This window comes from Bacillus sp. 22-7 (assembly GCF_010628845.1).
Taxonomy (GTDB): domain Bacteria; phylum Bacillota; class Bacilli; order Bacillales; family Cytobacillaceae; genus Cytobacillus; species Cytobacillus firmus_B.
In genome coordinates this window covers 1-108,828 of record NZ_NJQY01000003.1, presented here as the reverse complement: position 1 = coordinate 108,828, position 108,828 = coordinate 1, and the positions used below count along the sequence as shown (strand labels likewise).

Below are 108,828 nucleotides of genomic sequence, written 5' to 3'. Positions count from 1 at the left end.
CAAAAGGAGAGGAGACCGAGGGAAATGGTAGTTAATCAGGAAGAATAACGACCAAAAGGAGAGGAGACCGAGGGAAATGGTAGTTAATCAGGAAGAATAACGACCAAAAGGAAAGGAGACCGAGGGAAATGGTAGTTAATCAGGAAGAATAACGACCAAAAGGAGAGGAGACCGAGGGAAATGGTCGGTTAATCCGGGTGAATAACGGCCAAGAAAGCAGAGCATTAATTTAATATTGATCAAATTTTCAAAAAATATTGACAACTAGCACAAAAACAGATAAATTATTAAATAATATAAAGTTATAACATTATATTCTTTCAAGGGAGATACAGAAATGCAGATAGATAAAAGTTTACATATACCCCTATATAGACAAGTAGAGCAGATTCTGGAAGAAAAAATCATTTCAGGCCAGTGGGAGGTAGGGAGCCAGCTGCCGACTGAGCAGGAACTATCCGACCGATTCGATGTCAGCACCATTACGGTTAAAAGAGCCGTGATTGAGCTTGTGAATAAAGGTTATCTATTCAGGCAGCGAGGCAAGGGAACCTTTGTATCTGGAGCTGCAAAAGAGCAGGACCTTAATTCCATCATTTCGCTTTCCACCGGTTCGGAACAGGAACATCCGCATGAAATGATCAGCTTTAAATATGAAACAGCAGGTTCTGAAATTGCCCAGAAGTTAAGGATTGATCCTGAGGATGAGGTGATCAGAATTGAGAGATTAAAAGTGGAAAACAATGATCCTCTCGCACTGGAATATACCTATCTTCCAGCGGATAAATGTCAGGGGCTTACACCTGAAATGATTAATAACGACCTAATCTTTAACATCTTAAAAAACAGTTTCCATATAGCACTAAACCGGGCTAAGGTATTTATCCGGCCATATATCCTTCCTGATCATCAGGCTAAACTGCTTCATGTGGAACCGGGGACTCCGGTGTTTGAGTGGGAGCGTACTACATACACAAAGCAAGAAGACATTATTGAGTTCTCTAAATTCTATATCCGCAGTGATAAAGAGGTTTATTATACAGAGGTTCAATTGTAAAAAAATTGCAGAAATCCCATAGGACAATTTATAAATATAAAAGATATAAAGTTATAATATTATATCTTTATATTTTATATATAAATCAATCTCTTTTAATAGATTGATCTAAATTATAAAGGGGGTATCGCTTTTATCAAGTCTTCATCTTAGAACAGCTCCTTAAGTTCACGAAAGCAAAAATAAACGAGGGGGAAAATGAGTTGAAAAAGAAAGCTTATTTAATTGTATTGCTTTGTTTATTGCTTGTCACGGCTGCAGGATGCAGCGGCCAAACAGGAAGTTCTGCAGATGAAGGATCAGGAAAAAGTGATGGAAAGACACTTGTCTTAGCGGCATATGGAGGAAGCTATGAGCAAAAGATGAAGGAGGACTTGATCCCAAAGTTTGAGAAAGAGCATGGCGTAAAGGTGAAATATATTACGGGAAGCTCTGTTGATACCTTATCCAAGCTTCAGGCTCAAAAGGATAATCCTCAAATTGATGTAGCTTTCCTTGATGATGGACCTCAAGCTCAGGCAAAGGCGTTTGGATTGCTGGCGCCAATGGATGAGAGTGTTGTTACGAATCTCGCAGATGTCTATGATATTGCAAAAGACAAGGATAATGTGGGTGTTGGATTTGGAATCATTTCAACCGGCTTGGCTTATAACAAGGATGTCTTCGAACAGAATGGCTGGGAACCGCCGACATCCTGGAATGATTTGGCCGATCCGAAGTATAAAGGAAAACTCGTACTGCCTTCCATTGCAAATACGTATGGAGTTCATTTTCTGCTCATGACTGCCATTGCCAATGGCGGAGATGAAGAGAACATTGAACCAGGCTTTGAAAAAATGAAGGAAATTGCCCAAAACGCCATTACTTTTGATAAAACAGCTGACGTATCCAACTACTTCCTGCAAGGGCAGACAGTAGCAAGTGCATGGGGAAGCAGCCGGGTGTTTACCCTCCAGGATAGCGGATTCCCGATTGAGTATGTCATTCCGGAAGAAGGGGCTCCAGCGCTGATGGCAACTGTCAGTGTGGTGAAGGATGCTCCAAATGGGGATCTTGCTCAGGAATTTGTCAATTTTGTTCTGGATGAAGAAGCACAGCTTCTATTTGCCAACTCCTTGTTTGACGGTCCGGTTAATAAGAATGTGAAGCTTGAAGGAGACATCGTCGACAAAGTGGCTTATGGGGAAGAGGAGATTGCCAAATTGATCAAAGTTGACTGGGAAACTGTTAATGCAAAACGGGCAGAGTGGACAGAACGGGCCAATAAAGAAATCGAAGTAGCCCATTAAAAGAGAGGGGAAACGAATGAGTTACTTAAGCCTGGAAAATGTGGTTAAGACCTTTAATAAAACAGAAGTGGTTAAAAAGCTCAGCCTTGACATCCAAAAAGGGGAACTGGTCTCCTTTTTGGGGCCTTCGGGCTGCGGCAAAACGACAACACTGAATATGATCGCCGGATTTCTTGAGGTGGATGGCGGGAAGATTGAGGTGGACGGCAAACCCGTTCACCTGCTTCCTCCCAATAAAAGAGAAATGGGCATGGTGTTCCAAAACTATGCTTTGTTTCCGCACATGACGGTTTTTGATAATGTCGCCTATGGGCTTAGGCTCCGTAAAGTGCCAAAAAGTGAAATCAGCAAAAGGGTGCTTGAAGCATTGGAAATGGTTCGTCTGGCTGGCTATGAAAAACGATATCCAAAGGAACTTTCCGGAGGACAGCAGCAGCGGGTTTCATTGGCGAGGGCACTGGTCATTAAGCCGAAGGTGCTTCTTCTGGATGAGCCATTGAGCAATCTTGATGCCAAGCTGCGCCAGGAAATGCGTGAAGAAATTGTTGATATCCAGAAGCAGGTGGGGATTACAACCATATTTGTCACACATGATCAGGAAGAAGCATTGGCCATATCAGACCGGATTGCGGTCATGTATGAGGGGCGGATTGAACAGGTAGATGATCCGGCATCCATATATAACCATCCAAAGACTGACTTCGTGTCCCAGTTTATAGGGGAAGTGAACCACATTCAGGGGAAGGTTCTGGAAACCTATGATAATAAGAAATGCAAAATGCATTTCTTTGGGAATGAACAGATCGTTTCCGTACCATCGGTGAAGAATTCCGAAGTTCACTTTTTCATCCGGCCGGAAAAAATCCAAATCGCATTAGCCGAATCAGATGAGTCTTTTCAAACCAAGGTGGAAAGGAAAATGTTTCTTGGAGCCAAGACCAGATATATCTTGAGGGTGCAAGATCGTCACCTTATTGCAGATATATCCAATACTGTTTTGAATCCCACCGAAATAAAAGAAGGAAACAGTGTCTACACTTATTGGAACCCGGAAGACCTGCTGCCTTCGAGAATGGCGAGGTGACTCACATGCAAGCCGGAATCGGAACGGAACATGACTTATTGCTTCAGCAAAAGAAAAAGAATGTGAATAAAAAACGGCTTGATACGTGGCTGCTTTTACTTCCAACGCTGGGGATCTTCATTTTCTTCTTTTTGCTGCCATTGTTTTTCTTATTCATAACTAGCTTTAAAAGTTTTGATGCCAGTACAGGAGTCGGAAATGAGTGGACGCTCCAGAACTACATCAAGTTCATGTCAGATCCTTTTTATCTTGGAGTGGTCTGGCGAACTGTCAAAATCGCTCTTTTAACAACATTGATTACTATCGTTATCTCTTACCCGGTAGCTTTTCAGATTTCCAGATCAAAGGGAAGAGCCAGAAATTATTTAACCCTTCTGGTGCTTTCTCCGCTTCTGATCAGCATGGTTATACGCTGCTACGGCTGGGTGATTCTGTTATCCAACAACGGTGTTGTCAACAATACACTATTAAAGCTGGGCTGGATTGATCAGCCTTTAACCCTCTTATACACCGAATTAAGTGTGGTCATCGGAATGGTGCATGTTCTTTTCCCGTACATGGTGCTGAGCGTCATGGGCTCACTCGAAAAAATAGACCCTTCTGTCATCAGAGCCTCGCAGAATCTTGGGGCCAGCTCCTTCAGAACATTCTTTTCCATTTTGCTTCCGTTAACCTTGCCTGGTGTTTTCGCCGGATCGGTAATGGTGTTCAGCTTAAGCGTCAGCTCTTTCGTTACACCGGCCATTCTTGGAGGTCCGCAAGTGAAAGTTATGTCCTATTTAACGTATGAACAGGTAGCTGTCATGCTGAACTGGCCGTATGGTGGCGCAATCGGCTTCCTGCTAATCCTGATTGCCACCATTACCATCATCGCATACAGCAAAATCCTTGCCAGGTCTGAGAAAGGAGTGGCCATACAATGAGCAGGAGGCTTCCCAAGTATTTCTTTAACTTTGTTTGTTTAATGGTTTATATTTTCCTGCTGGCACCAATCGTGGTTGTTTTGCTTTCCTCCTTAACAACTACCGAATACATTGTATTCCCGCCAGAAGGCCTGACTCTCAGATGGTACACAGAATTAATTGAACATCCGGAATTTATGCAGTCCTTTACACTGAGCATTATTGTGGCTTTCGGAACCGCCATTATTGCGACTGCCATTGGCACCCTTGCATCGCTTGCAGTAGTCAGGCGCCAATTTAAAGGAAAGACAGCGATTGTTCAATTAGTGGGATCGCCACTTTTAATACCATCGGTCGTGTTTGGTGTGGCTCTCTTGCAGTTTTACTCATGGATAGGTTTAGCTGCCAGTCCGATTGCTTTAATTTTAGGGCATATCATTTTAACGGTTCCATTTGTGATGCGTCTGGTTGTTGCAAGCTTAGTAGGTTTCGACCGCTCTATCGAACAAGCGGCCTTGAACCTTGGTGCAGGACCGATGAAAGTTTTCTTTCAAATCACTCTGCCGATCATTAAATCAGGCGTTATAGCCGGCGCCATTTTTGCCTTTATTACTTCATTCGATGATTTAACAGTTGCCTTATTCATTGTCAGCACCGATGTCGTGACACTGCCAGTGCGGATCTACACATACATGCAATATCAATATGATCCGATTATTACATCCGTATCAAGCATCATGATTCTATTCACTGTTGTATTAATGCTCATAATTGAAAGAGTGCTTGGTGTAGGGAAAGTGTTTTCCTCGAAAAATTAGATAGGAGAGGTCTTTATGCACATTGAGAAACATCCTGTTCTTGACAGGCAGCTTCACAAGCCTGTAACCATTTATTTCAATGACCAGCCATATCAGGCCTATGCGCAGCAATCAGTCGCTGCCGCCTTAATGGCAAATGGAATTAAGAAATTGGGTGTCAGCCGGAAGCTGGTCCAATCCAGAGGATTATTCTGCTCCCGCGGAAGATGCTGCAGCTGCTATATGACCATTGATGGTGAGGACCATGTACGGAGCTGCATGACAGAAGTGGAAGATGGCATGCGAATATACCCGAATATGGATGACCCCGAGGTAAGGAGGGACATTGATGAAGACTGACGTACTGATCATTGGAGGGGGTCCTGCAGGCCTGTCGGCAGCAATTGAGACGGCATCAAGGGGACTGGATGTAACCATTGTTGACGAAGCTTCCAAGCTTGGCGGGCAGCTTAACCAGCAGACTCAAGCGCTGCGCCCGCTTCCTTCCCTATATGAATCCATGCGCGGCTTTGAATTGGCAAATAAACTGATCCAGCAGATTAAGGATTATAATGTGAGGCAGCTCCTAAATCACCGTGTTGTCGGATTTTACGCTGATGGAAGTGCTGGAATTACAGATGAAGAAAATGTATTTCCTGTAAATGCAAAAAAGATTATAGTGGCTTCCGGAGCAGCTGAAAAGGCTGTTGCTTTTCCAAAATGGACAATGCCGGGGATTATGACAATCGGTGCTGCACAGACACTGATCAATCGTGATTTTGTGATGCCTGGGAGAGAAGCTGTGATTGTGGGCTCCAGTGATTTTGCCATGGAAACGGCTATACAGCTGATGGATGTGGGTATCCGGGTCAAAGCAATTATAGAAAAACAAAGTGGAGCTTTGGCAAAAGAGCAGGAAAAAGTGAGCGAACTGTCACGGAGCGGAATTCCATTTTATTTTAATAGTTTTATAAAAGAAGCAAGAGGAAATGGGCAGGTGGAACAGATTGATGTTGCGCTGCCGGATGAAGTCATTACCCTGAATGTGGACCTCGTTTGTATGGATGGAGGCAGGGCACCCATACTGGATGTTTTTTATCAGCTGGGCTGTTCCTTTGGATTTCAAGAGGAGCTGGGAGGATGGATTCCGCAATATAATAATAGATTCCAAACCGATAGGGAAGATGTATTCATAGCCGGGAATGCAGCTGGCATCAGCACTCATGGTCCGTTGCTTTTAACAGGAATGATTGCCGGCATCAGTGCAAGTGAAGAACTGCAGGCAATTAGTGCGCTTGAGGCACATGAGATTAGAGAGGCACTTTGGAATGAACTCGAATTATTGGAGGACAAAGAAATGCACAGCGGAAGAGTCAACCATCTCGAGAAATTCGCAAACCCAGTACTGAAAGATCAATTTATCTACTAGATAGGAAAAGAGAGAAGAAGGTGAATAAGTTGGATAAATCGACAATCATCTGCAGATGTGAAGAAATCAGCTGTGAAGAAGTGGAAGAAGTTATCAGCAATGGAGGAAGGACCTTTGATGATGTGAAGAGGATTACCCGCTGCGGGATGGGTCCCTGTCAGGCAAAAATCTGCACCAGCATGGTGGCAGAAATTATTCACCAGCAGACTGGGTTATCACCTTCAGAGATTCCGCTGCCAAGAATGAGAATGCCTCTATCCCCCATTAAGCTTGAAACGCTGGCAACGAACAGTACCTCCTTTAGTGCGGTCAAGTCTGTTCTGGATGAGGTGGAATTGGAAGAAGGGAAGGTGAGGTAATTGGAAACCAATTATGAAACAATTGTCATCGGAGGGGGCGTAGTGGGCAGCGGAATTGCTTACCACCTTTCTGAACGGTACAAAGAAGGCGTGCTTGTGCTTGATAAAAAATACCCCATGTCAGGCACCTCCGGATCCACCCAGGCCTGGGTATGGGTACATAATAAAACACCTTCATGGTATGCGGAATTTAGTATGTACAGTGCAGAACTCTACCCTTATCTGTCTAAAAAGATAGGGGATGTTGAATATAAGCGGACAGGGGGACTTTCGCCATTTTTCAATGAAAGCGATCGTGAAAAGGCACAGAAACTTGCAGAATCTTACCGCAAAATTGGCATCAAAATCAAAGTGTTATCCAGGGAAGAAGTTCTCGAAAAAGAGCCCTATATGAATCCGGAAGTAGCAGGGGCTACTTACAGCTCCATTGATGGCAATGTCAATCCATTCCGCTTGATTGATATGTACATGCGGGCAGCTAAAAGAAATGGCGTCCGGTATTCTACTTATAATAAGGTAACGGAGATTAAAAAGCAGGATGGAAAATATTCAGTTGTATCAGATAAGGGTGCGTTTGAATGCAAAAATCTGATTCTTGCTGGCGGTACGTGGTCAAGAGAAATCGGTGACATGCTTGGAGTGAAGATTCCTGTTAATCAACTGAGAGGGCAGATCCTGGTGTCTGAACCATTGAAGCCTTTCTTAAATTTTACAATCAGCGGATTAAGGCAGGCAAACAATGGGGAAGTTCTGATGGGTTATTCAATGGAAGAAGCCGGATTTAATCGGGCAACAACGCTTGATGTCATTCAGGAAACAGCCAATATGGCAGTCCAATATGTACCCGGATTAAGAAAAGCTAAAATTGTCCGCGCCTTTTCCGGAATCCGGGCTATGCCTGAGGACGGCTTTCCGATTCTTGGTAAAGTACCAGGCCATGAAAACCTTTATGTAGCAGCGACCCATAGCGGAGTTACACTTTCTCCTTTAATTGGCACTCTTATAACAGAGTTAATCATGGATGGGGAAACGTCCATTCCGATCGACAGGTATTCTTTAAGCAGGTTTGGTTAGAGTGAATTTTATTAAGTTATAATATTATAACTTTTAAATCAGGTGTCAGGAAAAATATTATGTAAACAAGAATGGAGGAATTTAGATGCCGCATTTGTTTATAAGAGGAATTTCAGTGGATCAGACGAAGGAAATCAGCACGCAGCTGGTGAAAGACCTGGCTCGGCTTTGTGACTGCGGAGAAGATAACTTTACACTGGAAGTTCTGAATTCAACTTTTGTGTTTGATAAAAATGAAGTTCCAGCATATCCATTTATAGAAGTAAAGTGGTTTGACAGGGGCAAAGCGGTCCAAAACCAATTTGCCGGAATTGTTTCGAATCATGTTCAGTCGCTTGGAGTGCCGGAGGTTGAGGTGGCATTTACTGCATTTTTAGAGGCTGATTATTATTTGAATGGGAAGAGTTTTGCGGATTAAAAGGAGGGAGTTCAGCCATGAAAATAGCAGTCATAGGCTCCGGAATTGTCGGTTCAAGTGCAGCCTATCACCTTTCCAGAGAAGGTGCAGAGGTAGTCATTATTGATAAAGCACATGAGGGACAGGCAACTGCTGCTGGCGCAGGAATCATTTGCCCTTGGATTTCCAGAGTGGATCATAAAGATTGGTACACCCTTGCAAAACGTGGAGCGCTTTACTATCCATCTTTAATAGCAAATCTTAAACAAGATGGTGAAGACAATTTTGGTTATGGAATGGTAGGAGCTCTGGCAGTCAGCAGCAGTTCTGATGAGATGGATGAGATCGAGGTGAATGTTCGTCAAAAAAAAGCTGAAACCCCTGAGGTAGGGAAGATTACGAGATTAACAGCAGCGGAAGCCAGGGAACTTTATCCGCCGCTCAGGGAGGATCTGCAGGCTGTCCATGTTACGGGTGCAGCTAGATTGGATGGCAGGCTGTTAAGAGACGCTATGCTAAATGGCGCAAAAAAACATGGTGCTGCCATAATTGAAGGTGAAGGTGACCTTGTATTTCATAATAATAAGGTTACAGGAGTAAAAGTGAACGGGAATGTCATTGCTGCCGATGCAGTTATCGTTACTGCAGGTGCATGGGCTAAGGACTTACTTGCACCGTTGGGCATTGATCTTAAAATCGAGCCCCAGCGCGGGCAAATTGCCCATCTGGAAATGAACAGTGTGGATACTTCCAGTTGGCCGGTTGTCCTTCCGCAAAGCACTCATTACTTAGTAGCTTTCGACCATTCAAAAGTGGTGGCTGGAGCTACCAGGGAAACGGGATCCGGGTTTGATTATAGACTGACGGCGGCAGGTGTGAAAGAAGTTCTGGATGAAGCATTAACAGTTGCACCAGGATTAGCTGAAAGCACGCTAAAAGAAGTAAGGATTGGCTTCCGTCCAGCTGGACCTGATATCTTGCCGCTGCTGGGTACGGTTCCTGCTGCAGAGGGGCTGGTTATCGCAACAGGATTAGGGGCATCAGGGCTTACAATGGGACCTTACGTGGGCACCCTTGCTGCAGATCTTGCATTGAAAAGGGAGTTGGAACTAGATCTGTCACCCTATGATCCATTAAGAAAAGGCTTGGAAGCAGGAATAAAGTGAGTCTAATAGTTAGATAAACAGGAGCTGCCATATAGTTTTTATGGCAGCATATTTGTTTTTCCTATTCCTTCAATCGTTCCGGCAATCCTTGAATGGAAGACACCACAACATCAAGCTTCGCTTCGATCCGGTTCAGCAGGAAAAACGTGACGGCGATCGGGAAGCCGAGCTCACTGATGAATATGACCATCTGTTCCACGGCAGCTGCTCCTTTCTGGTGAGTATTGTAAAAATGGCCGGGTTCCAAGGAATCCGGCCACTGATGATTATACTAATTCATATTCAGTTACATTCCGTTCAACTAATCTGGCACTTTCCGCTAAAACCAAATCTCCGCCATTGCCTTCAAATGCATTGGCAGCAATGATTTGCTCCATGGCTGCTTTTACCGCAGCAGGATCAATGGGTTCAATCGGGTTATCAACAGAAAGTTTTGTTGGCTTGCCCAGTTCAGAGATAAAAGTCATTTCTAATGATTTAGCCATTTAATATTCCCTCCTTATATTTTTGGTTTTTAATAGTTTGTTTAGCCTAAAATATCGAAGCTGTCATTCCTGTTGATTTCAGCTAATGGATAGCTGCTAAGTCCGGCGATCGCCTGTCCAACCGTGAAAAGCTGGTCTGCTGTGGCAGATTGCTTTACGCCGCTGTAGGTTTTTGATTTGTGAACCGGCTTGCCCTGCCCATTAAGGCCTGTTTCAAATACCAGGCGAAGTTTGGAATCAGTGATAATTGCTTGTGCCATCTCATTCACCTCCTTTCACCTTTTATATATATTTTTGAGGGGGAAAAGGACAGGGTGATTTTTAATTAAACGGCATTATTTTCTTCAGCTTCTCGCGGGCACCTTGCCGCCAGTTTTTGACTGCAGACAGGGAGACCCGTTCTTTTTCAGCAATTTCCCTGACAGACAGCCCATCACATAAAGTATAGTGGAGCCATTTCATTTGGTTTTCAGATAACATTCCGCATTTTTTGTAAAGTTCCTGTGTGAGCTCCGGGCTTGAGACTGGTGAGGTGTCTTCGATGAATTCCCAGAAGTCTGCTTCTGGATAGATATATCGATCAATCTGCTTTGTTTGTCTCGTTAATTCCATCATCATATGTCCTTTTACCATACTGTAAGCGTAGGAAAGGAAGGTCCCTTTTTCATCGTCATGATTTTTCCACGCCTGCCAAAGTGTGATTAAACCCAGCTGGTGGAATTCCTCAGTATTTTTATAGATGTTCAATTTATGCATGATATCATGAATCATAGGTTCATATTGTGCTGATATCTGTTCAAAACTCTCCATGAAAATGTCCCTTCAAGGAAAGCGCGCTCTCTGTGTATTCCCGGGTAGCTCAAACATATCCTGACAGCTAATTTTTTACGAATCCAGCAAAAGTCGTAAATCGGCCTTTTACTCCCCCTAAGTCCGGAGTTAAGGGGTCTAAGTCTGAAGTTAGGGGGTCTAACTCCCAGCAAAGGGGCAGTTAGCTACTTTTTGTAAAAAAAATTTAGCGAAAAGGCATTGTCTTCAGCCGGGAACCCCATTTCATGCAATTCTTCAAAGTATTTTTCTTCAAATTTCTTATTCAGGATTCCGTAGAAATAAGCAGCGGGCTTAGCAATGGCGCTGGTTTTCATTTTCCTGATCAGCTGCTTAAAGGAATGGATGGCTGTTTCTAAAATAGTGTTCAACTCACAATTATTTTTATAGGCTGCAAGTGATGCCATTCTCCAAAACTCCTCTATCTGCTTGGCTTCAGAAAAAAAGTACTTTACGATACTGATAAATGATTGTGGTACACGGTCACTCGTAAAAGTGTGATCAAGGACGGTTTCGTTACGTTTAGTAATCTTTTGATTTTTATTAGTTTTAGAAAGATTGATAGTTTTATTAGGGCGGTCCAATTTATCTTTCTTAGGTGGTTCACTCTTTGGAAAACGATTAAAAACATATAAGTTGCTGGACTGTGAGCCGTTTTTTCTCTCAGTTTCATGAACAGTAAAAATACCGATCTCTGCTGCCTTGGCAATCATTCTTTTAAAAGTTGAGCGGGAAATACCATTGCCGTGATATTCTTCGTGAATCGCTTTTAAAACAGTGCCAATCTTGGCATTAGATACCCCCGGGATTTTCGCAGCAAAACGAACCAGCCTCTTTAAACCAGCCAGCTCACCCTTAGAAAACTTGTCCTTATACACCGATAGCCACATTTCCAAATGGGCATTAAACTCCTGAAGATCTTTAAACTGAGAAAACTGTTCAAACTGGTCCACACTGCCTGATTTCAAATTCATAAAAATGCACCACCCTTTCACCTTCTATATATAAATCAAGGGGGGACTTGGGCAGGGTGGTTTTGGGATGGGTGTGACAGATTTGTGAACGGGTTACTGAAAGAGAATAAGTAAGATCATTAGGGGATATTCTTCCTATGCTTTTTTTATCTGCTTGATTTATTAGATTTACTGCAAAAAATTTCGAATATTTAAAAAATGTGCTAATATTAATTTAGTAATAACCCCTATGGGGGGTAAGGGGTGGGTATGTGGATAATCATCATAAACACAGAAAAAGTATTGTAAATCGTTTAGCTAAAATTGAAGGGCATGTCCGGGCAATAAAGAAAATGACCGAAGAGGGGAGAGATTGCAACGATTTGTTGATACAGCTATCTGCTGTCCGTTCAGCTGTAGATAGCTGTGGAAAGCTCATTTTAAAGGATCATATAGAGGGATGCCTTATCGAAGCTGTTAAAAGCGGAAAAGAAGAAGAAATGTTAAAGCAGCTTAATGACTCTATTGATAAATTCATTAAATAAGGGGTGCTGTTATGGAGGATGCTAAAGAACAAACCCGTTCAAGTATTATTAAAACCATTCTCTTATTAGCAATACCAGTAGTCATTGAGAACTTTTTTCAGATGATTCTCGGTTTTGTAGACACGCTGTTTGTCTCGAAGCTGGGCCTAATTGAAGTTAGTGCAGTTGGAGTAACGAATGCGATCCTCGCTATTTACTTTGCTATTTTTATGGCGATTGGAATTTCAGCTAATGTTTACGTTGCAAAGTACATAGGGGCAGGGAGACAAGAAAGAGTCAAAGAAGTTACAGCTCAATCGATTCTCTTAGCGAGTTTTTTCGGGGTGTTTTTTGGTTTATTAACCCTGTTTTTCTCAGAAGAATTACTGCGTTTAATGGGAGTGGAAAAGGGTGTACTTTCTGCAGCTAATTCTTATTTTAGAATAGTAGCGATTCCTTCCATTTTTATTTCACTCATGTTCGTATTAAGCAGTGTTTTAAGAGGAAATGGTGATACAAAATCACCAATGAAGATTAGTATATTCATTAATTTAATAAATATTTTGTTAGACTATATTCTGATTTTTGGGTTTTTATTTATTCCTGCTTTAGGTATTGAAGGGGCAGCTTATGCTACTCTTATCTCCCGTCTGATAGGTTCAATTGGATTATTTATTTATATTAGAAAAGCAAATATGATTGAGTGGAGAAGTGATTTTTGGTGGATAAATAAAACGATGCTGCTGGAAATAATTTCACTGAGCAGTCCTGCTGCTGCAGAAAGATTAGCAATGAGAGTCGGTCAAGTGCTCTATTTTGGCCTTATTGTCAGTATTGGAATTAACACTTTTGCTGCCCACCAGATTGCCGGAAACATTGAAGTGTTTGCCTTTATGATTGGTTATGGTTTTGCAACTGCAGCTACTACTCTTGTAAGTAAATGCATTGGATCTGGAGAGGTTGAGAAGGCCAAGGAATATGCAAGGTATTCGCTGTGGATAGGAACTGCAGTCATGAGCTTATTTGGGATTCTTTTATTCATTGGCGGTGAATGGATCGGAGGGTTCTTCACATCTGATGCTGCAGTAATAAATCAAATAAAAACAGCCTTGCAAATTGATGCTTTCATACAGCCTATTTTGGCCATTGTATTGATCTTAACTGGAATATACCAGGGTGCAGAAAATACTAAATATCCTTTTTACTTAACTTTAATTGGTATTTGGGTTATCAGAACTGGCGGGGTTTACTTTCTCGGAATAACTCTTGGGTTAGGCATAGCAGGAATTTGGATTGCTATTGGATTGGATAATCTCTATAGAGCGGCCTTTCTTTTAAAGAATTTCCGAAATGGAAAGTGGAAAAAAGAAGAGTCAGTTCCTTCCGCAAAGGCTGCGGGGAACTGACTTTTTTTTATTTTACAATTAACTTCCCCGTCATGCCGCTTTCCTTATGTCCAGGAAGAGTACAATAAAACTCATAGACGCCCGTTTTGGTAGGTGTAAAAGTAATAGCTGCGGAACTGTTGGCTGAAGCATGCAAATGAAAATCTGCTCCACCGGAAGTGTGCTCAGTATGCTGGCTAACTGAACCTCCTTGGAAACTTAAGTTCTTTATTTCTATATCATGATCAAGTTGATCTTGATTATTTAATGTAATAGAAGCAGCTTGATTCTTTTCCACAATAATTTCTGAAGGTGAATAACTAAAATCTGATGGGTGAACATTTAATATAATCTTTTGATCTTCTATTGCGGAATTATTTTGAATGCCATGTTGATGCTGACCTGATGAATTCGAGTCTGAAAAAGCAATGTTTTTGTCCAATTGATTTCCAAAGAGCAGAAAAGATAAGAGGAGAACAAATGTTAAAAATGGTTTTAAAAGCCAGCTCTTGTTGTTAACTTCATTTTCATACTCTTTTGAATCAGGTAAAATAAAAAATAAAAATAATGAACTTGTGGTTAGTGTAAGCATAATATTCAATAAGACAGCAGCTTGCTCATGCGTAATCATCTCCCCTAGCATTGCTCCCATCATTCCACCCATAAGACCAGACATAAAACCTTCAATAGAGGACAGGGTACCCAAACTTAATCCGCAGACTAAGCCTCCAACAGCACCGACTCCGATAGAGATTAAAGTGGAAGAATATAAATCTCCCTGATAGAGTGATCCGAACAGCACCCCGGCGGTTAACCCAATATTCATCCCCATCATCATCGCAATGATCATAGCATGCATATTTGTCAATCGCTCTCTTAATTTACGAGCGATTAAAGATACTAATATGGCAATCCCTGATAAAGTTGCAAGCACAAAATAGTGAAATAAACTCACAATTATCAACCCCCCTTGTATTGCTAAATGATATGTACCTGAAAGACATGCCATGCTAATAATTTTATTCTAGTGAGGATCAGGCAATATTCACCAATTTAAAAAATAGAAATATAAAAATTAAAAATTTTCTAACGATTCAGTATTTACAAATTATAAGTTTGGTATTATCATGTGATTTAATACCCGGATATACGATAGAGGGGTACTGTACATTATGAGGAGGTTTAAGGAGATGTCGAAAGGTCAAAGAGTTTTATTCCTAGGTGTCTATGGTATGGAAGTTGTTGAATGCGGAGGAGCTCTGGCAAAAAATGTTTTAAGCGGGGGCGAGTCATATGCAACTATCATGCTTTGTCGAGAATCAAGCCAGCCCCAAGTTAGAAATGCAGCACAGACATTAGGTGTTAATGTGTCATTTTTAAATTTTCAATATGGAACGGTTGATTTAAGTAAGGAGTCAAAAGTGAAATTAATCAAGGTAATAAGGGAAGTGAAGCCTGACATTATAATTACACAAGATCCCGAACACTCTTTCCATGATTTAGATCCGGATCGCCGTCCAGCCATGACATTATTACTTGAGTCAATTGCACTGGCTAGCAGAGACTTTGCACTGGATGAAACACCAGGATTAAACCCGCACCCTATTCCAACAATCTATTATATGACACCGCACCACCCTAATACTGTCATTGATATATCAGATGTATGGGATAAAAAAGAAGCGGCTATGGATATGCTTGAGAGCCAAATGGAGTTTAGCGGAATGCATTTTGATGACATGCTCGATTCCAAAGCAGCGGAAATCTTATCTCCTGGATTCTCTCAACTAAACAATTTCCATGAAAAAGGCAGGGCGATCCATAAGGTGCTGGATAAAGCAGTACATGTCTATCATGGCCTTGCTACTCACGGTCATTTTGCGCTTGCAGAAGCTTACAGAAGGGAAGGTAACTTTCATCTGGACGAGTTAATTAAATAAAGAAAATAACCAATTAGGGGGAGTGAAGATGAAAAAGTCTTTTCTGAGTCTCGGCTTAATGATTATGCTATTATTTTCGGGCTTTCAGCCGGTCCATGCTGAAGAGGCAGTCAAATCCTTAAAAGTGGGCATAACGAAAGATGAAAATGGTTTAAATCCATATACGTATATAACGGGTTATCCGGGACTGGATTTGGTGAATTTACTCTATGATACTCTTTTTAACTTGGATGAAAATAACAAGCCTCAGCCTTGGCTCGTAAAAGATTATACAGTAAGTGAAGACGGAAAAACGTATGAATTAAATTTGCATGAAAATGTTAAATGGCATGATGGTGAGCCGCTAACTGCAGAAGATGTGAAGTTTACCATGGATTATTTTATTGAATATCCAAAATCCCGATTTACTAATCCGTTAAAAGCAATCAGTTCAATTGAGGTTTTAAGTGAGACAAGTATAAAGCTGGTATTATCCCAAGCTGATCCAAACTTCATGATCCAGCCTCTGTCCGACTTGCCTATTTTACCTCAGCATATATGGTCTAATGTGAAAAACCCAGATGAAGAAACAAATGCGCTTGGTAGTGGTCCTTATATACTGGAAGAGCATAAATCAGGACAATACTACAAAATGAAATCTAACGAAGAATATTTTAAAGGTACTCCGCCGATTAATGAATTGATTTTTCCAATTATTGAAGATACGACTGCCATGTACAATGCCCTTCAGGCTGGAGAATTAGACGTAATTTCAACCAGTATCTCTCCCGAACTTGTTGAACAATTTGAATCAAATTCATCATTAAAGGTTGTAAGAGGTCCTGGATATAGTACAAGTCTATTTCAAATAAATGCAGAGAAATATCCAATGACTGAAACGCCGTTTCGCCAGGCGATTGATTACGCGATTGATAAAGAAAACATAGTGAATACAGTACTGCTTGGATATGCAGAAGTTGGAAGTCCAGGGTTTATTCATCCTTCTTCTTCCTATTATAATGAAGATCTTAAACCGGTTTATAATCAGGAAAAAGCCAAGCAAATTTTAGAAGCAGCAGGCTTTATAGATAAGGATGGAGATGGATTTAGAGAAGATCAGGAAGGGAATAAAATTGATTTAACTACGCTCGTATATGCAGGAAATCCAATTAGAATCAGGACGGCTGAATTAGTTTCAGAAGCATTGAACGAGGTGGGCATTAAAAATACAGTGAAAGCCATGGATTCAACGACAGTTGACTCATTGATGTGGCCGGATTTCGATGTAAGTAAAGGAAGAGATTATGATTTGGGTGTTTGGAGCTGGTCAAATACGATGCAGTTGTTTCCTGACAGAATGAATGATCTATTCCATTCAGATCCAGCAATCGGATCAGTTAATATCGGAGGATATAAGAATACAGAGTTTGATCAGCTGGGTGAAAAATTAAAAGTAACGTACGACGAAACAGAACGGCTGAATTTGATAAAAGAAATGCAGGCATTTGTTGCAGATAATGCTCCTTTTGTTACTCTTTACTATCAAGAAATTGTGAATGCCTTTAATCCAGTGAAGTATGACCAATATGTTTTTCAAGTAGGTAAGGGCATAATTAACAAATTGTCCTTTATTTCAGGAGAAAAAACAGATCTTACTACAAAGAATCAAAATGGAAATGATGCTAAATCTGCAGATAATAAAATAAGCAATAATGAAGACTCTGAAGGTGCAAACAACACAACTTTATATGTATTTGGGGCAATACTCTTAATTGGAATCATTGCGTTCTTCTTTTTAAGAAAAAAGAAGAAAAGCGATAAAAACAATGATGACTTTGATTTTTAATCAGATTATTTTCCCGTAAAAATAAATTTTACGGGAAATCCTTTTTCAATGAATGACATAATTGGAGGTGAATGAGTTGGGAAAATTTATTGCTAACAAGCTATTGCAATACTTAATCGTGATATTTTTAATGCTGACGCTTAACTTTTTATTGCCGCGGCTTATGCCGGGAAATCCATTAGTGTTTTTAGCAGGGGAAGATGTAGGCTTTATGTCGAGTGCTGAAAAAGAGGCCATATTAGATAAACACGGACTCAATGACTCTCTCCTGGAACAATATGGCACTTATATAAAAAATATTTTAACCGGTGATTTTGGATATTCGTATCAACAAAAAAGGCAAATCTCTGAACTGTTAATGGAGCGTCTTCCTTGGACAATGCTGCTTACTGGACTGGGACTTGTAATTTCTACAATTATCGGTGTAATGTTTGGGGCCATTTCTGCCTGGCGCAGGGGGACAAAAACGGATGCTAACCTTCTAACAGTTTTCATGTTTTTAAGTGCGATGCCTTCTTTCTGGGTTGGGATGATCTTAGTATCCGTTTTTGCATCTCAATTAGGCTGGCTTCCAGTTTTCGGAGCGGAAAGTGCTTGGTCTAATCTCTCTGGTATTGATAGATTGATTGACATTGGTGAGCATCTCATCCTGCCGCTAACAACTCTTATTTTAATATCTGTAACAAGTACGTTCATGATTATGCGCTATTCAATGTTAAATGTCCTTGGCGAAGATTATATTATGATGGCAAAAGCAAAAGGAGTTAAGGATAAGGTTATTAAATATAAACATGCGATGAGAAATGCACTTCTTCCCGTTGCAACAGTATTCATGTTGAGTTTAGGTTTTACATTGGGCGGTGCTACAGTAATTGAAACTGTATTTGCCTACCCTGGTGTAGGACGGTTAATGTTTGAATCGGTTTTAAGCAGAGATTATCCTCTGATCCAGGCAACATTCTTAATTATCACTTTCAGTGTAGTTATTGCTAATTTTCTAGCCGATTTAATTTATCCTTTATTGGATCCAAAGGTGGGAAGCGGCAATGGTTAATCAAAAATGGAAAAGTTATTGGCAAGTACTTACCTCTAATAGTCTTGGTGTTTTTGGTTTATGGCTTTTAATTATCTTTTTGCTGATTGCACTCCTTGCACCAATCATTGCACCGTTTGACCCGACTGAAAGAGTGGGAGCCCCTTTTACCGAACCGAACACAAAATTTTTATTGGGGACAAATGATGTAGGACAAGACATTTTAAGTGAACTTTTATATGGAACAAGGATTTCACTCTTAATAGGAGTTATTGCTGCTTTAATATCCATCCTTATTGGATGCCTTGTTGGAGTGATTTCAGGCTACTATGGCGGCAGGGTTGATGCATTTTGCATGAGATTGGTAGACTTAGTGCTTGTAATCCCATTTCTGCCACTGATGATTTTATTAGCAGCTTTTATAGGCCCAAGTTTCTGGAATATTATACTTGTTATTAGTCTGCTTTCCTGGGCTGGTCCAGCCAGGGTAGTAAGGTCACAGGTACTAACATTAAAAACAAAAGGATACGTGGAGGCTGCAAAATCAATTGGCACCAATATTAGAGTCATCCTTTCCCGTCACATTTTACCGGGTGTCATACCGATTGCTCTTTCCCAATTTGTTTTGGCAGCAAGCAACTCCATCTTAACAGAGGCTTCCCTGAGTTTTCTCGGCCTTGGCGATCCTTTTACAAAAAGCTGGGGAACCATTCTATATTATGCTCAGGCTAGAGGCGCTTTTTTAACAGATGCATGGATTTGGTGGGTATTACCGCCGGGAGTGCTGATTACCACATTGGTCATTGGGTTTGCATTTACAGGCTATTCGCTTGAAGAGGTCCTGAATCCAAGATTACGAAAGGAGCGATAAATCATGAGCACCGTGTTATCTGTAGAGAGCCTTTCTACGTACTTTAAAACGGATAAAGGAATAGCTAAGGCAGTAGAGAATGTGTCCTTTACTTTAGATGAAGGTGAAATGCTAGGATTAATTGGTGAATCCGGCTGCGGCAAAACAACAGTTGCTCAATCTATATTAAGATTAATAGAACACCCGGGAAAAGTGGTTTCTGGAAGTGTTTTTTTAAATGGAAAAGACCTTCTAAAGGCTTCTGAGAAGGAGCTTTATTCACTAAGATGGAAAGAGATTTCTGTGATTCCGCAAAGTGCCATGAATGCATTGAATCCTATTTTTACAGTGGGAGATCAGATAATGGAGTCGATCCTCCTTCACGAGGATGTTAATAGAACCGAAGCTCTGGAGAGGACAAAAACTCTCCTTGAATTGGTGGGGATTGATGGTGATCGATGGAAGAGCTATCCCCACGAATTCAGTGGAGGGATGAAGCAAAGAGTGGCCATTGCAATGGCATTGGCATGCAATCCGAAGCTGGTCATTTCAGATGAGTCTACAACCGGACTGGATGTTTTAACGCAAGCACAGGTAATTGCCCTTATTAAAAACCTTCAAAAGAAAATGAATCTTGCTGTTATTCTTATATCCCATGATTTACCTATGGTAACAGCTATATGCGAAAAAATTGCCATTATGTATGCTGGGAAAATTGTAGAATGGGCAGCGACTGATAATATTTTGAACAATGCCAGACATCCATACTCCCGGGCGCTGTTAAACGCTACGCCTGATCTAAGTGAACCGGAGAAGGAAGTAGTGTCTATACCTGGAAGTGTGCCAAATCTAGTGAATTTCCCTAATTCCTGCCGTTTTCATACAAGGTGTCCTTACGCTTTCGATAAATGTCGTCAAGAAAGTCCAGACTTGAAAGAGGTTAGTCCTGGCCACTACATAGCCTGCTTTTTAGAGGAGGAAGGACAAAATGGATAATTCAATTCTTTTAAAAGTCAATAATCTGAAAAAAACCTTTATAAAAAAATCTGGAACGTTCTTAAAAAGAAAGAAAGTAGATGTTTATGCAGTCAATAACGTAAATCTTGAAATAAAGCGGGGCGAAATTCTGGGCATTATTGGTGAAAGCGGGTGCGGCAAAACTACAACTGCAAGAATGGTCATGCGTTTGATGAAAGAAACAAGCGGAGAAATAAACTTTGATGGAGTTAACCTTTGCAAATTAAAAGAATCTGAAACATATCAATTCAGAAAAAAAATGCAAATGATTTTTCAGGACCCTTATGATACCCTAAATCCTGGAATGAGAATACTTGATATATTAATGGAACCAATAAATGCTCATGAAAAAGAATTGCCATACGAACAAAAAGTTAAAAAAGTCACTGAAGCAATCGAAGCAATCGAGTTAAAACCTGCTGAAGATTTTATTCATAGATATCCTCATCAGTTAAGCGGAGGACAAAGGCAGAGAATTGCCATTGCGAGAGCCATCATATTAAAACCATCCTTTATAGCTGCAGATGAACCAACATCTATGCTTGATGTCTCCGTGAGAGCCGGCATTTTAAACTTATTGCTGGATTTAAGAAAAAAGATGGGTCTGACAATGATGTTTATTACACATGATTTATCTACAGCCAGTTATATGTGTGACCGGATTGCTGTTATGTACCAAGGGAAAATCGTTGAAATAGGACCGACGAAAAAAATTATCCAGCATCCTTCACACCCTTATACAAAAGCACTTGTTGCAGTTGTAAAGGACCTGAATAACTTCATCCAGAATAGAGAAAAACTGATACTTGACGGAGAGGTTGATGCCACAAGGGATGAAAAGGGCTGTCCTTTTGTATCGAGATGTCCTCATAAAGAAAGTGTTTGTCATTCGCATATTCCTGAACTGGAAGCAGTGAATAGCGGCCATTTAGTATCCTGCCATTGTCATACTGATTTATTGGAAAAGACATCTTAAAAGAAAGGATATGAAAAGATGGACAACAAGAGGAAGAAAATAAAGATTGCAGTAAACGGCGGTATTGATTTTGGGGCGAAACTGTCTGCGAAACAATTGCTCCTAATCGCAAAGCATATGGATGATAATGACCAACTTGAATTAACCACATTTCAACAGATTTATATTGAAGTTTTTGAAGATGATAAAGATAGAATTATCGGAGAATTTGAAAAAGCAGGGCTGCATTGTTACCCTGTGGGGAGTTTTGTGAAAAGTTTGCGAACATGCAATTTTTGTAAAGGAGCAGAAGAAGAAGGTATGCCGATAGCTAAGGAATTAAATAGTCGTATTTCGGGCAAGCCAGTTCCTTTTACATTAAAAGCTGCTTATACAGGCTGTCCGGTAGGCTGCGGTGAACCACTTATAAATGATATTGGCATCATGAAAATGCAGGATCATTACGATCTGTATATTGGCGGTAAATCAAAAGGGAGGGATGCCGAAGCAGGAACACTCTTACTAAATAAACTCACTCCAGATGAATTGTATTCTGCCGTTGAAAAAGTGATTGATATATATCAAAAAAATGGCAGGAAAAGAGAAGGGTTTCATAAATTTGTGAATAGAATTGGACGGGAATTCATTCTGGAGAATATTAAAGTTTAGTTTTATTGGACATGTAAGGGACTTTTACGTTAACTCTTCCTATTTTAAATTTTTAAATGCTTCCTGCTTTACATACTATACGGGGGTATAATATAATAAAAGTGCAAGGAGGGAAACCAAATGGTATTCGAGACAAAAAGCAATCCTTTGTTACCTGAAGAAGAAAGCTGCTGTGTTATTGGAACTGACAGAAAAAGTCATCACTCCGATAAGGTAAAGAATAACCTGGTTACACGTTTAAATCGTATTGAAGGACAGATCCGGGGAATAAAAGGATTAATCGAAAAAGACACTTACTGTGATGACGTGATTACTCAAATTTCTGCTACTCAGTCTGCACTAAATAGCGTAGCAAAAATCCTCTTAGAAGGACATCTTAAGGGTTGCGTGGCAGACCGGCTTCAAGAAGGAGACACGGAAGTGTTAGACGAGGTTCTTGTAACGATTCAAAAATTAATGAAAAAATAAGGAGTTGTTAAAAATGGAAAAAGTGACACTAAATGTAGAAGGTATGTCATGCGGACACTGCGTGAAAGCAATTGAAGGCAGCGTTGGAGAATTAGCAGGTGTTTCACAAGTAAATGTTCACCTTGAAAATGGTACAGTTGATGTAGAGTTTAGTTCAGCGGAAGTATCTATAGAGAAAATTAAAGAAGCCATTGATGATCAAGGATATGACGTGAAGTAAACTTTTTATAATGCTTGTTAAAACAGAACGTGTATATAGAACACGTTCTGTTTTTATAAATCTGACTATAATATCAGCTTAGCTATTTACTCTTGTGATTCTACATAAAAGAAAATAAACAACTAAAATTTTCGTTATCTGAGTAAAACCGATTGACATATAGGGTAGAGGGGTATAGTATATGAGTATAAAGGAATTATTTCTATCTATCCCCGACCGGGTAAAGGAGTGAAATGATGAGTAGTGCAGCCTTGAAAGAAGTTCAATTACCTATTTCTGGGATGACATGTGCAGCCTGTGCCACCCGCATCGAAAAGGGCTTAAATAAAATGGAAGGCGTCGAGAGTGCAAATGTTAATTTAGCATTAGAGAAAGCATCAATCTTGTATAATCCGGAGGTCACGGAAGTTGCGAATTTTGAAAAGAAGGTTTATGACCTTGGATATGATGTTGTTAAAGAAAAAGCCGAATTTGATTTAATCGGAATGACATGTGCAGCCTGTGCCACCCGCATTGAAAAAGGGTTAAACAAACTGAATGGTGTTAAAAGCACGACGGTAAACCTGGCGCTCGAAACAGGAACTGTAGAATATAATCCTTCAGAAGTCAGCATTCAGGACATGATCAACAAGGTTGAAAAAATTGGCTATGAAGCAAAATTAAAGAAGGATAGTGAAGATACTGCTGATTACCGGGCATTGGAAGTGGAGAAACAAAAAGGGAAATTTATTTTTTCATTGATTCTATCCCTTCCATTATTGTTGTCGATGGTTGGGCATTTTGAATTTACGTCCTTTATTTATGTCCCAGATATGTTTATGAATCCCTGGGTACAGCTGGCTCTTGCCTCACCTGTACAATTTATTGTAGGTAAGCAATTTTATGTAGGTGCTTATAAGGCCCTTCGGAATAAAAGTGCCAATATGGATGTGCTGGTGGCGTTAGGAACATCCGCTGCCTTTTTCTACAGCTTATATCAATCGATTCAATCAATTGGGTCAAATGCACATATGGTGGAGCTGTATTACGAAACCAGTGCTGTCTTAATCACTTTAATTATTTTAGGTAAATTATTTGAAGCTCGGGCCAAGGGCCGCTCTTCAGAAGCAATTAAAAAGCTAATGGGTCTTCAGGCAAAAACAGCTATGGTGTTACGGAATGGCAGTGAAATGGAAATCCCACTCGAGGAAGTAGTTGTTGGGGATATCGTTTATGTTAAACCGGGTGAGAAAGTACCCGTTGACGGTGAAATTGTAGAAGGCCGCTCCGCAATGGATGAATCGATGTTAACGGGTGAAAGTGTCCCTGTCAGTAAATCAATCGGAGATTCGGTAATAGGCTCAACACTCAATAAAAACGGGTTCTTAAAAGTGAAAGCAACGAAGGTAGGAAGAGATACAGCCTTAGCCCAGATTATAAAAGTCGTTGAAGAAGCTCAAGGTTCTAAAGCGCCTATTCAACGGGTAGCGGACCAAATCTCGGGTATATTCGTCCCAATTGTTGTTGGAATTGCAGTTGTAACTTTCTTAATCTGGTATTTATGGGTGAGTCCCGGTGAATTTGGTGAAGCCCTTGAAAAACTTATTGCCGTCCTTGTTATTGCTTGTCCGTGTGCGCTTGGTCTAGCAACCCCAACATCTATCATGGCAGGGTCTGGACGTGCGGCAGAATATGGAGTGTTGTTTAAAGGCGGCGAACACCTTGAAGGAACACATAAAATTACTACTGTAATTTTAGATAAAACGGGTACAGTGACAAACGGTAAGCCCGTATTAACTGATATTTTAATTGAAGGAAATATGGATGAAGAAACATTTCTTACATTAGTAGGTTCAGCGGAAAGACAGTCTGAACATCCATTGGCAGAAGCAATTGTGCAGGGGATTAAAGAAAAGAATATCTCTTTGCAAGACGTACAAGAATTTGAAGCGATTCCGGGGCACGGAATCAAAGCGACTGTTAATGGACGAGAATTGCTAATTGGAACAAGAAGGCTAATGAATAAATTTAATATTTCTATTGATTCCATGATAGGAAAAATGGAAAATCTCGAGGATAACGGAAAGACTGCCATGCTTGTCGCAGTTGACGGAGGTTTTATTGGAATCATAGCTGTGGCTGATACTGTAAAGGAAACGTCAAAAGCAGCGATTAAACGTTTGAAGGATGCTGGACTTGAAGTGATTATGATTACAGGTGACAACAAACGTACCGCACAATCGATTGCAAATCAAGTAGGAATTGACATGGCAATTGCGGAAGTGCTTCCTGAAGGCAAAGCTGATGAAGTGAAAAAACTGCAGGCTCAAGGGAAACAGGTGGCGATGGTTGGTGATGGAATTAATGACGCACCGGCTTTGGCAGTAGCCGATATTGGCATGGCGATTGGAACCGGAACGGATGTTGCGATGGAGGCTGCGGATATTACGCTCATTAGAGGGGATCTCAATAGTATCGCTGATGCCATCTTAATGAGTAAAAAGACAATCCGCAATATTAAGCAAAATTTATTCTGGGCATTGGCATATAATTCACTTGGCATCCCGATTGCAGCAGTAGGATTCCTAGCTCCTTGGCTTGCAGGGGCAGCAATGGCATTCAGTTCAGTTTCTGTGGTGCTTAATGCACTTCGTCTGCAAAGAGTAAAATTAGAGAGGTGAATTTAATATGAAAAAATGGATGGTTTCAGCAATTGCTTATCTGCTTGTTGTTATGGGGGCATATTATGCGTACAGCTCCTATTCGGAAACAGGTGCAGAAGAAGTGAGTCATACCGATGAGGCACATAATAATGATGAAAAAACTAAAGATGCAGCCAGTGAAGAAGATAGCGGACACGATGACAGCCACAATGAACATGAATCAGAAACCAGTGTGGAAGGTGATGTTCAGCCACTAATCCAACTCGAAAATGAAGAAATCATTATCACCTTAAAAAATAATAATGGAGAAATTGTTTCCGATTTAGAAGTAAACCATGAAAAGCTCCTTCATTTAATCGTTGTCAGCTCAGACTTGAAGGAGTACAAACATTTACATCCTGAAACGGATGAGCCTGGTATATTTAAGGTGAAACACAACCTAAAACCAGGTGAATATAAGGCTTTTATTGATATAAAGCCAAAAGACTTGGCCTATAATGTTAAGCCTGTTCCTTTTGTAATAGGAGAAGATCACGGAGATCACGAGCACAATTCCCTTGAGCCTGATAGCAATCTATCCAAGCAAATTGGTGGCCATTCTGCATCATTAGCTCTTTCTTCATTCAAGGTAAATGAACAAATTAAGCTGAAATTTAATTTAAATGGGGAAGTTCCTGAACAATATCTTGGTGCATTGGGACATGTGGTCATTCTTGATGAAAAGGCGGAAAACTATATTCATGTTCACCCGCTTGAGGGTAACGAACCATTGTTTGAAACAGAGTTTATAAATCCAGGAATCTATAAAATCTGGGCAGAGTTTCAGTTTGATGGAGAGGTTTTTGTCTTCCCATATGTAATTGAGATAAAGTAGGCTGGAAAACGGTTCCTTTTAGATAGGGGAACCGTTTTTATATTGACATTTTAAAAATATTCTCATATGTGAAGTTAGGTTTTGATGGAGGTGATAGATTAGGAATACAAAGGTGCTGAGAAAATGGTCGACATAAGAGTTCCATTACGCGGAAAAGAGAAGGAGCTAGTAAAAACGGTTGTCATTGGAGTTCCAGGTCTGTAATTGGCCGCAGATACCGTATCTCATTCTCATTGACATTGATAATCATTTTCATATAAAATAGATTTTGCGAATAATAATCATTATCACTGGATTTTACATAAGATATCCACTATGAAGGAGGGAGTTAAGTCGATTGAACAATATGTTTGCGGCTGGTGCGGATATCTAGCGGATATGGAAGCTGATGAATGTAACGATGACAGCTGCCCTTGCTGCGGTTTGGATCTTATCGGAGCAGCTGAATTTGACATATGGGAGAGTTGAAAAATGAGTGAACTTTATATCGCAATAGAGGAATTTGAACATCAAGTCGATTGCTTTTGTCCTGATGCTGATCATGTGAATATACTGCACTTTCAAAAGGGAGATTTTATTGAGGTTACTCCTGACCGAAAATACACATTTTTGGGATGGTATGCGCTTGTGGTGATTAATGGACAGCAGGCTTTTTACATGGCAATTGAGGATATAGAGAGATATTTTAGAAATGAATACATATCATCTCAGTTAGATATAGATTTGAAAATCAATTATCTGCACTATAAAATAGATCAGGATTTAGAATCGGGGAACAGGGACTCTTTTGCTGAGAATAGCAGAAAGCTTAGCGAAACCTGCAGCCTGAAAGAGGAATTGGAATATTACATAGCAAAGGCCATTTAATCTGAATAAAAACATAAAGCTGGCGTGAGAGCGTTAGCTTTTTTTGGTTTTTTTTCGAATGTAAAGTCTCCAGTTACTCGTTTGCAGCCAAGTAATGGAATAATTGTTACTATTATATGATTGTTTGCCATATTTACACCATTTACCAGTTTTAAATTCGAGATACCTCCTATCCTGAATTTTGCGGCGCTCTTGCTCAGCTTCAGAGACTTATAGAAGAACAGGGAGGAACAGTTGTCGGGAATTTCCTGAGAATAAAATTCAATGTGGAACCGGAAGTGCAGCCCTTTGTTCTCCGTTGGGAAAACTGCTGCTCAATATTGCAAAAAAAATCCCCCCATGGGGAATGAAAGAGTAACTCATTATTTTGATTTTTTCTCATTTGACTTTTCCTTTTGAAGCTTTTCTTTTTCCAGGCGCTCCGCATCCTTCTTAAAGGCCTCCATCGCTTTATAAAAAAGGAGAGTCATTGCTGTTTCTCACCTCCTTATCTTCTTACTTCGTTAATTTCTTACATATTCCTTTGGAATTTCAATAATTGTTAACATTTGGAAGGTATTCATGCATTTGAAGAGAATTCATTTTCTAAGGTATGGTGCTTGAGTTTTTTTACAATAATTAAAGAATATTATTGCAATTTGTTTTCCACTATTGGTATGATAATTCTCCGCGCCAAATACATACATACGAAAAATGAATCAAAAGGAGCTGATTGTGTGAAGCAGGAATTCATCGAAATTTTCAATGCCAGAGTAAACAATCTGAAGAATATTAATCTGCAGATTCCAAAAGGAAAGATAACGATCTTTACAGGTGTCTCTGGTTCCGGTAAATCATCCATCGTCTTTGATACGATTGCCCAGGAGGCAGGCCGGCAGTTAAATGAGACCTACAGCAGTTTTCAGCGGCTTTTTCTTCCGAGGTATAGCCGCCCGGAAGCAGATGAAATCAACAATCTTTCTACTGCCGTTGTTGTTGATCAAAAACGGCTCGGGGGAAATGCCCGATCCACACTTGGAACCGCTACAGATATTAATCCTCTCCTTCGACTGTTATTCTCCCGGTTTGCAGAACCTCATATAGGGTACAGCAACGCCTATTCTTTCAATGATCCCAGCGGCATGTGCCCGAAATGTGAAGGGATTGGGAGAATTATTACACTCAATCTTGATGCTGCTCTTGATAAGGAAAAAAGCTTAAATGAAGGTGCTATTCTGCTTCCGGGGTTTGGACCTGGAACATGGCAATGGAAGGCATATGCGGAATCTGGATTTTTCGATATTGATAAGAAGATCAAAGATTATACAGAAGAAGAATTTAATAAGCTTGTCCATGCAGAGCCGCAAAAAGTAACAGTCAGTTATATGAATAATGATATGAATGCAACCTATGAGGGCCTTGCAGTCAAATTCATGCGTCAGCATGTCAAGAGGGACAAAGAGACTTCAAAGGCTGGCGAGAAGCTCCTGAAGAATTTCAGCACCATGACTGATTGCCCGTCATGCGGAGGAAAACGCTACAATGAAAAGGTGCTTTCATCCACAATCAAAGGTTATACCATCCATGACCTGACATCCATGCAATTGGATCAGCTAATCCAAACGCTTCCACAGATTACTTCACCTGAAGCAAAGCCAATTCATGACGGGATCATGGAGCGATTGCAAAACCTTTGTGAGATTGGGCTTGGCTATATGGATCTGACAAGGGAAACGCCGACACTATCGGGCGGTGAATCCCAAAGGGTGAAAATGGTAAAATATTTATCCAGTAACTTAACCGGCTTAATGTACATATTTGATGAACCCAGCACCGGCCTGCATCCGCGGGATGTCTACCGGTTAAATGAATTGCTGATTCGGCTGAGGGACAGAGGCAATACCGTTTTAGTTGTCGAGCATGATCCGGACGTCATCCAAATAGCCGACCATATCGTTGATGTGGGGCCGCATGCGGGAACACACGGGGGAGAGATCATGTATACCGGAAGTTATCAGGATTTCTTTTCTTCTGATACATTAACTGCCAATTACTTAAACCGCAGTGCAGAGATCAACACGAATCCGCGACCGGTTTCCGAGTTTATGGAAAGCAGGAAAAGCAGCCTGCATAATTTAAAGAATGTGAGTCTTTCTGTTCCCAAAGGGGTTTTTACGGTTATAACAGGGGTAGCAGGATCCGGGAAAAGCACTCTTGTGAATGAAGTGTTTGCAAAAAATTTTCCGGAGGCCATCCGGATTGACCAAAGCCCGGTCCATGCCAACATCCGGTCCAATCCGGCAACTTTCACCGGCATTATGAATTCGATTCGAAAATCTTTCTCTGATGCCAATGGAGTGGAAAGCGGATTATTCAGCTACAATTCGACCGGGGGATGTCCAACATGCGGGGGGACCGGTACGGTTGAAATCAATTTATCTTTTATGGATGCAATGGAAGTTGAATGCAGTGACTGTCATGGAAGCCGTTTTAGGCAGGATGTGCTCCAGTACCTATATAAGGGCAAAAATATTGTTGAGATCATGGAGATGTCTATAGCAGATGCTGTGGAGTTCTTTGAGGCAAAAGACATTCAGAGAAAACTTAAAGCCCTGGAAACAGTCGGTCTTGGCTACTTGTCACTGGGACAGCCTCTGAACACCCTGTCAGGTGGCGAATGCCAAAGGCTAAAGCTTGCAAAGGAACTGAATACAAAAGGGAGTATTTATATTCTCGATGAACCAACGACAGGATTGCATATGTCCGATGTCTCCAATATTCTGGAAATCATTAATAAATTGGTGGAAAAGGGCAATACCGTAATCGTCATCGAACATAATCTCGACGTTATCCGGAAAAGTGATTGGATCGTGGATCTAGGTCCTGATGGAGGTGCAGGGGGCGGTGAAATTCTGTACGAAGGTCCGCCGGCAGGAATTTTGGAATGTGAGCGTTCGGTTACGGCACAGCATCTGTAAGGAATAAGCATAATAGATCAAATGGCCATGGAATTTTTCAATGGCCATTTTCTTTATTGGTTATTTGAGATGAGTCAAATCCTTTTTAGGAGGTTTTTAGAATCGAACAATACACAGGCTTTTTCATTACACTGCTGCTTATCTTTATCATTGTCGTTTTCAACAAGTATATTGTATGGTGGATGAAAAGCGTCATTGTCGCTTACTATATTGTCGTTTCCTATTATTTTATTACCGTCAAAAACAGGATTGATAAGGAATTCGAAGGAATATCCCCAGTGCTTGATGCTTATTGGGACCAAAATTCAGGATGGGTTGAAACCATCGCGAATTACCTGTTTCTGCCCTTTGCAGCAATTTTGATTTTCATCTATTTTAAGTGGTTTACCAAAACGCATAGCAAGAAGGCTAAGATTTTTATTCTTATAAGTTTGATTCCATCTTCTTTTCTGTTTATGTTTTTCCTTATTTTATTTTCGTTTGCTTATGGCTACAGACCATAATGAGGGCCTTAGATAGTTATATACAAAGACAGAATGTCTGCATATCCGGGACATTCTTTTTCTTTTTTTACTTCTTATATTAATCGTTTTACACCTGAAATGAAAAAGGACGAACTAAAAAAATATTTTTATAGTGGCTTTTATCCGTTGAAAAAAATTTTTTGTAAAAAACGTACGGAACCTATTGGAAAATAGGTTGAATTTTTGTTCAAATCAACCATAGTGATTTACTATTTAATCCTTTAAATTAATAGTATGAAAGATCAATTTTCAGAATTTACGAAAATTTATTTGGTCAGGATGGTGAGCCTTTGAACTTTTCATCAGATAGAGTAGGGCAAATACCTCCCTATTTATTCGCAGAGATCAATAAAAAGAAAGAAGCTATGAAAAAAGCAGGTATCGATATCATTGATTTGGGGATAGGAGATCCAGATTTGCCAACTCCAAGCCATATTATTGAGAAATTTGTACAAGAGTCTCAGAATCCCGCCAATTTAAAGTATCCCAGTTTTTCTGGATGTATGGAGTTCAAGCAGGCGGTGGCAGATTTCTATTGGAGGCAGTATCAGGTAAGGCTGGATCCAGAAACAGAAGTTCTTGCCTTGATCGGATCCAAAGAAGGGATAGCTCATTTGGTTCCAACTCTAGTGGATCCCGGTGAATATGTGCTTATTCCGGATCCAAGTTATCCTGTTTACCGAATGGCTACGCTGCTGGCAAATGGACGGTATCATAACATGCCGATGTCCAGGGAGAATGATTTCAAGCCAGATCTGAATGCCATACCTGATGATATTCTGAATCAGGCAAGGCTTATGTTTTTGAATTATCCCGGGAACCCGACTTCAGCTACAGTGGATATTGAATTCTTTGAGGAAGCGATTGAATTTGCGCAAAATCACCAAATTCCGATTGCGCATGATTCTGCCTATAATATGGTTACTTTTGATTCCTACAAAGCACCTAGCATTCTTCAAGCGGATGGAGCAAAAGACATTGCTGTAGAGTTTGGCTCCTTATCTAAAACTTATAACATGACAGGATTTAGAATAGGCTATGCGGTGGGAAACAAAAAGATTATTAAAGCGCTTTCTGTGTATAAAAGCAATACGGATACGGGTCAGCTGACTTCCGTCCAAAAGGCAGCAGCCTTTGCTTTAAACAGTGATCAAACGTGTATTGCAAAGCATAACGCTATCTATAAAGAGCGGATGAATGCGATGCTCGACGGTCTGAGCCGTATTGGGATTAAAGTTGTTCCGCCAAAAGGAAGTTTTTTCATATGGGCCCCAGTGCCTAATGGCTACACTTCTGCCGAATTTGTTTCGAGCGTCATGGAGCAGACTGGTGTTATTCTTACTCCTGGCAATGCTTTCGGGCCTTCTGGAGAAGGGTATTTCCGAGTATCCCTGTCCGTGCCCAATGAGCGATTATATGAAGCAGTTAATCGGATAAAAGAGAAATTAAAAATTGTAATAGGATAATCAATAACTATTGGAGGTTTTTTAAATGAAGAAAGTATTAAATTTTATTAATGGTGAATGGTGTGAGTCGTCAACTGGCAAAACTGCATCTGTATTAAATCCTGCAACAGGTGAAGTTCTTGCTGAAGTAACACAGTCAGCAAAAGACGATGTTGACAGAGCTGTAGAAGCTGCGAAAACCGCTCAAAAATCCTGGCGATTAGTGCCAGCCCCAGAGCGTGCTGAAATTCTTTATCAGGTTGCTTTTTTACTGAAAGAAAGAAAAGAAGACTTGGCTCAAATCCTTACAAGTGAAATGGGAAAAGTGATTGACGAAGGCCGGGGAGAAGTACAGGAAGCAATTGATATGGCGTACTACATGGCAGGCGAAGGACGCAGAATGTTTGGAGATACAGTTCCGTCCGAGCTTCGCAATAAATTTGCCATGAGTGTCAGGGTACCTGTTGGAGTGGCAGGATTGATCACTCCATGGAATTTCCCAATCGCGATTGCTTCATGGAAGTCGCTTCCTGCTCTTGTAACGGGTAATGCTATTGTATGGAAGCCGGCGACTGAAACTCCAATTCTTGCAGCTGAATTTGTGAAAATTTATGAAGAGGCAGGTCTGCCAAAAGGCTTAATTAACCTTGTTCATGGATCGGGAAGTGTAGTTGGAGATGCAATGGTTGAACATCCGGACATCGATTTAATTTCTTTTACAGGATCGAATGAAGTTGGCAGAGATATCAATGGCAAAGCAGGAGTTCTATTAAAGCGTACTTCTCTTGAAATGGGCGGGAAGAATGCCATTACGGTGCTTGAGGATGCGGACCTTGATCTTGCTGTAGAAGGAATCCTTTGGGGGGCTTTTGGAACCAGCGGCCAAAGATGTACCGCTACAAGCCGTGTCCTGGTGCACAAAGATGTAAAAGAAGAACTTGAAGGAAAGCTGCTGGATCGCATTGGAGAACTGAAGCTTGGCAATGGGCTGGATGAAACAGTTAAAGTTGGACCTGTCATTAATCGTTCTTCCCTTGAAAGAATCGATGAGTATGTGAAAATAGGCCAGGAAGAGGGAGCGAAGCTGCTTGCTGGCGGTAAAATTGCCAATGGTGATGGTTTGGACAAAGGAAACTTCTACTTACCGACCATTTTCACAGATGTAAAACCGAATATGAGAATCGCCATGGAAGAAATCTTTGGGCCAGTCGTTTCCATTATTCCCATTCAAAGTATGGAAGAAGCCATTGAAATTAATAATATGGTAGAATTCGGTCTTTCCAGCGCCATTTATACTCAAAATGTCAATCAGGCTTTCGAAGCTATGAGAGATTTGGATACTGGTATTGTTTATGTTAATGCGGGAACAACCGGAGCAGAAATTCACCTTCCATTCGGCGGAACGAAAGGAACGGGCAATGGCCATCGAGATTCTGGGGTAGCATCTCTGGATGTTTATACGGAATGGAAATCCATTTACGTGGATTACAGCGGTAAGCTGCAGAGAGCGCAGATAGATAACTATTAATATTGTTATCAGATAGCAATGATAGAAGAGGAGTTTAAGAAGTTTTTAAACTCCTTTTTTTAATATAAAACCTAAAGAGTAATGAGGAAAACTACCACAATTTTTCAAAAGGAGCAATTTAGTATGGAAACGTTAACAGTTGTCGGTTCTGGTGTGATGGGCAGAGGAATCGCTTATGCAGCCGCACTTGGAGGCTTCCACGTCTTTTTACATGACGTAAACGAAGAGAATCTGGATAAGGCAAAAAATTATATTGAAACAGAAATGAGAAAAAGCGCTGAAAAAGGCTACTTGAACCATGATCAGGTAACAGCTGCTCTCAGCAGTTTAGAATTTACAACTGATTTAAAAACGGCTGCAGAAAATGCTGATGTAGTTATTGAAGCTGTTTTTGAAATGATGGAGTTAAAGATCGACATTTTTAAACAGCTTGATCAATATTGTCCGGAGCATACGATTCTCGCAACCAACACTTCCACCATGAGCCCCACAGAGATTGCCGCACAAACATCCAGACCGGAAAAATGTATTGCCATGCACTTTTTTAACCCTGTTCACAAAATGAAGCTTATAGAAATTATTAGAGGTTTACAGACTTCAGACGAGACTGTAGATAAAGCTAAAGAAATAGGCAGGAAGCTGAACAAGGAAACAGTAGAAGTTAACGAGTTTCCTGGATTTGTTACCAGCCGGATGAATTGTCTGATCGGCAATGAGGCGATGAATCTTCTTATGGAGGGTGTTGCCTCTGCAGAGGATATTGATAAAGCAATGAAGCTTGGCCTGAATCATCCAATGGGTCCCTTGGCGCTCGCTGATTTGGTTGGATTGGATACGAGACTGAGAAACATGGAGTATTTGCATAAAACCCTGGGTGAAAAATATCGTCCATGTCCGCTCCTGATTAAGTATGTTAAAGCCGGTAGACTCGGGCGCAAATCAGGAATCGGATTTTACGAATATGAAGTCTAGCATTGGACCGAATTGGAGGCCGGTAATATGAACAACACTAACAACAACTGTGAAAAGCTTGTTACAGCAGAAGAAGCCGTTCAGTTTATTCAGCGGGGAGACAGTGTATTAGTAGGAGGTTTCGGTCTTTGCGGCACTCCTTTTACACTGATAGACACCATTACAGAAACAGATCATGCCCGAGAATTAACGATCATCAGCAATAACTTAGGGGAAGCAGGCAAAGGCTTAGGAAAACTATTAATCTCTAATCATGTAAAAAAAGCAGTTGGTTCTTATTTTACATCGAATCGCGATGCGGTAAAAGCATGGAAAAACGGTGAGCTGGAGATTGAACTCATTCCTCAGGGTACTCTTGCAGAGGCGATTCGTGCAGGAGGTGCGGGAATTGCAGGATTTTATACCAAAACGGCTGTCGGTACCAAGCTGGCAGATGGGAAAGAAGAACGCACTTTTGATGGGGAAAGGTATATCTTCATAAGAGGCTTAAAAGCAAATGTGGCTCTTATAAAAGCTGAAAAAGCGGATACACTTGGAAATCTCATTTATTCAAAAACAGCCCGGAATTTCAATCCGATGATGGCAACGGCTGCCAAACTGGTTATTGCCGAGGTGGATGAGATAGTTGAAGCAGGTACTCTTGATCCTGAAAAGATAGTTACCCCGCATTCCTTTGTTGATATGGTCGTTATAAATGATCGCTATGAAAAAATAGGGGGTGAGTATGTTGAGCGTTGCCGGCAAAAAACTGGATACAGATAAAGTGAGAATTGCAAAAAGAATTGCCATGGAGCTCCCAGAAGGCTCAGTTGTTAATCTTGGAGTAGGGATTCCCACCTTAATACAGAACTATTTAAAACCTGAAAGCAAGGTGTATTTGCAATCAGAAAACGGGTTATTGGGAATGGGGCCGACTCCGCCAAAGGAAGAAATCGATATGGACCTGATAAGTGCCAGCAAACATCCGATTTCATTGGGAATAGGCGCCTCCATTTTCTCAAGTTCTGACTCGTTTGTCATGATTCGCGGAGGGCATATTGATGTGGCAGTTTTAGGTGCACTTCAAGTAAGCGGATCAGGAGAAATAGCGAACTGGGCAGTCCCTGGTGAGGATATTTTGGGAGTTGGCGGTGCTATGGATTTAGTGGCGAGTGCTAAAAAGATTATTATAGCCATCACCCATGTAACTAAAGATCATCTTCCGAAAATTGTTAAATCCCTAACTTACCCTGCAAGCGGGATACGAAAAGCGGAAATGATCGTGACAGAAAAAGCAGTATTCAAAATAACCAATGGACAATTATATCTCGAAGAAATATCTGAGTCCAGCTCTATTGATGAAATTAGAAATTTGACAGATGCCGCATTTATCATTTCAGAAAATCTGAAGAAAATGCCTGTTTAATAGAAAGGTGTTAAATATGGATTTTAATAATATTTTAGTCCGTGCTGAAGAAGGTATTGGTTTTATCATTATTAATCGTCCGGAATTGAGAAACGCCTTAAATATTGATACTCTCCTGGAAATAGAAACAGCATTGGAAAAAATGAGAGGCGATGAGGATATCCGCGTCATCATTTTTACAGGTGCAGGTGAAAAATCCTTTGCCGCGGGTGCAGACATAAGCCAGCTAAGCAAAAGGACCATGATCGATGCTCTTAAGCCAAATATGACTGCAACATACCGGAAAATTGAGGACTATGAAAAGCCGACCATAGCTGCAATAAATGGATATGCTTTAGGAGGGGGCTTGGAGCTTGCACTAGCCTGTGATATCCGTGTAGCTTCATTAAATGCTAAGGTTGGCCTTCCTGAAGTGGGATTAGGAATTATGCCGGGGGCAGGCGGAACTCAGCGCCTGTCCAGAATTATTGGAAAAGGCAAAGCAATGGAACTGATCTTAACTGGTGATGTCATTACTGCTGCAGAAGCGGAAAGATTGAATTTGATCAGCAAAGCCGTTCCGCAGGAGGAGCTGATAGAAACGGCAAAAGGATATGCCAGAAGAATTAGTGTAAAAGGACCCCTCGCTTTAAGAATGGCGAAGGCAGCCGTTAATCGCGGAGCAGACATGGAAATGGAAACGGCGCTTTATTTGGAAAAGCTTGCCCAGACTATCTTAATCGGCTCGGAAGATAAATTGGAAGGAACACAAGCCTTTTTGGAGAAAAGAACACCACAATTTAAAGGTAAATAACCAATCCAACAATTAGGGGGAAAAATGATGGATTTTACATTTTCAGAGGACATTCAGCTTCTAAAAAAAGCAGTTGGAGACTATGTGCAGGGAGAAGTAGAGCGGGTGGCGATGGAAATTGAGGAGAATGATGAAATCCCAAGCCATATCGTTGAGAGTTCCAAGGAAATGGGACTATTCGGATTAAGTATACCAGAGGAATATGGCGGCTTGGGTCTAAACTGGGTTGGGAAATGTGCTATTTATGAAGAACTGGGAAAAACCCATAATGGATACACAACGTTAATCGGCGCCCATACTGGCATCGGTACGGCGGGAATTGTCGAGCTGGGAACAAAGGAACAAAAGGAAAAATATCTTCCTAAAATGGCAAGCGGTGAATGGATTGGCGCATTTGCGCTGACGGAGCCGAGTGCAGGTTCTAATGCCTCGAATCTGAAGACGAAGGCAGAGAAAAAGGGAGATAAATATATATTAAATGGATCCAAACATTATATTACGAATGCGGTCTGCGGAAATGTTTTTACGGTGATGGCTGTCACCGATCCGAGTAAAGGGGCAAAAGGAATCACTTCATTTATTGTGGAAAAAGACTTTCCTGGATTTATCGTTGGTGCAGTAGAGCGGAAAATGGGCCTTCGCGGTTCCCATTCAGCTGAGCTTTTCTTTGAAAATTGCGAGGTGCCTGCAGAAAATGTTCTTGGAGAAGAAGGCAGAGGATATGTGAACGCATTGAAAATTCTCGCAAATGGCAGAGCCGGGCTTGCAGCCAGAAATCTGGGCTCATGTGAAAAGCTGCTTGAACTCAGCATGAGCTATGCTATGCAGCGGGAACAGTTTGGCAAACCGATTTTTGAACAGCAAGCTGTTCAGCACATGCTTTCAGATATGGCATTGGAAATTGAAGTGCTCCGTTCCATGACTTATCGGGTAGCCTGGATGGCTGACCAGGGAAAGAGGGTAGTCAAAGAAGCAGCCATGGCAAAGTTATATGGATCTGAGGTATATAATCGCGTGGCTGATTTAGCTGTCCAAATACACGGCGGCATCGGGTATATGAAGGATTATCCAATTGAACGCTTTTACCGGGACGCTAGAATTACGAAAATTTATGAAGGTACCAGCCAAATTCAAAAAAACATTATTGCCGGCGAACTGAACCGGGAATTTCATAAGAAATTGCCTGTGAACAGTCGATAAACAATTTTCATATAGATTACACCACATCTATCAAGGGGGAAACCATGAGAAACGCAGTTATAATTGATGGTGTTCGAACTGCCATTGGACGGATGGGCGGTACACTCAAGGATATAGAGGTTGATTTTCTTTCAGAAAAAGTAATGAGAGGAGTGCTTGAAAGAAGCCGGCTGGAAGGGTCAGAAGTGGATGAAGTGGTTTGGGGACATGCGAAACAAAGTTCAGATGTCCCCAATTTAGCCAGGCTGGCAGCTTTAAGAGCCGGACTTCCTGTCGAGGTGCCGGGATACACCGTTCATCGCCAGTGTGGATCAGGATTGCAGGCGATCAATAACGCAGCACAGCAAATCCAGTGCGGATTATCTGACATTGTGCTTGCCGGCGGCGGGGAAAGCATGAGTACGGCTCCCTATTATTTGAGGAAGGCAAGATATGGGTATGGTGCAGGCAATGCAGAAATTGTGGACCCGAATACAGAAAGCCAGCCAAGGGCACAGCCGATTGAAGTATACGGTAATCTGACAATGGGACTTACAGCTGAGAACCTCGCTGAAAAATATAATATCAGCAGAGAAGAACAGGATGAATTTGCCCTTGAAAGTCAGCAAAAGGCTGCTGCCGCTATCCAGCAGGGGACGTTTAAAGAGGAAATCATTCCATATGAAGTGAAAATGAAAAAAGAAAAGATTGTTTTTGATACAGATGAGCATCCACGCTTAACGAGTCTTGAAAAGCTTGCTTCTTTAAAGGCTGTGTTTAAGCAAGGCGGAACTGTTACAGCGGGAAATGCGAGCGGACGCAATGATGGAGCTGCTGCATTGGTGATGATGGCTGAGGAAGAAGCCTTTAGCAGAGGCCTTAGCCCTCGCCTGAAGGTTATTGCACAAGCAGCTGCCGGGGTATCACCGGAAATTATGGGTATTGGCCCAGTGCCGGCTGTCATGAAGGCGCTTAAGCTGGCAGGGCTGACTCTTGATGACATTGACCTTATAGAGCTGAATGAAGCCTTTGCTGCTCAAGCACTGGCTGTTGTCAAAGAGCTGAATATAGATAGAAGTAAATTAAATGTTAATGGCGGTGCTATTGCTTTAGGGCATCCAATTGGAGGAACCGGAGCCATCTTGACTGTCAAAATCATGAATGAGCTTGAAAGAAGAGGCGGCCGCTATGGTTTAATCACCGCTTGTATTGGCGGCGGTCAGGGTATCGCAACGATCGTTGAAAATCTGCGAGTATAAAGTGCTGGAGGGAATATTACATGCGTATACCGCGAGTTTTGCAAATACTTCCAATGTATCATTCAGAAGGAGAAAAGCTTCTGCGTGAAGGTGCAGAAGTGATTCAAACAGACAATTACAGCCCAGACCATTTATGCGAGATGGTGAAGGGAGCAGACGGCATTGTTTTGAGAGCACCTGCTCGAATTACTAAAGAAGTGATTGATGCAAATCCTCACTTAAAAGTCATTTCCGGTGCAGGAGTCGGACTTGATAATATTGATGTGGAATATGCAACACAGAGGGGGATTCCCGTCCTGCATGCACCGTCTGTCAATAAAGTATCAACAGCGGAACATGCAGTCATGCTTGTGATGGCACTGGCTAAGTCTGTTATTCCGCTTCACGGCAAGATGAGAAAGGGAGATTATAATTCGCGAAATTATCTTATTCCTCATGAACTGAAGGGCAAAAAAGCTGGCCTGATTGGTTTTGGAAACATTGCTCAAGAAGCGGCTAAACGGTTAAAACTTGGCTTTGAAATGGACGTAACTGCCTGGGTGAGGGAGTATCATCCAGAAAAGCACGGCTTAGCTGAGGAAATTGGCATTAAAATTAATACAGACTTGGAAGAAGTATTCCGGGAATCGGATTTTATATCTCTGCATATTCCCTTAAATGATTCAACTAGATATTCAATTGATCACAAGCTGCTTTCAATCATGAAGCCATCCGCGTATTTAATCAATACGGCCCGGGGAGCGGTTGTAAATCAAGATGATTTATATGAGGCATTAAGAGACGGGAAAATTGCAGGAGCTGGACTTGATGTATTTGATCCTGAGCCGCCAGCCCGGGATCTTCCGCTGCTTTCATTGCCTAATGTGGTTCTAACACCCCATGTAGGCGGTACAACGGCTGAATGTAATTTCATTACGTCCACTACCGTTGCTAAAAATGTAATTAATGTACTTAATGGAAAAAGACCTGAATTTCTTGCAAATCCTGAAGTTTTAAATTTAAAAATAATAGAATAGGAGCTCAAGTATGGATAATTATTCAATTGCCCTGATTCCTGGTGACGGCATTGGAGTGGATGTTGTTCGGGAAGGGAAGAAAGTATTAGATACCATATGTAATCTTCATGGCGGATTCTCCTTAACTTACAAAGAGTTTGACTGGAGCTGTGAATATTTCGCTAAGCATGGCAAGATGATGCCGGACGACGGTCTGGAACAATTGAAAGACTTCGCTTCTATTTTTCTGGGGGCCGTTGGATATCCTGGAGTGCCTGACCATGTATCGCTATGGGGCTTATTGCTGCCAATCAGGCGTCAATTCGAACAATATATCAACCTGCGTCCGGTGAAGCTTTTAAAGGGCCTGGATTCTCCATTAGCGGGAAAAACATCTGAACAGCTCGATTTCATTGTCATTAGAGAAAATAATGAAGGAGAGTATTCAAGTATCGGAGGCAGAATGTACGAAGGAACAGATCTGGATATGGCAATGCAAACCAGTGTGTTTACGCGCAAGGGAGTAGAAAGGGTCCTTAGATATGCGTTTGATCTTGCCGAAAAGCAAGGCAAAAAGAAGCATGTAACTGCAGCTACAAAGTCGAACGGCATTAACCACACGATGCCATTTTGGGACGAATATGTTGAACGGATTAATCAGGAGTATCCGCAAGTGACAAGCAATACAGTTCATATTGATGCCTTAGCAGCCTTTTTTGTCAGCAAGCCAGAGACGATGGATGTTGTTGTAGCTTCCAATTTATTTGGTGATATTTTAACAGACCTGGGTGCAGCCATTGTGGGAGGCTTGGGGATTGCACCTTCTGCCAATATCAATCCCGAAAAGAAATATCCATCCATGTTTGAACCTGTTCATGGCTCGGCACCGGATATAGCCGGTAAAGGTATAGCAAATCCTCTTGCATCTATCTGGTGTACAAGTATGATGCTTGATCACTTGGGGCAGTCAGAATCAGCAAAAGCCATCATTGATGCCATGGAAGATGTATTGCAGGAAAAGGAAGTGCTGACTCCGGACCTGGGGGGTAAATCGACTACAGAGCAAGTTGGCGATTACATCTGCAAGAAGTTGAAAGCACGTCTAAGTTAGGCGTACGCGAGGTGTATAAAAGTTAATGACAGGGAAAGAAAAAAGCGGCAAATTATATTTGCTGCTTTTCATTTTATTTTAAATCTATCTGGTTAAAAGGGAGATATCTCCGGCATGTTCCGCTGCCAGTGTGTCTTTTGTTACCTGCAGCTCTGGAGCAGGTACGCCTGAATTTTTAATCGCGAAAAATAACATCATACAGTGATCAAACCTTGAAATATCCAAACAGGTAAGTTCATTTATTTTTTCCATGCGGTATACAAGTGAGTTTCGATGGAGAAACAGCATACGTGCCGTTTCGCTCATATTCATGCTGCATTTGCAATAAGCCAGGAAGGTTTGGGCAAGGATTGGAAAATTTACATGATTAATGAAATCCTCCAATTTTTCATGTAATCTCTCATTAACATATTGATTTAAGCCGTTTCCTAACAGTTCAAAAATAATGTTCCAATCATTATAGTAGAAAATTTTTGGAGAGCGGTTTGATTGTTTTCCAGCTGTTAATGCCTGTAAAGCTGCCTGGTAGGAAACTTTTATTCCAAGTGCTCCTTTTTCTGAGCTGCCAATGGAGATGCTCGCTGTACAATTATTTTCGTTTTCTAAATATCTCAGTAATCTTTGTATCTTATGTTCCAGTCTTTTGATAAAAAGGTCATGAGATTCTTCCTTATTCACAACTTTAATCAGCAGAAATTGATCAAGTGTCAGTGGAGAAAGAATATCTTCTTTACTGTCCGCCAAATAGTAGCTTAGTATCTCAGAAAAATTATTTTGGAGGAAAGGCCAGGAATACTTATCGGAAATCTGTCCGTCTTTGGCTAAATGGCTGGCATTCAGGTCTATTTCGAATTGGATTAATAAGCAAATCCGATTATGATCAGACTCCAAATTATATCCAAGCATTTTGGCATATCTTATGCTGTACTCCATATCCTCTTGCTTCTGAGAGTTTAAGAGATAACGGATTAAATTATCCAAGGTTTTTGATTCAATCGCATTCAATTCTTTTTTTAGGTACTCATGGCACATTAATTCCACATGGCTTTTTACCAGCTGTGCATATTTCCACACTTCAGCAGGCTCCCCTACAATCCCCAGGACTCCAATTGGTTCATGATTGATCATGATTGGCGCAGCTACACCCGGCAATACGTTATCGAGTTTTTTTGCTTCGTTCACCTCATACGCAATGGCTGTTTTTCGCTCCACTATCTCAAGAGAAGCCTGATGAAAGCTTCCTAATCGGCTGATGTCGCTGGAACCAATAATAATGCCTTTATTATCGCTGATGCTAATAGGGTATTCTATTATATTCGAGGTGTTATCTACAATTAATTGCGAGATTTCTTTTAAAAAACTCAAATGGATCACCCTTTTTTCTGCTAATTCTTAATAGATTCTTCTTCAATAAGTAAAAACCCTTGTGAAAATACACAATTAAAAATTTTCTAAATATTCTTTTTCTGTGTAATTTGCACATAGCATCCCAGACTTCTAATCAGTAACATTATAACTATATAATGCTGGAAAGAAGGGAAGGGAAGCGAATTGTCAAGCCATGCAGATATTATTATTATTGGCGGGGGAGTCATCGGTTCAAGCATTGCTTATAATTTGTTAAACGATGGATACACGGGTAAGATTGTGGTATTTGAGAAGGATGGGCTTTATGAATTTGCTTCGACGCCAAGGAGCGCTGGAGGATTCAGACAGCTGTATACTACCGTCATCAATATGCAGCTCAGCAAATACAGCCTTCAGATTTATAAAGATTTTTCACAGAACATGTCCATTGACGGTGAAGCGGCAGAGATTGATTTTAAGCAAAGGGGCTACTTATTTTTAGCCACTGATCAAATGATGTCCCGTTTTGAAAAACACTTAAAGCTTCAAAATCAAAATGGCATACATTCACAGCTTGTAGAAGGGGAAGGTCTATTAAATATTATCCCAGAACTTAATATAGATGATATTGCCGGCGGCCTGTACTGCAGTGAAAGCGGCTATTTAGATCCATATTCTGTCATGCTTGGCTATGTGAAATATGCCAAAAAGCTTGGTGCAGAATATATTTACGATGAAGTGGAGAGTTTGATTACTGAAACAGGGAAAGTGAAGGGCATCAAACTTGCTGATGGCCGGGAATATCATGCTCCTGTTGTGGTGAATTGTGCAGGGGCCTGGGCTTCCATATTGGGAGATAAAGCCGGACTGCCGCTTCCCGTTGTACCGCTTCCAAGACAGATTTTTCAATTTGATATTAAGGAGCCGCTTAAAAACTATCTCCCATTAACGATGGACCCAACAGGTGTTTATTTCCGGCATGAAGGGGAAAAATTTATATCCGGCTATGCGGAGGAAATTGAGCCTGGCATCAACTTTAAATGGAGAAGATCTGCTTTTGAGGAACACATCTGGCCTGTGCTGGCAAACCGGATCAAGAACTTCGAGCATGCCAAGATCGAAAGAGGCTGGTCAGGACTGTATGATTTTAACACGGAAGACCATAATGCCATTCTTGGTGAATACCCGACAATGAAAGGCTACTATGTTGCCTTTGGCTTCAGCGGACATGGCATGCAGCAGGCTCCTGCAGTCGGAAAGTGCCTGTCTGAGCTGATTCGGACGGGAAACTATGAAACACTGGACTTATCTCCATTAAGAGTGGAACGTTTTGCAGAGAAAGACCTTATTATCGAAGATGCGATATATTAATAAAACACCTTCGTAAGAGCCAGGCTCTTACTGAAGGTGTTTTTTGTAATGTCTCACCGTGATGTTGCCTGCATTTCTTCAAAGCATTTAATGGCAGTAAAGAGAAGCATGCAATGTTCAAAGCTGCTGGTGTTGAGGGAAGTGATTTCGCTGATTTTTTCCAGTCTGTAAATGATGGTGTTCCGGTGGATAAACATATTTCTTGAAGCTTCACTCAAGTTCATATTGTATTTGCAGAATCCCGTAAAGGTGGACGATAATACCTCATAATTATCTTGCTCTAATAAAGAAGATATCAAGTTTAAGAGTTTTTGCTTATAGGCAGGAGAAAGCTCTCTTGGCAAAAGACTCAGCATGGCTTCCCGCTCATTATACAAATGAATGTGAGGGTGTTCTTGAAACCCCAGGCCAATATTCATTGCTTTCATAGCATTTTGGTAAGATTCATAGCATCCTTTATGGCCATTTTGAACATCTCCCACACCAATCTTTGCAGAAACATTGTATTTAGCATCTAGAAACGAATTGATTTTTTCCAGCCTTTCACCCAAAGTTTCCAGGAAAGATGCAAATGACTGAGAAAAGGGCATGGATTTAAAAATAATGAAACGTTTGAAGTCCAGAAAAGACACGATATCATTGTCATTTTCATGAAAGATTAACTTTAAAAAGCTTAGCACTTCTTTTTGAAAGTATTGAAACGAAAGATCCCCAAAAAGGTTCCGGTCACCTGATAGAGGGTTCGTGACATCAATAATAATACAGGTCCGATTGATGGAGAGATCAAAATCGAGCAGTTTCGCATACTGGAAAATATGCTCTTTTTCTTCTTGTTCAGAATCTTTATAATGAATAAGTTGATGAACCAGCATTTCTGCCATCTTTTCTTTCAGCTCCACCATTTCTTTCCGGAAAGCGTCCTGGCACATCATTTCAACTTGATTTTTGACAAGCTGTACATATTTCTCGACCTCAGCGGGATTGCCCACAATTCCAAGCACACCAATTACTTTATTGTTAAACTTTATAGGAGCAGACACACCAGGAAGAATTTTTCTTTCTATTTCATTCCTGCAGACCACCGTCGTATTTTTATTAATTACTTCAAGTGAAGGACGATGAAAGATCCCGATTCTGCTTTGATCCGTTGAACCAATGATATATCCCTCGTTATCGGTAATGCTGATGGGATACTCCAATATCTCACTCGTTTTTTCTACAATGTCCTGAGCGATATTTTCAAGGATTTTCATTTTTTGCATTCCTTTCTAAACACAATACATTCTCAAGTTATCCGCAAAATCACCAATAAGTTTTTTGATTGCCTAAAAGATTTCATCAATCTCTTTATAACGGTAATAATGAGTTTCCAGGCTGGTTATAGCACGTTTAAAATGATTCTCTAACACTATTTCTAATTTTTCTGTATCCTTATCTTCAATTAGAGAAAGTATATGGCTGTGTTCATCAGGACTATAAGGTTCTTGTTTTGGGTTTGAAAAAAAATCATCAAAAAGGATTAGATAGATATTCGTCTGAGTGATAAGCCTCAAAATAAATTCGTTCAAAAATTTATTGCCGCATTTTTGCGTGATGCTAATATGAAATTCCTTATTAAACCGTACATATTCTTCCGGGTTTCTGTTATAAAGTGCCTCTTTTTCATTTACAAGATTTCCCTTAATGGTCCTGTAATCTGATTCAGTTAAGACATTCATAGCTTGGCATACTGCAATATACTCTAGTCTAGATCTCAATTCATAAGCTTGTATCATTTCTTCTTTCGTTGGATTCGTTACAAAAGCACCTCTATTTGGGATTATATCTACCAGACCCTCCAAAGATAATCTTTTGATTGCATTCCTGATGGGAGTGCGGCTTACACCCAGAGAGTTTGATAGATAATGTTCCACCAGCTGTTTTCCTGGCGCTAATTTTCTTGCAAGTATAGCTGTTTTAATATGGTTATACACGTTTTCTTCCATGGAAACCTTCTTCATATACATACCTCCGGAAAAAGAATCTTCTTCTGTAAAAAGCAATCTTATATTAATATAACAATATTTATAATATTCAAAAAATATTGACAATTACATAACCTAAGTTTACACTAATCTTGTAGATTGTTCTACAATTTTGAACAACAATATTTTAGAGTGTATAGAAAATAGACTTACATTTTTGCAGCCTGTGTTGGCATTCTGAAATATTGAAATTAAGGGGGAGACGGAATGAAGAAGGGCTTTTTGATTTCATTGGTTGTTCTGATCATTGCTGGAATACTGGCTGGCTGCGGAGGAAACAAAACATCAGGTGAAAGTAAATCAGACAGTGTGTTAGCTCGGGTTAAGGAGTCTAAAGTACTGAAAGTCGGATTTGAGGGTACATATCCTCCTTTTAACTTTTTGAATGACGATCAGAAATATGATGGCTTTGATGTTGATATTTCTAATGAAATAGCAAAGCGGTTAGGTGCTGAAACTGAATTTGTTGCTACTAAGTGGGAGAGCCTTATTGGAGGTTTGAAATCGGATAAGTTTGATATTGTGATAGCACAAATGACGGTAACTGAAGAGCGGAAAAAAAGCGTTGATTTTACCGATCCTTATGTTGTGACTGGTTCAGTCCTGATAACAAGAGAAGATACAGATGGAATTACTGAACTAGAAGATATAAAAGGAAAAAATGTCGGTGTCGGAGGGGGAACTACTTTTGAAGAAGTTGCCAACAGTGTGGACGGAGCGAATGTAAAGACATATAAGGCTGTTAATGATTATATTGCTGATCTGATGAACAAACGTCTCGATGTAATCATTAACGACCAATTATTAATGAGTTATAACATTAAAGAAAATGATTTGCCGCTCAAGATTTCAAGTGACATTGTTAATAAGGATGAAATCGGAATGGCCATTAAGAAAGATAATGATGACTTTGTTAAGGAAGTCAATCAGATATTGGCAGATATGAAAGAAGACGGAACATATTCTGAAATTTATAAGAAGTGGTTTGGAACGGAACCATTAGAGAATTAAAGAATTTATCCCTTAAAGACAGGATGTCTCTGCTCCTGTCTTTACTTAAAAAGGGAAATATTTAAGAGGAGGAGAAATTATGCGGGCTGTTGTTTTAGGGACTGGAATGATAGGCACTACTGTAGTATGTGAATTGGCAAAGTTTCCTGATATTGAGGCGGTTACTGCTGTTGACGTGAATGAAAGCAGTGTGGAAAAGTGTGTTGAAATAGCCAATACCCAAAAGGTGTATGGTAAACAGGCGTCTCTTGAAACAATAGAAGATATACAGACTGTATTAAAGGATGCGGACATTGCTGTTGCTTGTCTGCCACATTCATTAAGTCCATTAGCCATTGAAGCTGCTATCAAAGAAAAGTGTCATTTAGTGGATTTAGTAGGATCCAAGTATGAAGAAAAAGTGAAGCTTGACCAGAAAGCCAAGGAGGCTGGGGTGGTTATTGTCCCAGGATGTGGTGTTGCGCCGGGGATAACTAACTTTTTGGCAGCTCAAGGCATCGAAATGCTCGATGAGGCTGAGGAAGCAGTTATGACATGCGGAGGGATTCCTCGGTTTCCCCAGCCGCCTTTATGGTACCAAGTGGTGTTCCGGCTTGAAAGCGTACTCGGCCTGTATACAAGGCCTGCATTAGCAGCTGAAAATGGCGAGCTGGTTGAACTTCCGGCATTATCCGGATTAGAGAAAATGTCATTTCCTGAACCGGTTGGCATGTGTGAAGCGGTCATTACAGATGCACATAGTACCGCCTATACGTTAAAAGATAAAGTGAAGAGACTATATGAAAAAACGGTAAGGTATGAAGGGCATTGGGAAAGAATGCAATTCCTCAGTCAGCTTGGTTTCTTTGATGATGAACCAATTGATATTAATGGAACGCAAATCAGGCCGCGTGCATTCTCTGAAAAAGTCTTAGCTCCAAAGCTTCAAGGCAAGACCAAAGAAGACATCACTGTCTTGCGCGTTGAAGTTAACGGAAAGAAGTCAGGTGTCCAAACGAAATACACGTGGGAAATGGTTGATTTTTATGACCATGAACGCAATATTACTTCTATGGCTAAAACTACTGCTCTTCCTGCTATGTTATTGGCTAATTGGATTGCAGAAGGAAAAATTGCCGAAAAGGGCATTGTTTCAGTAGAAGAGCTTATTATTAAAGACCGTTTTGATCCATTCATGGAACAATTGGGTGAATTAGGGATAAACATAAGATTTAAAGAAGAAGTCCTTGTATAATGATTAATATTTGCATAACCAGAGGAAGAAGATAGTTAAAAGGAGGAGTGCTTATGGATTTTTTAATTGTAATAGAAGCCTTGCCGCCATTATTATATGCAACCTTGATGACTATATTTTTAGCTGTAATATCCATTGTGATTGCACTTTTTCTTGGTTTTTTTACAGCTTTGGGACGAATTTCAAAAATTTCCGTATTAGTTAAAACAGCTGAAGTATATGTATCTATTTTTCGCGGAACTCCGCTGCTGGTACAAATTTTTGTCATTTATTATGGTTTGCCGCAAATTAATATTGAACTTGATCCCATCCCTTCCGGGATTCTCGCATTAAGCTTAAACGCTGGAGCGTATTTATCTGAATCATTCCGCGCCTCCATTCTATCAATTGACAAGGGACAGATGGAGGCCGCCGTATCATTGGGAATGACCTACAGCCAGGCCATGAGACATACTATACTTCCACAGAGCCTGCGTGTAGCCATACCCACCATGTCGAATACCTTTATTATTTTAATCAAGGATACTTCTCTTGTATCTGTCATTACAGTTACAGAGCTGCTGCAAATGTCTTCTTTAATAATTGCCAAAACGTTTGAGCCGCTGACAATCTACTTGGTTGCAGCTGCACTTTACTGGGTTTTGATTGCATTCTTTACAGCAATATTGGATCGGTTTGAAAAACGAGCTTCTAAGCATGTAGCTGTATAATTCCACTGGGTATTTTGCAAAAGCAGGCATTCCTATAAAAATAGATAGCCTTTTATGAAAAATCATCTGGCAAATCGAAGGATGGGGGGCAATCATGAGTGTAATACAAATAGAAAATTTAAAAAAGAAATTCGGAGAAATGGAAGTCCTTCATGGGATAAACCTATCTGTAAACAAAAGTGAAGTTGTTGTCCTGATGGGGCCGAGCGGTTCAGGTAAATCCACTCTCCTCCGCTGTTTGACCTTTTTAGAGGAACCAACTGAAGGCACCATTCAGATTGGCTCTCAAAAAATTGCTGCAGGAGGCAAGCCAAATCGTTCACGTAAAAATGAAATAAGAGAACTGCGGAAAAGAACTGGATTTGTGTTCCAGCAATTTAATTTGTTTCCTCATAAAACAGCAATTGAAAATGTCATGGAAGGTCCAATCGTTGTGCAGGGAATGGAGAAAGAACAAGCAGCGGAATTAGCGCAGACTCTCCTTGAAAAAGTGGGACTTGGAGAACGCTGCCACCATTATCCTTCACAGCTGTCAGGAGGACAGCAGCAGCGTGTAGCAATAGCACGAGCGCTGTCAATGAACCCTGCCGTAATGCTTTATGATGAACCTACTTCGGCATTAGATCCAGAACTTGTCAGGGAAGTTCTCCAGGTAATGAAGGATTTGGCAAATGAAGGCATGACCATGGTAGTTGTCACCCATGAAATGAAATTTGCGAAAGAGGCAGCGGACAGAATCATCTTCATGGATGGCGGTGTAATTGTTGAGGAGGGAAGTTCTGAAGACATTTTTAATAACCCGAAGGAAGAACGGACAAAACGCTTTCTAATGCAAGTTAATGATTAGCGAATAAATTTAGGGATTGAACTGCAGAGCTTGCGCCTGCAGTTTTTTTAGATAAAAAAACCAAAAATAGTTTTTTTTCAATCCCTGTTTTTTGGTCATTTTAAACATATTATTCAGAATATTTTTAATTTAAAATAAGTTTAATACACTGTTAGCAGTGTTATTAGATGTAATTTGTAAAAGGGAGGGAGTAAATCGTGAAAGAAGTTAGAGTCAGTACTGACTTAAGTGAAGCACATACACTGCCATCGTGGATCTATACGGATCCAGAAGTTTTAGAGGCAGAAAAAAGAGAAATCTTCAGAAAGACTTGGCAGTATGCAGGACATATGAGCCAAGTCAGCAGGCCGGGAGACTATTTTACGGCTGAGATTGCTGACCGTCCTATTATTATTAGCCGCGGACAGGACGGAGAGTTGCGTGCGTTTTATAATGTATGTTCTCATCGCGCTTCCAAGCTTGTGGAAGGGGAAGGGAATAAGGCCGCTTTTACTTGTCCCTATCATGCCTGGACATACCGCACAGATGGTTCGCTCCTCAGTGCTCCTAATATGAAGGGATGCGATCATTTCGACCATCAGGATTTCTGCTTAAAAACGATTAAACTTGAGATTATGCACTCGTTTATCTTTGTCAATCTTAATCCTGATGCTGTTTCAATGGAAATCCAATACCCTGATCTTTTCAAGCATGTGTCAAAATATGATTTGGATCGTTTAAATCGTGTGTCCGTAAAAGAAACCATCTGCCGTTCAAATTGGAAAATAGGAATTGACAACTATCTTGAGTGTGATCACTGTTCAATTGTACATAAGACACTCGTTTCAAAACTGGATATGAAACAATACGAAATGACCATGTCCGATTACTATTCTTATCAGGGAACACCTTTAAAGGGGAGAAATTTAGACTTTGAGATGGGACAAGGCGGCAGATATTATTGGCTTTACCCAAATACATGGTTTTCTTTCGATCCTGGGCCGCCTAATCTATCCATACATCAGTCTATACCAATAGATGCTAAAACTACAAAATATGTGTACACAACGTTTTTTATGGGTGATGAGGTTACAGAGGAAGAAAAAGAGTTAATGAAAATGGATGAGCTTGTCAGAAAAGAAGATCTTGATATTTGTCAGATGGTACAAAAAGGGATCGACACAGGGGCTTATTCACAAGGAAGATTCTCGCTTACCGAAAATCTGGTTCACCATTTTCATTTAATGATTCAGAGAGATCTAGAAAAAGTACTGCCGCTTCCTAAAGATACAGCTGCAGCCGCAGACTGAAATATTTCACCGTTTTGTAAGCGCTTACGAATAAAAGATTTAATTTAATCTGAAAGCAGGGTGAAAATATGAGTCAATCAAAATTAAAAAGGCAAATGAAAAGCCGCCACTTATTTATGATGTCATTAGGAGGGATTATCGGCACAGGATTATTCCTCGGGTCGGGGTATGCAATAGGTGAGGCTGGTCCAGCAGGTGCAATAATGGCGTACCTTGTTGGCGGTCTTCTAATGTATCTGGCTATGGTTTGTCTGGGAGAATTATCAGTTGTTATGCCTGTTTCAGGCTCCTTTCAGGCGCATGCGACCAAGTTTATTGGTCCCGCAACAGGCTTTGTTGTCGGCTGGGTCTATTGGCTGAGCTGGGCCATGTATGTCGGACTTGAATTCGTGGCTGCAGGATTGCTGATGAAAAGATGGTTTCCGGATGTTCAAACATGGATTTGGTGTGCAATTTTTATAGTCCTGTTATTTTCAATCAACTCACTTACAACGAAAGCATTTGCTGAGACAGAGTATTGGTTCGCTGGTATTAAAGTCCTGACTGTCATTTTATTTATCATAATTGGATTAGGTGCAATTTTTGGCATTATTTCTATGGACAGCTCCCCTGCCCCTTATTTAACCAATTTCATTGGTGACGGTATATTCCCTGCAGGCCTGGTTGGGGTCTTTATTTCAATGATGTCTGTGATCTATGCATTTCAGGGATCGGAAATTATGGGTGTGGCTGCAGGAGAGACGGAAGAGCCAGAAAAAAATATACCAAGAGCCATCCGTACTATCGTTTTTCGAATCCTGCTGTTCTATGTTCTGGCTATCTTTGTTTTATCAGCCATTGTTCCATGGCAAGAAGCTGGGGTGATGGAAAGTCCGTTTGTAACCGTTTTTGATATGGTAGGCATACCATATGCAGCAGATATTATGAACTTTGTTATCCTAACGGCCATCTTATCTGTCGGAAACACGGGTCTCTACGCCTGTACAAGAATCATGTACTCGCTTTCAGAAACAGGGATGGCTCCAAAAGTCTTTGGAAAGCTGAATAAACGGGGTGTTCCTTCATATGCCCTTTTAGTGACTCTTGGTTTTGCACTGTTATCACTGTTAACAAGTTATGTAGCAGCAGATACTTTATTTGTTGTTCTGCTGGCTGTCAGCGGCATAGGTGGCACACTTACATGGCTGGCCATTGCCGCAGCACAAATAGGGTTTCGCAGACAATATATGAAAAATGGCGGTAACGTGGAGGATTTACAATATAAGGTGCCTTTATATCCTTTTATCCCGATCCTATGCATTGTCATGTGTCTGGCCATTTTTGCAGTTATGGCTTTTGATCCTACACAGAGAACCTCTCTATATTGGGGCTTTGGATTTATAGCCCTTTGTTATGTGTATTATTACTTCATGTATACACGCAAAAAGATTACGCTGCCTATTAATGCAGAAAATGTAACACCGGCTGTGAGGGATGAAATATAAAGAAATGTAACTGCAGTTCGCCTCTATGGCCCTGCAGTTTATTTCATCAAACTGAGGGGAGAATGAAGGTAATGAATACAAAAGATTATGACGTTATTATAATTGGCGCAGGTTTTTCCGGATTGACTGCTGCAAGGGAATTAAACCTGCTGGGCAAAAAAGTATTAGTCCTGGAGGCTCGGGATAGACTCGGCGGCAGAACATGGGTGGATCACCGTTTAGGGACAGACCTCGAAATGGGCGGCACATATGTTCATTGGCATCAGCCTCATGTATGGTCTGAAATTACAAGATATGGGCTTGAACTGGCTTCTGGGCCAAAAGCAAAAAAAGTGTTTTGGATCACAGGAGGAAAGACGTATTCATCCCCAGCGGCTGAGTTTAAAGAAAGGCTTAGAGCAACTGTTGAACGGGTCATGAAGGAAAGCAGCAAACACATGCCATTTCCTTTTGCCCCCCTTCATACCGACAGTTTTCGAAAATTGGATCATGTATCTGGAGAGCAATTCTTAAAAGATATCAATTTAACAGCAGAGGAATTCGATGTGCTGCATGGCTGGATTGCATCGGATTATTGCGGCGATCCTGCAGAGGGTGCTGTAACCCAGATATTTCGATGGTGGGCATTTTCCCAAGGAAACTGGGATACTCACAGTGCGATGGTCTCAAGTTACCGCTTAAAAGATGGAACCGGAAAGTTAATCGAAGCAATTGCTGCGGACAGTAATGCTGAAATTAAGTTATCTGCCATCGCTGGACGAATAGAACATAAAGATGGAGCTGCTAAAGTCTATACTGCAGATGGAGAATGTTATGAATCCAAGGCAGTGATCGTTACAGTGCCATTAACGACTCTGAATAACATAGAGTTCGAGCCAGCGCTTTCTGAAGCTAAACGGGAATCTTCCAGAGAGGGACAAACCTCAAAAGGAGTTAAAGTCTGGGCAAAAGTAAAAGGGGAGTTAGAAGCATTCGATGCATTAGCCCCTGGCAGCTATCCTTTAAATTCAGTTCATTTGGATCGGTATGCTGATGGCAATAGCATCCTTGTCGGTTTTGGACCAAGTGCAGCAAAACTGAATCCAAACGACAGGGAAGCGGTAGAAGCGGCATTGAAATACTGGATTCCGGATATACAAGTACTGGAAAGCACAGGCCATGACTGGGTCAATGACGAGTTCTCGAAAGAAACATGGCCTATGCTGAAACCCAAACAGTTAACTGCTTATCATGAAGAGTGGAACACACCGGAAGGTTCTGTGTTTTTAGCGGGTTCAACTTATGCAAATGGCTGGGCAGGCTTCATTGACGGCGCAATAGAGAACGGAATAACTGTAAGCAGGAAAGTAAATAAGTATTTAATTAGCAAACATTATGTTCATGCTGAATAAATAATTTAAAGGTGCCAGGCTAACCATCAAATGATGGTACCCTGCACCTTTTTTAATAATAAAATATTTATAAAATTTAGAACTTCGATAACTGTCTGGCTCTAAGCGAAATCGCCTCGAGGTCTTAAGCCAATCACTTATACTTAAGATTGTCGCCATTAGGCGGGCGCCTTGCGGTTTTTCTTATTTGTCATCGTAGTCTGTTGTAAGGGTTCTATAAACCATATAGGAAAAGCCCCCCCAGAATAAGCCCAAGGTTAAGATCATCATAATTATTGCAGATGCAGTCATTATAATTCCTCCTTGATGCCTGTATTTGAAGAAATCGGAGCTTCTTGACCGTTCAATCCTTCTTCTTTTACAGAGCTTCTTAATCTTTTATTAAATCGGAGCAGAACGAATGCAAGCAGGAAAGTAATTCCGAGCTGAAGGAATATTGTTCCCACATTGAATTCTTCAAACGGCTTCCACCAAGTGTCCGGATACCATGTCACACCCTGATATAGCCACCATCCAGTTACTATGACAAACAGAGCTGGTATTAGATATTTAATGGAATAAACCCACCATTTATTTACCTTAATGAAGCTGACTTCATTTATTTCATCACGCATTTTTTCGACACCATATTTTATCGCAGCGTATGCATACAGGAAGCATGAGAGCAGAAGTGCAACTCCCCAAACCCAATCCTGGTTATTAAACACTTTCATATTAATGGCTGAAGGTATACCGCCTAGAAAAATTAAACTAACAGTCAGCAGGATTGCTTTGTTTCTGCGGATACCATAGTCTGATAGGTTCCTGGTTATTAATTCCACCATTGCAACCAAAGAAGTAAAAGCCGCAAAAGCCAAAGCTCCAAAAAATGCAACGCCAAAGAAATAAGTCTGAGGCATGACACTGAGCAATTCAACCATATAAATAAAGGTTAAGCCGGTATTGCCTGAACTTGTAGCCTGGGTAATATATTCCTGTGAAGGTGCTAAAGCAAAGATGGCAGGAATGATGGTTAAACCGGCAAGTAATTCGACTGAGTTATTTCCCAGGCCGGCTGTTAATGAATTTTGGGCAATATCGTCACGTTTTTTTGTATAAATGGCATAAGTTGCATATAATCCCCATCCAGCACCTACTGACCACGCGGATTGTGATAATGCCTGGAGCCAGGTTGATGCTTTCCCTAGATATTCCCACTGTGGTGTAAACATATATGAAAGCCCTTCCATAGCACCCGGCAAGGTGATGGAACGGACAGCAGTAAAGATGAGCAAGAGGAATAAAAGCGGCAGGAAGATTTTAGACATTCTTTCAATTCCTTTTGTAATCCCTATAAAAACGACAAGTCCGCAAAGTGCAGCTGCAGCAAAATGATAAATAACTGGCTCTGCTCCACTGCTCGTAAAGTTTTCCCACTGAGCAGCTGAGTCAATTTTTTCTGCAAAAGTTCCCTGTAATGCTAAGATGAAATACTTAAAAGTCCAGCCAACTACTACAGAATAATAAAATGTGATTCCGGCTAAAACGATTGTGATGATAGGTCCGAACCAGGCAAATTGTTTGCCGATAAATTCTCCGAATGACCCCATCGTTCCCATTCTGGTTTTTCTTCCTATGAAGATTTCAACCATGATAAGCGGCAATGACCAGACAAATAAAAAAATGGCCCAGCCGATTAAGAAAGAACCTCCGCCATGTTCAGCAACCATTCGCGGGAACCTCCAAATATTTCCTGTACCCACCGCCATTCCCATTGCTGCTAATATAAATCCGATTCTTGAACCCCAAACTACCTGGTTTTCTTTCAAATTTAACAACCCCTTTGTTATCAAGACTCAAAAGCACAGGATCTTTAAAACATCTATAGGGCGCATACTGTATAAATAGATCAAACGATAAGAACTACCCTCCTTCACTAACTATTATTCTATTTATTTAAAAAATTCTGCATATTAAATATATAATCTCTGAACGTCTTTATCTATGTGCAACTTTCATAAAAAATGAGACTCTTTCCTGTAGAAATTAGACTAGTTTTACCAAATTTCCAGCTAAACTTTAAAGATTATTCACGTGAAGATGTAAAATACCACAAAAAATACAGTAGAAAATTATCTTTTATCATTAATATTGTACATTTTATTCAGAAAATTCTCCCTCTATAATTATAGTACTATCTAAATTTATTTACTCACAATGGAGGGGAAGGGAATGACGAAGGCTATTATTATTGGCGGAGGTATCATTGGCTTAGCATGCGCCTTTTACCTTAGGAAAAAGGGAATGGATGTAGTACTAATTGATAAAGGTGATCCCGGAGCGGAATGTTCGAGCGGAAATATGGGTTGGGTGTGCCCCAGTTTATCTGATCCGGTTCCTGCTCCCGGTCTGATTAAGTCAAGTTTGAAGTGGATGATAAAGCGGGATAGCCCTCTATATATTAAGCCAGCCATTGTCCCCTCTTTATCACCCTGGCTCATGCAATTCTGGAAGTTTTGCAGTGAAGAATCCTACCAAAGGGGGTATACCGCAGGCTTGGAATTGAGCAGAAAAACATTGAGTTTGTTCGATGAGCTCGAGCAAGAGGGCTGTCTCGAATTTGAAATGCATCGAAAAGGGCTGCTTTTTGTCTTTTTAGACCAAAGGTATATTGATGAAAAGCTGGATAACTATAGTATTGTTGAAAGCTACGGTTTGCCGGCGCCTGCAGCAAAATCAAAAAAAGAAGTAATGGAAATGGAACCGGCCCTTTCTGATGCAGTGGCTGGTGGCATATATCTCCCTGCTGAACGGCATGTTAGGCCTGAATCCCTTACCAAAGCTCTAAAAAAATGGCTTATTTCAAATGGGGCTGAGGTTCTTTCTCACACAGAAGCAATGGGATTTATCCAAGAAGGGGACAAGATCTCTGGGGTTAAAACCCGAAAGAGAACCATTGAAGGGGATCACTTTCTTGTCACTGCAGGGGTCTGGGCGGGACTGATTTTAAGACAAGTGGGATTTCACATCCCCATGACAGCAGGGAAAGGATATAGCATCACTATTTCTAATCCTTCCATTCAGTTTCAGCAGCCGCTTTACTTAGGTGATTCAAGAGTGACAATTAGCCCGTTTCATGATTCTGTTAGAATTGGAGGAACCATGGAACTGTCTGGCCTTAATACTAATCTGGATCAGCGGCGAATTGATAGTTTAAAGATTTCTGCAGCTCAATATTTACGGGCTTCTGTTCGTGGAGATGAACAGGCATGGTGCGGAATGCGGTCAATGACTCCTGATGGTTTGCCTATTATAGGCAAAGCGCCTTCACTGAATAATCTATATATCGCGTCCGGCCATGCAATGAGTGGAATTTCCATGGCATTATCAACAGGAAGTATTATGAGTGACCTCATTACTAAGGGAATGTCAGATATTGATTTAACCCCGTTTAGACCGGACAGGTTTTCTTCTAAGAAGGCACATAAAAATCAAACTATAACTGTCAATATGTAGACATGGCAGCCAAAAACCGAACTGCAGATGGAAACACTTGCTTTGATTAACGAATATACGTAAAGTTCATATTGGAGTGAATGACTATGTTAGTGATCAATAAAGAAACCATAAAAGAATTGTACTCAATGGAAGAGTGTATCCAGGATATTGAGAAGGCATTTTGTTATGGCCACAGGAATAAAACGCTAACACCCGTAAGAATGTCGATTCCGCATTCTGCATACGAAGCAGAAACTTTATATATGCCTTCCTATATTGAACCGGAAAATTATACAGCTGTTAAAGTTGTAAGTATTTTTCCCCACAATTCAGGCGGGATAAAACCGGTTCTGCAGGGAGTGATTCTGCTGACCGATGCACAGACTGGCGAGCACGTTGCCTTAATGGATGCCAGCTACTTGACGGTATTAAGAACCGGTGCTTCAAGCGGGGCTGCAACGAAATATTTAGCGCGGGAGAATGCGAAAGTCTGTTCTGTATTAGGGTGTGGAGCTCAAGCTGCCGGCCAAATCCAAGCTGTCATGTCCATTAGGGAGATAGAACATATCATTTTATATAACCGCACAATAGATCGAGCAGAAGTATTTAAAGATGAAATCCATTCGCTGTATCCAGATTGGAGGGGGACCATTTCAATTCAACCAGATGCCAATGCGGCTGCAGCCCAATCAGATATTCTCATTTGCAGCACGAAAAGTTCAACACCCCTATTTGATGGGTCGGTACTGAGGGAAGGAACTCATATTAATGCCATTGGTTCCTATCAGGCACATATGCAAGAGGTTGATGCTCAAACACTAATCAGGAGTAATAAAGTAGTGGTCGATACATTGGAAGGAGCCATGCACGAAGCTGGAGATCTCCTTGTTCCGCATAAAAAAGGTGAATGGAATACGGATCTCATTTATGGTGAAATTGGTGAAATCGCATGCGGGGAAAAAGCTGGACGTGAAAATTCAAGTGAAATAACCTTTTATAAATCTGTCGGGGTTGGGTTTCTGGACACTATGGCAGCCTCTAAAGTATATAGAAAAGCTTTGAGTGAGAGTAAAGGTGAGTCCTTTTCACTATAAAAACAATCATGAAACTCTTTTAAGTATGACACCGGATTATTCTATTATGAATTATCCGGTGTTTTGTTAAAAGGAATTACTATGAATAGAGGAATTTACTTAAGGTCGGCAGGAGTTTGATTGGCCGATTAAGCAGTCTATTTATTCAAGTTTTCCTGCAGATCCGAGTTCAGAAAGTTCTCAGTGGCATAAGCTGATGCCCCAAGTGCAGTGGAGTAGATCGATAAATCTGCAAAAGTAATATTTAAGTTTTGCTGGTTAAATCTTAAGGACCGATTCACGACAACTTCCATAATCGATTCTTGTAATAATTCTTTGGCAATGGCTAAGCGATTTCCTATGATGATTTGCTCGGGGTTGAATGTATTAATGATATTGTTTATGCCAATGCCAAGGCTCCGGCCAATTTGACGAAACAAATCCTTTACTTCCTCATCTTCTTCCGCCAATACAACTAATGACTCCAAGTTCAGATCATCCCGTTTAGAGGTTGATTGACTATTCTTTGCCTGGTTTAGCAATGCCTGTTCAGAAGCGTACAATTCCCAGCAGCCTTTGCTGCCGCATCTGCATTCTTTTCCATCTAAATCAATTACCATATGGCCCATTTCACCGGAGAATCCTTCAGCACCACGATAAAGGCTGTTTTGTAAAATAAAGCCGACGCCTATGCCAATTCCTGCGCTTACATAAATGAGGTTTTCAAAATTTTTCCCGGCTCCAAAACGTTTTTCGCCGTACGCTCCGGCGTTTGCTTCGTTATCGATGATAACGGGAAGGTGAAATTCTGCCACAATTTCTGCTTTTAAATTGATATCTGTCCAGCCCAGGTTAGGGGCAAGCAGGATATTGCTGCCTTCCTTATTTACGATTCCTGGTACTCCAATGCCGATTCCGATCACACCATATGGGCTCTCGGGGGTAAAGTCCAAAAGGGATTGGATGATTTCTTTTATAACAAGAACGGTTTCTTCATACCTCATGCTATTCATATGCTTCAAATTTTCGCTCACAATATTACCGGATAAATCAGTCATGACACCTAAAATATAGTTAACCCCTAAATCAATACCAATCGCATATCCAGCTTGTTCATTAAAGAGCAGCATCACCGGGCGGCGTCCGCCGCTCGATTTGCCCGGCCCTGTTTCGGAACAGATTTTTTCTTCTATCAGCTCGTTGACTAATGAGGAAACTGTCCCTTTTGTCAGTCCCAAATGCTGTGCGATATCCGCCCGGGAGATAGGGGATTGGTCGATGATCGTCTGCAGAACGCGTGATTTATTTTTCATTTTTACCAGCTGCTGATTCCAAGTCATTATTTTTCTCCTCAAATTCTCAATTTCTTTGTCTATTACAATCATATTCCATTTATACCATAATTAAAAATAAAAATAAAACTTAGTTCATTCGATAGACAAACTAAGTTTATGGTGTTAAAATCAACTTGTAAACAAATGAAAGCGATAACACACAGAAAAATCAGTATAAATTGGAGGAATGAAAAATGAACTATTTCAAAAATGTGAGTGGAGTAATATACGAAGGTCCAGATTCAAATAATCCATTAGCGTTTAAATATTATAATCCTGAAGAAATGATTAACGGCAAAAAAATGGAAGATTTTCTCCGGTTTGCAGTATCGTACTGGCATACGTTCACTGCGGAAGGCACAGATCCTTTCGGAGATGGAACAATGATCCGTTCATATGACAGATTTTCCGGAATGGATTTAGCCAAGGCACGTGTAGAAGCTTCCTTTGAATTCTATGAAAAACTGAACGTTCCATTTTTCTGTTTCCATGATGCTGATATTGCGCCTGAAGGGGATTCATTAAGGGAAACTTTTAAGAACTTAGATGAGATTACGAACATGATTAAGGAATACATGAAATCCAGCAAAACAAAGCTATTATGGAATACCGCTAATATGTTTTCACATCCGCGCTGGCTGCACGGTGCGGCGACAGCGCCTAACGCTGATGTTTTTGCCTTTGCTGCAGCAAAGGTGAAAAAGGGACTTGAAATCGGCAAGGAGCTGGGTGCTGAGAACTATGTATTCTGGGGCGGCCGCGAAGGCTACGAAACACTGCTGAATACGAACATGAAGCTTGAACTTGATAATCTTGCGCGTTTCTTCCATATGGCAATCGATTATGCAAACGAAATTGGATTTGACGCACAATTTCTAATCGAGCCAAAGCCGAAGGAGCCTACCAAACATCAATATGATTTTGATGTGGCAACCAGTTTATCATTCTTGCAATCTTACGGCTTAAAAGACTACTTCAAATTCAATATTGAAGCTAACCACGCGACCCTTGCCGGCCATACATTTGAGCATGAACTGCAGACAGCACGCATAAATGGAATGCTTGGTTCAGTGGATGCCAACCAGGGAGATACCCTGCTGGGATGGGATACGGACGAATTCCCGACAGACATCTATTCCACATCACTCGCCATGGTTGAAATTCTTAAAAATGACGGTCTTGGAACAGGCGGCCTAAATTTTGATGCGAAGGTTCGAAGAGGATCATTTGATCCTGAGGATCTGTTCTATGCACATATTGCAGGAATGGACACATTTGCGGTTGGTGCAAAAGTTGCACAGCGTTTAATCGAAGATAAAGTATTAGATAACTTTATTGCTGACAGATACAGCAGCTATACAGAAGGCATCGGTCTTGACATCGTTGAAGGAAAAGCAGACTTCCATAAGCTTGAGAAGCATGCCCTTCAGCTTGAAAAGATTGAAAACAAATCCGGAAGACAGGAACAGTTAAAAGCTGTCTTAAATAAATACATTCTCGAAGCATATGCGAGTGTAAAAGCGTAAGAGATTAATAGACAGAATCAATGTACTGGGAATACGAAAGTGTCCAGTACATTTTTAAAAAGTAAGGCTTAGCATACATTTCATTTATCAAAAGGATGATCAGCCATGAAATATGTAATCGGGATTGACCTTGGCACGAGCTCGGTAAAAGTTTTATTAATGAATCAAAAGGGAGAAGTATGCAGCGAAGTTTCCAGGTCTTATCCGCTCATTCATGGAAAGTCGGGTTATAGTGAACAGGATCCTGCTGAATGGGCTGATAAAACAGTCGATGCTCTTAAAGAACTTACAGAACAATTCGATGGAGATGCGGAAGACATACAGGGAATCAGTTTTTCAGGACAAATGCACGGTCTTGTTCTTCTTGATGAAGAGTATCATGTTTTGCGAAATGCGATCCTTTGGAATGATACACGTACAACAGAGCAGTGTAAGCAGATCTATGACTTGGCTGGTGAGAAGCGACTGCTGGAAATCACAAAGAATCCTGCACTGGAAGGTTTTACATTACCAAAATTACTTTGGGTGAAGCAATATGAGCCTGAAGTATTTGAAAAAGCGGCTGTATTTTTACTCCCTAAAGATTATCTGCGTTTTAAACTGACTGGAAAGATTCATAGTGAATATAGCGATGCCGCGGGCACTTTGCTCTTGGACGCCGGCCGAAAAATGTGGAGTGAAGAGATGTGCAAGCTGACAGGGATTGATATAAACATCTGTCCGCCACTTGTTGAATCTCATGAAAGTGTAGGGACTTTAAAGCCTGAGATTGCTGAGAAGACGGGATTATCTCCTTTAACGAAGGTATTTGCAGGAGGAGCTGACAATGCCTGCGGTGCGATCGGTTCAGGAATTCTGTCAAAAGGCAAAACATTATGCAGCATTGGCACATCAGGGGTCGTTTTATCCTATGAAGAACAAAATGACAAGGATTTTCAGGGGAAGGTCCATTATTTTAATCATGGTGAAGAAAATGCCTACTACACAATGGGGGTAACCCTGGCAGCGGGACATAGTTTGGGCTGGTTTAAAAATACGTTTGCAGAAAAGGATTCATTTGAGTCTCTGCTGGCTGAAATAAGCGAGGTTCCGATTGGATCGAATGGTCTATTGTTTACCCCATATCTGGCCGGCGAGCGAACGCCATATGCAGATTCACAAATTAGGGGAAGCTTTATCGGCATGGACTCTTCACATAATCGAAACGACTTTGTACGATCGGTCATTGAAGGAATTACCTTTTCATTAAATGAATCGATTGAAATATTCAGGGAAAGCGGCAAGCTGATCGATACCGTCATTTCAATCGGCGGAGGAGCCAAAAGTGATGCCTGGCTGCAAATACAGGCAGATATCTTCAATAGCACCATTGTAAAGCTATCAAGTGAGCAAGGCCCTGCTGTAGGTGCGGCAATGCTCGCGGCATACGGATGCAAGTGGTATGAATCTCTGGAAGCCTGTGCTGATGACTTCATTTCATACGAAAAAACGTATGTGCCGATACCTGAAAACGTTAAGAAATATCAGGAGCTTTTCCAGTTATACAAAGAGGTTTATGTACAAACCAGGAAACTGAATGAGGGATTGGCCGGTTTCAGGAAAAAGTAAGCTGTCTTGAGGGAGAAGGACATGAACATAACTGAAAGTATCTTTGGCGAGTTGAATGGACACATAATTAAATCTTATACAATCAGCAATGATCATGGAATGAGCGTATCGTGCATCGAATACGGGGGAGTCATTACGGGAATATCTGTCCCTGATCGTGAAGGAAATATAGAGAATGTGATCCTGGGTTTTGACACACTTGAAGAATATATAAATCATTCACCATTCTTCGGCGCAATTATCGGAAGAGCGGCCGGAAGGATAGCAGGGTCGGACTTCACACTTGATGGAACTGCGTATAGTCTGCCGAAAAATGATGGGGAACACCACCTTCATGGAGGTGCAGGTTTTCACCAAGTGATTTGGGACTCGGCCGCGGAAAAGGGCTTGAATGAGGCAAACATCAAGTTCTCCTATATAAGTCCGGATGGAGAAGAAGGGTATCCCGGGACACTTGAGGCAACGGTAAACTATACACTGAACAATGATAATGAACTGGCCATTAGTTATGAAGCGATATCTGATAAAAAACGATCATTAATCTGACAAACCATACTTATTTTAACCTGAGCGGGGACTTAAAGCGGGACATTCTTGACCACGAGGTGACAATAAAAAGTGATCACTTTCTGGAGCTTGATGAAACATTGATTCCTACCGGGGAATTCATACATGTTGAAAATAACCCGTTTGACTTCAGAGCCGGGAAGCAAATCAAGGAAGGCGTAATGTCCGGACATCAGCAGAATGTGCTTGCGGGCGGGGGTTATGATCATCCATTTCTATTAACTACAGGTGAAATGACTGTAGTGGATTCTGCAAGTGGACGAAAACTGGCTTTGGAAACGGACAGGCCGAGTGTTGTTTTATATACAGCGAACATGCTTGGAAGCGATTTTAAAATTAGGGGTGTTCAGTCAAAAAGCCATTTAGGCCTATGTCTCGAAACACAATGTCCGCCTGATGCTGTTCATCATGAACATTTTCCTTCTATTGTCCTGGAGAAAAATGAAGTCTATAAAACAAAAACAAGTTTCAAGTTTCACGTTGTTTAATCATTTCGAATAGAAAGGAGTAAAGATAGATTTGAAAATAGGGAATTGTAAGCGCTCTATCCTGGTTCAAATCTGTTTTTAAAAACTATGAAACAGAATCGGAACTCTCTTTATATTGGTTCACTTACATTGGTTGCTGCGATAGGCGGTTTGCTTTTCGGATATGATACGGCAGTTATTTCAGGAGCTGAAAAGTCACTGGAAATTTATTTGATCGAGAGTTTGGGATTAGGGTCGCTGGCTCATGGGGCGACAACCTCCAGTGCCTTAATTGGCTGTATAATTGGCGGTTTAATATCCGGTTATTTTGCGTCGAAGTTTGGGCGCAAAAACTCGCTTATTGCTGCAGCTGTCCTTTTCTTCTTATCTGCTTTAGGCTCGGCTTTTCCTGAATTTTTATTTTTCACTAAAGGGGAACCGACCATCTCGTTATTGCTGACTTTTAATCTTTATCGCATTATTGGCGGTATTGGGGTAGGCTTGGCGTCAGCTATTGTTCCGATGTATATCGGTGAAATTGCACCTGCCGATATCCGCGGACGCCTGGTTTCATTCAATCAATTTATGATCATTTTCGGGATGCTTGTCGTGTACTTTGTCAACTGGGGCATTGCCAGCGGCCGTCCATTGGAATGGATCAATGATGTTGGCTGGAGGTACATGTTTGCATCAGAAGCTATTCCGGCACTTGCTTTTGGTCTGCTGCTGCTCCTGGTTCCGGAGACACCCCGTTACCTGGCCATTAAAAATCATGATGATAAGGCTCTAGCAGTCCTTACAAAAATTAATGGTGCAAGCGAGGCAAAAACGATCCTGGGTGAAATCAAAAAGTCGGTGGCAGCCTCAGCTAATGTTCCGGCAGAAAAGCTGTTTGCATATGGAAAATTAGTGATTGTAATAGGAATTCTGCTGTCTGTATTCCAGCAATTCGTCGGAATTAATGTGGCTCTCTACTATGCACCGCGTATCTTTGAAAGCATGGGAGCAGCAAAGGATGCCTCGATGCTGCAAACGATTGTCATGGGTATCATAAATGTCATCTTTACAGTTGTGGCCATTTTAACTGTAGATAAATGGGGGCGCAAGCCATTATTAATTACAGGATCCATTGGAATGGCAATCGGGATGTTTGGTGTTGCAGGAATGGCTTTTTCCAATATAATCGGCATGGGCACGTTAATTTTTATCATTGTTTACACAGCGTCTTTCATGCTTTCATGGGGGCCGATCTGCTGGGTATTGATCTCGGAAATTTTCCCTAACAAAATCCGCGGACAGGCAGTTGCGGTAGCTGTAGCAGCGCAATGGGCCGCAAACTATTTCATTTCATCTACTTATCCGATGATGATGGAATTCAGCGGCGGCTTAACTTACGGCTTCTATGGACTGATGAGTGTTCTTTCAGCCATTTTTGTATGGAAGTTTATACCTGAAACGAAAGGGAAGACTCTTGAGAATATGGAGAATTTCTGGAGAAAGACTGCTTGAGATGAAATAGCCTATTCCAATCGGGAATAGGCTGTTTTTCATTTTTAACATTTTTGCATTGATAAAAACTGTGTTGATTTGGATGAATAAATGAAAGCTTAGATAACTAATTCCTCAAACGTCCTTTATTCTGGTCTCTAAAAAGCTCTTAATCTTTGTGGTCACTTCCGGACTAATATAGACTCCTATTTCTTTTACTTCCTCCATAATCTTTTCTTCTTTAACTCCAATATATTGATAAAACTCAATCAATGTCTTATGGGTATGCTCCAGCTGGCTTCCAATTTCTAATCCTTTTTCCGTTAATGTGACTGTTCTGTACGGCTGGAAATGTACGAAACCGCATTTTTTTAGTTTTGCAGCCATTTTTGAAGCAGACGAAACGGTCACATTAAGCAAGCCCGCAATATCTGATATAGTCGCATGTCCATATTTTCTTTCTAATTTATATATCTCTATTACATATCTTTTTATGCTTTTTAGCTCCAAGACATTTCACCTTCAATTCTTAAATTAAAGAATGGGAACCTGTTTATGCTTTAAAGAGAAGTTTAAGTAAAGGGAAGCATGTTCAATAAAATTAAACATATGATGAAATAATAAGGTTGCGGAGGATTACCATGTCATTGATGCCTATTCTTTTTTCTTCGCTTTGTACAGGCTTAGGAGCACTGCCAATTTTATTAATAAAAGATATTTCCCACAAAGGCAAGGATGTACTGCTTGCCTATACGGCTGGAATTATGGTGGCAGCTTCCGCTTATGGTCTAATTCCATCAGCTATTAAGCTTTCTAATCTTGCTGTCTTGGTCATTGGAATATTAGTTGGAACTTTTGTACTGACCTTGCTGGAAAGTGTTATCCCCCATGTTGATTTGGACAATTCCCGTCATTCATCGAAGCATGCACGTGTTGTATTATTGTTTTTAATAGCGATGTCACTTCATAATTTGCCTGAAGGTCTGTCAGTCGGAATAAGCAATGTAAGCAGCAGCCAGGATCTGGGGCCGCTTGTAGCTTTTGCAATTGGACTTCAAAATGTCCCTGACGGATTCCTGGTGGCCTTATTCCTGGTTACACAGAATATCAGCAGGTTCAAAGCCATTTTATTTGCGGCCCTGACAGGAATGATAGAATTATGTGCCGGATTAATAGGGATGTTTTTGGGCGGATCCTTTGAATATATCATTCCTTATGGACTTGCTTTCGCAGCAGGCTCTATGCTCTATGTGGTCTATAAAGAATTGATACCTGAAAGCCATGGAGATGGGAATGAGAGGGCATCTACACTGGCTTTTATTATGGGTTTTCTCTCCATGGTGGTTTTAACAGAATGGTTCAGATAATTTGGGTGCAGTGCTTTTGTCATGTCATTTATTATGAAAATGGACACCTCTCCAAACGGAAGAGGTGTCTTTGGTTTTTTTACAGTACTAATCTTTTATTTGTTACTTCGTCAAACCTTCTTTAATGGTTTTAATATTCCATTCCATCATCGAGATGTACGTATCGCCATCTTCACCCGGCTTTGCCAGAGAGTCTGTAAACACTTTTCCCATGATCGGAACATTGGTTTCATCGGATACAGCTTCCATGCTTCTTGCATCTATGCTGGTTTCCAGGAATAGTCCTGTAATTCCTTTTTCATTAATAATATCTACAATTCTTGTAATTTGTTCTGGTGTTCCCTGGTTTTCCTGGTTGATTTCCCAGATGTATTCTGCCTGGAATCCGTAGGCTTCGCTGAAATATTTAAAAGCACCTTCACTTGTAACGAGAACCCGTTCAGATTCCGGGATTTCGTTAAATTGTGCCACAGCTTCATCATGCAACTTTTGAAGCTTTGCAATATATTCTTCCGCGTTTTTTTCGTAAACCTCTTTGTTGTCTGGATCAGCTTTAATAAGTCCATCTCTGGCATTTTCCGCGTATTTGATCCCATTTCTAATGTCCAGCCATGCATGGGGGTCTTCTTCACTTTCTTTGCCCTTTGTGGTTAGGTGCATGGCATCAACGCCTTTGCTCATCAGAAAGACTGGCGCATCTTCACCGTCTTTTCCGGCAGTTTCCATGAGCTTATTGAACCATGAGTTGCCTGCTTCCAGATTCAGCCCGTTGTAAAATACTGCGTCTGCATCGGTTGTTTTTTGCACATCTTCAGGAAGCGGGTCATATTCGTGGGGATTGGAGCCGATTGGTGCCAGGCTATGAATCTCAACCAAATCTCCGCCTACATTTTTCACAATGTCATACACAATCGAATAGGTGGTGACAACGTGGATTTTTCCATCATCATTGGCAGTTGTGCTCTTACCGCTGCTGCAGGCTGACAAAAATGACAGGGAAAGAAGGGATGAAGCCAGTAAAAGAAAGCCTTTTTTAAACATTGGGATAACCTCCTGAGATTTTTTTATCGCAGTCTAACGGGCAGTTTGACCCCCACTTCCAGATTCAGTGGAATCAAAGGGGGATAAATGGGGGTCAAACTGCCAAATTTAGCTGCGGCTCCTAGGGGCTCGCTTGTCACCCCTGGGCAAGTCGCCTCACTTTATAATGTAAAGGCCGAAAAACGAACAAAGACTAAGAACGCCACGTCCTCCCAAAAGCTGCCGCATTTGGTCGTGCGATGCTCATGCTGACGAAGCCTTCCTTGTCCTGTGGGCCTCAACTAACAATCAGTGGGGGATGGGGAACCTCCCCCCACTGATTGAAGTTTCACTTTATCACACTAATGAAGCTCTCTTTTTCTTTACTTTCAGCGTTTTCCATATCAGCCCATGCTTAGGTGAGAATAAGAATACGAGAATGAAAATAGCGGTGGATGAGATGACTATCGTTGCTCCTGAAGCTAAGTTGTAGGTGAAGCTGAAGTAAAGTCCAACGATGGATGAAATCACCCCAATGCCAGATGCAATGAAAATCATCACCCACAGCCGCTCGGTTAAAAGATATGCTGACGCTGCAGGGGTGATCAGCATGGCAACTACCAGGACAATGCCTACTGTCTGGAGGGATGCAACGGTTACCATCGTTAAGAGAGTCATTAGGAAATAATGAATGAATCGAACGGGCAGTCCGTAAGCTGCGCCCATTGTCGGGTCAAACGATGTGACCAATAATTCCTTGTAAAAGAGGTAAACAGCCCCCAACACAATCAGGCTGATGCCCAATGTGATCCACATATCGGATGATCTTACCGCCAAAACATTCCCAAATAAAATATGGTACAAATCTGTACTGCTTTTTAGCATTGTAATAATAATGATTCCTGAAGCAAATGCGGCCGTAAACATAATGCCAATTGAGGTATCATGCTTAATCCGGCTGTTTTGCGAAACGAAGCCGATAGCGATCGCCGTGATTACCCCGCTGATCACTGCCCCGAAGAAGAAGTTGACACCAAGCATATACGAAATGGCGACGCCGGGAAGTACGGCATGTGATATGGCGTCTCCCATAAGAGCCATTCCCCTCAGGATGATAAAACAGCCAATGACTCCGCAGATAATTCCTACCATAACCGACGTTAATAGCGCTTTTTGCAGAAAACCATATTGCATCACCGCTTCAATAAAAGCCATTATAATGACACCCCAATCTCATTCATAAATGCAAATTGCCCCTGGTATGCTTTTGCAATTACATCAGGTTTAAACACTTCTTCAACAGTTCCGAAACTGATCAATTCCTTATTTAGCAGGATTAACTGATTGAAATAATCGTTAGCCTTACTTAAGTCATGATGTACGACAATCACTGTTTTTCCCTGTCTGCACAGCTCCTTTAAAATATTCACAATCGTTTCTTCGCTCGATACATCAACCCCGACAAACGGCTCATCCAGAAAAAAAAGATCCGCTTTCTGGGCAAGAGCTCTCGCCAGAAAAACTCTCTGCTGCTGGCCGCCTGACAGTTCACCAATCTGTCTTTTGCTGAATTCCTGCATGCCGACTCGCTGAAGACATTCCATGGCCCATTCTTTATCCTTCTTCTTTGGACGCCGGAACAGTTTTAAATGGGGGTAGGTTCCAATAAGAACGGCATCAAGCACTGTGATGGGGAAATCCCAGTCTATGTCATTGCGCTGCGGGACATAGGCGATGCTTTTGCGCACTTCAGTAATGGGTTTTCCCAGCACCGTTACTGCACCTTTATCCTTTGGTATGAGATTCAGCATGGCTTTTAGGAAGGTTGATTTGCCTGCGCCATTCGGTCCGATAATGCCCACCAGATTCCCGGTATTCACCGATAGGCTGACACCAGTTACCGCTTCATTTCCAAAATAGGAGACGTGCAAATCCTGTATGGAGATAGCTGGATCGTTCATTTTTTTATCCTCCTTCATTTTCCAAACTTAAATGAATTCAAATTAATTGTTTTTATACAATTTAACTTCATATGGACAAGATTTATGGGTTAATTAAAAAGTTTTGCCTTAATGCAAATTATATGCGATTGATAAACAATGTCAACACAAAAATATAATTATTTTACTGAAAATTTAATGTTGGCATTAAAATAGCTGAATTATGATTTAAGGCTCTGGCAATCAACTTGTTTAATGGTAAAATTAGGTGAGTAACTGAAAAGTTAGATTGTAAAATTGTAAGTATATGAAACTTTTTACCCTTTTTGATCGTTTAATTAGTAGAAGGCGGGATTGGTTTTATGATCGAAGATGTTTGGGCCGCTCTGATCGTTATGGCCTTTTCTTACGCATTGGGCAGCATAACTGGAGCTTATTATGTGGTTAAATATTTGGCTAAAGAGGATATAAGGTATATAGGGAGCGGGAATGCAGGGGCTACCAATGCCGGAAGAGCATTCGGGAAGACTGGGTTTTTGCTGACCATAGCAGTTGATGCGGGAAAGACATGGGGAGCTTTATTTGCAGCTGGACTCTTGTTTGAAGGTGATGGTGTATACATTCTTAGCGCTGTTTGCGTGCTCCTGGGCCATCTTTTTCCAATTCAGCTGGGGTTACATGGCGGAAAAGGAGTGGTTGTCTATCTGGCTTCTGCCTTGTATCTGGAGCCTCTGACGATAGCAATCATGGCCATCACAATGGGAATTATGTATGCATCTCTTCGAAAGTATACATTATCGGGTTTTATCTCGATGGCTTCAATTCCAATAACAGCCTGGGTGATTGGGGATTCATTCATTATTGCGGCAGGACTGCTGCTGATGCTTATCATTGTCCTAATTTCCCATACAAATTTCATCATGCCTAAGCATAGGAGGTAAAATATGAATATTATCTGCAAAATCGCAGCCGATCATGATGAATTTGAACAAATTCATCAGCTGAACTATCAGACATTTGTGGAAGAAATTCCACAGCATAAGCAAAATGAAAATCAGGTCCTAATCGATAAATTTCATGAAGAAAATACATATGTGATTGCCAAGGCTGGCGAGGAAGTGGCAGGAATGATCGCCATTCGAGCGAAAAGGCCATTTTCGCTTGATTACAAACTTCCTAATCTCGAAGACTACTTGCCTGTTAAGGGGGAATATTGCGAGGTACGCCTGCTGTCAGTCAAAAAAGAATACCGCAGCACCCGTGTTTTTTATCAGCTTTGTGAAAAGCTTGTGGAGCTTTGCCTTGAAAAAAATTATTCGATGGCCCTGATCTCGGGGACGGTCAGACAGCTGAAATTGTATAAGCGGATTGGCTTTTTGCCTTTCGGTCCTCTGACAGGAGAGGAGGGCGCCCAATTTCAGCCCATGTACTTAACAAAAGAGAATTTCGAACGTTCAACAAAAGTTTTCAAACGCTTAATGGACAGAAACTCAGAGCAGTCCGGGCAGCACTCTTTTTTGCCGGGACCAGTCTTTATTCATGAGAAGGTGAAAAACGCTTTTGCCAAAGAAGCCGTATCACATCGCAATCATGACTTCATTGAAGACTTGAAGGAGCTGCGTTCTCACTTATGCAGGGTGACAGGTGCCTCTTATGCACAAGTTATTGTCGGGACGGGAACACTTTCGAACGACCTTGTCGCTGCCCAGCTGAAAAACATGGAGGGGATTGGGCTGATACTCGCCAATGGTGAATTTGGCTATCGTTTAATTGATCATGCAAGAAGATTTCAATTATCTTTCCAGACGATTGAAAAAGACTGGAATGAACCAATCCTGCATGAGGAAATCGCATACATGCTGAAAGAAAATCCTTCTATAAACTGGGTCTGGACGGTCCATTGTGAAACCTCAACAGGGTATTTATACGATATTAGCAGAATTCAGGAGCTATGTGTGAAGCATGGTGCCGAGCTTTGCGTGGATGCATGCAGTACAGCCGGAATCATTCCGCTTAATCTAAAAGATATTTATATGGCATCCTCCGTCAGCGGAAAAGGATTTGGCTCGTACCCGGGGCTTGCGATTGTATTCCATAGAGACAGAATTAAAGGGAACAGCAGTGTTCCCAGATACCTGGATTTAAAGATGTATGAGGACAATGAAAGCATTCCTTATACCCATTCTTCCAATCTGGTCTACGCATTAAAAGAGAGTATAAAGCTGATAGATTATGAAAAGATAAACAGATTGTCTTTCAAAGTAAGGGAGAGGCTTGCAGACAAGGGTTTTTCCGTTCTGGGCGGGGACGATTATTCGCCAGGCATCCTTACTGTCCATTTGCCGGAGGGCGTTTCCAGCAGGGAATTTGGCGACTTATGCAAACAGAAAGGAACTCTTCTAAGCTATGAAAGCGGGTACCTGCTTGAAAGAAATTGGGTTCAGGTGGCTCTGATGGGGGCGCAGGAAGAAGAGAAGGTCATGGCTTCTATTGATGTAATGGCAGGTATTTTCGAAAAACACTATGAAAAGCGGTATGATTATGAAGTTATTTAAAAAGCTTCCTTCCATTTGGGCTGCCGTTATCTTAATCTGGATCAAGACGGCTGCTGTATCCTTTATCGGATTCAATTTGCACCCGGAGAACTGGACAGATATTTTATTTATGCTATTAAGCCCTATTGGGGCCATTATGGTCATTCTCGGAATTCCTTATTACTTTAAGCGAAAGGCCAAACCGGGAGCTATTTTTGCAGCGATGGCAGTTTTGACCGGCATTCTTTTTGGGGACCTACTATATTATCGCTTTTATACTGATTTTGTAACCGTTCCGATCCTTTTTCAGTTTAAAAATGTCGGAGGAATAGGACCGAGTACTTTTGAATTGATCAGCCCATGGGATCTTCTGTTATTGGCTGATCTGGTTGTTTTTTGGCTTTACTATTTAAAAAGGAAATCAGCAGGTGAGCAGGTTACATATAAATCAAAAAGGCTTTATGGTGCTGTCAGTCTTATGTTTGTTCTAATAACCATCACTCTTGGCTTGGTGAAAGTGCCTCATTTATTTTCGGAATCCTATAATCGCCAGCAGCTTGTTAAGCATATAGGCTTGTATCAGTATCATCTATATGATTTTGGAATCGCTGCAGCAAACCCGCTCAACCGCGCTTTTGCCAGTGCAACAGATGCTGAGGCTTCTGCTGAGTATGTGCAATCACATGAAGATAAGCCATCAGATTACTTTGGTGCCGCAAAAGGTATGAATGTTGTTTTGATCAGCATGGAGTCCACACAGAATTTTGTGATCAACCAGAAGGTGAATGGGCAGGAAATAACGCCTTTCCTTAATTCACTGATTGAAGACAGCTTTTATTTCAGCCGGGTCTATGATCAGACAGCACAGGGCAAAACATCGGACTCGGAATTCATGGTTGATACGGGCCTTTATCCTTTGTCCAGCGGCTCGGCATTTGTCCGGAGAACAGAAAACGCTTATCGGAGCCTGCCGCATATATTAGCTGAAAAGGATTATTACTCAGCCGTTTTCCACGGGAATGACGCTTCGTTCTGGAATCGGGAGGCCATGTATGATTCCTTAGGATACAATCGTTATTTTTCAAAAGCCGATTATATGGTGAGTGATGAGAACTCAGTGAACTACGGGATTAAAGATATTCCATTTTTTCAGCAATCCATTCAGCATCTGGGTAACCTGCAAAAGCCTTTCTACGCAAGGTTTATCACATTAACAAACCATTTTCCGTTTTTGCTGGAGGAGGAAGATCAGTTTATTCCTGAGGCCAGCACCAGTGAAATGGTGGTCAATCGCTATGTCACAACCGTCAGATACCAGGATGAAGCCATTAAAACCTTCTTCCAGGACTTAAAAAAGAAGGGACTCTATGAAAATACGATGTTTGTATTGTATGGCGATCATTATGGCATCTCTGACAAGTATGAGCATGGTGTGCTTGAACTGCTGGGGCAGGAAGATACGATTGTGAACCGCATGCAGCTCCAGAGTGTGCCGCTGATTATCCATGTGCCGGGTGTGGAGGGCAAAACGTTCTCGAACCTTGGCGGGGAAATCGATATCAGGGCAACGATTCTTCATCTGCTCGGCATAAGTGCTGATGAAAATTTCAGCTTCGGGCAAAACCTGTTTACAAGGGATCCCTATCATCCCGTTACCTTCCGGGATGGAAGTTTCATAGCGAAAGACTATTTGTACAAATCCGGTAAATGCTTCGATAGTAAATCGGAAGAAGAAGCGGATATTACAGGCTGTGAACCTTTAATGGATATCTCCAGGAAAGAGCTCGGCTTTTCTGATGATATTGTGCATGGGGATTTAATGAGGTTTATGGAAAAAAATAGTAAATAAAGAGAGAATTGCAAGGAATCCGTTTTTGACCGCTAAGAGAAGTGATTAGTATTACGGTATTTTAGGAATGCTGCCAATAGGCAATAAGGTTCATTGAAAAGAAAATTTGCGTAATATTATTAAGGTGGTTCCAGCTATTCGCTGGAGCCATTTTCTTTGCAGATTCGTGAAAAATCTTCATCTGCTTTGTGCTACTTAATCTATTCTAAAGTATGAATATTTTGGGAATTTTTTATAAAAAAACTGAGCCAGAAGAGGGAATTCAAAAAAATGAATCTTTCCCCAATTAACAAATAGATTTCTTAATCAGGATGATAATCCATGCATTCTTTCAAGTATTGCATATTTTAAAGTAAATGGGACAAGGAGGTGATTTAGATGTCATGTGGAAGAAGAAGATTTGATGATGTAGCAGGTGCATTTGATCGTGATGACAGAAGAAGAAGAGATATTGATGTGGATAATGTGTTTATCCGTGCGAATAGGGTTATTGTTGTCGAGGATGATAGAAGAGATCGCAGAAGAGATGATGATGATAGAAGACGGAGAAATAGGTGTCCTTGGTAAACTGAATTTAAGGGTTTGGTCAAAGCTGTTGAGAATTTGCTATCTCAACAGTTTTTTCATATTAATTAAGTCCTGCTTCGTTTTCTAATAGTATGTCATATACTCAGAGGTGCACGTCCAGGCAGAATTTATGGCTTTTCGATGTAAAATCTTGGCTGCAGCAAATCGGAGAAAAATAATATTATAATAAAGAAGGATCCAGCTTGCATGTTGTTAAGCTGGCTGAATCCCCATGCATTTTAATTTAGTTTTATGCTTGCCTTATATAGAAGAAATGGATCGATAGATGCGTTTGATTGTTTCCATGTGCATCGCTTCATGATAAAAGCCAAATAGAAATGCCTCTCCAGTTGTGTGGAAAGTTATTCCACCGCGATTTGTATAGGGGCTGGGAAGTTTTTGGTGAAGATGACCATGAAGAAATGTCTTTATTCTGGGTTTTTGTTCGGATAAGACAGATGCAATTTCCTTGAATGAAGGCGGTGATTCGGTCCAATCGGCAGGCTTTGTTCCAGCGCCAAATAACCGTTCATAGTTCATCGGGACGTTCATTTCTTCACCTGATATTCCAAAGACCAGCTTTTCCTGTACAAATGCAATATGACCGAAATTCCAGCGGATACTATTGCTGAACCCTTCGGGAATGATATCAGAAATTTCTTCTGGAATACGTATGATCGATTTTTCAGTTATGCCCCGCACTGTTTCCATATGGCTAAAAATAGTCTGTTCCAAGAAACTCACCCTCCATTTCATGCTCACTGCATAAAGTTCTAGGCATACACTTCATTTTCCTACATCTAAAATTATTTTTATCTTTGAAAATTAATAACCTTAAGTCTCAAGTCCTATAATCATATACAGCGCAGGCTTCTTAACCAAAAAGACGTGTCTCTTTATTATTAAAATATAATCATATTTTTGATAAGGAGATACGTTATGTCTAATCAAAAAATCTATATACTCCTTACGGATACCGGAACGTTATTTACGCGGCTTATTAAGCTTTACACAAAAAAGCCTTATAATCATGCTTCTATCTCAATTGATCTTGAATTAAAAGAAGTGTACAGTTTTGGCAGGAAAACGGCGAAAAATCCATTCATAGGCGGTTTTGTTAAAGAAAATATCCGAGGAGAATTTTTTAGTAACTCAAGGTGTACAGTCATTAGCTGTTCTGTTACAGATGCACAGCAGCACAAGCTTAAAGCATTCATAAACAAGATAGAATCAGAAAAAGACGATTACGGCTATAATCTGCTGGGGCTATTTGCGATCATGTTTAATAAGCAACTTTTAAGAAATAATGCTTTTTTCTGCTCTCAATTTGTAGCAACTGTCTTACAGAGGAGTGAGATTGTCCGTTTTACTAAACCGCCCTCACTTGTTATACCGCATGAGTTTTTGGAAATGGAAGATTTTCATATTGTTTTTCAGGGAAACCTGAAAGAGTATTTTCTGAATATAGACAGCCGGACTATAGATATAAACACATACTTTTCATCCCATGGCCAGGAACAGTTCGGACAATCAATGGCCATTTCCTAATGTGCTGCAATAATTTCGATTCTTTTTATACGCTAAAGGTGTCATATTCATAGACTTGCGGAATTTTTCAATAAAGTAACTGCTGCTGTTGAATCCTGCTTTAAAGGCAACTTCTGTGACATTCGAGTCTCTTTCTTGCAGCAGGGGGAGACTTTTTTGTATGCGATAATGAATCAAGTAGTTAATGGGTGTCGTCTTTAAGATTTTTTTAAAGTATCTGCAGCATTCAGAATTACTCAGCCTGCCGGCTTTGGCAATATCAGCAAGAGTAACTTTTTCAGCGAAATGCTGATGAATCCAATTCAGCATTGCCTTCATCCGCATATGCTTTTCAACTTCAGTCTGGCTGTATTCCAATTGAAATCCGTTCCTGATTAACTGCTGCCAAATGAATGTGAGCAGACTGGTTATGTTAATCTCGTAAAATGGAGGATTGTCATTAATTAATTTCTTGATTTCTATGATGCTTTCTAATATGCTTTTTCCCCAATCCTCGCTGCGGTTCAGAATGATGTATGGAAGATTTGTTGCTGATATATATGGATAAATATAACTGCTGTATAATTCCTGGGGAAGCAGGAAATGAGGGGAGACATTTAAACAAATATAAACGCAATCTCCGTTTAAGTCCTCGGCCGAATGGAGACAGCCGCTATTAATGAAAATGCCTTCACCTTCTTTAACTGCCAGTTTTTCCTCATTGATTTGGACAATAGCTTCGCCTTTTACTGAAAGGATAAATTGAATCTCCTCATGCCAGTGCAAAGGGATTTTGCCTTGGATATTATCTGCAATCTTCGTTTCGTAGCAGGCGACAGGCATCACCACCGTCCTGTGGCTCGTTAATTCCTTCAGGCGTTCATCCACTTTAAAGTCTTTAATCTGCAAAAAAGCCACCTCAATATTGTTATACTTTTTTATGATATCCAGCTATTTTTATCACAGAATTTGGTTTATTATAACACTATTATTATATTTAAGGTGGAATCAACATGAAAGGACGTTCAAGGAGTACGGGTTTATTGCTTGTTATTTTTGGGGCTTCATTCTGGGGAGTTGGCGGAACAGTTGCCCAAAAGTTATTTCAGGAATTTGGAATCTCTGTTGATTGGCTTGTCACAGCCCGGCTTCTGGTCGCAGGTGTTCTTCTTTTGGCCGTTCAATTTTTACTGAAGGATCGCTCACAGGTGTTTGGAGTGTGGAAAAATAAAAAAGCAGCTACCATGCTTTTGATCTTTGGCCTGGCGGGAATGCTGGCCGTACAGTACACCTATATGGCTTCCATTCATCATGGCAATGCGGCTGTTGCCACGCTGCTTCAATATCTGGCACCAGCTATGATTATCATTTATCTGGTCCTGCGTAAGCAAACGGTGTTTACAAGACAGGATTTGGTGACCGTGTCCCTTGCTTTAGCGGGGTGCTTTCTTCTATTGACAAATGGTTCTGTTTCTCAGCTGTCCGTACCGTCACCTGCGATTGTATGGGGAGTTCTATCTGGTGTGGCACTGGCGTTTTATACGTTGTATGCCGTCCCGCTGCTCAAGGAATATGATTCCCTTGTTGTAGTTGGCTGGGCGATGGTGATTGGCGGATTTGCATTGAGTTTCATCCACCCCCCATGGCAAATGGATTTTAGGAGCTTAACGGCTGAAGGTTACCTTTATTTGGTCTTCGTTATTATTTTTGGAACGATGCTTGCCTTCTGGTTCTATATTGAAAGTCTCCAAACGCTGTCTCCAACGGAAACCAGTCTTTTAAGCAGCCTCGAGCCGCTTGCCGCAGTATTTACTACGGTTATCTGGCTGAACGAACCATTCGGACTATATCAATGGGCTGGTACTGCCTGTATCTTTGGCATGATTCTGCTGCTGGCTTTGAGTAAGAAAAAACCGGCAAAAACCAGTGTTTCTGCTGAAAATGAAGAACCATTAAGAGTGAGCTGAGAGCCAGTCCCTTTCGCAGGGGCTGGATTTTTCTTGCTTAGGCTTGGGTGCGGCAGGACATGATTTCTTTGAGGAAATTTGGTATTCGCTCATAAACCGAAGGAAATCGCTCATAAAATAAGTTTTTCGCTCATAATCCAAAGAAAATCGCTCATAAAATAAAATTTTCGCTCATAAAAAACAAAAATCGCTCATAACAACTGCCATTTCAAATTTTAATAAATTCTCCGCTGTAATTTTGCCCACACTAAGCATTATATTTTCCTAAATTTATTTCGGTTGTTAAAATAAAGTCAATTCTTCATGAAGGAGATTATAAAATGACCAATTTACAAATACCTGTTTCTGTTTTAAACCTTGCCCCAATACGGGAGGGGAAGGACAGCAGGCAGGCCATCGAAGATCTTGTTGATCTGGCCCAGGCAACAGAGGAAATGGGCTACAAACGCTATTGGATAGCGGAGCACCATAATACCCCGACACTGGTTAGTTCTGCCACGGCAATTTTAATAAAACATGCATTGGAGCACACTAAAACGATTCGCATAGGCTCCGGCGGAATAATGCTGCCGAACCATGCGCCATTAGTGGTTGCCGAGCAATTCGGCACGATGGCAACCATTTATCCGGATCGGGTCGATTTGGGCCTCGGAAGGGCACCTGGCACGGATATGATGACGGCTAATGCGCTTCGCCGTTCAAAAAATGATTCTGTTTATACATTTCCTGAGGATGTGAAGCAGCTGCTGACATACTTTGGTCCTTTAGAGGAGCAGAGTTATGTAAAAGCACACCCGGGGGTTGAGACGAACATTCCTATTTATATCCTTGGTTCTTCGACAGATTCAGCGTATTTGGCTGCTGAGCTGGGGCTTCCATATGTGTTTGCTTCACACTTTGCTCCAAGGTGGATGGAGGACGCCATCCGGATCTACCGTGCCAACTTTAAGCCTTCACAATATCTGGATAAGCCATATATGATGATCTGCTTAAATGTCATTGCTGCAGAAACGGATGAGGAAGCTGAATTCCTGTCAACCACTATGAAACAGTTTTTCCTGAATGTTGTCAGAGGAACTTCCATGAAATTAAGCCCTCCGGTCGAGGATCTGGACTCTATCTGGAACCCAATGGAGAAGGAAGCGGCAGAGGGGATGTCGAGCGTCACCCTGATGGGCAGCAAAGAAACAGTCAAAGGGCAGCTGGAGCAGTTCCAGAGTATGTATAATGTGGACGAAATCATGGCGGTTTCTTATATTTATGATGAAGAAAAACAAAAACGTTCTTATGAAATATTGAAAGAAATAACAGACGGCAATTGAGCGGGGAAATATTCCCCGCTTTTCATTTGTATTTTGTTAAAGTTTTAAACTGCAATAACTGTCTAGCTCCAGCGCCTACCCCCTCGAGGTCACAAGCCAATCCTCCCAAAAAGGCAAAGAACGCCTTCCTGTGAGGCTCGGCTTGTGCTTGTCGGGGGTGGGCAAGGCGCTTCCGCTTTTCATATTTCTCGGGAAAGCGCAGGATTAGACTATTCTTGCGCGCAGCGGTCGTATCATGGCTTTTATTGCCGAAAAATGAAAATCCCTGTTTTAATCTATGGCTTGCTGTTTGTAGAGTGCGGGATTGGCTGCTGTATTCAAACTCTGTGCAGACGCCCATAAATTCGCCAGGAACCGAGGCATCATTTGCTGTGAAGGAAGAGTGCCATATCTGGAAAAGTAAACAAACAGCTTCAAATAAGTTCTTGCATTATTCGGCAGGTGAATTTCCCTTGCGTAGTATTCATTTTCTGTATAGGTTGCAAAAGAACGGGTTTCAAAGCCGGAAATAAACCGGGTGATCTCTCCTTTGTATTCATTTTGAATGTAATGGATCCTTTTTATTATTGTGGGGTCATCTGAGCCATCATAATTAGCAAGCCTTGCCTGCCTGGATGCTGGGACAGATGACAGGTTATCTGTAAGAGCAAGTGCATGTCCGTACGCTTTGTCATGACCTTCATAAAGAGCCCGGATATCTGCATTTTCCATTAAATCCACTAAACGCAATTCCACATTTTTTAAATAGGGCGGCCTGAAAATCTGCCTGGAAAGCTTAAGCTCATCAAATGAATCACATACAAATGAAGTGAAAAAATACCACTGGCCATTGTCATCCAGGCTGATATCATAATCCTGCCCATCAATTTCTACCCTGTAATCATTAAAACGGTCTTTACGGTCGAACGTAAAATCAAATTGTTCTCTTTCTGCTGGTTTAAACCCATATGGAGTTTGAATCGGTACACAAATTTCTGAGAAGTATTGGTTTTTCATGCTGACTCTCACCTTGCATTTCTTTTATTCTGCTATAGAAAATACCCTGCAGATTCTTTTATCATGCCAAAAAAAGAGGATAATTTTCTTTAGTTATACAAAAATAATAAAAATCGAATGGAAAGGACATTGAGTATGAAAAAATGCATTTTTCTTTTCCTCAGTCTCGCAGTGTTCTGGCAATTGAATTGGAGCGCTGCACATGCCGAAAACAATCCCCGCAATATTTATGATGTAAAACAAGGGGATACCTTGACATTGATTGCAAAAAAATACGGATCAACTGCAGGGGACTTAAAACTATTTAACGGCCTGCAGTCAGACAGGCTTTTAATCGGGCAAAAGCTTCGTGTCCCGATCATGTACAAAGTGGCACCCGGAGATACACTCTGGAAGCTGGCGGAAAAATATGATTCAAGTGTGGCAATTATTAAGGCAGCAAATGGACTATCCTCCAACGCTATAAATACCGGGCAAAAACTAAAAATTATCCCAAAAAAGTTAGCCATGGATGGAAAGTTCGTCCTCATGACAAGAGAGGAATTCCAGGATTGGATTTTCAATCAGAAATTTACGAGAAAAGTGGCGAAGGTTCAGCAGCATCACACCTATCAGCCATCATACAAACAGTTCAATGGCACAAATCATTTTGCGATCATGAAGGGGATGGAGGAGTATCATGTTAGCGGCATGAAGTGGAGCATGATCAGCCAGCAGCTGACCACTTTCCCCGATGGAAAAGTGGCTGTGGGAAGGCCGTTCGATGTGGCTCCTGAAGGATCATTCGGCCTGCAGAATAAAGAAGCGATGCATAAAATCGAAGCAGATGCGATAGCGATCGAAAATCTCGGTGATTTTGATTCCAATCAAATGACGGCTGAACAAAAAGACACTATTGTGACCGTTACAGCTCTCCTGATGATGAAATATGGCCTGGCGCCATCCATTGACAGCATCACCTATCACCATTGGTGGGATATAAACTCGGGTGAGAGGGTGCTGGATAACAGCCATGGGCATGCCGTAAAAACCTGCCCCGGCACTGAATTTTTTGGCGGGAATTCGACTGCCAGCGCTAAGAAAAACTTTTATCCTCTGGTCAGAAAAAAAATGCAGGAGATCAGAGCAACCCTGCATTAACATAGAAAACCCGCAGACAAGGTGCGGGTTTTTCTCATCGCTTCTTCCTTTTCTTTTTATCATCCTCTGCTGCTAGCTTCGCTTTGTTAACACTTTCAAGCTCTACCTGTACATGAATTTTACTTTCCTCTACTGACGTGACACTGGTTACTTTGCCTTTGCGTCCTTTGATTCTGACCTCTTCTCCTTCATTTGGAACACTTTTGCGGAGCTGATTTAATAAAACATTTTTCCCATCAAGATAATACACTGTAAACATTCTCATCTCACCTTTGTCTATGGAATGTGGTACAAGTTCCTGCACCATTTCTATAAAATATAGACTTAGTGATAAAAATAGACCCGTTTTTTAAAAAATAGTTGCGAACATTTGTTCCTCGTAGTAAAATCAAACTTGCAATAAATGTTAAGAAAAATGAAAATATTAGGGAGCTGATGAAAATGACAGTAAGAGTGATTCCTTATTTGGTGATGGACGGAAATGCGAATGAAGCAATTGAATTTTACAAAGAAGCGCTGGAAGCGGAGGTTATGTATAAGCAAACATTTGGAGAAGGTCCCGATAACCCTGAATATCCGCTGCCTGAAGAAGCAAAGAACCGAATTATGCATGCAACTGTAAAGGTTGGGGAGAACGAACTAATGTTTAGCGATACATTCCCGGGCCAGAATCATCAAACAGGAAATCAGGTGACCATTTGCCTTTCAACGTCAGATCCTGAAAAATCGAAGAAATTTTATGATGCACTTAAGCAGGACGGGGAAGTGACGATGCCTCTTCAGGAAACATTCTTCAGCCCTGCATATGGAAGTGTCATCGACAAATTCGGAGTGCATTTTCAAATCTATACAGAGGGCGAGCATTGATTCGGGCAGAAAAATAGCAACCCTCTACAAAATAGGAGTTAATTGATGAGCATCGTTAATTATCTTGGCTGTAATTCTATATTGCCAGCTAGTGGTCCTGAGAGTGATAATGAAATCATTGTAGGTGACTTCTTCTCTGATGAAGAAATGAGAGCAGAGGTACATAAACATTTATCAGCAAAATATATCTACGAAGTAACTTCCAGGCAGCACGGCAGTATTTGGTTTTATAAATACTACAAACAGTCTTATCCAAAAGGTCACGAAGAAGGACAAAAAGGTTTTAAATCACTATGTGCTTTTTTAGATCAGCACCTTGCATCAGGAGATTATTGTGAATTGTATACCTGCTGGGTTGGCGACGAATCGGAGGAACCTGAATACAAAGACTGTATTAACCTTCATGACTTTGATATCGAAAAAATTGAAGTGGATGAAAAATCTTTGCTTGTCATTAACAAATAAATGTTTGGATGAGCCATTCCTCTATGGATGAGGAATTGGCTTATTTTTAATGAACCACATAGTTCAGTTCATTGTCATAGATATCTATTTGAGAAAAAGAGGGCGGATTTTAATGATTATAAAACCAAAACAATACATAGTTAAAAATTTGAACTATATGATAAGATCTGCTGTCGAGGAAGATGCAAAGGAACTTTCTAAAATAAGGGTGCAGATTGATGGCGAAACGGAGAACATGGACCGGGAAGCAGGTGAAGCATATATAGATGAAACAGGCTTTATAGAGTTAGTTAATAAAGATTCGATTAGTGACCGGAATATATTCCTGGTTGCTGAGGTGAATGGAAGAATTGCAGGCTTCTCCAGGAGTGAAGGCAGTGAACTGAAACGAAGCAGACACAAAGTGGAATTTGGTGTATGTGTGCTCAAGGAATTCTGGGGCTTTGCAATTGGAAAAAACCTTTTAGCTCAGTCTATTCAATGGGCGGACTCTAATCAAATTAAGAAAATTACCTTAAATGTCCTTGAGACAAATGAGAAAGCAATTAAGCTATACGAGCAAAATGGCTTTGAAATTGAAGGGGTATTAAAAATGGATAAGCAGCTGTCTGATGGCAACTATTACAGCACCATGGTAATGGGAAGAATTAGTGAATAACTATAAGGTGAATATTTTACTCAAACAAATGAAGATTTAATCCATAAAACACTGCGTGGACGCCAAAACTTTAGGGGCTGCCCTGATACAAATCTCAGTTTCTATACTTATACACCGGAACTCCCTCTCGTCAATCCTAAACTTCGTACCCATTATTTATTTATTGAATATAATTTAACATATGTCAGCTAAGGAGTATGTTATGGACAATCAACTAAAAGAGATAATCGGGGCCGCTTTAGCTGCCATTGGTACAATCATTTCAGCTGTCTCAACCATACCCGCAAAGTCAAAAAAAATGGAAAAACTATTTGATGGCCTCGATATTGTGGGGAATAGCCTCCAGGCAACAGGAAATGCTCTCGAAGCAGACGGACAGAGTGAACCATCTCTTGAAAAGGCCGGCAATGAAATACAGGCTATTGGAAACATTACAGTCATTGCTGGATTAATTTTAGATTTAGAGGAAGAAAATGAAGATAAATTAGTGATTGCAGGGAACTGGATTCAGGCACTTGGCGGGGCAACCGCACTTGGAGACGAATTTGAAGATCCCACTGCAGCAGGACAGCTATTTAATATATACGGCAACCTGCTTCAGGCTATTGGCAATTCCCTGCAGGCAATAGGGGGGACTATCAATCTCAGGGAAAAAGAGAGGGGAGAATCTGGGGATAGCGCAAATAATATTATTGCCGCAGGAAGCTGGATACAGGCAGTTGGTTCTGTTTTATCACTGATTGGCCAGCTTCAAGAGGAGAATCAGGAGATTTCTTCTGGAAGCAGTGATGAAAGCGATGATCTGAACTCAAAATCTTTTGTCGCTAAAGAAAAAGTTAATTAGAGAGGGGTAATCATGTATCTGGAAGGAGATGATCTATTAACTGTCGGAGCTTATTTTCTGGTTGCAGGCACATTTATTTCTGCGATTGGTGAAACCATGAAGCCGGATGTAAACAATGTGAACAAAAAATTAATACGGGACGGAAACGGTGTTCAGGTGGTTGGCAATAGCCTCCAGGGATTTGGAAGGATAAGCCTAGCTGAGGGAAATGAAGCAGCTAATTTATATGGAATTATTGGGAGCTTTACGCAGGCAGGCGGGAATTCCATCAACACGGCAGCAAATAATATTGAAATTCAAAATCCATCAATTTCTGTGTCAGGCTTTAATTCACTGGGCAGTACCATTCAATCCATGGGTGCAGCATTGGAAGCTGCGGGAGTTGAAAACGATGAAAACAATCTGCTCAGCAATCTAGAAACTCTGGGTTACTCATTGATTTCGGTATCTGCTATCCTCGACGCTATAGGAATTCTTATAGAAGATGAAAAGAGCATTCAAAAAAGAGTCCTGCTGGCTGCAGGAGGATGGCTTGAATTCATTGGTGCAGTTCTTGGCGCATATGTGATCATTCAGGCAGGTGAATAAGCTGCATATTTTGCAAAAAAAGAGAAAAAGCATGGTTATCATTGTGATATCAGGTGATATTTGTCGACTATCAATCTGCTAGCAGTTGATAAAAATGTGCTAATACGTCGGATTCTGCCAGATTTCAAGCCGAAAAATAACCTGGAATCTCACTTCTCCAGGCCATCCTTCAAGCTTTCAACAAACTGCTTCAAACAAAATAGCAGCACCAACTCCGCCTCCGCTTCCAATGGCAGCTAATACATATTTGCAGGAACGTCTTCGCTGCACATCATAAAATAATTTTGTAACCAACACAGCACCTGACGCTCCATAGGGGTGGCCAACTGTTAAAGCCCCTCCATTAACGTTCAGTTTTTCATATGGAATGGAAAGCTCATTGGCACATGCTGTAATTTTTGAGGCGAATGCTTCATTAATTTCTATTAAATCAATATCGTCAATGGTTAAATAATTTCTTTCCAGGATCGACTGTATGGCTGGAACAGGCGCAAATCCCGGATAGTTGGGGTGTACACCAGCAACGGCACTATCAGCAAAACGCAGAATGGGTTTGTAGCCATTTTTAATTGCTGTTTCTTCCTCCATCACCAAAACAGCAGCTGCCCCGTCATGGATGCCGCAGCTGTTGGCTGCTGTTACAGTGCCATCCTTTTTAAATATTGGTTTGGCTCGTTTTAATAGAGTATCCATTTTTCTTTTTTTAAAAAACTCTTCATCATGTGAATGGCTTCCAAAGGGAATCAGCTCGTCTGCCAGGAGTCCACTTTCAAAAGCTTTCCAGCTCCGTTCATAGCTTAATAGTGCATATGTATCCTGAGCTTCCTTTGATATGCTGCACTTTTCGGCTACATTTTCCGCTGCGGCACCCATATCAGGGTCTCCGATTTTGTCGGGGGAGAAGCGGGCTCTTTTGGTAAATGGGGAGGTGCTGGCACTTTCTGTACCACCTGCTATATAACAAGTACCTGCACCTCCCTGGATAAGATAGCTTGCCAGCCTAATGGCTTCAAGACCCGCACTGCATTGCCTGTCCAGCGTTAAACCCGGGACGGAAAGAGGGAGTCCTGCTTCCAATGCAGACAAGCGGGCAATATTGCCGCCAGGTCCCACGACATTGCCTAAAATGACATCATCAATTTTTTCTTCCAGGCCTTCCGCCAGATATTTTAGCAGCGGGGCAGCAAGTTCATGCGGCTCATAGTTTTTAAGCATCCCATTTGCTTTTCCGATAGGTGTTCTTTTTGCTTGTACAATCACTGCTCTCTTAATGGCTGTTCACCTTCCTTTCGAGGGATTGCCTCAGCTCCGCGCGGGCAATTTTTCCGCCGGCTGTATAGGGCATTTCCTCAGTGAAAATCCATTTGCGGGGGATTTTGTAGGAGGCCAGATGATTTTTGCATAGGCGCTTTAACTCAAGGGCATCTGTTTTGCCTTTTATAATCGCTACTGCTATTTGGCCCCAATATGGATCCTCCATTCCAATCACAGCAGCCTCCTCAACAGCAGGGTGTTGGCTGATCACTTTTTCAATTTCTTCTGGGAAGATATTAATGGCACCATATAAAATTATGTTTTTCTCCCGCCCGCTGATAAATAGGTATCCTTCTTCATCAACAAAGCCCATATCATCAACAGTTGCCCAGCCATCTTGATCCTGTATCGTATGTATTGCGCCATTTAATAGGTAACCATCGAAAATAAGATCGCTCCTGACATATATTTTCCCGATTTCATAGGGAGCGAGCTTATCACCCTTTGTACCTCTGATTTCGATTTCAACTCCATGGCAAGGCTTCCCGACTGATTCCGCCTTTCGGACTTCTGCATGAAAGGTCACATAACTTAATTCGCTTGCCCCATAAAACTCAGTCATGGAAAGCTTAGGAAACATTTTGCTGATTTCCTGTTTTGATTCTTCGTCCCATTTTGCTCCCGAAGAAATAATTTTGACCGGCTTCTCTATGATTCTTTTTTCTTTTAAAATAGCTGACACCATTGTCGGAACTGTATAAAGTGCGGTGATTGGCTGCTCCTCAATACACAATAGGGCCTGGGCTGCATTGAATTTATCCAGCAGGTAAACTGTTCCGCCTGTACACAGGGTACTAACCGCGCCATACAAAAAATGAGAGTGGATGAGTGACCCTGGAATCAGGACATGTTCCTTTTCATCCATTTTAAAATCATGCTCATTAACCCTGAAGCTGGCAGCCCAGGATCTTTGGGAGCGGATAAATGCCTTTGGACTGCCGGTCGTACCTGAAGTAAAACCCATATAAAATGGTTTGTTGCTTTCAGAATCGATGTTAAACGAATTATTTTGTCCGCCAATCTTCATAAATGCATCATCCCAGACGAGTACGAAAGGGTGCATGCTGGAAACCTGGTCATAGTATTCTTTAACTGTGACTATAATAGAAGGGCTGGAAATCCTGATCCGCTCATTAAGTTCCTCGGCCTTCCATTTAAGATCGTAAGGAACAGCTGTCCATCCAGCCATGGAGGCACCTGTGAATAATTGCAAAAATGGAATCCCATTTGGCAGAAGAAATCCCGCTGTCTTATTTTCAAATGAAAAAGACTTTAGCCAATTGGCGGTTTTGCATACGAGAGTGTTCCAGTCTTTATAGTTTAAAGCCTCGTCTTTCGTAATAATTGCTGCTTTATTCGGCGAACCTTCGGCGAACTTCTCTATATTTGCTGTAATATTCATCATGGATTTGGACATCTCCTTATGGAAAAGGAGACACTTTAAAGTGTCTCCAGAGATTTAGAAAATTGCTTATTGATAATCGGATGCTTAAGCAGTCTGAATACCAGGAATGAGGCAAGAGTGGCTTTCAATACATCTCCCGGGATATAAACCAGGCTTAATTTAATAGCTTCTGACAGAGGAATATTCATCATAAAGGCCTGTACCGGAATGCCAAACAGATAGATTAGGAATATTCCGACAGTCAGATTTATAAGAAGGATATTCATTAATTTTAAAGTTTTGAAGTATGAAAGTAAATAGCCGATAAAAAAAGCTGTTACCGGGTAGGAAATTAAATAGCCGGCGCTGGGACCGAAGAAAACACCAATGCCGCCGCGTCCGCCCGATAATAATGGAGCTCCGGCAGCAACCAGCAGCAAAAACACGGCCATGCTGATTCCGCCAAGTCTGGCACCTAAAATACCGCCTGCCAAAAGGACACCGAGTGTCTGTAAGGTAATCGGAACGGGTGTAAAAGATAGCATGATTGGTGGAACAAGCCCGAGTGCTCCCATTACTGCTGCAAATAAAGCCACGTATGTCATCTCTTTAACTTTCATAATACCTCTCCAATTCAGATTAATAGGTTAACTGTTTTTATTTTATGGTTAACAAAAATGTTTGTCAACCTGAAAAAAATGAAGTTTACAATTAGCATAACAGTTGGTTTATTGGTTGAAATACTATCAGTTAATGTGTGCTTAATAGCTGCGTCTATAAATATTCATGTTTATTTTTTTCTAAAATCCTTCAAACTAAGCGGGTACCAAAATTTTTTACAGGGGGTTATTTAACGTGTCCAAGAAAAACAATACGCCATCTGATCAAGTTGACCAAAAGGAATTATTGGACGATAAAGTGAAAGAGGCCAGAAAAAACAACTTCGAAGAAGATCACGTACGCAGAGTTACATCAAATGGTGCACAAGGGCAATAAGTAACACTTAGAAACACAGCTGCAAAATTAGGAACCCGTTCTTAAAATGACCGGGTTTTTATTGTTGGTACAGGATGTGATAACCATGGACTGGTGTAATTTACTAATGGTAAGATATTTTTTGACTATTCTGTTGACTATTCCAAAATATGATTTATGATAAGGGTAACCGAAACGATGTTTTACTTACAAAACAAACATGTGTGGAGGTTATAAAATGCCATTTATTGATGTGAATGACTTAACGATTCATTATGAAGTAGAAGGAAATGGTGAACCGCTCGTTATTCTTCATGGGCTGGGAAACAATTCACAATCCTGGAAAAAGCAGCTGGAAGGGCTTAGCACGGAATTTACTGTTATAGCCTGGGATGCTCCCGGCTATGGCAAGAGTTCTGATCCTGGGGAGGAATTTACACAGTTCAGCCAATTTGCTGATGTGTTAAAGGGCTTTATTGACGGTTTGCATTATAAAACTGTTAATCTTTTAGGACATTCAATGGGTTCAGCCATTGCTCTTGATTTCTGCAGCCGTTATCCTGATATGGTGACAAGGCTAATTATTGCCGATGCCACCCGCGGTGCCGCGGGGCAGAGTCATGAGGAAAACGAAAGAAAGCTGAAAAACCGCTTACATAATATTAACACATTAGATCCAAAGGAGTTGGCTCAATTGAGGGTAAAAGAACTCCTTGCGCCAAACCCAGATCCAGAAGTAAAGAAGGAAGCAGAACGAATCATGTCCCAGGTAAGGCCGATTGGCTATCGCTCTGTGGCCTTCTCACTTTCAAATTTAAATCAAATGGATATTTTGCCTTCCATTTCTGTTCCTGTCCTTGTAATTTGCGGGGTATTGGATAGGGTGACCCCTGTAAGCGAATCAGAAATTTTCCATCAGTATATCCCTAATTCTATTCTGAAAACCATTCCGAAAACAGGACATTTATGCTATCAGGAGGATCCGGACTACTTTAATGCCCTTATTTTGAATTTCCTTCAGGGTGCATACAAAAAAGAAGAATTAGCAGAAAGGTAACCATAGTGAAATATTTCCTATTTCAATCCTGGTTTAGTTATTATTTTGGTAAAAATGTAAACAGGGGGTGAGTTGCATGGCAAAAGAGGAGAAAGAACGGTATAATGCCAATGCTCTGGTTCGGGGGCTGGAAATCTTAAAACTATTTAATGAAGAGCGTCCAACTCTGTCACTGGTTGAAATTGCAAAAGAATTGAATGTAAGCCGAACTGTCCCGTATCGATTATTGTATACTCTCCAATCGCTTGGTTATCTTGACCAGGACGAAAACTCAAAGAGATATAGTTTAACACCCCAGGTATTGGAATTGGGCTTTTCCTATTTAAGTACGTTAAAACTTCCGGAAATTGCCCAGCCTTACTTGGAGACATTAAGAGATGAAACAGGGGCTTCCTGCCATTTATCCATTCTGGATGGGAATGAAGTGGTGTACGTTGGCAGTGCTCCTGTAAGAGGAGTATCCGCTATTAATGTCAATATCGGACTGAGGCTTCCGGCTCATGCAACAGCAAATGGAAAATTGCTGCTTGCCTATCAGCCGCAGGAAAAGCTGAAACAGCTTTTTTATGGATCCGAATTGAAGCCGTATACGGATCGGACAAAAACTTCCCTGGCTGATTTTCAAAATGAAATTGAAATTATCAGGGGAAATGGATACTCCATTACAAAAGGAGAGCTTCACCATGGTATTCAATCAGTAGCGGCACCTATATTTGATAAAACCGGCAGCATTATGGCGGCTATTAATGTGGTAGCAACAGAGACAACATTCCATGATGAGTTTATTGAACAAGTAGCGCTGCCAAAAGTGCTTGAGATTTCAAAAAAGTTATCAGGCTATATGGGATATCATCTTTAAGAATAGAAATAATGGGTAAAAGCTTGCAGTTGCTGCAAGCTTTTTTTGTTTTGTATATAAAACATAATTTTGTAAACGAAACAAATTGAAATTTTTTATTGACTCAATTTTCGAAAAACTTTACACTATTATTAAGTGGTAAACATTGTTTTGTATATAAAACATAGAACGGCTGAAAGGAGGGCAAAAAATACCACCCAAAATATTTTTTTTTATGAAGTATAATATTTGAGAATCGAATGTATTTGAAAGCGGTTGCAAAATGAATATGTTTCTTGAAAGGGGATCACAAATGCTGAAAGGGAACAAAAGATGGCTCTATATTGCAGTGCCAATATTCTTTTTCTGGTTTTTTGGACAAATTGATAAACTGGGAATCTCGGTTATTCAAACGGATCCTGGCTTCCTTAGTGATCTGGGGCTAACAGGGGCAGACAAAAATGCCAAAATTGGCTTAATTACTTTTATCTTTACAATTTCTTACGCCGTTTCAAATATTTTCTGGGGCTTTGTTATTGATAAGGCAGGTCCGCGGAAAACGGCTATATTCGGACTGGTAATTTGGACTGCGACTATGATTGCTGGCGGTTTGGCAACTTCCTATGAAATGTTTTTAATCAGCAGGGTAATACTTGGATTCGGTGAAGGGATGATGATTCCGGTTTGCGGAAAATTCATTTCGAATTGGTTTAACCAGCGGGAACTTGGCCGGGCACAGTCTACCTGGCTCGCGGGCAATTATTTCGGTCCTGCCTGTGGAGCTGTTATATTGACTTTAGTGCTTGCGACTTTCCATTGGGAAGCTGCGTTTTTCTTCCTGGCTGCTTTTAATCTATTTATTGTTATTCCAATGTTTTGGTTCCTTACCCGGGATACTCCTGAAGAACATTATGCAATTGATAAGGAAGAGCTTGCGTATATCCGCAAGTCTGATGGCACTGAAAAACCAAAGAAAAGCTTTGCACAGGACTACCGCTATTGGATTGTTTGGTTTGGCATGTTAATGTCTTCGTTTTTGTTTTTCGGGATCAGCATTTGGCTGCCTACTTATCTCGTTGAGGCGAAAGGTTTCTCAAGAGAAGCAATGACGGGGATTACCTCATTATCCTGGCTGTTTGCTCTAGGGTTTGTATTATCCTGCGGATTTTTGGCAGACAAAACAAGACGTCCAAGCTTGCTTGCCACGATTCTGTTCAGTTTAACGGCAGTCTTCTTAACAGCAGCTATTTTTGCACCGCATCCGGTTCTGGCTGGTATTTGTATGGGACTCGCAATGGGAACTCAAGGCGGAGTCTTCCATTTAAGCAATTTATTTATCGTAAAATTTTCTACCCCGGAAACAGCCGGGCGTGCTGCCGGTCTTATGGGATTCACAAATATTTTAGGCGGTTTTTCAAGTTATATCATGGGATGGATGAGAGACCTTGCAGGCGGGGATTTTGGCCCATCTATTGTTATGCTTATTATTGCAGCGAGCCTGGGCTTCATCGCTTATATATTCACAATCAAAAAAGAGGCAGCAGAGCTTCGGATAGAACAGATTCATCCAAATAGAAAAGTAATCGTATAATAGTTTTATATTTAAAACAAGGTTTCAATAATTTAATTTTTCTCAATATTTTTAATTGACATATTAAATATTGGGATTTATTATTAACCTGTAAGTAAAACATTGTTTTGTATATAAAACATTATAAGGGTTTAGGAGTGATAATTAATGTCAGCAGAAAAATTTGATGTGCAGGCTTTCGAAAAAAAATATGTAGCAAGGCTGGAAGATCGATCCTTGGACTGGAATGTTCTTAAATTTCAAGAAGAAATTGATCCAAAGTATAAAAGGGCGCAAATGAGATATATTGGCCGCGGAGCTACAGCGAATAATGATTCAAATGTGATTGCCGCAGAACATTTCACACTCAGCACGATGGTCCTTCCAGCTGGATGTGTTGGACCTCTTCATCTTCACGATGATGTGGAAGAAGTATTCTTTATTCTTAAAGGGAGTGTAAAGGCTCTTATCCAGGAAGTAGGCAAGGAAGAAGTTCATGAAATTCGTCTGAATGAGCGCGACTGCATCAGTTCTCCTCCGGGAGTGTACCGCGGCATTCATAATGATGGCGATGAAGAAGCGTTAATGCTGGTTATGCTTGGGGCAGTAAAACCAAATCTTCCTACATATCCGAAAGGGAGTGCTCTTGAAGAGCTGCGCATTCAGCGTGCGAAAGAGAGAGAAGCTATCATCAACGGAAAATAATCGTTTCTGTCAATCTGGCATTCTAATAAATATAACCGGGATGGTCCGCACAATTTAAACCGGGTCATCCCGGTTCCTTTAATAATAAATGTTTCTTCGGCAGTCAATGATCACAGAATTTTAAACATAGTATTTGGAGGTGCATGGGATGTTAGGCATTACTCACTTGAGGCACATTAGTCTCGTTACTCCAGTTCTTGAGGAGCAGGCTGAGTTTTACGAGAAGATTTGGGGTCTTGATAAGGTATCCGAAGACGGGGATTCTGTCTATTTCAGGGGTGCAGGTTCAGAGAATCATATTTTACATTTGAAACGGGGAGAAAAAGCGGGACTTCACCATATTGCATTTGGAATGGTTGATAAGAACGCTGTTGACAGGGCTGCGGAGATTCTGGCTTCAAAAGGTATCCCTGTTATTACACCGCCGGGCTATTTAGATGAAGAAGGCAAAGGATACGGACTTCGCTTTGCTGATCCGGAAAATCGCTGCATTGAACTTTCAGCATGGGTGGAAATGCACACGACAATCTGGAATAAGAAGAATGTTGATCCGGTGAAGCTGAATCATGTTGTCATGAATACGGCAGACCTGGATATGATTACAGACTTTTATACCAATATTTTAGGATTTAAGGTTACTGATTGGAGCGAACACCAGATGTCTTTCCTCCGCTGCAACAGGAAGCATCACTCACTTGCCTTCAACCAGGACCAGCATGCATCTGTCAATCATATTGCCTATGAGGTAGACACAGTGGACGAAGTCATGCGGGGGATTTCAAATGTCAGAAAAGCAGGTTATCAGGAGCTGTGGGGGCCTGGACGCCATGGACCGGGAAATAACATCTTCTGTTACTTTCAGGATCCTGCCAAATTTGTCATGGAATACACTTGTTATCTCGAAACCATTGAAGATGAGGAAGAATGGGTGGCTCGAGTATGGAAAAGGGTTCCACACCTGATGGATCAATGGGGAATAGCCGGACCTCCAAAACCTGAAGCACGTGCAGCGATGGGCGGAAAGCCAGATCCGGGCTGGATCAGCGTGAATGCATTAACCTAAAGATATTTGAAAGGGGTATCGTGATGGACTTTGGTTTAAAAGGAAAAACAGCAGTCATTATGGGCGGGACTTCAGGGGTAGGCCTCAAGACAGCAGAAATGTTCCTTCTGGAAGGTGCAAAAGTTGCGGTATGCGGCAGAAATGCAGAGAGGAAGGATAAAGCATTTGACCATTTATTGCATTTCGGATCCCAGGATTCAATCTTTGCCGCCACTTGTGATGTAACAAATAAAGAGGATGTTAATCGTTTTGTCGATTCGGCAGCATCCCGATTTCAGGGAATTGATATTTTAGTTAATGCAGCCGGACAAAGTGTTATGGGCCATTTCTTCGATATTACAGATGACCAATGGCAGGAGCAGATCCAGTTAAAATATTTTGCCATAATCCATGCGGTACGTGCTGTTCATCCATATTTGGTGAAGAGCGGAGGCGGAAGGATCATAAATATTAATGCGACGCTTGCAAAGGAACCTGAAAGACATATGGTTGCTACAGCTGCTACAAGGGCAGGTCTTCTGAACTTAAGTAAAACGCTTTCCCAAGAGCTTGCATCAGACAATATCCTGGTCAACTCCGTAAGTCTTGGATTAATCCGTACCGACCAGTGGGAACGCAGACGATTGAAAAATGCACCTGATATGGATGCCGAGGAATATTACAAAGATCTTGCAGCGAAGCGGAAGATTCCGCTGGGCAGGGTTGGAGAAGCAGAAGAGGTAGCCAGTGTCATTCTCTTTTTAGCTTCAAAGCAGGCAAGTTATGTTTCAGGATCAACCATTGAAACAGCTGGAGCGCTGGGGAAAGCGCTTTAATTTCAAGCAAAGGCAGGAATGATTAGGATGAGCCAACAGGAACAATTGGAAATTGCGCCGGGAAAAGCAAATGAGCAAATGGAATTTACTGCAGCAGATGCAGTGGTGAAGGAGCTTGTCCGTGCTGGAGTTGAGGTGGCATTTGGGATTGTAAGCATTCATAATATGCCGATTTATGATGCCATCCTGCGTGAGGGAAGTATTCATCTGGTTTGCTCGCACGGGGAGAGCGGTGCGGCAAATATGGCAGATGGTTATGCCCGTGCGACAGGAAAATTGGGTGTGGTCATCACGAGCACGGGAACTGGCGCAGGAAACGCAGCTGGTTCACTGATTGAGTCATGGGCAGCGGGGGTCCCGGTCCTTCATTTAACAGGTGAGGTTGCATCCCCCTATTTGGGTACTGGAAGAGGCTATATTCACGAGTGTAAAGACCAGCTGTCTATTATGGAGGGTTCTTGCAAGAAAGCTATACGGCTAAGAAGGCCTGAACAGGCAGCAGCGGTTATCAGGCAGGCGATTAAGGAAGCTGCAGCTGCACCTTCAGGCCCTGTTTCGGTAGAAGTCCCAATCGATTTCCAATCTGCGATTATACCGGATTACTCATTGGAAGAAGTGAATGTTTCAGTACACGAAAACAGCTCCATATCGTTTCTTCCAAAAGAGGTGATATTCAAAGTCAGCCAGGCCCGCCGCCCGGTCATTTGGGCAGGAGGGGGCGTCATTAGCGCCGGAGCTTCCAAAGAATTGCAGGAGCTTGCGGAAAGAATCGGGGCAGCCGTTATTACAAGCCAATCAGGCAAGGGCAGCATTCCGGAGGATCATCCTCAATGTATTGGCCACTTTGCATCATTTGAATTAACAAAGGATTTAGTGAAGAAATCGGATCTCCTGATCAGCATTGGAGTCAGATTTAGAGGGAATGAAACCTCCAACTGGAAAATAGATGTCCCTGAAAACCATATCAGCATTGATGCTGATCTGCAGGCAATGAACCGAAATTATGCCGCCGCCATTGGGCTGGCAGGTGATGCTAAGCTTATATTGAGAAAAGTAAATGAAGAATTGGCTAAGGAATCATTTGTGCCATCCGAAGAATATTTGGAAGAAGTGCTTTCAGTAAGGAAGGAACTTAGACTTCAGCTGAGAGCCACTCTTGGGCCATATGAAAAAATAGCAGATGCTATGCGTAAATTGCTCCCGCGGGATACTGTATTGGTGCGTGACGTTACGGTACAGGCAAATGTCTGGGGTAGCCGATTATTTGAGATATATGAGCCGCGGACGTCCATTCATGCTTCAGGAGGAGGGATTGGGCAAGGTTTGCCGACTGCAATCGGAGCACAAATGGGATGTAAGGACAAACAAGTTGTTTTACTAGCTGGAGATGGCGGCTTCATGGTCAATGTGGGTGAAATGGCAACTGCAGTCCAGGAAAGCCTTCCGCTAATTGTCGTCCTGTTTGATGATGCGGGATATGGTGTTCTCCGAAATATTCAGGATGCCGCCTATGGACGGCAGGTGGCGGTCGATTTAGTTAGCCCAGATTTCGTTTTACTGGCTCAGTCCATGGGATTTGCTTCTGCGAGGATCGGTTCTCCGGAAGAATTCGGATCAGAACTGGAGAAGGCAGTGGAGAGAAGAAAACCATCCATGATCGTAGTGGATATGGAAGCGGTCGGGCCAATGGCGAAACCATTTGGAGGTCCTCCTGGCGCGGCAGAAGCATTCAAACCTAAAAAGATGTAAGGGAGTGATTTGTGGTGATTTCGACGTACCCATTTGTCTCAGGAAAATATTTAATAGCTGGAGAGTGGATCCAGGGAGAAAATACAGCAAATGTTTTAAATCCAGCTGATCATCAGGAAGTCGTTGGAGAAGTAGCTTTATGTACAGAAGAACAAGTTGAATTGGCCATTTCTGCTGCCGCAAAGGCTTTTGAAACCTGGTCGGAAAGTGAGATTGGGGACCGGGCAAACCGGATGAAGATGGCTGCGGACGAGATTAAAGCAAGTCTCGAGGAGAACGTAACCTTGCTGATCCGCGAAAATGGGAAGGTATTGGTTGAAGCGAAAAAAGACCTTCTGCGCTGTGTCGATATTATGAAGGAAGCTGCCGATGAGCTGCTGGAATGGTGGAAGCCTGAATCCATTCCCGGTTCCCAGGAGGTCCAAATCCGCAAGCGTCCACGTGGGGTAACGGCGGTGATCTCTCCATGGAACTCACCAATGATCCTTACGTTTAAGCGGGTGATCCCGGCTGTTCTTGCCGGAAACTCAGTCGTTGTAAAACCAGCGACGAGCTGTCCGCTAACGATCATGTCATTCCTCCAGACTGTAGCTTCTTATTTCCCGGAAGGAGTCATTAATGTTGTAACTGGTTCAGGGGGGGTTATTGGCAGCAAACTTTGCTTAGATCCGCGAATCCGAACCATTGCATTTGTCGGCAGTACCGAGACAGGGAAAGAAATCATGCGAGCTGCTTCTGGCACAGTGAAAAATGTCTACATGGAGCTTGGCGGGAATGATGCAGCTATTATCCTCGAGGATGCAAATCTGGATGAGAGCGCTATCAAACGCCTGCGTTTCGGTGTCCTTCGGGCAGCAGGCCAGGTGTGCTCAGCCATTAAAAGGATTTATGTCCATGAATCACGATATGGGGAGCTGGTAGAAAAGCTTAGAAAAGAATTTCAGCATATTAAGGTTGGAAACGGAATTCAGCCTGATGCCGAGATGGGGCCTTTGAACAATAAGGCTCAATACGAATATGTGAATGGACTGATCGAACGCGCCAGAAAATCCGGTGCCACAGTCATCACAGGAGGGATTCAGCTTGATCCTGAGTCCTGGGATAAAGGCTACTACATACTGCCTGCAATCATCACCGGTGTGGATCAGAAAAGTGAAATTGTTCGTGCTGAACAGTTTGGACCTGTCATTCCGATCCTTCCATTTAAAGAGGATGAGGAAGTCATCAGCCTTGCAAATGACAGTGAATTTGGTTTAAGGGCTTCTGTTTGGACAGAAGATGAATCCAAAGCAATTGAATTTGCAGACCGGTTAGAGGCAGGTGCCGTTTTCCATAATAATCATACCGTCTTTCAGGATCTCCATCTGGACTTCCCTGGCCTAAAGGAAAGCGGACTTTCACGTGAAACGCGGCATTGCGGCCTGGAGTTTTTTGCAGATTCCTATGGTTTTGCCAATTAGGGGGATACCGATATGAAATTAGCCTTAATAGGAGGCGGGAATATAGGCAGGTTCCTGCTTCAAAGCATTAATAAAGACTGCTTAATACCTAATGCGAAAATTATTGGCCTTCATACCCGCTGCCAGGAACAGGCAAAGGAACTATCACGGGAATTTAAAGCGGAAATCTTTGCAGACGTGGAATCCCTGTTAAAATCCGATGCCGACATGGTTATTGAAGCAGCAACTGTTGAAGCTGTAGAGGAGTACGCTGCTTCCATTTTGCTTTCAGGCAAAGATCTGGTTGTCAGCAGTGTTGGCGCATTGGCAGACCGGGAATTTTATAAGTGCCTTGAAGAAATTTGCATCATAAATAATACGAAAATTCACTTGCCATCAGGAGCAATCGGCGGCCTGGATGTTCTAAAAGCTGCCAAATCGATTGGTGAACTGGATTCTGTCTCCATTATCACCAGGAAGCCTCCTCAGGCACTTCCCGGTGCCCCTCTTAATGGAGAAAAGGTGCTTTTTGAGGGATCTGCCGCTGAAGCCATTAGATTATTCCCAAAGAATATCAATGTTTCCATTATCTTGTCTCTCGCGGGATTAGGTGCAGACAATACCGGAGTTAAAATCATATCCGATCCGGCAGTAAGTAAAAATAGCCATACGATTGAGGCAGCAGGTTCATTCGGCAAGCTATCGCTTCAAGTCGAAAATGACCCGATGCCTAATAATCCAAAGACAAGCTACCTCGCAGCCCTAAGCATCCTGGCTTCATTGAAGAATAGGGATGAAATAATCCGGGTTGGATGAGATATGTGCTAGGTGTATAGCAGGAGGAAGAGAATATTTTCTTCTTTTCCTCGCTCCTTATTTTAAGACGAAGGGGGAATTTACATATGATTAAAACGACAACTAAGAACTTAGAAGAGATGACCCAAAAAGAAACAATCGGCTACTTAAACGAGACAGTCCAGCCTGAGGCTGGGTCCATTCCTGCTTTTATCCTCGCAGATCCTAAGATTTACGATATTGAGCATAAAAAGGTGTTTATGAAAACCTGGCTTTTTATTGGCCATGAATCAGAAATCCCAAATAAAAATGATTATATGTTAAGAGATTTAGCAGGCTACTCGATTATCATTACAAGAGATTCAGAGAATGAAATCCGCGGCTTTTACAATATGTGCACACACCGGGGAATGAAATTATGCCGTGCTGACAAAGGAAATAAATCCTCTTTTGTATGTCCTTATCATGGATTCAATTTTAAAAACAATGGTGATCTGACTGGAGTGCCTCTGCAGAAGGATATTTATGGAACTGACCTGGATAAGTCCAAGCTGGGACTCCACAAAATAAGGATTGAATCGTATAAAGGCCTTATTTTTGGAACCTGGAATGAAGAAGCAGAGTCTCTTTCAGATTTTTTGGGCGATTTCAAATGGTATTTGGACATTTTAGCCGGACGTGCTGAAATGGAAGTCGTCGGCCCTCCGCAAAGATTCATCATTCATTCAAACTGGAAGGTAGGAGCAGATAACTTTGTCGGCGATTCCTACCACACGATGGTCACTCATGGATCCATTGCAAAATTGGGCATGGTGCCCAGTGCCACATATTCCAAAAAGGGATACCAGATTCACACAATGAACGGGCATGGGTTAAATCTGGGCACACCTAATCCTGACTTCGCATTCCCTGAAGAGCTGAAATCTGAATATCAATCCAATTTAACAGATGAACAATATGATGTGCTGGCCAATTTGAAAAATATGATCGGAAACATCTTTCCCAACCTTAGCTTCCTCATTTCGCATACAAAAGTGAAAGGGCAGCTGATATCGAATACAACCGTTCGCATGTGGAGGCCAATTGGGCCAGATAAAATGGAAGTGATCGCCTGGTTCCTCGTAGAGAAAAATGCGGCAGAGGACTGGAAGAAACGTTCAAGGGATTCATTCATTTTAACGTTCAGCCCTTCAGGCATTTTCGAACAGGATGATACAGAAGTATTTACTGACATAACCGCTGCCGCATCAGGTCCAATGCCTGTTATGAAAGAACTTGTCTACAATTATACGATGGGGATGCACCGTGAACCGGTCAGTGATTTCACCGGTCCTGGTGTTGTCTACGATGATAAGTTTTCTGAAGCGAATCAAAGAAACTTCTATCGCTATTGGCTTGATCTCATGAACGTTTAAGTAAACTGGAACAATGCCTGGAAATGGGGGAATACAGAATGAGTTTAGAGAAAATGCTCGCAACCTATGAATTTGAACAATGGCTCTACAGAGAAGCTGAGCTGCTTGATCATATTGATTTTGATGGCTGGTTCAGCCTTATGCATTCATCCCTGATTTATCAAATGCCTGTACGCGTCAATAAAGAAGGCACTGAAAGGCCGGATTATGCGGCAGATATGTTTTCGTTTAATGATGATATAGAGTTGCTGAGCCTGAGAGTCGAACGGTTAAAAACAGATTATGCCTGGGCGGAAATTCCGCCTTCCCGCACCCGCCGCTATGTAAGCAATGTCAAACTGACAGACTATGTGCCGAATGAAAAAGCATCTGTAAATAGTTATCTTCTAATCTATCGCAGCCGCAGTACAGACATCCATCATGACCTGATTTCAGGAGAACGGCGTGATGAATTTATATATGAAGATGGCGTCTGGAAATTATCCAAGAGGGTTTTCATTGTTGATCAGACGACACTCAATACCAGAAATCTTGCTATTTTTGTATAAGGAGGAGCATCCAGTATGGCACTGCTTAGCGGAAAATCAGTTTATTTGACCGGGGGCGCCTCTGGCATCGGCAGGGCTGTTACAGAAAGTTTTATACAAGAAGGAGCCTTTGTAACGGTCCTGGATAAGTCAGCAGCTGGCCTCGAGCAATTGAAAAAGGAATTCGGGGATCGTGTTTTGTGCATAGAAGGAGACGTCACTGAATACGAGGATCACATTCACGCCGTTGAAGCTGCTGTGGAAGCGGCGGGGAAACTGGATGTGTTCGTTGCCAACGCCGGCGTATTCGACGGGTTTGCCAAATTTAGTGAAGTAACACCAGAGGCCATGTCAGATGCCTATGACCTGTTATTCAATATTAATGTCAAAGGGTATTTTAATGGTGCAAAAGCTTCAGCCGATGAATTGAAAAAAACAAATGGAAATATGATTTTCACGGTTTCCGGAGCCGGCTTTTACCCGGACGGGGGCGGAGTCTGGTATACAGCAAGCAAGCATGCGCAAATCGGCTTAATGCGCCAGCTTGCCTTTGAATTAGCCCCGGATATAAGAATAAATGCAGTCGCCCCCGGCGGCACATTGACGGCACTCAATGTCATTCACCCGCTTAAGCCGTTTGTGAAAGCAGTCGATCAGGATACGAAAGCGAAGAGCATTAAATCCCGGAATCCTCTTCGCATAGCCATGACCAGTGAAGACCATGTTGGAGCGTATCTATTGCTTGCTTCTGATCAATCCCGTGCCATAACAGGCGAAGTGATTTCAAGTGATGGAGGACTTGCTGTACGGGGTTTATCCTGAGGAGAAGCGTTATTTAGGAGGAGTGTTTTTATGGCAGAAAGCAAAACCGCTAAAGCGCCATTAGCAGGAAATCAGGCCATTAACCAGCTGGCATTTGTTGTACGGGATATTGAAGAGGCCTGTGAGGCGTTTTCAAGTTTACTGGGTGTTCCAAAACCTGGGTGGTTTTTAACAGGTGATCAGGAAGTATCGAAGGTAATTTACCGTGGAATGCCTACTGCATCAAGAAGCAAATTAGCATTTCTAAATACGCCCACTGTTCAATTTGAACTGATTGAACCAAATGAAGAACCAGGCACGATGCGGGAGTTTTTGGATAGAGCAGGGGAAGGCATACACCATATTGCCTTTGATGTGAAATCCATCAGAGAGCGGATGCCTTTTTTTGAGGAAAGCGGATATTCATCACTGCAAAGCGGGGAGTTTACAGCAAGTGAAGGCAGATATGTTTATGCAGATACCTTGAAAGACTGCAAGATATTGGTTGAACTCCTGGAAAGCTCTGAGGCAAGAACCACTGCAGCTGCCCAAGAATCACATAGCTCTTTGCTTGGAACAAATATAGTCGAGCAGCTGGCAATCGTGGTAAAAGATCTGGAATTAGCTGCAGAAGCTTATTGTAAGCTTCTCGGTGCAGATATGCCGCCCATTATACAATCTGGCCCAAGTGAAACCACACAGGTTATGTTCAGAGGTCAGCCAACTGAAGGTAAATCAAGATATATGTTCATCAATACGCCTTTCATTCAAATTGAATTAATCGAACCAGGTGATTCACCAAGCACTTGGCAGGAACATCTGGAGAAATACGGTGAAGGTGTCCATCATATTTCGTTCGTTGTCGATAACCTGGATGAAAAAGTCAGATTGCTCGAAGGAATGGGATATCCTGTCATACAAACTGGCAATTTTTTTAATGGGAAAGGCAAATACGCCTATATGGATACAACCTCAGCATTTAAAGTGATTATTGAATTACTTGAGAGATATTAAAAAACGGCTGCACAAAAAAGTGCAGCCGTTTTTTTTGGGTAGCATCGGCTCTTGTTAAATTGTAAAATAATACTATTCTAGCAATTATTAGGGGGATTTATGTACACTTACGAATCTTTTGTAACAGACGGAACTTTTACACTATTGAGGCCGGTGATGTCCAGTTTCCTTTTAATTGCTGTAATTCTATTCGTTCTTGTTTCGCTTCCTAGAGCCTTGCAGGGTTTCTTGAACGGATATACAGTTATGGCGGTTGCACTCATTTCAATTATTATATCTGGCCAGGTTCTATTTTTTGAAGCCATACTTGCCGATGAGTTAGGGATGGGAGGAGGAAGCGGATTTTGGATGTTCCTTGTGATTGTCATTCTGGGAATCGTGAGCCCCATTATTTATTTCATTAGACAGAGGGAGGCGGGATCGTGACCGGTTATGAAATTAAGAAACTGAGAGTCAGGCAGCTTCTGTTCTTAAATGGCAGCATCCTTTTTTTCTTAGCAGCTTCGTACATCTTACAAATATTAATAGATATTACTTATTCACAAATGTTTATTTTCCTCGGCATTGTAACTCTGATTCAATCGATTCTGGGATGGGTAAAGCGTAATTCCGCCAAATCTATTTTTCCTTATATCAAACAAGTGGCCATCTATGAAAAAGAAAAAATGGGCAATGAATGGAGTAAGCAGCGGACAATGGGGAGTATCTGGACTTTGCTTGTCAGCAGCATCCTATTTTCAATGCTTACTTCCATTCTGATTCCGGGGAAATTCTGAAAATAGAGCCGATGTTTTTATTTTTTCTGACTATCGCGATTCTGGCCTTGATCAATATTAGCATGATTATTCACAGCAGGAAGGTGGATGGTGCTCAATCACCTGCAGACTTCACAGGTTATACACGAAACTCTAATGTAAGGGCAATTATCTTTGGTGCATGTTACGCCGTCCTTATCTGTGTGTTAATACTTTCTTTAGTCTAACCGCTCCATATATGTTTTGGACGGTCTTTTTTTGTTTAAATACAAGTTGACAGGTCGGAATAGTTGGTTATATAATGTGAATAATTAATTCTGAGGGAGGAACAGATTATGAATGAACGTTATCCTGTTTTGGACGGTGCAGAATCATTTTACTATGAAGGCAATGAGATTGGGATCCTGATCACTCATGGTTTTCTTGGAACTCCCCAGAGTGTCCGGTTTTTGGGGGAATCGTTTGCCAGGCTTGGCTATACTGTCTTTGCACCAAGGCTTAAAGGCCACGGCACACATTATAAAGATATTGAAAATACCTCTCATGAGGATTGGTTTGCTGAAGCAGAAAAGGGTTATCAATTTCTAAAAGACAGATGCACATTTGTCTATGCTGCAGGTCAATCGATGGGTGGTGCCTTGACACTTTGGCTTGCTAATAAATATCCGGAAATTGCAGGTATAGTGTTAATAAATGCCGCTCTCCGGGTTCCATGTTATGAAAATTTAATCGGGAAATCAAACCCCAGGTACATTGATGAAGGTGCACCGGATATTAAAAAAGAGGATGTAGAGGAAATTACGTACGGGAAAGTTCCGGTCCTCTCCATCTTCGAATTGCAGAAAGTCATGGAAAGAACACCAGACCTATTGCCTTCCATTAAAACACCTGTATTAGGCTTTAAGTCGATAGAAGATCATGTTGTGCCTGCAGGGTGTACAGATTTTATTTTTCAAAAGATTGGCTCCGAGAAAAAGAAAGCTATATCGCTCTATAACTCCTATCATGTGGCATCCATGGACCATGATAAGGAAGAGATTGTTAACATAACTCATCAGTATATCCAGGAGAATCAGGCAAACAGCTTGTCCTTTGTGTAAGGACGGGCTGTTTTTTTCACGTTATGAAACTTTTTAAACATGCTGTCGTATAAAAGAAAAGGGTATTTAGCCTGTATTACAGAATAATACAGTACATCTTACATAGGGAAGAAGATGATGGAAATGAAGGCGAGAAGTAAATGGCTCCGCATGTATAAAGTTTTTTCTTTGGCACTTCTCATAATATTACAGATTTACTGGTATAAATGGACCCGCAAATCTGAAGCTGAGTGGGAAAAATTATGGTCTGGCATCGGGAAAAGATTCCGGACAACACTTTTTGAATTAGAAGGGCTGCTGATAAAGATTGGTCAGTTCATCAGCATTCGTTCTGATTTGCTTCCAAAAGCTTTCATCCAGGAACTTCAAGACCTGACCGATAAGGTGCCTCCGTCCGAATGGGGTGAAATCCAAAGAATTTTAAACGAAGAGTGGGGAAGCGAGCTCTCTAAAAAGGTGGTGGCGATTGAAAAAGAAGCCATAGCATCTGCTTCGATTGGAGAGGTATATAAAGGCGCTCTGCAGGACGGCTCAATTGTCGCCATTAAAGTGCAGCGTCCAAATATTCAATCTATCGTACATACCGACTTCCGGACCCTGAGTATTCTTGTATGGTTCGCAGATCGGTTTGTCCCTATTCCTAAGGGATTCATTAATTTAAAAGTCCTTTTTCAGGAGCTTAAGCAGGTTATTGAGCGGGAGCTTGACTTTACAAAGGAAAAGGATACCCTGCTTTATTTTAAGGAGCGCTTTAAAGACAGTGAGATGGTGAAAATTCCTGATGTGCATCAGGAGCTTTGCACCTCGAAAGTGCTTGTGATGGAATGGGTGGAGGGAAAAAGACTCAATGATTCAGAAGCGGTTGAAAAACTAGAGATGTCCCGTAAGGAATTGGCCCGCCAATTGATGAAGCTCTTCCTGCCGCAATGGCTGGAACCTGGGATGTTTCATGCCGATCCTCATCCGGGAAATGTGCAGTTTATGAGGGAAGGGAAGATCATTCTTCTCGATTTTGGCATGGCCGGTGAAATTTCAAAAAAAGATGCAGTCTCTTTTAGGAATTTAATTGAATCCATTCTCGCTAAAAACTACAGTAAAGCAGTCGAATGTCTGTCACAGCTGGGATTCCTTCTGCCGGAAGCTAATGCGGGAACATTGGAGAAGCTCCTGTCAGAATGGATGGCATTTGACCTTTCTCAGGTAAAGGATATGGACTTAGTGGCTCTTAAGCTTGAACTAAATGATTTGATTGCAGCTCTTCCGATTCAGGTGCCAACACGCTTTGTTTTTCTGGGCAGATCCTTTATGACAATCGAAGGAATTGTTCGCCATCTGGCACCAGATGAAGATCTTCTTGAGCTAGGGAAACCAGTTCTTACAGAATGGTTAAGGTCACAGGGGAATAAATGGTCATTTATTTGGAACATTATCCAATCCCAGCCGTTCTTTAAAATTTTTCATTCAGCAGCGGAGTTCCTGGAAACACCTCGTAAATTGGAAAAAATGAAAGAGGCCGGTCAAAAAAGAGAGTTTCAATTTAAAATCTATGAAAATCGGAAAAAGCTGCTTTTTCAGTTATTCATGTTAGGTTTAACCGGGTCAGGATTTGGAATTTATGCTGATGAAATGCTGATCATGCAGTTATCCGCAGGCATCGCAGCCATTGCGCTTGCAGGGTATGGGGTGAACAGCTGGAGACTGGGAAAATGGCTGAAATATATGCCGGAAAAACGGAAATAATCAAAAGAGCCGATTTTGGCTCTTTTTCATTTTTGAACTAAAACCAGCCGGATTATGATAAGATATTTAGTCAGGTATACAATTATTCGGAAAAGGAGAGTACTCAGTGTGCTGATTCAAATCAATAAACAGCTGGAGAAAATGATGCCATTGATTACTCCAATAAGCGTTGTTCTTGGTGTTATGCTCGCAGGATATATAAAGGATTTTGCCTTTATCATTCCTTGGGTTTTTGCATTTATGACGTTTTCAGGCAGTCTGAACTCGAGCTTTAGCTATTTAAAGGAAATTATGCATCATCCAAAGCCGCTTTTTCTCATTTTGTTTTTGCTTCATTTTTTGATGCCTCTCTTTGCTTGGAGCACCGGTACACTTGCGTTCGGGGATGATTCTTTAACTATTACCGGGCTGGTATTGGCTATGGCCATTCCGACTGGCATATCAAGCTTTATATGGGTTTCGATATATCGCGGAAATATCCCGCTGACCTTGTCTATTATTCTGGTAGATACCTTTCTGTCACCCTTTATTGTTCCGCTGACCTTGTCTGTATTTTTCCAGAAATCTGTACAGATCGATGCCGTGCCGATGATGACCGGGTTATTTGGCATGATTGTTCTGCCTTCTTTTCTTGGCATGCTTTTCAATCAATTTGCAGGAAAAAGCGCTGCAGCCTTAAGCAGCCGTCTATCTCCTTTTTCAAAGCTTGGCATGGCCATTGTGGTAATGCTGAATGGAGCAGTTGTTGCACCGTATCTGAAGGAGGTCAATCTAAAATTGATCCTCATCGGGATCACTGTATTTTGTGTGGCATTTATGGGCTATCTGATCTCTTTTATCATCGCAAATGTACTGAAATACGATCAGGGCACGACGGTGGCTGTTACATTTAATGGAGGCATGAGGAATATAAGCGTTGGCTCTGTCCTGGCAGTCACTTATTTCCCCGCTCCAGTTGCCGTTCCTGTAGTCATTGGCATGCTCTTTCAGCAGGTTTTGGCATCCCTGTATGGACTCATTATGAAGCGTCATTTCAGCAGGAAGGTTCTGCAGGGTGGTCATAGTGTGTAAAACTCCTGTTTCAGGAGTTTTTTTAGTTTGTAAATTAGTAATATGATCGGGCTATATCAGCCTTCCGCACATAAAAAAGCACAATGAGCATATAAAAAAATTTATCACGCACACAAAAAAGGGGTATCCGCACATAAAAATTTTTTTAAATATGGCTCTGTTAAACTTTAATGTTGATCTTTAGTTAAAGTTAAAGGAAACCCGCGTTTTCAAGGTTTTCCCGTTCATATTGAAGTTGAAAAGATTTTATTAGCTATTGGTGAAACCTTTTCCAACAACCGTTTTCTTATCTAAATCAACGAAAACAGTAAGTTTCCCCGAAGAATCTGTCTCTGTATTATTAAAGGTGACTGAATAAACTTCGCCTTTGTCATAGTCCTTATCAATCAAAGATTTGTTCTCGCTATTGACAGTTACTTTCTCAACAACTGAATCTTTTGGACTTACTGGAATTAAATCTTTTTCTTCGTTCGTAAGACTATTAAACGCTGCCATTTCGATTGGTAATTCATTTTTAGAATCAAATAAATTACATCCAGTCAAAGTTATTGTTAATAAAAGCAGTATTGATATAGAAACCAACCTATTCAAATTTTCCCTCCTCATTATTTAGTAGACGTTTTTATTGGATAGAAGTTTCGTTGTTAAAGTGTTTAATTTGATGGAAAACAAAATTAAACATTAAACTTCGACAAACGTAAGCTGACATTTCAAATACAAATGAAGTCAATTAAAAAATGAACTTAACGGCCCAAAATGGGTTCAAATACATAAATTTCGCCCGAAAACAGGTTTTAACCCCCTTAATTCCGGGTAGAATATCGGGGGATATCACCGGCATTGAAATTATCTTTAAAAAAAGTTATAATAAGACGTTGTTAACACTACCGAGGGGGAAGTTTTTTTGTCAATCGAAATTGGAAGCAAGGTACAAGGAAAAGTAACAGGGATTACAAATTTCGGAGCTTTTGTCGAGCTGCCAGGCGGCACGACTGGTCTAGTTCACATCAGTGAGGTAGCTGACAGCTATGTTAAAGATGTCAATGATCATTTAAAAGTTGGCGATGAAGTAACTGTTAAAGTGCTTAGTGAGAAGGAAGGCAAAATTGCCTTGTCCATCAAAAAAGCAGTGGACAGACCGGAAGGCCAATCTTCTTATTCACAGCGCCCACCGCGCCAGGGAAGAGATGATCGCCGCGGCGGTGGTTCAAGAGATTTCCGTTCAAAAGGAAACTTTAAGCCGAAGGAAAGCTTTGAAGACAAAATGGCAAAATTCTTAAAATCGAGTGAAGAAAATATTTCTTCATTGAAGCGCAATACTGAAGGAAAGCGGGGCGGCCGAGGCGGACGCCGCGGATAAGCAGCCCTTTAGATAATGGGAAACTCCAATCAGGAGGCAAGTTTCCTGACTGATTGTGCGTTATCCTGTGATAAAGGCAAGCCTTTTAAGGCTTGCCTCTTTTCGTTTTTTTAGGAATTTATAAAATCGCGATATGTTTTAACTTTGTGGATGAATTTATCTACGTCTAGCTCCAGCGCCTACCC

Annotated in this window: 109 protein-coding genes and 1 pseudogene; 86 read left to right on the top strand and 24 right to left on the bottom strand. The window is 41.3% G+C overall.

The genetic code is table 11. The features are described from left to right. The first annotated feature begins 337 nt into the window (after window positions 1-337). The 11 genes from CE058_RS01920 (at window position 338) to CE058_RS01870 (ending at window position 9,554) form a co-directional block, all read left to right on the top strand. Entirely contained in the window at window positions 338-1,057 is a 720-nt protein-coding gene (locus CE058_RS01920; RefSeq protein WP_163139931.1) for a GntR family transcriptional regulator, read from the top strand. Between the two features lie 203 nt (window positions 1,058-1,260). Then, window positions 1,261-2,346: an ABC transporter substrate-binding protein gene (locus CE058_RS01915; protein WP_163139929.1), complete on the top strand. Its 1,086-nt coding sequence runs from the start codon at window positions 1,261-1,263 to the stop codon at window positions 2,344-2,346. Between the two features lie 16 nt (window positions 2,347-2,362). Beyond that, window positions 2,363-3,430 carry an ABC transporter ATP-binding protein gene (locus CE058_RS01910; RefSeq protein WP_048009190.1) on the top strand — a complete coding sequence of 356 codons (1,068 nt, stop codon included), beginning with the start codon at window positions 2,363-2,365 and terminating at the stop codon, window positions 3,428-3,430. 5 nt (window positions 3,431-3,435) lie between these two features. Then, window positions 3,436-4,353, top strand: a complete 918-nt coding sequence (locus CE058_RS01905) for an ABC transporter permease (RefSeq protein WP_163139927.1) — start codon at window positions 3,436-3,438, stop codon at window positions 4,351-4,353. Further along, on the top strand, window positions 4,350-5,150 hold the full coding sequence (locus CE058_RS01900) for an ABC transporter permease (protein WP_163139925.1): 801 nt from the start codon (window positions 4,350-4,352) through the stop codon (window positions 5,148-5,150). The genes CE058_RS01905 and CE058_RS01900 overlap by 4 nt, the downstream gene beginning before the upstream one ends. A 15-nt stretch (window positions 5,151-5,165) precedes the next feature. Further along, the gene (locus CE058_RS01895) at window positions 5,166-5,489 is read left to right on the top strand and encodes a (2Fe-2S)-binding protein (RefSeq protein ID WP_048009193.1); all 324 of its coding nucleotides are present in this window, start codon (window positions 5,166-5,168) and stop codon (window positions 5,487-5,489) included. Beyond that, a complete protein-coding gene (locus CE058_RS01890; RefSeq protein ID WP_163139923.1) occupies window positions 5,479-6,558 on the top strand; it encodes an NAD(P)/FAD-dependent oxidoreductase in 1,080 nt (359 codons plus the stop codon). The genes CE058_RS01895 and CE058_RS01890 overlap by 11 nt, the downstream gene beginning before the upstream one ends. Before the next feature lie 29 nt (window positions 6,559-6,587). After that, on the top strand, window positions 6,588-6,917 hold the full coding sequence (locus CE058_RS01885; RefSeq protein WP_048009195.1) for a (2Fe-2S)-binding protein: 330 nt from the start codon (window positions 6,588-6,590) through the stop codon (window positions 6,915-6,917). Beyond that, complete coding sequence (locus tag CE058_RS01880; RefSeq protein WP_163139921.1) at window positions 6,918-7,991, top strand: NAD(P)/FAD-dependent oxidoreductase; 1,074 nt, start codon at window positions 6,918-6,920, stop codon at window positions 7,989-7,991. Window positions 7,992-8,076: 85 nt separating this feature from the next. Beyond that, window positions 8,077-8,409: a DUF1904 family protein gene (locus tag CE058_RS01875; protein ID WP_163139919.1), complete on the top strand. Its 333-nt coding sequence runs from the start codon at window positions 8,077-8,079 to the stop codon at window positions 8,407-8,409. A 17-nt stretch (window positions 8,410-8,426) separates the two neighbouring features. Then, the gene (locus tag CE058_RS01870) at window positions 8,427-9,554 is read left to right on the top strand and encodes an NAD(P)/FAD-dependent oxidoreductase (protein ID WP_163139917.1); all 1,128 of its coding nucleotides are present in this window, start codon (window positions 8,427-8,429) and stop codon (window positions 9,552-9,554) included. A gap of 61 nt (window positions 9,555-9,615) precedes the next feature. Here the strand turns inward: CE058_RS01870 and CE058_RS01865 are convergent, their stop codons facing one another. The 5 genes from CE058_RS01865 to CE058_RS01845 form a co-directional block, all read right to left on the bottom strand. Next, entirely contained in the window at window positions 9,616-9,801 is a 186-nt protein-coding gene (locus tag CE058_RS01865) for a YvrJ family protein (RefSeq protein WP_483297529.1), read from the bottom strand. Between the two features lie 19 nt (window positions 9,802-9,820). After that, on the bottom strand, window positions 9,821-10,039 hold the full coding sequence (locus CE058_RS01860; RefSeq protein ID WP_048009200.1) for a DUF2922 domain-containing protein: 219 nt from the start codon (window positions 10,037-10,039) through the stop codon (window positions 9,821-9,823). A gap of 41 nt (window positions 10,040-10,080) precedes the next feature. Continuing rightward, window positions 10,081-10,299: a DUF1659 domain-containing protein gene (locus CE058_RS01855; RefSeq protein WP_048009201.1), complete on the bottom strand. Its 219-nt coding sequence runs from the start codon at window positions 10,297-10,299 to the stop codon at window positions 10,081-10,083. 61 nt (window positions 10,300-10,360) lie between these two features. Then, window positions 10,361-10,849, bottom strand: a complete 489-nt coding sequence (locus CE058_RS01850; RefSeq protein WP_163139915.1) for a sigma-70 family RNA polymerase sigma factor — start codon at window positions 10,847-10,849, stop codon at window positions 10,361-10,363. 185 nt (window positions 10,850-11,034) lie between these two features. Then, the gene (locus CE058_RS01845) at window positions 11,035-11,841 is read right to left on the bottom strand and encodes a hypothetical protein (protein WP_163139913.1); all 807 of its coding nucleotides are present in this window, start codon (window positions 11,839-11,841) and stop codon (window positions 11,035-11,037) included. 251 nt (window positions 11,842-12,092) lie between these two features. Here CE058_RS01845 and CE058_RS01840 point away from each other — a divergent pair, with 251 nt between their 5' ends. Both CE058_RS01840 and CE058_RS01835 read left to right on the top strand, forming a co-directional pair. Then, on the top strand, window positions 12,093-12,365 hold the full coding sequence (locus tag CE058_RS01840) for a metal-sensing transcriptional repressor (protein ID WP_048009204.1): 273 nt from the start codon (window positions 12,093-12,095) through the stop codon (window positions 12,363-12,365). Between the two features lie 11 nt (window positions 12,366-12,376). Then, entirely contained in the window at window positions 12,377-13,750 is a 1,374-nt protein-coding gene (locus CE058_RS01835; protein ID WP_163139911.1) for an MATE family efflux transporter, read from the top strand. 7 nt (window positions 13,751-13,757) lie between these two features. On the opposite strand, the gene CE058_RS01830 is transcribed toward CE058_RS01835, so the two are convergent. Then, window positions 13,758-14,684: a cupredoxin domain-containing protein gene (locus tag CE058_RS01830; RefSeq protein WP_286167833.1), complete on the bottom strand. Its 927-nt coding sequence runs from the start codon at window positions 14,682-14,684 to the stop codon at window positions 13,758-13,760. Window positions 14,685-14,919: 235 nt separating this feature from the next. Between CE058_RS01830 and CE058_RS01825 the strand changes: the two genes are divergently transcribed. The 25 genes from CE058_RS01825 to CE058_RS01705 all read left to right on the top strand — a co-directional run bounded on the left by CE058_RS01825 (window position 14,920) and on the right by CE058_RS01705 (window position 41,257). Then, window positions 14,920-15,669 (top strand): PIG-L deacetylase family protein, encoded by a 750-nt coding sequence (locus tag CE058_RS01825; protein ID WP_048009207.1) that lies wholly within the window; start codon window positions 14,920-14,922, stop codon window positions 15,667-15,669. A gap of 28 nt (window positions 15,670-15,697) precedes the next feature. After that, window positions 15,698-17,494, top strand: a complete 1,797-nt coding sequence (locus tag CE058_RS01820) for an ABC transporter substrate-binding protein (protein WP_163139909.1) — start codon at window positions 15,698-15,700, stop codon at window positions 17,492-17,494. Window positions 17,495-17,570: 76 nt separating this feature from the next. Beyond that, window positions 17,571-18,548 (top strand): ABC transporter permease, encoded by a 978-nt coding sequence (locus CE058_RS01815; RefSeq protein ID WP_048009209.1) that lies wholly within the window; start codon window positions 17,571-17,573, stop codon window positions 18,546-18,548. After that, window positions 18,541-19,398 (top strand): ABC transporter permease, encoded by an 858-nt coding sequence (locus CE058_RS01810; protein ID WP_163139907.1) that lies wholly within the window; start codon window positions 18,541-18,543, stop codon window positions 19,396-19,398. The genes CE058_RS01815 and CE058_RS01810 overlap by 8 nt, the downstream gene beginning before the upstream one ends. Window positions 19,399-19,401: 3 nt before the next feature. Further along, window positions 19,402-20,373 carry an ABC transporter ATP-binding protein gene (locus CE058_RS01805; protein WP_163139905.1) on the top strand — a complete coding sequence of 324 codons (972 nt, stop codon included), beginning with the start codon at window positions 19,402-19,404 and terminating at the stop codon, window positions 20,371-20,373. Continuing rightward, window positions 20,366-21,370 (top strand): ABC transporter ATP-binding protein, encoded by a 1,005-nt coding sequence (locus CE058_RS01800; protein ID WP_163139903.1) that lies wholly within the window; start codon window positions 20,366-20,368, stop codon window positions 21,368-21,370. The genes CE058_RS01805 and CE058_RS01800 overlap by 8 nt, the downstream gene beginning before the upstream one ends. An 18-nt stretch (window positions 21,371-21,388) precedes the next feature. Continuing rightward, window positions 21,389-22,018: an NAD(P)/FAD-dependent oxidoreductase gene (locus CE058_RS01795; RefSeq protein ID WP_048009213.1), complete on the top strand. Its 630-nt coding sequence runs from the start codon at window positions 21,389-21,391 to the stop codon at window positions 22,016-22,018. Window positions 22,019-22,138: 120 nt separating this feature from the next. After that, a complete protein-coding gene (locus CE058_RS01790; RefSeq protein WP_163139901.1) occupies window positions 22,139-22,486 on the top strand; it encodes a metal-sensitive transcriptional regulator in 348 nt (115 codons plus the stop codon). A 13-nt stretch (window positions 22,487-22,499) separates the two neighbouring features. Beyond that, on the top strand, window positions 22,500-22,706 hold the full coding sequence (gene copZ / locus CE058_RS01785; RefSeq protein ID WP_048009215.1) for a copper chaperone CopZ: 207 nt from the start codon (window positions 22,500-22,502) through the stop codon (window positions 22,704-22,706). A 236-nt stretch (window positions 22,707-22,942) separates the two neighbouring features. Beyond that, complete coding sequence (locus CE058_RS01780) at window positions 22,943-25,366, top strand: heavy metal translocating P-type ATPase (RefSeq protein ID WP_163139899.1); 2,424 nt, start codon at window positions 22,943-22,945, stop codon at window positions 25,364-25,366. Between the two features lie 7 nt (window positions 25,367-25,373). Beyond that, complete coding sequence (locus tag CE058_RS01775) at window positions 25,374-26,222, top strand: hypothetical protein (protein ID WP_163139897.1); 849 nt, start codon at window positions 25,374-25,376, stop codon at window positions 26,220-26,222. A 315-nt stretch (window positions 26,223-26,537) separates the two neighbouring features. Continuing rightward, window positions 26,538-26,690, top strand: coding sequence for a hypothetical protein (locus tag CE058_RS01770; RefSeq protein ID WP_163139895.1), 153 nt, complete (start codon window positions 26,538-26,540; stop codon window positions 26,688-26,690). A gap of 3 nt (window positions 26,691-26,693) precedes the next feature. Next, complete coding sequence (locus CE058_RS01765; RefSeq protein ID WP_163139893.1) at window positions 26,694-27,089, top strand: hypothetical protein; 396 nt, start codon at window positions 26,694-26,696, stop codon at window positions 27,087-27,089. 716 nt (window positions 27,090-27,805) lie between these two features. Further along, window positions 27,806-30,046, top strand: coding sequence for an ATP-binding cassette domain-containing protein (locus CE058_RS01760; protein WP_163139891.1), 2,241 nt, complete (start codon window positions 27,806-27,808; stop codon window positions 30,044-30,046). Between the two features lie 182 nt (window positions 30,047-30,228). After that, window positions 30,229-30,549, top strand: coding sequence for a hypothetical protein (locus CE058_RS01755; RefSeq protein ID WP_163139889.1), 321 nt, complete (start codon window positions 30,229-30,231; stop codon window positions 30,547-30,549). 311 nt (window positions 30,550-30,860) lie between these two features. Then, the gene (locus CE058_RS01750) at window positions 30,861-32,036 is read left to right on the top strand and encodes an LL-diaminopimelate aminotransferase (protein WP_163139887.1); all 1,176 of its coding nucleotides are present in this window, start codon (window positions 30,861-30,863) and stop codon (window positions 32,034-32,036) included. 25 nt (window positions 32,037-32,061) lie between these two features. Beyond that, on the top strand, window positions 32,062-33,543 hold the full coding sequence (locus tag CE058_RS01745) for an aldehyde dehydrogenase family protein (RefSeq protein ID WP_163139885.1): 1,482 nt from the start codon (window positions 32,062-32,064) through the stop codon (window positions 33,541-33,543). 123 nt (window positions 33,544-33,666) lie between these two features. Continuing rightward, on the top strand, window positions 33,667-34,515 hold the full coding sequence (locus tag CE058_RS01740; RefSeq protein ID WP_163139883.1) for a 3-hydroxyacyl-CoA dehydrogenase: 849 nt from the start codon (window positions 33,667-33,669) through the stop codon (window positions 34,513-34,515). Between the two features lie 27 nt (window positions 34,516-34,542). After that, window positions 34,543-35,277: a CoA transferase subunit A gene (locus tag CE058_RS01735; protein WP_163139881.1), complete on the top strand. Its 735-nt coding sequence runs from the start codon at window positions 34,543-34,545 to the stop codon at window positions 35,275-35,277. Then, the gene (locus CE058_RS01730; RefSeq protein ID WP_204260499.1) at window positions 35,240-35,920 is read left to right on the top strand and encodes a 3-oxoacid CoA-transferase subunit B; all 681 of its coding nucleotides are present in this window, start codon (window positions 35,240-35,242) and stop codon (window positions 35,918-35,920) included. Before CE058_RS01735 ends, CE058_RS01730 begins: the two co-directional genes overlap by 38 nt. Before the next feature lie 16 nt (window positions 35,921-35,936). After that, the gene (locus tag CE058_RS01725) at window positions 35,937-36,713 is read left to right on the top strand and encodes an enoyl-CoA hydratase/isomerase family protein (RefSeq protein ID WP_163139878.1); all 777 of its coding nucleotides are present in this window, start codon (window positions 35,937-35,939) and stop codon (window positions 36,711-36,713) included. Between the two features lie 27 nt (window positions 36,714-36,740). Further along, window positions 36,741-37,913 (top strand): acyl-CoA dehydrogenase family protein, encoded by a 1,173-nt coding sequence (locus CE058_RS01720; protein ID WP_048009227.1) that lies wholly within the window; start codon window positions 36,741-36,743, stop codon window positions 37,911-37,913. Window positions 37,914-37,957: 44 nt separating this feature from the next. Beyond that, a complete protein-coding gene (locus CE058_RS01715) occupies window positions 37,958-39,151 on the top strand; it encodes a thiolase family protein (protein ID WP_163139876.1) in 1,194 nt (397 codons plus the stop codon). 20 nt (window positions 39,152-39,171) lie between these two features. Next, window positions 39,172-40,167, top strand: a complete 996-nt coding sequence (locus tag CE058_RS01710) for a hydroxyacid dehydrogenase (RefSeq protein WP_163139874.1) — start codon at window positions 39,172-39,174, stop codon at window positions 40,165-40,167. A gap of 10 nt (window positions 40,168-40,177) precedes the next feature. Continuing rightward, window positions 40,178-41,257, top strand: coding sequence for a tartrate dehydrogenase (locus CE058_RS01705; RefSeq protein WP_163139872.1), 1,080 nt, complete (start codon window positions 40,178-40,180; stop codon window positions 41,255-41,257). An 84-nt stretch (window positions 41,258-41,341) separates the two neighbouring features. Here the strand turns inward: CE058_RS01705 and CE058_RS01700 are convergent, their stop codons facing one another. Beyond that, entirely contained in the window at window positions 41,342-42,631 is a 1,290-nt protein-coding gene (locus CE058_RS01700) for a CdaR family transcriptional regulator (RefSeq protein ID WP_286167832.1), read from the bottom strand. Between the two features lie 177 nt (window positions 42,632-42,808). On the opposite strand from CE058_RS01700, the gene CE058_RS01695 reads away from it, so the two are divergent. After that, window positions 42,809-43,975, top strand: coding sequence for an NAD(P)/FAD-dependent oxidoreductase (locus CE058_RS01695; RefSeq protein WP_048009231.1), 1,167 nt, complete (start codon window positions 42,809-42,811; stop codon window positions 43,973-43,975). A 53-nt stretch (window positions 43,976-44,028) separates the two neighbouring features. Here the strand turns inward: CE058_RS01695 and CE058_RS01690 are convergent, their stop codons facing one another. Then, window positions 44,029-45,228 (bottom strand): CdaR family transcriptional regulator, encoded by a 1,200-nt coding sequence (locus tag CE058_RS01690; RefSeq protein ID WP_048009232.1) that lies wholly within the window; start codon window positions 45,226-45,228, stop codon window positions 44,029-44,031. A 72-nt stretch (window positions 45,229-45,300) separates the two neighbouring features. After that, window positions 45,301-45,975 (bottom strand): GntR family transcriptional regulator, encoded by a 675-nt coding sequence (locus CE058_RS01685; RefSeq protein WP_048009233.1) that lies wholly within the window; start codon window positions 45,973-45,975, stop codon window positions 45,301-45,303. A gap of 231 nt (window positions 45,976-46,206) precedes the next feature. On the opposite strand from CE058_RS01685, the gene CE058_RS01680 reads away from it, so the two are divergent. The 7 genes from CE058_RS01680 (at window position 46,207) to CE058_RS01650 (ending at window position 53,965) form a co-directional block, all read left to right on the top strand. After that, window positions 46,207-47,010: a transporter substrate-binding domain-containing protein gene (locus tag CE058_RS01680; protein ID WP_163139868.1), complete on the top strand. Its 804-nt coding sequence runs from the start codon at window positions 46,207-46,209 to the stop codon at window positions 47,008-47,010. 79 nt (window positions 47,011-47,089) lie between these two features. Further along, window positions 47,090-48,244 carry a saccharopine dehydrogenase family protein gene (locus CE058_RS01675; RefSeq protein WP_048009235.1) on the top strand — a complete coding sequence of 385 codons (1,155 nt, stop codon included), beginning with the start codon at window positions 47,090-47,092 and terminating at the stop codon, window positions 48,242-48,244. Window positions 48,245-48,297: 53 nt separating this feature from the next. After that, window positions 48,298-48,954 carry an amino acid ABC transporter permease gene (locus tag CE058_RS01670; RefSeq protein ID WP_048009236.1) on the top strand — a complete coding sequence of 219 codons (657 nt, stop codon included), beginning with the start codon at window positions 48,298-48,300 and terminating at the stop codon, window positions 48,952-48,954. A gap of 94 nt (window positions 48,955-49,048) precedes the next feature. Continuing rightward, complete coding sequence (locus tag CE058_RS01665) at window positions 49,049-49,801, top strand: amino acid ABC transporter ATP-binding protein (RefSeq protein WP_163139866.1); 753 nt, start codon at window positions 49,049-49,051, stop codon at window positions 49,799-49,801. A 197-nt stretch (window positions 49,802-49,998) separates the two neighbouring features. Further along, window positions 49,999-51,090: an aromatic ring-hydroxylating oxygenase subunit alpha gene (locus tag CE058_RS01660; protein WP_048009238.1), complete on the top strand. Its 1,092-nt coding sequence runs from the start codon at window positions 49,999-50,001 to the stop codon at window positions 51,088-51,090. 68 nt (window positions 51,091-51,158) lie between these two features. Beyond that, window positions 51,159-52,574, top strand: a complete 1,416-nt coding sequence (locus tag CE058_RS01655; RefSeq protein ID WP_048009239.1) for an amino acid permease — start codon at window positions 51,159-51,161, stop codon at window positions 52,572-52,574. A 71-nt stretch (window positions 52,575-52,645) separates the two neighbouring features. After that, window positions 52,646-53,965 (top strand): flavin monoamine oxidase family protein, encoded by a 1,320-nt coding sequence (locus tag CE058_RS01650; protein ID WP_163139864.1) that lies wholly within the window; start codon window positions 52,646-52,648, stop codon window positions 53,963-53,965. 183 nt (window positions 53,966-54,148) lie between these two features. Here the strand turns inward: CE058_RS01650 and CE058_RS01645 are convergent, their stop codons facing one another. Both CE058_RS01645 and CE058_RS01640 read right to left on the bottom strand, forming a co-directional pair. Beyond that, window positions 54,149-54,256: a MetS family NSS transporter small subunit gene (locus CE058_RS01645; protein WP_156185133.1), complete on the bottom strand. Its 108-nt coding sequence runs from the start codon at window positions 54,254-54,256 to the stop codon at window positions 54,149-54,151. After that, window positions 54,256-55,773: a sodium-dependent transporter gene (locus CE058_RS01640; RefSeq protein ID WP_163139862.1), complete on the bottom strand. Its 1,518-nt coding sequence runs from the start codon at window positions 55,771-55,773 to the stop codon at window positions 54,256-54,258. Before CE058_RS01640 ends, CE058_RS01645 begins: the two co-directional genes overlap by 1 nt. Before the next feature lie 403 nt (window positions 55,774-56,176). On the opposite strand from CE058_RS01640, the gene CE058_RS01635 reads away from it, so the two are divergent. Next, window positions 56,177-57,460, top strand: a complete 1,284-nt coding sequence (locus CE058_RS01635) for an NAD(P)/FAD-dependent oxidoreductase (protein ID WP_048009242.1) — start codon at window positions 56,177-56,179, stop codon at window positions 57,458-57,460. A gap of 86 nt (window positions 57,461-57,546) precedes the next feature. Then, window positions 57,547-58,536 (top strand): ornithine cyclodeaminase family protein, encoded by a 990-nt coding sequence (locus tag CE058_RS01630; protein ID WP_163139860.1) that lies wholly within the window; start codon window positions 57,547-57,549, stop codon window positions 58,534-58,536. A gap of 137 nt (window positions 58,537-58,673) precedes the next feature. Here the strand turns inward: CE058_RS01630 and CE058_RS01625 are convergent, their stop codons facing one another. Further along, the gene (locus tag CE058_RS01625) at window positions 58,674-59,855 is read right to left on the bottom strand and encodes an ROK family transcriptional regulator (protein ID WP_163139858.1); all 1,182 of its coding nucleotides are present in this window, start codon (window positions 59,853-59,855) and stop codon (window positions 58,674-58,676) included. 188 nt (window positions 59,856-60,043) lie between these two features. Here CE058_RS01625 and xylA point away from each other — a divergent pair, with 188 nt between their 5' ends. The 4 genes and pseudogenes from xylA to xylE all read left to right on the top strand — a co-directional run bounded on the left by xylA (window position 60,044) and on the right by xylE (window position 65,526). Beyond that, on the top strand, window positions 60,044-61,375 hold the full coding sequence (gene xylA, locus CE058_RS01620) for a xylose isomerase (RefSeq protein ID WP_163139856.1): 1,332 nt from the start codon (window positions 60,044-60,046) through the stop codon (window positions 61,373-61,375). Window positions 61,376-61,480: 105 nt separating this feature from the next. After that, window positions 61,481-62,983 carry a xylulokinase gene (xylB, locus tag CE058_RS01615; protein ID WP_163139854.1) on the top strand — a complete coding sequence of 501 codons (1,503 nt, stop codon included), beginning with the start codon at window positions 61,481-61,483 and terminating at the stop codon, window positions 62,981-62,983. 21 nt (window positions 62,984-63,004) lie between these two features. Continuing rightward, window positions 63,005-64,038: pseudogene (locus tag CE058_RS01610) on the top strand (aldose epimerase family protein). A gap of 87 nt (window positions 64,039-64,125) precedes the next feature. Continuing rightward, window positions 64,126-65,526 carry a D-xylose transporter XylE gene (xylE, locus tag CE058_RS01605; RefSeq protein WP_163139852.1) on the top strand — a complete coding sequence of 467 codons (1,401 nt, stop codon included), beginning with the start codon at window positions 64,126-64,128 and terminating at the stop codon, window positions 65,524-65,526. A 114-nt stretch (window positions 65,527-65,640) separates the two neighbouring features. On the opposite strand, the gene CE058_RS01600 is transcribed toward xylE, so the two are convergent. After that, window positions 65,641-66,015 (bottom strand): metal-dependent transcriptional regulator, encoded by a 375-nt coding sequence (locus CE058_RS01600; RefSeq protein ID WP_053071336.1) that lies wholly within the window; start codon window positions 66,013-66,015, stop codon window positions 65,641-65,643. Window positions 66,016-66,146: 131 nt separating this feature from the next. Between CE058_RS01600 and CE058_RS01595 the strand changes: the two genes are divergently transcribed. Further along, complete coding sequence (locus CE058_RS01595; protein ID WP_048009249.1) at window positions 66,147-66,872, top strand: ZIP family metal transporter; 726 nt, start codon at window positions 66,147-66,149, stop codon at window positions 66,870-66,872. A 102-nt stretch (window positions 66,873-66,974) separates the two neighbouring features. On the opposite strand, the gene CE058_RS01590 is transcribed toward CE058_RS01595, so the two are convergent. The 3 genes from CE058_RS01590 to CE058_RS01580 form a co-directional block, all read right to left on the bottom strand. Continuing rightward, entirely contained in the window at window positions 66,975-67,913 is a 939-nt protein-coding gene (locus tag CE058_RS01590; protein ID WP_048009250.1) for a metal ABC transporter solute-binding protein, Zn/Mn family, read from the bottom strand. A gap of 336 nt (window positions 67,914-68,249) precedes the next feature. After that, window positions 68,250-69,107 carry a metal ABC transporter permease gene (locus CE058_RS01585; protein WP_163139850.1) on the bottom strand — a complete coding sequence of 286 codons (858 nt, stop codon included), beginning with the start codon at window positions 69,105-69,107 and terminating at the stop codon, window positions 68,250-68,252. Then, entirely contained in the window at window positions 69,107-69,853 is a 747-nt protein-coding gene (locus CE058_RS01580) for a metal ABC transporter ATP-binding protein (RefSeq protein ID WP_135148215.1), read from the bottom strand. Before CE058_RS01580 ends, CE058_RS01585 begins: the two co-directional genes overlap by 1 nt. Window positions 69,854-70,194: 341 nt before the next feature. On the opposite strand from CE058_RS01580, the gene CE058_RS01575 reads away from it, so the two are divergent. From CE058_RS01575 to CE058_RS01560, 4 genes are all read left to right on the top strand, one after another. Beyond that, on the top strand, window positions 70,195-70,773 hold the full coding sequence (locus CE058_RS01575; protein ID WP_163139848.1) for a glycerol-3-phosphate acyltransferase: 579 nt from the start codon (window positions 70,195-70,197) through the stop codon (window positions 70,771-70,773). Window positions 70,774-70,776: 3 nt separating this feature from the next. After that, on the top strand, window positions 70,777-72,387 hold the full coding sequence (locus tag CE058_RS01570; RefSeq protein ID WP_163139846.1) for an aminotransferase class V-fold PLP-dependent enzyme: 1,611 nt from the start codon (window positions 70,777-70,779) through the stop codon (window positions 72,385-72,387). Beyond that, entirely contained in the window at window positions 72,374-74,215 is a 1,842-nt protein-coding gene (locus tag CE058_RS01565; protein WP_163139844.1) for an LTA synthase family protein, read from the top strand. Before CE058_RS01570 ends, CE058_RS01565 begins: the two co-directional genes overlap by 14 nt. A 378-nt stretch (window positions 74,216-74,593) precedes the next feature. Continuing rightward, window positions 74,594-74,782, top strand: coding sequence for a hypothetical protein (locus CE058_RS01560; RefSeq protein ID WP_048009257.1), 189 nt, complete (start codon window positions 74,594-74,596; stop codon window positions 74,780-74,782). A 261-nt stretch (window positions 74,783-75,043) separates the two neighbouring features. Here the strand turns inward: CE058_RS01560 and CE058_RS01555 are convergent, their stop codons facing one another. Further along, window positions 75,044-75,517 carry a DinB family protein gene (locus tag CE058_RS01555; RefSeq protein WP_163139842.1) on the bottom strand — a complete coding sequence of 158 codons (474 nt, stop codon included), beginning with the start codon at window positions 75,515-75,517 and terminating at the stop codon, window positions 75,044-75,046. A gap of 204 nt (window positions 75,518-75,721) precedes the next feature. On the opposite strand from CE058_RS01555, the gene CE058_RS01550 reads away from it, so the two are divergent. After that, window positions 75,722-76,330: a hypothetical protein gene (locus tag CE058_RS01550; RefSeq protein WP_163139840.1), complete on the top strand. Its 609-nt coding sequence runs from the start codon at window positions 75,722-75,724 to the stop codon at window positions 76,328-76,330. On the opposite strand, the gene CE058_RS01545 is transcribed toward CE058_RS01550, so the two are convergent. Further along, window positions 76,313-77,218 carry an AraC family transcriptional regulator gene (locus CE058_RS01545; protein WP_163139839.1) on the bottom strand — a complete coding sequence of 302 codons (906 nt, stop codon included), beginning with the start codon at window positions 77,216-77,218 and terminating at the stop codon, window positions 76,313-76,315. The two genes, CE058_RS01550 and CE058_RS01545, sit on opposite strands and share 18 nt — an antisense overlap. Before the next feature lie 104 nt (window positions 77,219-77,322). Here CE058_RS01545 and CE058_RS01540 point away from each other — a divergent pair, with 104 nt between their 5' ends. Both CE058_RS01540 and CE058_RS01535 read left to right on the top strand, forming a co-directional pair. After that, window positions 77,323-78,276, top strand: a complete 954-nt coding sequence (locus tag CE058_RS01540; protein ID WP_048009261.1) for a DMT family transporter — start codon at window positions 77,323-77,325, stop codon at window positions 78,274-78,276. Between the two features lie 320 nt (window positions 78,277-78,596). After that, the gene (locus CE058_RS01535) at window positions 78,597-79,598 is read left to right on the top strand and encodes an LLM class flavin-dependent oxidoreductase (RefSeq protein ID WP_048009262.1); all 1,002 of its coding nucleotides are present in this window, start codon (window positions 78,597-78,599) and stop codon (window positions 79,596-79,598) included. Window positions 79,599-79,868: 270 nt separating this feature from the next. Here CE058_RS01535 and CE058_RS24950 read toward each other — a convergent pair whose 3' ends face one another. Continuing rightward, complete coding sequence (locus CE058_RS24950) at window positions 79,869-80,594, bottom strand: hypothetical protein (protein ID WP_231593979.1); 726 nt, start codon at window positions 80,592-80,594, stop codon at window positions 79,869-79,871. Between the two features lie 258 nt (window positions 80,595-80,852). Here CE058_RS24950 and CE058_RS01525 point away from each other — a divergent pair, with 258 nt between their 5' ends. Next, on the top strand, window positions 80,853-81,734 hold the full coding sequence (locus CE058_RS01525) for a LysM peptidoglycan-binding domain-containing protein (RefSeq protein ID WP_048009291.1): 882 nt from the start codon (window positions 80,853-80,855) through the stop codon (window positions 81,732-81,734). Window positions 81,735-81,768: 34 nt separating this feature from the next. Here CE058_RS01525 and CE058_RS01520 read toward each other — a convergent pair whose 3' ends face one another. Continuing rightward, entirely contained in the window at window positions 81,769-81,993 is a 225-nt protein-coding gene (locus CE058_RS01520) for a hypothetical protein (RefSeq protein ID WP_048009263.1), read from the bottom strand. Between the two features lie 182 nt (window positions 81,994-82,175). Between CE058_RS01520 and CE058_RS01515 the strand changes: the two genes are divergently transcribed. The 5 genes from CE058_RS01515 (at window position 82,176) to CE058_RS01495 (ending at window position 85,156) form a co-directional block, all read left to right on the top strand. Continuing rightward, window positions 82,176-82,601 carry a VOC family protein gene (locus CE058_RS01515; RefSeq protein WP_048009264.1) on the top strand — a complete coding sequence of 142 codons (426 nt, stop codon included), beginning with the start codon at window positions 82,176-82,178 and terminating at the stop codon, window positions 82,599-82,601. 45 nt (window positions 82,602-82,646) lie between these two features. Beyond that, window positions 82,647-83,066, top strand: coding sequence for a hypothetical protein (locus CE058_RS01510; RefSeq protein ID WP_163139837.1), 420 nt, complete (start codon window positions 82,647-82,649; stop codon window positions 83,064-83,066). Between the two features lie 112 nt (window positions 83,067-83,178). Then, entirely contained in the window at window positions 83,179-83,724 is a 546-nt protein-coding gene (locus tag CE058_RS01505; protein WP_163139836.1) for a GNAT family N-acetyltransferase, read from the top strand. A gap of 202 nt (window positions 83,725-83,926) precedes the next feature. After that, window positions 83,927-84,568 carry a DUF6944 family repetitive protein gene (locus CE058_RS01500; RefSeq protein WP_163139834.1) on the top strand — a complete coding sequence of 214 codons (642 nt, stop codon included), beginning with the start codon at window positions 83,927-83,929 and terminating at the stop codon, window positions 84,566-84,568. A 12-nt stretch (window positions 84,569-84,580) separates the two neighbouring features. After that, window positions 84,581-85,156 (top strand): DUF6944 family repetitive protein, encoded by a 576-nt coding sequence (locus CE058_RS01495; RefSeq protein WP_163139833.1) that lies wholly within the window; start codon window positions 84,581-84,583, stop codon window positions 85,154-85,156. A gap of 177 nt (window positions 85,157-85,333) precedes the next feature. Here CE058_RS01495 and CE058_RS01490 read toward each other — a convergent pair whose 3' ends face one another. The 3 genes from CE058_RS01490 to CE058_RS01480 are packed head-to-tail and all read right to left on the bottom strand — an operon-like array spanning window position 85,334 to window position 88,474. After that, entirely contained in the window at window positions 85,334-86,428 is a 1,095-nt protein-coding gene (locus CE058_RS01490; protein WP_048009269.1) for an acetyl-CoA C-acyltransferase, read from the bottom strand. Then, window positions 86,424-87,875 (bottom strand): AMP-binding protein, encoded by a 1,452-nt coding sequence (locus CE058_RS01485; RefSeq protein WP_163139832.1) that lies wholly within the window; start codon window positions 87,873-87,875, stop codon window positions 86,424-86,426. The genes CE058_RS01490 and CE058_RS01485 overlap by 5 nt, the downstream gene beginning before the upstream one ends. Window positions 87,876-87,910: 35 nt before the next feature. Continuing rightward, window positions 87,911-88,474: a biotin transporter BioY gene (locus CE058_RS01480; RefSeq protein WP_048009271.1), complete on the bottom strand. Its 564-nt coding sequence runs from the start codon at window positions 88,472-88,474 to the stop codon at window positions 87,911-87,913. Between the two features lie 235 nt (window positions 88,475-88,709). On the opposite strand from CE058_RS01480, the gene CE058_RS24645 reads away from it, so the two are divergent. From CE058_RS24645 to CE058_RS01390, 19 genes are all read left to right on the top strand, one after another. Next, window positions 88,710-88,850, top strand: coding sequence for a hypothetical protein (locus CE058_RS24645; protein ID WP_197087628.1), 141 nt, complete (start codon window positions 88,710-88,712; stop codon window positions 88,848-88,850). A gap of 217 nt (window positions 88,851-89,067) precedes the next feature. Next, entirely contained in the window at window positions 89,068-89,886 is an 819-nt protein-coding gene (locus CE058_RS01475) for an alpha/beta fold hydrolase (protein ID WP_048009272.1), read from the top strand. A gap of 76 nt (window positions 89,887-89,962) precedes the next feature. Beyond that, entirely contained in the window at window positions 89,963-90,745 is a 783-nt protein-coding gene (locus CE058_RS01470) for an IclR family transcriptional regulator (RefSeq protein ID WP_048009273.1), read from the top strand. A gap of 292 nt (window positions 90,746-91,037) precedes the next feature. Then, the gene (locus tag CE058_RS01465) at window positions 91,038-92,315 is read left to right on the top strand and encodes an MFS transporter (RefSeq protein ID WP_163139830.1); all 1,278 of its coding nucleotides are present in this window, start codon (window positions 91,038-91,040) and stop codon (window positions 92,313-92,315) included. Window positions 92,316-92,462: 147 nt separating this feature from the next. Further along, the gene (locus CE058_RS01460; protein WP_035329812.1) at window positions 92,463-92,999 is read left to right on the top strand and encodes a cupin domain-containing protein; all 537 of its coding nucleotides are present in this window, start codon (window positions 92,463-92,465) and stop codon (window positions 92,997-92,999) included. 148 nt (window positions 93,000-93,147) lie between these two features. Continuing rightward, window positions 93,148-94,062, top strand: coding sequence for a VOC family protein (locus tag CE058_RS01455; protein ID WP_163139828.1), 915 nt, complete (start codon window positions 93,148-93,150; stop codon window positions 94,060-94,062). Window positions 94,063-94,085: 23 nt separating this feature from the next. After that, entirely contained in the window at window positions 94,086-94,877 is a 792-nt protein-coding gene (locus CE058_RS01450; RefSeq protein ID WP_163139826.1) for an SDR family oxidoreductase, read from the top strand. Window positions 94,878-94,904: 27 nt separating this feature from the next. Next, window positions 94,905-96,626 (top strand): thiamine pyrophosphate-binding protein, encoded by a 1,722-nt coding sequence (locus CE058_RS01445; protein ID WP_163139824.1) that lies wholly within the window; start codon window positions 94,905-94,907, stop codon window positions 96,624-96,626. A gap of 14 nt (window positions 96,627-96,640) precedes the next feature. After that, window positions 96,641-98,086 carry an aldehyde dehydrogenase family protein gene (locus CE058_RS01440; protein ID WP_163139822.1) on the top strand — a complete coding sequence of 482 codons (1,446 nt, stop codon included), beginning with the start codon at window positions 96,641-96,643 and terminating at the stop codon, window positions 98,084-98,086. Window positions 98,087-98,098: 12 nt separating this feature from the next. Further along, a complete protein-coding gene (nadX, locus tag CE058_RS01435) occupies window positions 98,099-98,881 on the top strand; it encodes an aspartate dehydrogenase (protein ID WP_048009278.1) in 783 nt (260 codons plus the stop codon). Between the two features lie 86 nt (window positions 98,882-98,967). Beyond that, complete coding sequence (locus tag CE058_RS01430) at window positions 98,968-100,275, top strand: aromatic ring-hydroxylating dioxygenase subunit alpha (RefSeq protein WP_053071338.1); 1,308 nt, start codon at window positions 98,968-98,970, stop codon at window positions 100,273-100,275. Between the two features lie 38 nt (window positions 100,276-100,313). Next, window positions 100,314-100,823, top strand: coding sequence for an aromatic-ring-hydroxylating dioxygenase subunit beta (locus CE058_RS01425; RefSeq protein ID WP_048009279.1), 510 nt, complete (start codon window positions 100,314-100,316; stop codon window positions 100,821-100,823). 15 nt (window positions 100,824-100,838) lie between these two features. After that, window positions 100,839-101,624, top strand: a complete 786-nt coding sequence (locus tag CE058_RS01420; RefSeq protein WP_163139820.1) for an SDR family NAD(P)-dependent oxidoreductase — start codon at window positions 100,839-100,841, stop codon at window positions 101,622-101,624. Window positions 101,625-101,654: 30 nt separating this feature from the next. Continuing rightward, the gene (locus tag CE058_RS01415) at window positions 101,655-102,617 is read left to right on the top strand and encodes a VOC family protein (protein WP_048009281.1); all 963 of its coding nucleotides are present in this window, start codon (window positions 101,655-101,657) and stop codon (window positions 102,615-102,617) included. A 99-nt stretch (window positions 102,618-102,716) separates the two neighbouring features. Continuing rightward, window positions 102,717-103,043 carry a hypothetical protein gene (locus CE058_RS01410; RefSeq protein WP_048009282.1) on the top strand — a complete coding sequence of 109 codons (327 nt, stop codon included), beginning with the start codon at window positions 102,717-102,719 and terminating at the stop codon, window positions 103,041-103,043. Beyond that, on the top strand, window positions 103,040-103,393 hold the full coding sequence (locus CE058_RS24945; protein ID WP_286167831.1) for a hypothetical protein: 354 nt from the start codon (window positions 103,040-103,042) through the stop codon (window positions 103,391-103,393). Before CE058_RS01410 ends, CE058_RS24945 begins: the two co-directional genes overlap by 4 nt. Window positions 103,394-103,707: 314 nt before the next feature. Further along, complete coding sequence (locus CE058_RS01400) at window positions 103,708-104,472, top strand: alpha/beta hydrolase (protein WP_048009284.1); 765 nt, start codon at window positions 103,708-103,710, stop codon at window positions 104,470-104,472. A gap of 123 nt (window positions 104,473-104,595) precedes the next feature. After that, on the top strand, window positions 104,596-106,212 hold the full coding sequence (locus tag CE058_RS01395; RefSeq protein ID WP_286167830.1) for an ABC1 kinase family protein: 1,617 nt from the start codon (window positions 104,596-104,598) through the stop codon (window positions 106,210-106,212). A 108-nt stretch (window positions 106,213-106,320) separates the two neighbouring features. Then, on the top strand, window positions 106,321-107,283 hold the full coding sequence (locus tag CE058_RS01390; protein ID WP_163139816.1) for a bile acid:sodium symporter family protein: 963 nt from the start codon (window positions 106,321-106,323) through the stop codon (window positions 107,281-107,283). 249 nt (window positions 107,284-107,532) lie between these two features. On the opposite strand, the gene CE058_RS01385 is transcribed toward CE058_RS01390, so the two are convergent. Then, complete coding sequence (locus tag CE058_RS01385) at window positions 107,533-107,874, bottom strand: hypothetical protein (RefSeq protein ID WP_163139814.1); 342 nt, start codon at window positions 107,872-107,874, stop codon at window positions 107,533-107,535. A gap of 313 nt (window positions 107,875-108,187) precedes the next feature. Between CE058_RS01385 and CE058_RS01380 the strand changes: the two genes are divergently transcribed. Then, entirely contained in the window at window positions 108,188-108,643 is a 456-nt protein-coding gene (locus CE058_RS01380; RefSeq protein ID WP_035329831.1) for a S1 domain-containing RNA-binding protein, read from the top strand. The last annotated feature ends 185 nt before the right edge of the window (window positions 108,644-108,828 follow it).

Excerpts from the sequence above, each read along its gene's own strand:
- CE058_RS01870 (WP_163139917.1), top strand. The coding sequence starts at position 8,427 with ATGAAAATAGCAGTCATAGGCTCCGGAATTGTCGGTTCAAGTGCAGCC.
- CE058_RS01445 (WP_163139824.1), top strand. The coding sequence starts at position 94,905 with ATGAGCCAACAGGAACAATTGGAAATTGCGCCGGGAAAAGCAAATGAG.
- CE058_RS01690 (WP_048009232.1), bottom strand. The coding sequence starts at position 45,228 with ATGAAAATCCTTGAAAATATCGCTCAGGACATTGTAGAAAAAACGAGT.
- CE058_RS01665 (WP_163139866.1), top strand. The coding sequence starts at position 49,049 with ATGAGTGTAATACAAATAGAAAATTTAAAAAAGAAATTCGGAGAAATG.
- CE058_RS01455 (WP_163139828.1), top strand. The coding sequence starts at position 93,148 with ATGTTAGGCATTACTCACTTGAGGCACATTAGTCTCGTTACTCCAGTT.
- CE058_RS01485 (WP_163139832.1), bottom strand. The coding sequence starts at position 87,875 with ATGATGAATATTACAGCAAATATAGAGAAGTTCGCCGAAGGTTCGCCG.
- CE058_RS01675 (WP_048009235.1), top strand. The coding sequence starts at position 47,090 with ATGCGGGCTGTTGTTTTAGGGACTGGAATGATAGGCACTACTGTAGTA.
- CE058_RS01510 (WP_163139837.1), top strand. The coding sequence starts at position 82,647 with ATGAGCATCGTTAATTATCTTGGCTGTAATTCTATATTGCCAGCTAGT.
- CE058_RS01650 (WP_163139864.1), top strand. The coding sequence starts at position 52,646 with ATGAATACAAAAGATTATGACGTTATTATAATTGGCGCAGGTTTTTCC.
- CE058_RS01730 (WP_204260499.1), top strand. The coding sequence starts at position 35,240 with ATGTTGAGCGTTGCCGGCAAAAAACTGGATACAGATAAAGTGAGAATT.
- CE058_RS01645 (WP_156185133.1), bottom strand. The coding sequence starts at position 54,256 with ATGACTGCATCTGCAATAATTATGATGATCTTAACCTTGGGCTTATTC.
- xylB (WP_163139854.1), top strand. The coding sequence starts at position 61,481 with ATGAAATATGTAATCGGGATTGACCTTGGCACGAGCTCGGTAAAAGTT.
- CE058_RS01460 (WP_035329812.1), top strand. The coding sequence starts at position 92,463 with ATGTCAGCAGAAAAATTTGATGTGCAGGCTTTCGAAAAAAAATATGTA.
- CE058_RS01655 (WP_048009239.1), top strand. The coding sequence starts at position 51,159 with ATGAGTCAATCAAAATTAAAAAGGCAAATGAAAAGCCGCCACTTATTT.
- CE058_RS01450 (WP_163139826.1), top strand. The coding sequence starts at position 94,086 with ATGGACTTTGGTTTAAAAGGAAAAACAGCAGTCATTATGGGCGGGACT.
- CE058_RS01770 (WP_163139895.1), top strand. The coding sequence starts at position 26,538 with ATGAAGGAGGGAGTTAAGTCGATTGAACAATATGTTTGCGGCTGGTGC.
- CE058_RS01735 (WP_163139881.1), top strand. The coding sequence starts at position 34,543 with ATGAACAACACTAACAACAACTGTGAAAAGCTTGTTACAGCAGAAGAA.
- CE058_RS01395 (WP_286167830.1), top strand. The coding sequence starts at position 104,596 with ATGAAGGCGAGAAGTAAATGGCTCCGCATGTATAAAGTTTTTTCTTTG.
- CE058_RS01710 (WP_163139874.1), top strand. The coding sequence starts at position 39,172 with ATGCGTATACCGCGAGTTTTGCAAATACTTCCAATGTATCATTCAGAA.
- CE058_RS01520 (WP_048009263.1), bottom strand. The coding sequence starts at position 81,993 with ATGTTTACAGTGTATTATCTTGATGGGAAAAATGTTTTATTAAATCAG.
- xylA (WP_163139856.1), top strand. The coding sequence starts at position 60,044 with ATGAACTATTTCAAAAATGTGAGTGGAGTAATATACGAAGGTCCAGAT.
- CE058_RS01550 (WP_163139840.1), top strand. The coding sequence starts at position 75,722 with ATGTCTAATCAAAAAATCTATATACTCCTTACGGATACCGGAACGTTA.
- CE058_RS01540 (WP_048009261.1), top strand. The coding sequence starts at position 77,323 with ATGAAAGGACGTTCAAGGAGTACGGGTTTATTGCTTGTTATTTTTGGG.
- CE058_RS01705 (WP_163139872.1), top strand. The coding sequence starts at position 40,178 with ATGGATAATTATTCAATTGCCCTGATTCCTGGTGACGGCATTGGAGTG.
- CE058_RS01465 (WP_163139830.1), top strand. The coding sequence starts at position 91,038 with ATGCTGAAAGGGAACAAAAGATGGCTCTATATTGCAGTGCCAATATTC.
- CE058_RS01755 (WP_163139889.1), top strand. The coding sequence starts at position 30,229 with ATGAAAAGCGTCATTGTCGCTTACTATATTGTCGTTTCCTATTATTTT.
- CE058_RS01875 (WP_163139919.1), top strand. The coding sequence starts at position 8,077 with ATGCCGCATTTGTTTATAAGAGGAATTTCAGTGGATCAGACGAAGGAA.
- CE058_RS01855 (WP_048009201.1), bottom strand. The coding sequence starts at position 10,299 with ATGGCACAAGCAATTATCACTGATTCCAAACTTCGCCTGGTATTTGAA.
- CE058_RS01890 (WP_163139923.1), top strand. The coding sequence starts at position 5,479 with ATGAAGACTGACGTACTGATCATTGGAGGGGGTCCTGCAGGCCTGTCG.
- CE058_RS01715 (WP_163139876.1), top strand. The coding sequence starts at position 37,958 with ATGAGAAACGCAGTTATAATTGATGGTGTTCGAACTGCCATTGGACGG.
- CE058_RS01535 (WP_048009262.1), top strand. The coding sequence starts at position 78,597 with ATGACCAATTTACAAATACCTGTTTCTGTTTTAAACCTTGCCCCAATA.
- CE058_RS01800 (WP_163139903.1), top strand. The coding sequence starts at position 20,366 with ATGGATAATTCAATTCTTTTAAAAGTCAATAATCTGAAAAAAACCTTT.
- CE058_RS01515 (WP_048009264.1), top strand. The coding sequence starts at position 82,176 with ATGACAGTAAGAGTGATTCCTTATTTGGTGATGGACGGAAATGCGAAT.
- CE058_RS01400 (WP_048009284.1), top strand. The coding sequence starts at position 103,708 with ATGAATGAACGTTATCCTGTTTTGGACGGTGCAGAATCATTTTACTAT.
- nadX (WP_048009278.1), top strand. The coding sequence starts at position 98,099 with ATGAAATTAGCCTTAATAGGAGGCGGGAATATAGGCAGGTTCCTGCTT.
- CE058_RS01820 (WP_163139909.1), top strand. The coding sequence starts at position 15,698 with ATGAAAAAGTCTTTTCTGAGTCTCGGCTTAATGATTATGCTATTATTT.
- CE058_RS01775 (WP_163139897.1), top strand. The coding sequence starts at position 25,374 with ATGAAAAAATGGATGGTTTCAGCAATTGCTTATCTGCTTGTTGTTATG.
- CE058_RS01740 (WP_163139883.1), top strand. The coding sequence starts at position 33,667 with ATGGAAACGTTAACAGTTGTCGGTTCTGGTGTGATGGGCAGAGGAATC.
- CE058_RS01570 (WP_163139846.1), top strand. The coding sequence starts at position 70,777 with ATGAATATTATCTGCAAAATCGCAGCCGATCATGATGAATTTGAACAA.
- CE058_RS01415 (WP_048009281.1), top strand. The coding sequence starts at position 101,655 with ATGGCAGAAAGCAAAACCGCTAAAGCGCCATTAGCAGGAAATCAGGCC.
- CE058_RS01590 (WP_048009250.1), bottom strand. The coding sequence starts at position 67,913 with ATGTTTAAAAAAGGCTTTCTTTTACTGGCTTCATCCCTTCTTTCCCTG.
- CE058_RS01625 (WP_163139858.1), bottom strand. The coding sequence starts at position 59,855 with ATGACTTGGAATCAGCAGCTGGTAAAAATGAAAAATAAATCACGCGTT.
- CE058_RS01905 (WP_163139927.1), top strand. The coding sequence starts at position 3,436 with ATGCAAGCCGGAATCGGAACGGAACATGACTTATTGCTTCAGCAAAAG.
- CE058_RS01565 (WP_163139844.1), top strand. The coding sequence starts at position 72,374 with ATGAAGTTATTTAAAAAGCTTCCTTCCATTTGGGCTGCCGTTATCTTA.
- CE058_RS01470 (WP_048009273.1), top strand. The coding sequence starts at position 89,963 with ATGGCAAAAGAGGAGAAAGAACGGTATAATGCCAATGCTCTGGTTCGG.
- CE058_RS01900 (WP_163139925.1), top strand. The coding sequence starts at position 4,350 with ATGAGCAGGAGGCTTCCCAAGTATTTCTTTAACTTTGTTTGTTTAATG.
- CE058_RS01780 (WP_163139899.1), top strand. The coding sequence starts at position 22,943 with ATGAGTAGTGCAGCCTTGAAAGAAGTTCAATTACCTATTTCTGGGATG.
- CE058_RS01825 (WP_048009207.1), top strand. The coding sequence starts at position 14,920 with ATGTCGAAAGGTCAAAGAGTTTTATTCCTAGGTGTCTATGGTATGGAA.
- CE058_RS01795 (WP_048009213.1), top strand. The coding sequence starts at position 21,389 with ATGGACAACAAGAGGAAGAAAATAAAGATTGCAGTAAACGGCGGTATT.
- CE058_RS24950 (WP_231593979.1), bottom strand. The coding sequence starts at position 80,594 with ATGAAAAACCAATACTTCTCAGAAATTTGTGTACCGATTCAAACTCCA.
- CE058_RS01680 (WP_163139868.1), top strand. The coding sequence starts at position 46,207 with ATGAAGAAGGGCTTTTTGATTTCATTGGTTGTTCTGATCATTGCTGGA.
- CE058_RS01480 (WP_048009271.1), bottom strand. The coding sequence starts at position 88,474 with ATGAAAGTTAAAGAGATGACATACGTGGCTTTATTTGCAGCAGTAATG.
- CE058_RS01805 (WP_163139905.1), top strand. The coding sequence starts at position 19,402 with ATGAGCACCGTGTTATCTGTAGAGAGCCTTTCTACGTACTTTAAAACG.
- CE058_RS01860 (WP_048009200.1), bottom strand. The coding sequence starts at position 10,039 with ATGGCTAAATCATTAGAAATGACTTTTATCTCTGAACTGGGCAAGCCA.
- CE058_RS01410 (WP_048009282.1), top strand. The coding sequence starts at position 102,717 with ATGTACACTTACGAATCTTTTGTAACAGACGGAACTTTTACACTATTG.
- CE058_RS01475 (WP_048009272.1), top strand. The coding sequence starts at position 89,068 with ATGCCATTTATTGATGTGAATGACTTAACGATTCATTATGAAGTAGAA.
- CE058_RS01920 (WP_163139931.1), top strand. The coding sequence starts at position 338 with ATGCAGATAGATAAAAGTTTACATATACCCCTATATAGACAAGTAGAG.
- CE058_RS01420 (WP_163139820.1), top strand. The coding sequence starts at position 100,839 with ATGGCACTGCTTAGCGGAAAATCAGTTTATTTGACCGGGGGCGCCTCT.
- CE058_RS01595 (WP_048009249.1), top strand. The coding sequence starts at position 66,147 with ATGTCATTGATGCCTATTCTTTTTTCTTCGCTTTGTACAGGCTTAGGA.
- CE058_RS01425 (WP_048009279.1), top strand. The coding sequence starts at position 100,314 with ATGAGTTTAGAGAAAATGCTCGCAACCTATGAATTTGAACAATGGCTC.
- CE058_RS01500 (WP_163139834.1), top strand. The coding sequence starts at position 83,927 with ATGGACAATCAACTAAAAGAGATAATCGGGGCCGCTTTAGCTGCCATT.
- CE058_RS01810 (WP_163139907.1), top strand. The coding sequence starts at position 18,541 with ATGGTTAATCAAAAATGGAAAAGTTATTGGCAAGTACTTACCTCTAAT.
- CE058_RS01685 (WP_048009233.1), bottom strand. The coding sequence starts at position 45,975 with ATGAAGAAGGTTTCCATGGAAGAAAACGTGTATAACCATATTAAAACA.
- CE058_RS01505 (WP_163139836.1), top strand. The coding sequence starts at position 83,179 with ATGATTATAAAACCAAAACAATACATAGTTAAAAATTTGAACTATATG.
- CE058_RS01630 (WP_163139860.1), top strand. The coding sequence starts at position 57,547 with ATGTTAGTGATCAATAAAGAAACCATAAAAGAATTGTACTCAATGGAA.
- CE058_RS01720 (WP_048009227.1), top strand. The coding sequence starts at position 36,741 with ATGGATTTTACATTTTCAGAGGACATTCAGCTTCTAAAAAAAGCAGTT.
- CE058_RS01670 (WP_048009236.1), top strand. The coding sequence starts at position 48,298 with ATGGATTTTTTAATTGTAATAGAAGCCTTGCCGCCATTATTATATGCA.
- CE058_RS01835 (WP_163139911.1), top strand. The coding sequence starts at position 12,377 with ATGGAGGATGCTAAAGAACAAACCCGTTCAAGTATTATTAAAACCATT.
- copZ (WP_048009215.1), top strand. The coding sequence starts at position 22,500 with ATGGAAAAAGTGACACTAAATGTAGAAGGTATGTCATGCGGACACTGC.
- CE058_RS01575 (WP_163139848.1), top strand. The coding sequence starts at position 70,195 with ATGATCGAAGATGTTTGGGCCGCTCTGATCGTTATGGCCTTTTCTTAC.
- CE058_RS01560 (WP_048009257.1), top strand. The coding sequence starts at position 74,594 with ATGTCATGTGGAAGAAGAAGATTTGATGATGTAGCAGGTGCATTTGAT.
- CE058_RS01765 (WP_163139893.1), top strand. The coding sequence starts at position 26,694 with ATGAGTGAACTTTATATCGCAATAGAGGAATTTGAACATCAAGTCGAT.
- xylE (WP_163139852.1), top strand. The coding sequence starts at position 64,126 with ATGAAACAGAATCGGAACTCTCTTTATATTGGTTCACTTACATTGGTT.
- CE058_RS01845 (WP_163139913.1), bottom strand. The coding sequence starts at position 11,841 with ATGAATTTGAAATCAGGCAGTGTGGACCAGTTTGAACAGTTTTCTCAG.
- CE058_RS01745 (WP_163139885.1), top strand. The coding sequence starts at position 32,062 with ATGAAGAAAGTATTAAATTTTATTAATGGTGAATGGTGTGAGTCGTCA.
- CE058_RS01495 (WP_163139833.1), top strand. The coding sequence starts at position 84,581 with ATGTATCTGGAAGGAGATGATCTATTAACTGTCGGAGCTTATTTTCTG.
- CE058_RS01790 (WP_163139901.1), top strand. The coding sequence starts at position 22,139 with ATGGTATTCGAGACAAAAAGCAATCCTTTGTTACCTGAAGAAGAAAGC.
- CE058_RS01635 (WP_048009242.1), top strand. The coding sequence starts at position 56,177 with ATGACGAAGGCTATTATTATTGGCGGAGGTATCATTGGCTTAGCATGC.
- CE058_RS01895 (WP_048009193.1), top strand. The coding sequence starts at position 5,166 with ATGCACATTGAGAAACATCCTGTTCTTGACAGGCAGCTTCACAAGCCT.
- CE058_RS01580 (WP_135148215.1), bottom strand. The coding sequence starts at position 69,853 with ATGAACGATCCAGCTATCTCCATACAGGATTTGCACGTCTCCTATTTT.
- CE058_RS01430 (WP_053071338.1), top strand. The coding sequence starts at position 98,968 with ATGATTAAAACGACAACTAAGAACTTAGAAGAGATGACCCAAAAAGAA.
- CE058_RS01585 (WP_163139850.1), bottom strand. The coding sequence starts at position 69,107 with ATGGCTTTTATTGAAGCGGTGATGCAATATGGTTTTCTGCAAAAAGCG.
- CE058_RS01850 (WP_163139915.1), bottom strand. The coding sequence starts at position 10,849 with ATGGAGAGTTTTGAACAGATATCAGCACAATATGAACCTATGATTCAT.
- CE058_RS01910 (WP_048009190.1), top strand. The coding sequence starts at position 2,363 with ATGAGTTACTTAAGCCTGGAAAATGTGGTTAAGACCTTTAATAAAACA.
- CE058_RS01725 (WP_163139878.1), top strand. The coding sequence starts at position 35,937 with ATGGATTTTAATAATATTTTAGTCCGTGCTGAAGAAGGTATTGGTTTT.